This is a genomic window from Vreelandella sp. L-25, assembly GCF_056857535.1.
Window position 1 is genome coordinate 1 of record NZ_JBSXNH010000048.1, and the last position, 87,131, is coordinate 87,131.

Here is an 87,131-nt window from a genome sequence, read left to right on the forward strand (position 1 = left end):
CATAGCGGGAGCCGGAGCCCCCTTTCTCCCGTAGGACGTATGCGGTATTAGCCTGGGTTTCCCCAGGTTATCCCCCACTATCGGGCAGATTCCTATGCATTACTCACCCGTCCGCCGCTCGTCAGCATCCAGCAAGCTGGACCTGTTACCGCTCGACTTGCATGTGTTAGGCCTGCCGCCAGCGTTCAATCTGAGCCATGATCAAACTCTTCAGTTTAAGATCAATGCGATCCTTACTCGCTGCCCGAAGGCAACAAAAGCGGATCAAACTTGGCTCAAGATTCAAACGAATTTGAAAGATGTAAACATCTTTCTTGTGCGCTTGCCTTGATAATTGGTGATTTATCACCCTCATCGGCAAGCGCCCACATGAATTACCTGATCAAATTGTTAAAGAGCAACTTTCTTAAGCTCGCTGCGCTGGCTCGATGACCTGAACCGTGTCGCCTCAGCGAGGAAGGCGTATTCTACGCATTCCGTGGTGTTTGTCAAGGGCTGTTTTCAGCGAGTGAAGCGAGCGATCTAAACAACAACAAGACAACTCTAACTTCCTGACAAACCAGAGATTTTCAACCTCATTCACCGCTGGTAACGCTGGTCGTCCCCGGCAGCGGATGCGTACTTTACGGATTCGCGGCCGGGTTGGCAAGAGCTAATGTGAAAAAGTTTTCAGAAAGTTCACACCAGGGTCACGCGAGCGTAACGCTTCTTGCCCGCTTGAATCACATACACTTTACCAGTGGCGAGCATGGTGTCTTGAGCAACGACCTCACCATCCACTTTGACACTGCCATTTTTCAGCATGTCTTTGGCTTGTGCGCTGTTCTTGGTTAAGCCTGAGCGATTCAGAACAGTCGCAACCGGGGCCTGCTCGCTGCCTTCAAAGTCGACGTCTACTTCTGGCAGGTCTTCCGGCAACTCACCATCGGCCAACTGGTTACCCGCCGACTTGTGCGCATTCGCGGCGGCTTCATCACCGTGGTAGCGGGCGATGAGTTCGCGGGCAAGCTCCATTTTCACATCGCGAGGATTCGCACCCTGCTCGACACTCTGCTTCAACGCCTCAATCTCTTCGTTCGATTTCAGCGAGAGCAGTTCGAAGTAACGCCACATTAAGCTGTCGGGCATGGAGACCAGCTTATTGAACATGGAACCCGGTGCTTCATCCACGCCCACGTAGTTGCCAAGCGACTTGGACATTTTCTGCACGCCGTCCAAACCTTCTAGCAGGGGCATCGTGATGACCACCTGAGGCTCCTGGCCGAAGTGCTTTTGAATCTCGCGCCCCATGAGCAGGTTAAATTTCTGATCGGTGCCGCCCAGTTCGATATCAGCTTCTAGTGCGACGGAGTCATAGCCCTGCACTAGCGGGTAAAGAAACTCGTGAATCGCAATCGGCTGATTCGCTTTGTAGCGCTTCTCGAAGTCATCACGCTCCAGCATGCGAGCCACGGTGCTTTGTGCTGCCAGCTCAATCATTTTGGCAGCCGTTAACTCGCCAAACCATTCCGCGTTGAAGCGCACCTCGGTCTTTTCCGGATCGAGGATTTTGAACACCTGCTCTTTATAAGTTTCCGCATTCGCCTTGACGTCGGCTTCGGTCAGCGGCTTACGGGTGACGTTTTTACCGGTCGGGTCACCAATACGGCCGGTGAAGTCACCAATCAAAAAGATGACGGTATGACCGAGATCTTGGAACTGACGCATTTTGGTCAGCAGTACGCTGTGGCCCAGGTGCAAATCAGGTGCTGTAGGGTCGAACCCTGCTTTAATACGCAGCTTGCGACCAGACGCGAGCTTTTTACGCAGCTCGTCTTCTACCAGGATTTCATGCGTCCCCCGCGACAGCAGCGCTAACGCCTGATCCACCTCACTCATTGCCGATCTCCATGTACTATGTGCCGTTAAAGGCGTTTAAATAATCAATAGTGGGCGATGTTATCACGCTCCACCGCCTTGGTTGAGCCTTCACCCCGTTTTGGATGACCCGCATGATGAAAACCGCTTCCTCCACACCGACGGCCTACTACATCGGGCTCATGTCAGGCACCAGCTTGGACGGTATTGATGCCGCCCTGGTCTCTATCACTCCTGGCGCGCCGCCTAAGCTATTAGCCACGACTGCCGTTACCATGCCCGATACGCTGCATGCGCTGCTACTGCACCTTTGCCACGCGCCAGCAGCGCACTTTGCCGAGCTGGCCGCCGCCGAGGATGCCTTTTGCCGCCTCCAGGCCCAGGCCGTTACAGCACTATTAACGGAGCAAGGGCTCGCCCCGGCTCAGATTACAGCGATTGGCAGCCACGGCCAGACGATTGAGCACGCGCCGCAAGGTCACCAGGGTGGTCCGGCGTATACGCTACAGCTAGACAACCCGAGCCTGCTGGCAGAATTGACGGGGTGCACGGTGGTAGCCGACTTTCGCCGCCGGGACTTGGCCGCTGGCGGCCAAGCAGCGCCTCTAGCGCCCGCGTTCCACCAAGCGCTGTTTGGGCAGCGCCAAGGCGAACAGCTCGTGCTGAATCTGGGCGGCTTTGCCAATCTTACATGGCTTCCTCAAGAACAGGAGCGCGCCGTGGTGGGCTTCGATACCGGCCCGGCGAACGTGCTGCTTGATGCCTGGTTTGCCAAGCATCACACCGGGCGATTTGATGAGAGCGGCACTTGGGCGGCCAGCGGGCAAATCGACCAAGCGCTGCTCGCCCGCCTGCTGCAAGAACCCTTTTTTCATCAGCCGCCGCCGCGCAGCACCGGGCGCGAGCTGTTTCACTTAGCGTGGTTGAGCGACCACCTCACTGGCGACGAAGCCCCCCGGGATGTTCAGGCAACGCTGGCCGAACTGACGGCGGTGAGTGTCGCGCAAGGGGTGACCCAACTGCCACTAAGCCAGCCCAGCGCCACGCTACTGGTAGGCGGTGGCGGTGCTCACAATGCCTATTTGATGGAAAGGTTAGCCGCGCACCTTCCTAAGGTCACGCTACTCTCCCCCGCTACGCTGGGCTGGCCGGAAGATTGGATTGAAGCAGGAGCCTTTGCTTGGCTCGCCCATCAGCGCCTGCACGGGTTACCCGGCAACTTGTCTTCCGTGACCGGCGCCAGCGGCCCGCGGGTACTGGGCGGCATTTACGCCCCCTAGCGGCGACCGTCAATAATCGTCACCGTCGCGCAGAGCAAGATGAGACGGCACCTGCGCATCTAACGGCTTACCGCTGGCGACGGCGTCGCCCTGCTTGATCATCAGCCGCAGGTCGTTGGCGGAATCCGCATGGGCCAGCGCCACTTGCTGGCTGACTTGGCCCGCTTGATAAAGCGCATAAAGCGCCTGATCGAAGGTTTGCATCCCCGCGTCGCGGGAGCCTGCCATGGCCTGCTTTAGTTCATCAATACGCCCTTTTCGGATCAGATCCACCACCCGTGGCGACGAGAGCAAAATCTCGATCGCCGCGCAGCGGCCACCCTGCTGAGTAGGCAGCAATTGCTGCGCCACTACAGCACGCAAATTCAGCGACAGATCCATCAGCACCTGCTCGTGCCGCTCATGGGGAAAGAAGTGAAGGATGCGCTCCAACGCCTGGTTAGCGTTGTTGGCGTGCAGCGTCGCCAAACAGAGATGCCCGGTTTCCGCAAAAGTGAGGGCGTGCTCCATGGTCTCGCGGGTACGCACTTCGCCAATCAAGATCACATCCGGCGCTTGGCGTAGCGTATTTTTCAGCGCCACCTCGAAGGACTCCGTATCCACCCCCACCTCGCGCTGATTAACGATGCCCCGCTGGTGCGGATGCAAGTACTCGATAGGATCTTCAATGGTGATGATGTGCCCACCGACTGAGGCGTTACGCTCCTGAATCATCGCCGCCAGAGTGGTGGATTTCCCCGTTCCCGTGCCGCCCACCACCAGCACCAGCCCGCGTTTGGCATTGGCCAACGCTGCCAACTGGCTAGGCACGCCCAGCGCGCTGAGGGTCGGAATAGTCTGCGCAATGCGGCGCACCACCATGGCGGGCTCGTTACGCTGTTGAAAGGCGCTTACCCGAAACCGCCCCGCGTTCTCCAGGCTTAGGGCAAAATTCGCCTCGTGCTCCTCTTGAAATCGCTCCCGCTGCTTTTCGGGAACCGCATTCAGAACCAGGCTACGCACCTGGCTAGAGGAGAGCGGCTGACGCCCCAGCGGCATTAGCCCCTTGGGCGTTTTCAAACTGGGCGGTGCGCCCACCGAAATCAGCAGGTCTGATGCCTGCTGCTCGACCATAATACCCAGCAGTTGGTGCAGCCACTGGGTCACGGTCATACCGCTGGCTGGCTCACTCATCGCGTCTATTATCCTTGTGCCGCCTTACTCATCTTTTAACGTCAGCGTGCCTTTAGCCCTTGCTTGGGCTTCGTCCATACTCACCACGCCCTCTTTAACCAGCTTAGCGAGCGAGGCATTCAGGGTCTGCATTCCCAGTGCGCCGCCGGTCTGGATAGCGGAGTAGATCTGCGCCACTTTATCTTCGCGAATGAGGTTACGCACCGCAGACGTGGCAATCAGGATCTCGTGGGCCGCCACGCGCCCGCCACCCTGACGCTTCAACAGCGTTTGCGAGATGACCGCCTGGAGCGATTCAGACAGCATCGAGCGCACCATAGATTTCTCTTCGCCGGGGAATACATCAATAATCCGGTCGATGGTTTTCGCCGCCGAAGTCGTGTGCAGCGTACCAAATACTAGGTGCCCCGTTTCAGCAGCGGTGAGCGCTAAACGGATCGTTTCGAGATCCCGCAACTCACCGACCAAAATCACGTCCGGGTCTTCGCGCAGCGCGCTTCGCAGCGCCCCAGAGAAGCTATGGGTGTCGCGGTGAACCTCCCGCTGATTAATCAGGCAGCGCTTGCTGGTGTGCACAAACTCCACCGGATCTTCGATGGTTAGAATATGCTCGAAGCGCTGTTCGTTGATGTAGTCGATCATCGCCGCCAAGGTCGTGCTTTTCCCCGACCCCGTGGGCCCGGTCACCAGCACTAATCCTCTAGGTAGCATCGAGAGGCGCTGGAACACCTCGCCCATGCCCAAGGCGTCCATGGAAAGCACCTTGTTAGGAATGGTACGAAAGACGGCCCCTGCCCCGCGTGCCTGGTTGAAGGCATTAACCCTAAAGCGCGCCACGCCCGGCACTTCGAAGGAAAAGTCCGTTTCTAGGTGCTCTTCATAGTCGCGGCGCTGCCGATCATTCATGATGTCGTAGATCAGCCGCCGAACGTCGCTGTTCTCCATGGCGGGCACATTAAGCCGACGAATATCGCCATCAACACGTATCATGGGAGGCAGACCCGCCGAAAGGTGCAAGTCGGATGCATTCTGCTTTGCCGAGAATGCCAGCAGTTCGGTAATATCCATCTCTCTTTCCCAGCTGCGGTAAGGTGCTTGAGTATGACAGACAACGCGCTCCCCGAGTCACTTGCATCTGCGCGTGAACGCCTGCGCCGGGCGCTTGAGGATGCCGGACGCTCGCCCACCAGCGCCACCCTGCTGGCGGTGAGCAAAACCAAGCCCGCCGAGATGCTGCGCGAAGCGTGGCAGCACGGCCAGCGCGAGTTTGGTGAAAACTACCTGCAAGAGGCGCTGGATAAACAAGCGGCGCTTGAGGATCTTGACGGCATTGTGTGGCACTTCATTGGCCCACTGCAATCGAACAAGACCCGCGCTGTGGCCGAGCAGTTTGCCTGGGTACACAGCGTTGACCGGTTAAAGATCGCCAAACGCCTGAGCGAACAGCGCCCGGTAGCGTTACCGCCGCTAAACGTATGCCTGCAGGTCAATATTAGCCGCGAGGCCACGAAATCCGGCGTGCTGCCCGAGGGTACCTTGGCACTGGCCCAAGAGATTGCCGCCCTGCCAGGCCTCGCCCTGCGCGGGCTGATGGCGATTCCCGCCCCGGCGGAGACGCTAGAAGCACAGCGCCAGCCGCTGGCAGCGCTACGCCAGCTATTAGAAGAGCTCCAAGCGGCACTGCCTGAAGCACCGCTGGATACGCTCTCGATGGGTATGAGCGACGATTTAGAAGCGGCTGTCTTAGAAGGCGCCACGCTGGTACGTTTAGGCACCGCCATTTTTGGCGCTCGGGGCTAACTACGATTCACACAGCACGCGGCTCACACAACTCACGGTTTACTTTACACGCTGCAAGACGCAGCTATTTGCGAAAAAGGATACCCCCATGGCGAGCAAGATCACCTTCATTGGCGCAGGCAATATGGCCGGTGCCATTATCGGCGGCCTGATCGAAAGCGGTGTCTCACCTAGCGACATCACCGCCACGGCCCCCAACGAAAGCGAACTGGCTCCGCTGAAGGCGCGCCTGGGTATTCATACCCACACCGACAACAGTGCAGCGGTTAACGGTGCAGATGTGGTCGTGCTGGCGGTCAAACCACAGATCATGCGCGGCGTTTGTGAAGCCCTGCGTGAAAGCGTTCAGCAGCAGGCGCCGCTGGTAATTTCCATTGCTGCAGGCCTGGATGCCAACACCATCGACCAGTGGCTGGGCGGCGGCAACGCCCTGGTGCGTTGCATGCCCAACACCCCGTCACTGGTCGGCATCGGTGCCAGCGGCCTGTACGCCAACGCGGCGGTCAGCGATGCCCAGCGCACCCTCGCCACGCAGCTAATGGAAGCCGTGGGCATTGTCGAGTGGGTCGAGGAAGAGCGTTTACTAGATGCGGTGACCGCGGTTTCCGGCAGCGCCCCGGCTTACTTCTTCTTAATGTTTGAAGCCATGGAAGAGGCCGCCGTGAAGCTCGGCCTGCCTGCCGAAACCGCCCGCCGCTTGGCCATTCAAACCGCCTTGGGGGCCTCCACTATGGCCCAGCGCAGCGACAAAGACCCGGCCACCCTGAAGCAGAACGTGATGTCACCGGGCGGCACCACCGAGCGCGCTATTGCGCATATGGAAGATGCGCACCTGCGCACGATCATTGCCGACGCCATGCAGGCCTGCGCCGCGCGCGCCGATGCCATGTCCAAAGAGCTAAGCGGTAACGATTGAGTCTTACGTAGGCAACCGACCGTGAATCACGCCATAAGAACGAGATGAACTGCAGGCACGCCGCTCATCTCAAGAACGACATTTTTTAGGAGAAGCCGCAATGGGAAGTCAATTAGGCAGCGCCGGGTTAATGCTGGTGAACTCGCTGATCAATATTTATCTGTTTCTGTTAATGCTGCGCTTTTTGCTGCAGGCATCCCGGGCGGATTACTACAACCCGCTCAGCCAGTCGGTGGTGAAAATCACCCAGCCTGTTGTTGGTCTGTTTCAAGGCTTCCTCGGCCCCGTGGGTGGGCGCTTTGACCTCGCCACGCTGGCGGCCGGTTTCGTGCTGAAAGTCGTCAGTATGATTGCCATTTTCATGGTGATCGGCGTGGGTATGCCGCCCATTGCAGGGCTGCTGATTGCTGGGGTGGCCGCGCTAGCCAACGCCATCTTGAAGATCTACTTCTTTGCCATGATCGTGATGATCATTCTGAGCTGGGTCGCGCCGAATGCCAGCCACCCCGGCGCGCTGCTGGTGATGCAGTTGGTCGAGCCGATCATGGCTCCGGTGAGAAAGGTGATTCCGCCGCTAGGCATGATTGATCTTTCGCCGATCGTGGTCTTTATCGCCATTAACCTAGTAGACGGCTTAGTGGTTGGCTCGCTGATCCGCGCGGCGGGCATCTCGGGCGCACTCGTAGGCCTATAAAGGCCCTATCGACTCGACTATCGCCCCGAGCTTACTTTTCGCAGGACTTATTTTTGCAGGACTAGCGCTTTCGATGCCTGATTCAGACACTCTTGCTTATGACGACCGGCCGGCGGACTCCGTTGGCCTTGTGACCCCTCACGTGGTTAAGTTCGAGACGCCGCTGCCGCTTGCCTGTGGCAAAACGCTGCCGGAGTACGAACTGATCTATGAGACCTACGGCACGCTGAACGCCGAGCGCTCTAACGCGGTGCTGATTTGCCACGCACTGTCGGGGCATCATCACGCTGCGGGCTACCACACGGCCGAGGATCGCAAACCTGGCTGGTGGGATGCCCATATCGGCCCCGGCAAATCCATCGACACCAATCGCTTTTTCGTGGTGTCGCTGAACAACCTAGGCGGCTGCCACGGCAGTACTGGCCCGGCGAGCCATAACCCGGACACCGGCCGCCAGTGGGGTCCTGACTTCCCCGTGGTCACGGTGAGCGATTGGGTCACCAGCCAAGCGCGCCTCGCCGATCATCTGGGCATTGAGCGCTGGGCAGCGGCAGTGGGCGGCAGTTTGGGCGGCATGCAGGTGCTGCAGTGGACGATCACCTACCCCGAACGGGTCGCCAATGCCGTCGTCATTGCGGCCACGCCGCGCCTCTCGGCGCAGAACATCGCCTTCAACGAGGTCGCCCGCCAAGCCATCCGCTCAGACCCGGAGTTCTTCGACGGCTGGTACGCCGAGCACGACACCGCACCCAAACGGGGGCTGAAGCTGGCCCGCATGGTCGGGCATATCACCTACCTCTCCGAAGATGCCATGGGCAGCAAGTTTGGCCGCGACCTGCGCAGCGACGACTTGAGCTTTGGCTTCGACGTCGAGTTTCAGGTGGAGTCGTACCTGCGCTATCAGGGCGATACCTTCTCGACCGCCTTTGATGCCAATACCTACCTGCTAATGACCAAAGCGCTGGACTACTTCGACCCGGCGGCCAGCTGCGACGGCGATCTTGCCTGCGCCTTGGCACCAGCGCAGTGCCCCTTTTTGATCGTCAGCTTTACCACAGACTGGCGCTTCCCGCCGTCGCGCTCCCGGGAGTTGGTGGATGCACTAACGCGCGCGGGCAAATCGGTGAGCTATGCCAACATTGAATCGCCCCACGGGCACGATGCCTTCTTATTGCCAGAACCGCGTTACCAAGCGCTGTTCAGCGCCTTTATGGGCCGCGTCGCACGAGAGCAGCACATCGACGCCGCAGGCGCGGAGGAGACACGCTAATGCGCACGGATCTTGAACTGATTTACGACTGGGTTCCCCAAGGTGCACATATCCTTGACCTCGCCTGCGGCGACGGCGTTTTGCTGGAGCGGCTGGCCCAAGAGAAAGGCGTGACCGGCTACGGGTTGGAGATCGATCCAGACGGTATCACCCAGTGTGTGGCGCGCGGCGTCAACGTCATCGAGCACAACCTGGACGATGGCCTGAGTAGCTTCTGCGACAATAGCTATGACCAAGTCATCATGACCCAGGCACTGCAGGCGCTGCGCCGCCCGGATAAGATGCTTGATGAAATGCTTCGAGTAGCCGAGGAGGGCATCATCACCTTCCCTAACTTCGCCTACTGGCGTCACCGCATTCACCTGGGGCTGCGCGGCTACATGCCGGTATCGAAATCGCTGCCCCACGCGTGGTACGACACCCCCAATATCCACCTCTCGACGTTTAACGACTTCGAGCATCTATGCAAAGAGAAAGGCTTGGTGATTGTTGACCGTGCCGTAGGAGTGGGCGACCACAAGGGGCACTGGACCTCGAAGTGGTGGCCGAACCTGTTTGGTGAAATCGCCATTTTCCGAGTGCGCCGACGCGCCTAATACCGCACTTACCTCACCCATGAGAGGAGACACGCTATGGCTATCGCGACACTGCGACGCTTTTCACTGCTAACGCTGCTAATGGGGACGCTGCTCAGCGCCACCCAGGCAGCGGCCGAGCAGATGGTGCGAGTGGGCGAGTACGAAATCCACTACAACGCCATTGAAACGCGCTTTCTAACGTCAGAAGTGGCGCAGGCGAACAGTATCCAGCGCAGCATCGGGCACGGCTTAGTGAATGTCAGCGTGCGCGAGCGTCAGCCAGATGGCACCACGCGACCGGTCAACGCTAGCGTTGAAGGCTACGTTAGCGACCTCACCGACACCCGCGAACCGCTCAGCTTTCGCACCGTGCACGATGGCGATGCCACCTACCATCTGGCCACGTTCACGCTGCGCCAAGACGAGCCGATGCGCTTCAATCTCGACGTGCGCTACGACCGCAATGAAAACCCCGAGCCGGTGAGCTTTATTCAGCGTTTCTATATCGAACGCTAAATCGAGCGCTAAGCCCGTACCGGTAGCGCCCGCGCCAGGCGGGCCGCTACCGGTACACTCTGCTGCCACTCCACCATCACGCCATACGCCACTACTTCCACACCCGCGTTCACCGCATCACTCAGCGCCGCCGCATAGGTGGGGTCGATATGCGTCGCCGGTGCCACATCCGCAATCCCCTCATGGGCCACGCAAAACAGCAGCACCGCCCGCTTACCCTGCTCAGCCAGCGCAGCCAACGCGTGCAAATGCTTGGTGCCGCGCACGCTCACGGAGTCGGGAAAGTAGCCATGCCCGTCCGCCTCTTTCAAAGTGACCTGTTTGACCTCCACATAGGCAACCCCCTTCTCAGGGTCATCCAAGCGAAAATCGAGCCGCGCTTCGCCGACCTTTACCTCGCGCTTTAACGTTCGATAGCCCGACAGCGGCGGTATATCTCCGGCCTCAATGGCACTTTCGACCCATCGATTAGCACGGCCTGTGTGCACCGATGCCAGCGCCGTTCCACCATCTGGCTCGGGCAGCTCTATCCACTCCCAGGTCCATCCAAGCTTGCGTTTAGGGTTATTACTGGGCGAGAGCCATACACGGCAGCCGGGTACGTTCACCGCCTTCATCGAGCCAGTATTCGGACAGTGGGCCACCACTTCCTCACCGCTGTCCAGGCGGACATCGGCCAGAAAGCGCTTATAGCGGCGCAGCAGCATGCCGGGCACCAGCCCTGGATAGGTCATCATAAGCGGCTCACAAAACGCGCGATGCGCACCACCGCCTCCTGCAGCCGAGCCACGTCGTTGGTGAACGCGATGCGCACATGATGCTCGCCGCCCTGAACCGCAAAGTCGATGCCGGGGGTGATGGCGACGTTCTCCTCCACCAACAGGCGCTCGCAGAACGCTTGACTGTCGCGGCTGTAGCGGGAGATATCCAGCCAGAGATAGAACGCCCCCTGGGGGGGTAGATCAGGCGCAAGCCCTAGCTCGGCCAGGCCATCCAGCAGCACTTGGCGACGCTGTTTGAGGGTGGCGCGACGGGTTTCCAGAATATCCCGGCACTCCGGGGTAAACGCTGCCAGCGCCGCATGCTGGGAAGGCGTCGGAGCAGCCAGAAACACGTTTTGCGCCAGCCGGGTGAGCGGCTCGACAGCCTGTTCTGGCGCCACCAGCCAGCCCAAGCGCCAGCCGGTCATGCCGAAGTACTTGGAGAAGCTGTTCACCACAAAGGCATCCTCCGACAGCGAGGTGGCTGAGAGTGGTGCGTCGTCGTAATTCAGCCCCTGGTAAATCTCATCGACGATGACATCGCCGCCCTTGGCCGCCACCGTGTCGATCACCTTCGTGAGCGCCTCGGCATCCAGCGTATGCCCGGTGGGGTTGGAGGGGCTGGCCAACATCGCTAACCGCGTCTTGGCCTGCCAGTGCCGCTCAATCAGCGGCGCGGTAAGCTGCCAACCGCTGTCACGCCCAACGGGCACGGTATCAATTTCCGCGCCCGCCAGGGCCATAAAGTGGCGGTTACAGGGGTAATTAGGGTCGGCCATTAATACCCGGTCGCCGCATTCGACCAACAGTTGGCTAGCCAGCAACAGCGCGCCAGAAGCGCCGGGCGTGACCAGAATACGCGCAGGGTCCACCTTGGCATTAAAGTGTTCGGCATAGTGCCCAGCGATGGCTTCACGTAACGACGCCAAACCGGCAGCGGGGGTGTAGCGCGTTTTTCCCTCGGCAAGCGCCTGCTGACCCGCCGCCACAATGGGTGCGGGAGTGGCAAAATCGGGCTCTCCCACTTCCAGATGAATCACGTCATGCCCAGCCGCCTCACGTGCCTGAGCCATTTCTAGTAAGTGCATCACGCGAAAAGGCGCAACGTGATCAACACGCGAATTCCAGGCCATCATGGCTCCTTCAACTAATAAATAGTAGATTAATCATGACCCTGGCCGCACACGATGTGGGACCATGGTCCAAAATGCACTATTATGCTTGCATCACGTGCAATTTTCAGCTAAACAAGCATCCCTTTGGCGTGAGATCGTGACACACGCTCATGGTCGATCAGCAGTCACATACGTAAGGGGCACTCCCATGCCAGTAGCGGAAAAGAAACCGGAAGCGTCCAAGTCCTTCATCCCGTATGAGCCGGCACCGGGTGAAGAGTATATGAACGAGAAGCAGCTCGCGCACTTCCGCCAGCTGCTTCTGGACTGGAAACAGGATCTCATGGAAGAGGTGGATCGTACCGTACGCCACCTGCAGGAAGATGCTAACAACTACGCCGACCCCGCTGACCGCGCGACGCAAGAAGAGGGCTTTAGCCTTGAACTGCGCACCCGGGATCGCGAGCGTAAGTTGCTGAAGAAGATCAACGAAACCATCGAGAAGATCGACGAAGACGATTACGGCTTCTGCGAAGCCTGCGGCGTGGAAATTGGCATCCGCCGTTTGGAAGCACGCCCCACCGCCACGCTTTGCGTTGACTGCAAAACCCTGGCCGAGCTGAAAGAGAAGCAACTGGGCGGTTAAGTACCAAACGCCTCGTCATCCTAAGATGACAGCCAACGGGCACCCTTGAGGTGCCCGTTTTTGTTTGTCATCTTGTGCTCTTCTCATCGCTACGCAGTTTTCCAAACGACGGGTTGCCATGACCGCCACCGCTCACTATCGAGGGCGCTTTGCCCCCACCCCTTCCGGGCCGCTGCACCTTGGCTCGCTGGTTGCCGCTTTAGGCAGCTATTTGGATGCCCGCGCCGCTAGCGGCCAGTGGCTGGTACGCATCGAAGATATCGACCCGCCACGCTGCCCAGAAGGCGCGGACAGCACTATTTTGCGCCAGCTAGAGGCCTTTGGACTAACGTGGGATGGGGAAGTGATATGGCAAAGCCATCGTCATGATGCCTACCAGCACGCGCTGGATCAGCTCGTTGATCAAGGGCTGGCGTATCCATGCAGTTGCTCGCGTAAGCAGTGGCAGGCCTTTGACATCTACCCCGGCTGGTGCCGAAACGGCGTGTGCGATGCCACCAAGCCGGTCGCATGGCGGTTGCGCAGTGACCTCGCCAAACGCCCCGTAGGTTGGAATGATCGGCTGTTCGGCGAGCAGCACTTCGACCCCGCCGAACTGGGCGACGTCGTGTTAAAGCGCAAAGATCAATTATGGGCCTACCAGCTCGCGGTGGTGGTGGATGACGCCCACCAGGGCATTACCAATATCGTGCGCGGGTACGACCTGCTGGATAACACGCCTTGGCAGCAGCAGTTACAGGCAGCGCTAAGCCTACCAACACCTCGTTACCTGCACCTACCATTAGTGGTAACTACGGATGGCCAAAAGCTCTCCAAGCAGAACCTAGCACCCGCCCTAGCCGAAGAGAGCACCGGGATACGCCGCCAGCTCTTTCAGGCGCTGCAGCTACTCGACCAAGCGCCACCGCCAGCGCTTGTCGATGAATCGCCGGAAGCGCAGCTACGCTGGGCAATAGAGAACTGGTCGGTGTCACGCCTGGCACCGCTTGCCCATCGCCCCACTCCACCGGAGCAGTAAGATGTACATCTACCGCATCATGCTATTTCTTGTGTTTGGCGGCTACCTGCTATCACCGCTGTTTATGGATGGCTGGGGCGACCCGAGCGTGGCCTGGTACCGCCCTTTTGCGATTTGGGGCGTCCTGATTGCCCTGACGCTATGGCTTGAGCAGAAGAGGAAGTTAGATGAACGCTGAGCTGATAGGCGTTGTATTACTGGGGCTTAGCTACCTGGGGCTGCTGTTTGGCTGCGGCATGGCCGTCGAGCGGGGCTGGGTGCCAGTACGCATTACTCGCCACCCGATGGTGTATACCCTAGCGCTCGGCGTATACGCCAGCGCCTGGGCAATTTATGGCAGCATCGAATTAGCCGCGAATGCCGGGTTTGGCTACCTCGCTTACTACCTAGGGCCAGCGGGAGCTTTTTTACTCGCCCCTGTGCTGCTGGTACCGATTCAGCGCATTACCCGCACTTACCAGCTCTCTTCGTTGGCGGATCTGTTCGCCTTTCGCTACCGCTCCCGCTGGGCGGGAACGCTTGTCACGCTGCTTAGTCTGATTGCCGTACTACCGCTGCTGGGCATTCAAGTACACACCTTGAGCGACGCCGTGCAACTGCTAACCGGCAGCCGCTACAGCTCAGCGGTAGCGCTGCTGTTTTGCGCGGTCATTGCAGGCTGCGCCGTGCTGTTTGGCGCCCGCCACAGCCATCGGCACCGCCACGATACACTGCTGAGCGTCATCGCCTTCGAATCGGTGATCAAACTACTGGCCATGCTCGGGCTCGGTGCCATTGCCTTATGGTGGGTGTTTAACGGCCCTCAAGATTTACAGCGCTGGCTGGAAGGCCCGGGCGCGGCACTCCAGAGCGCCACCCCACAGCTAGAAGCCCCCCAGTGGCGCACGCTTCTGCTACTGTTTTTCGCGGCGGCCTTTATGATGCCGCACCTATTTCAGATCACCTTTGCCGAAAGCCTCTCTCGCCATACCTTGCTGCAGGCGAGCTGGACCTTGCCACTCTTTTTGCTACTGATGGCGCTACCGGTGCCGCTGATCTTATGGGCGGCGCAGTCGGCCAACGAGAGCGTGCCGCTCGCCGCTTACGCGGCGTATCTGATGACCGAGCACTGGTGGGTCGGCACGCTGGCGTTCATTGGCGGTTTGGCGGCCGCCAGCGGCACCATGATGATGATCGCGCTCGCACTCTCCGGCATGGTGTTGAACCACATCGTGCTGGTCGCCCGCCCGCCGGAGGCGCGTAGCGACCTCTACGGTTGGCTGCTGTGGCTGCGCCGTGCGCTGGTAGGGGCCGTAATCTTCGGCGGTTGGCTATTTGCTGAAAGCGTCGGGCGTTACCACTCTCTCACTAGCCTAGGGCTGGCTGCCTTTGTGGGCATGGCCCAGTGCCTGCCGGGGCTGCTGGCGCTACTTTACTGGCCCGGCGCGAACCGCAAAGGCATGATTGCCGGCCTTATCGGCGGCATTGGCGTCTGGCTATGGGGGCTGTGGCTACCGCTGCTGTTCGATATCACCATGCCCGCGCTCCCGTTCACTCTGCTGATGCCCACGGATGCGCCCGCGTGGTACAACGCCACGCTGATTTCGCTAGCGGTGAATATCGTCCTGCTGATTGTGGTGTCGCTGTTTACGCGCATCTCAGAGGGCGAACGTTCGGCGGCGGAAGCCTGCTCGGTGGATGCGGTCATCCGCTCGAAACGCCTACCGCTGGAAGCCGCCACAGCGGGGGATTTCCCCTCCCACTTGGCCCAGGCGCTGGGCGATGAAGCCGCCAGTCGCGAAGTGGACCGCGCCTTAAAAGCGCTCAACCTGACCCCGCAAGAGCGCCGTCCCTATGCGCTGCGCCGTTTACGCGACCGCATTCAAGCCAACTTATCAGGACTCATGGGGCCGTCGGTGGCGCGGGATATTGTGGATCGATACCTGCCCTATCGCCACGACGATACCCCCGCCACCGATGATATTCACTTTGTAGAGAGCCGCTTAGAAGCCTACCGCTCGCGCCTCACCGGGCTTGCCCGAGAACTCGACGGGCTGCGCCGCCACCACCGTCAAACCCTGGCCTATCTGCCGGTGGGGCTGTGCGTTTTGGGCGACGACGATGAGCTTCTGATGTGGAACCAAGCGCTCTCCCAGCTCTCCGGCATCAGCGGCGAAAGCGTGATCGGCTCCCGACGCGACAGCCTGCCGCCGCCCTGGCCCACGCTGCTGGGCAGCGTGCTGAATGCCAGCCAAACGCCGCTGTACAAACAAGCGGTCACACTGCACGGCAAAGACTACTTTTTGACGCTGCACAAAGCGGTGCTCAGCGGCCACGATAGTCGTGGCGGCAGCGTCATTCTGGTAGAGGATCACACCGAGATGAAATGGCTGGAAGAGGAGCTAGTGCACGCCGCGCGGCTCGCCTCCATTGGCCAGCTCGCCGCTGGTGTAGCCCACGAGATTGGCAACCCGATTACCGGTATCTCATCGCTGGCGCAAAACCTGCGCTACGACACCGAAAACCCGGCGTTGCTGGAAACCGCCGACCAAATTCAGCAGCTCACTCAGCGGGTGACTAAAATCGTCAACTCCCTGGTGGGGTTTGCCCATGGCGGACGGCCCGCACTACCGCTTCCCGCCGCGCCAGCATCGCTGAAAACGGTCAGCGAAGATGCGCTTCACTTGATCCATTTAGCCCGCTCAGGCGAGGATGTCACCTTTACCAACGCCTGCCCAAGTGACATTGTGGTGCGCGGTGATGCACAGCGCCTGACCCAAGTCATGGTAAATTTACTGAGCAACGCCAAGGACGCCTGCCAGCCACAGGGTACGGTACGTATTGAGGCAGGCACCCAGGCCAGCCACGCTTGGTGGCGCGTCGTCGATGACGGCCATGGGATTGATCCCAGCGTTAAACACCGGCTGTTCGAACCGTTCACCACCACCAAACCGGCGGGTGAAGGCACCGGACTTGGGTTATCGTTGGCGTATCAAATTATCAATGAGCACCAAGGCAAAATAGAGGTCGCTTCACCACCTCCCGGAAAGCCTCGCGGCACGGCCATTACGCTATGGCTACCGCTTTACCAACAGGATGATCACTTGCCCCATGCCCAGGATACTGATTGTTGAAGATGAAGCGATTATTCGCAGCGCGCTAAAGCGCTTACTGGAACGTCATCACTACAGCGTCAGCGAAGCGGCCAGCGCCGAAGAGGCCCGTACGCAGCCGCTCAGCGACTTTGACCTCATCATCAGCGACCTGCGCCTGCCGGGGGAGCCGGGCACGACGCTCATTGAGCTAGCGGCCCCCGCCCCGGTATTGATCATGACCAGCTACGCCAGCATGCGTTCGGCGGTGGATGCGCTCAAGCAGGGCGCCGTTGATTATGTTGCCAAGCCCTTCGACCACACCGAGCTATTGGAAACGGTTGAACGCATTCTGCATAAGCAGTCGATGCAGCAGGGCACGCCGCCTGATATCACCGACGGAGGCGGCGGCCGTCAAACCATGATTGGCGACTGCACCGCCATGCAGGAGGTTTACACGCGCATTCGCAAAACCGCGCCTGCCGATGTCACCGTGCTGATCCAGGGCGAGTCCGGCACCGGTAAGGAGCTGGTCGCCCGCGCCATTCATCAACAAAGCAAGCGCGCCAAAGCGCCGCTGATTTGCGTGAACTGCGCGGCGATCCCCGAAACGCTGATTGAATCCGAGCTGTTTGGTCACGAGAAAGGAGCGTTTACCGGTGCCAGCGCGGCGCGCACCGGCTTGGTCGAAGCCGCCGACGGCGGCACGCTTTTTCTCGATGAAATTGGCGAGCTGCCCCTGGACGCCCAGGCGCGATTGCTGCGGGTACTGCAAGAGGGCGAAATCCGCAAAATTGGCTCCGTGGAAACCCGCCATGTGGACGTTCGCTTGATTGCCGCCACTCACCGTGACCTGCGCGCGCTTTCCAAAAGCGGCGAGTTCCGGCTTGATTTGTACTACCGGCTGAACGTGATGCAGATTGCCCTGCCACCGCTACGCGAGCGCGAAGATGACGTACTTAAAATCGCCGACATCCTGCTGGAAAAGGCCTGCAAGCGCCACGAGCGCCCCGGGCTGCGGCTCTCTAGAGCGGCTCGTCAGGATCTACGCGACTACCCCTGGCCCGGTAACGTGCGCGAGCTTGAAAATGCTCTGGAGCGCGGAGTTATTCTCGCCGAAGGGCATTTGATTCACCCCGATGATTTGGGACTTGGCCCGGCGACTAACCGACCTCACCCACCTGCCGTTAGCCCTGGGGCTTCCACAAATGACGACGCCACGACGGCTGACGAAGACGACCTTTCCCTCGAAGATTACTTCCAGCATTTTGTGCTGGAACACCAGGACCAAATGAGCGAAACCGAGCTGGCCCAGAAACTAGGTATTAGCCGTAAAAACTTATGGGAACGTCGCCAGCGACTGGGCATTCCGCGGAAAAAAACTGCCCGCCGCCAGAATTAGCGTACCGATTGGCTGTTTTTGCAGGGGCTACCCCCTGATCATAAGACTAACGTCCAATAGATTGATTTTCATAAGAAATACTCAAAATATCGTTACCCAGACACTGTTACCTTCCCACACAACGAAGCGAAAAATAGGGTCAAAAACGGGTAACACTTTCCCTTCCAATTAGTTCCCCGGCCTACCAAAAAATCGCCAAACCATTGAAATACATAACGTATCAAATGAGTGGCACGGCGAGTGCAATATTACTGGGTAAGAAGAACAAACTGGGCAGCGCGGTTAGTCGCTAACAAAAACAACATGACACCGCCCCGACCTGAGCCAAAACAAAAACAACAAGGCCAGGTAGAGATAACGGCACGAACAAGAACAACAGGCTTGAGTCTCATGACTTGCACGCGCAGCACAGGGTTACCTAGCGGAGCCAAGCAAACGCGCAGCAAACAATAACAATACACAGCAAGTGCCCAAATAAGGACGCGACGTACACAAGGTCTGCACCCAAACAACAACAATAGCAGCATAGGTGTACACCCCCGGAGCCAATAACAACTCGCCGGGAGAGAAAAGTTCGCGGTTGGATTATTGTTTTGAATACGAGGCGGTCGGAATCAGAGTGATTCTTTACGCCTGCCGACTGCGGTGCGTATTCAGGGCGATGTGCCATCATGAATAAAAACAGCAGCATGGACGCTGATTGTCTGCTTTATAGGGGAGGCTCACGTAGCCTCCCCTTTCCGCGTTTACGGGTGGCATTGACGTCAGGTCCGACGGCTCATTGCAAACCGCTCTTTGCAAGCCCCAGGGGGTCGGATACACTCAACCCTTTACCGTCCTCCATACGGTCACGTTTTTCGAAACTGTTTTCGATACACTGCGAGTCGATATCGCCGCATGTTTAAAGGATTTACCCGTTTATTACATAGCCCGGGAGAGCACTTGAAATCCCTGCTCGATTCCCCTGAGAGCGCCTCTGATGCGCTCAGTCCTCGTATTATTCCGCGCTCCGAGCATCCCGTCTCTCGTCAGCAAATCAGTGAAGCCGCGCTCAAGGTGCTATACCGCCTCAATGGGGCTGGTTTCGATGCCTATCTTGTCGGTGGCTGCATTCGCGACGCGCTGCTGGGCAAAATGCCGAAAGATTTCGATGTTGCCACCAACGCAACGCCTGAGCAGGTGCGCGACCTGTTTCGCAACTCACGCCTGATTGGCCGCCGCTTTCGAATCGTGCATGTACGCTTTGGCCGCGAAGTCATCGAGGTAACGACGTTCCGCGGCAAACCCCAGGACGAGCACGGCGACCATATCGCTCACCAATCGGACGATGGCTTGCTGCTGCGGGACAACGTATGGGGCAATATCGAAGAGGACGCACTGCGCCGTGACTTTACCGTCAATGCGCTCTACTACAATATTGCTGACTTCACGATCCACGACTTTGCCAACGGCGTGCGGGATATTGAGTCGCGCACGCTGCGGCTGATCGGCGACCCCGCCACCCGCTACCGTGAAGACCCGGTACGGATGCTGCGCGCGGTTCGCTTTGCAGCCAAGCTCGACTTCACCATCGAGCCCGCCACCGAAGCGCCGATGTACGACTTGGCGCCGCTGCTGCTGCAAATTCCACCTGCGCGCCTGTTTGATGAAGTGCTCAAGCTGTTTATGGCGGGCCACGGATTAATCACTTTCCGCCTGCTCAGCCATTACAATCTGTTTGGCATGCTCTTCCCGGAATCAGAAGAAGCCATGGCCGATGCCGCTTGGGCAGAAGAGCTCATTGAGCAGGCACTCGCCAATACCGATAAGCGTATCGCCGAAGACCGGCCCGTCACGCCCGCGTTTTTGCTGGCAGCATTTCTGTGGGCGCCGGTCGTTCACCGCCAGGCCGAGCTCGAGCGCGAGGGCATGCCTGCCGTGCCCGCCCTGCAAACCGCAGCTCAGCAGGTCGTATCGCGCCAGCTTCAGCACACCTCCATTCCCAAGCGCTTTGGTATCCCCATGCGCGAAATCTGGGAGCTGCAAGCACGCTTGCCGATGCGCCGGGGCAAACGGGCTTTCCAAACCCGCGAGCATCCGCGCTTCCGTGCTGCTTATGACCTCCTGTTGCTACGTGAGCAGGCGGGTGAAATTCCCCGTGGGCTGGGCGACTGGTGGACGGCATTTCAGAAAGGCGATGAGCACGAACAGCTCCGCCTACTGCAAAAAGTCGGCAGCGATCCTGCCAGCCAAGGTGACCGCCGGCGCAAAAAACGCCGCAAGCCGCGGAAGGCGAACAGTGAATAACGCCATTCGCAGTTACATCGGCCTTGGTAGCAATTTGGAGAACCCCAAAGGTCAGGTGCAGCAGGCGCTTCAAGAGCTAGCTGCCCTGCCCTTGTCTCGGCTGGTGGCTAGCTCGTCACTCTACGCCACCCCCCCTGTAGGCCCTCAAGACCAGCCTGACTTTATCAACGCGGTCGCCTGCCTCGAGACGCATCTTTCGCCTTTGGCACTGTTGGATCAACTGCAGGCGCTGGAGCAGCGCCATCGCCGGCGGCGGCTGCGCCACTGGGGGCCGCGCACGCTGGATTTAGACCTGCTGCTCTACGGCGAACTCACGCTTCATCAGCCACGCTTGACCGTTCCCCATGGGCAGATGCACGCCCGCGCTTTCGTGTTAGTCCCACTGGTGGAAGTGGCCACAGCGCTTCAGCACCCCATCACCCTACATCAGCAGCCGCTTAATCACTGGCTAACAGCTGTAAATATGAGCGATATTCGGCACTTAAATGATACCGGCGTCACCGCGACTGCTACCATCTGACACAAATCTCGACACCACGCCCCCAATCAGGTAACAATTGCCGGTTACGCCACATCGCGCAGGCAGGGACGCTGCGATAATAATGGCCGAGCAAAGCAGGCGTGTCACACCCCCCTGCCGCATCGGCCCCATAAAGATTGAATGAGAGCACGCCATGAAAACCGTCACCCTGAGCACTCTGCAGGCGTATAAGCGCGCCGGTGAAACGTTCAGCTGCCTGACTGCTTACGATGCCTCCTTTGCCCATGCCGCTAGCGCGGCAGGTATTGATGTCCTACTGGTAGGCGACTCCCTGGGCATGGTTCTGCAAGGCCATAGCAGCACTCTCCCTGTGACCATCGACGACATCTGCTACCACACCCGCTGTGCAGCACGTGGCAAAGGCCACAGCCTGCTAATGGTCGACCTGCCGTTTATGAGCAACGCCACCACCGAACGCCTGCTGGAAGATGGCGCGGCACTCATGCGCGCAGGTGCGGAGCTGGTGAAGGTAGAGGGCGAGGCGTGGATGGCCGACGGCATACGCGAACTGACGCGCCGTGGCGTACCAGTGTGCGCCCACTTAGGCTTGACGCCGCAAACCGTTTACCAGTTGGGCGGTTATAAAGTGCAGGGCCGCGAGGCCGAGCAAGCAGAAAAAATCATTAATGATGCCAAAGTGCTGGCCGAGGCAGGAGCATCGGTCATTTTGCTGGAGTGCGTACCCGCCAGTTTGGGCAAAGCGGTGACCGAGGCGCTGGACGTCCCCGTCATCGGGATCGGCGCAGGCCCGGATACCGACGGCCAGATTCTGGTAATGCACGACGTGCTAGGCGTTACCCATGGCCGCACACCGCGTTTTGTGAAGAACTTTATGGCGGACGCACACTCTATTCAAGGTGCGTTTGAGCAGTACCATGAAGCGGTCAAAACCCGCACGTTTCCCGCTCTGGAACACTGTTTTTAAGTGAGTGACAGCGAATCCCCTATGCGCACTTTGCAAGATATTAACGAGCTACGCGCCACTCTGCGCAACTATCGCCTAAAGGGCCAGCGCATTGCGCTGGTGCCTACCATGGGCAACCTGCACGCTGGGCATTTGGCACTCATTGCGACCGCCCGCCAGCATGCAGATGTGGTCGTCTCCAGTCTGTTTGTTAACCCAATGCAGTTTGGCCCTGGCGAAGATTTAGACGCCTACCCGCGCACGTTTGAAGCTGACCAGCGCCAGCTCACCGAAGCAGGCTGTGACCTTCTGTTTGCCCCCTCAGTCAGCGCCCTCTACCCCAACGGGCTGGCAGCTCAAACCTGTGTTCACGTACCTGAGGTCGGCGAAGGGCTTTGCGGTGGCTCACGCCCTGGGCATTTTGACGGTGTCTCCACCGTAGTGAGCATGCTGTTTAACCTAGTGCAGCCAGACGTCGCCTGTTTTGGTGAAAAGGATTACCAGCAGCTCGCGGTGATCCGCAAGCTGGTGGCTGATCTGCACATGCCCATCGAGATTATTGGCGTGCCGATTGTGCGCGCCGACGATGGCTTGGCGCTCTCCTCACGTAATGGCTACCTCAGCGAGCAGGAGCGCGCCATAGCGCCCACGCTCTACCGTACGCTGTGCGAGCTACGTGATGCGCTGGCCCAAGGCGAATCCGCCGAACAGGTACTACAACGGGGTAAAACCGCGCTGTATGATGCCGGTTTTACGCCGGACTATCTTGAGCTGCGGGATGCCACCCTAAAACCTGTGGCGGTCTCCACGCGCCATGCCGTGCTCTTAGCCGCCGCCAAGCTCGGCCCAGCCCGGCTTATCGACAATCTCAGCGTGCAGCTTCCTAGCGCTGCCACTGACTAGCCCGTCAGGCTAGCTCTTTACCCAGGAGTTTCTATGCATACCATTATGCTCAAAGCCAAGCTGCACATGGCCCGCGTTACCCACGCCGTTCTCAATTACGAAGGCTCGTGCGCCATCGACGGCGAACTGCTGGATATGGCCGGTATCCGCGAAAATGAACAGATTCAGATTTATAACGTGGAGAACGGCGAGCGCTTCACCACTTATGCCATTCGTGGCGAAGAGGGGTCACGTTTGATCTCGATCAACGGCGCAGCGGCGCACCTAGCCTCGCCAGGGCACCGCATCATTATTTGCAGCTACGCCCACTACTCAGAAGCCGAACTTGAAAACCATCAGCCTGCGCTGGTGTATCTCCAAGAAGGCAACCACGTTAGCCATACCAGCAACGCCATTCCGGTCCAATTGGCATAAGCTAATCATCTGAGAATGCGTTGTTATTTAACGGGCCGTTGATCGGCCTGTTTTTATTTGCCAAAAAAGCGTATTGCCGCAATGCACAATCTTCCCCTATGCTGATAGCCAAGCCTGTCAATACACGCTAATAACGATGTTAATAACAACGGATAGGCAGCGACGTCTATCTGCCATAGGAACGATGCAACACTTACTCAAGGAGTCATCGTATGCAAGACGTGGTCATTGTGGCGGCACGCCGCACCGCCGTAGGTAGCTTTGGTGGATCACTCGCTGGTATTCCTGCCAGCGACCTGGGCGCACTAGTGATTAAAGATATTATGGCTTCCACTGGGGTGGCTCCTGCGCAAATCGATGAAGTGCTACTGGGCCAAGTGCTCACCGCAGGCGTTGGCCAAAACCCGGCGCGCCAAGCAGCCATCAAGGCAGGCCTGCCAGACACCGTACCGGCCATGACGATCAACAAAGTGTGTGGCTCTGGCCTCAAAGCGCTGCACCTGGCGACTCAAGCCATCCGCTGCGGCGATGCCGAGATCGTGCTGGCCGGTGGTCAGGAGAACATGTCCGCCTCTCCCCATATTCTGCCGAACTCGCGCAACGGCCAGCGCATGGGCGACTGGAAGGCTATCGACTCCATGGTGCACGATGGCTTGTGGGATGCGTTCAATAACTACCACATGGGCATCACGGCCGAGAACCTGGCAGAGAAGTACGGTATCACGCGAGAAGCCATGGACGAATTTGCCGCCGCTTCCCAGCAAAAAGCTGCTGCCGCCATCAAAGAGGGCAAATTCAAAAGCCAGATTGTCCCGGTCGAGGTGCCGCAGCGTAAAGGCGACCCGGTGGTCTTCGATACCGACGAAAACCCTCGTGAAGTCACGGCAGACAAGCTGGCCGGGATGCGTCCTGCGTTCAAGAAAGACGGCACCGTGACGGCGGGTAACGCCTCGTCGCTGAACGACGGCGCGGCCGTGGTTATGCTCTGCTCGGCGGAAAAAGCCAAAGAGCTTGGCCTGGAGCCCCTAGCCCGCATTGCCGCCTACTCCAACGCAGGCGTCGACCCGGCCATTATGGGTATTGGCCCAGCCCCGGCAACACGCCGCTGCTTGGAAAAAGCAGGCTGGAGCTTGGATGACCTGGACCTCGTTGAAGCCAACGAAGCCTTCGCTGCTCAAGCGCTGTCGGTCAATAAAGAGCTGGGCTGGGACACGTCGAAGGTGAACGTCAACGGCGGCGCCATCGCGCTAGGTCACCCTATTGGTGCGTCGGGCTGCCGCGTGCTGGTGACACTGCTCCACGAAATGATCGCCCGCGATGCCAAAAAAGGCTTGGCGACGCTATGTATTGGCGGTGGCCAAGGGGTTGCACTGGCGATTGAGCGTCCGTAACACCTCTTAAGCGGAACGTAGAGAGAGTGCCCCCGCCACGCGGGGGCATTTTTTTCACTGGTCTTGCCAAGCCATTAGCGACGCTTCTCCCCCACAATGCGCGAGGGTGTGCGCCATACCAATAGCATCCCCAACAGAAACAGCCCTGATGCCGCCCACATGGCCATGGGCAGGCTGGTGGTATCAACCACTTGGCCACCTACCATAGCTCCCAGGCCAATCGACATATTAAAGACAAATGCCATCAGCGCCGTGGCGGCTTCCGTGTTAGGCGCGGTGCGCAGTATCCAAGTTTGAATGCTCACCGACACACTGCCAAAGACTGCGCCCCACACCATCAGCAGCATAACGCCGCTAGTGGGCTGAACACCTAATAGTGGGAATAGCGCCACGACTACCAGCAGTAGGCTGGGAATCGCCAGCACCGCACGGTAGGGATGTCGCCCAGCAAAGACACCCGCCGCGATATTGCCCAAAATCCCCGCCGCCCCGTAGAGCAACAGCAAGCTTCCGACGTGACGCTGGGCAATACCGCTAATCTCCTGAAGGATCGGGCTGATAAAGGTATAAGCGGCAAAGTGGCCAACCACCACAAAGCCCGTGGTCAGCACCGCTACCCGCACGCCACGATTCTTTAGCTGTTGCGCAAGCATCCGTAACCTTACTGGCTCGCGGGGCGGCAGTGGCGGTAGCCAGCGCCAAAGCGCCAACGCCGTGAGCAAACTCAAGCCCCCCAAGGCACCAAAGGCCACGCGCCAGTTACTGATATCACCCAGCAGCGTGCCCAACGGTACGCCGAGCACCGAGGCCGCCGCCACGCCGCCAAAAATGATGGTCATGGCCCGCGACACCTGATCGCTAGGCACCAGACGTGGCGCAATACTGCCCGCAATGGCCCAAAAACCGCCGATACTGATCCCCACCAACACTCGCGCCGCCAACAGTAGGGCAAAGTTGCTGGCCATGGCGGAGAGCACGCTGCCCAGCACCATCACTGCCATCATCAGCGTCAGCATGATACGGCGATCGAGACGCCCTACCGCCACCGGTAGCAGCGGCGCTGAAAACGCCGCCACGACGCCGGGCACCGTCACCATCAACCCTGCCATACCTGGGGTCACGCCCATCGATTCTGCCACCTGAGAGAGCAAACCGATGGGTAGTTGCTCTGCGGTCACCAACAAAAAAATGCCGATCATCACGGCCACCACCGCCCACCAACGCGGCGATTCCTGCTGCTCCATGCTATGTCCTCACATTCCTGACCTATCAAAACGACACCGCCCCCACAGCCAAGGGCTGCGGGGGCGGTAAATCCTACGCTGAGCACTCGTTAGCTAGCGACGTCCGCCTCGGCAGCTTCAAACGCTGCTTTCTCTTCTTCGGTGATCTCTTTGATCGAGAGCTTCACGCGGTTGCGGTTGTCGATATCCAACACCTTCACGATGACATCGTCGCCTTCGTTCAGGAAGTCGCGCACGTTATTGACGCGCTCCTGGACGATTTGCGAGATGTGCACCAGGCCATCGGTTCCCGGCATGATGTTCACGAACGCACCAAAGTCGGCGATACGTACGACCTTGCCTTTGTACAGCTTGCCGATTTCCGCTTCGGCGGTGATCGCCAGTACGGTATCGATCGCTTTCTTGGCAGCGGCTTTGTCTTCGGCGTAGATGCGAACGGTGCCATCGTCATCAAGATCGATCGATGCGCCGGTGTCTTCGCAAATCTTACGAATGGTGGCGCCGCCCTTGCCGATGACGTCGCGAATCTTGTCCGGATCGATTTTGATCGTCGCCATGGAAGGGGCGTTTTCCGACACCTCGTTACGGCTCTGGCTGATCACGGCGTTCATCTGCGCCAGGATACCGATGCGCGCATCGTGGGCCTGTTGCAGCGCAGTCTCCATGATCTCTTCGTTGATGCCCTCGATCTTGATGTCCATCTGCAGGGCAGTGACGCCCTCTTCAGAACCGGCCACTTTGAAGTCCATGTCACCCAGGTGGTCTTCGTCACCCAGGATATCGGTCAGCACCGCGTAGCCGTCTTCGTCTTTGACGAGGCCCATGGCAATACCCGCCACCGGGGCTTTCAGCGGAACGCCCGCATCCATCAACGCCAGCGAGGAACCGCACACGGACGCCATGGAGCTAGAGCCATTGGATTCGGTGATTTCCGACACCACACGGATGGTGTAGGGGAACTCTTCTTCGGATGGCAGCATCGCTTGGACACCGCGACGCGCCAAACGGCCGTGGCCGATTTCACGGCGCTTTGGGCCACCCATGAAGCCCGCTTCACCCACCGAGTAGGGAGGGAAGTTGTAGTGCAGCATGAAGCGGTCTTTACGCTCGCCTTCCAGCGACTCGATGAGCTGCGAATCGCGCAGCGTGCCGAGTGTTGCGACCGCAATGGCCTGGGTCTCACCACGGGTGAAGATGGCTGAGCCGTGAGTTTTCGGCAGCACGCCGACTTCGATGTTCAGCGGACGCACGGTGACGTTGTCGCGGCCATCGATACGCGGCTCGCCCTTGACCACGCGGGAGCGCACCACACGCTTCTCAAGCGCTGCGAACGCGCCTTTCACGTCATCCTTGCTGAACTTGCCTTCCGCTTCCTCTTCGCCTTCGGCAGCCGCTAACTGTTCGACGGCCGCGTCTTTCAGCGCTGCGAGTGCATCTTGGCGCTGCATTTTATCGGTGATGCGGTACGCCTCACCCACTTTGGCTTCAAAAGCATCGGCCATGGCCGTTTTCAAGGCAACGTTTTCTGCCGGCGCCTGCCACTCCCAGCGCGGCTTACCAGCGTCGGCAGTCAATTCTTTAATGGCGTCGATCGCGACTTGCATCTCCTGGTGGCCAAACAGTACGGCACCCAGCATTTCGTCTTCGAGCAACTCTTGCGCTTCGGACTCCACCATCAGCACGGCGTTTTCGGTACCGGCCACCACCATGTCCAGCTCGGAGGTGGTCAGCTCTTCGACGGTGGGATTCAGGAAGTAGCCTTGCTCTTCGTTGAAACCAACGCGAGCAGCGCCAATCGGGCCGTTAAACGGTACGCCAGAAATGCTCAGCGCCGCCGAGGTGCCCAGCATGGCCGCGATGTCCGGATCGTGATTACGGTCGGTGGATAGAACGGTACAGATCACCTGCACTTCGTTCATGAAGCCTTTCGGAAACAGCGGGCGAATCGGGCGGTCGATCAAACGCGACGTGAGGGTCTCCTTCTCCGTCGGGCGACCTTCACGCTTAAAGAAGCCGCCGGGGATTTTACCCACGGCGTAGGTCTTCTCTTGGTAGTGTACCGAGAGCGGGAAAAAGGGCTGGCCTGGGTTCACATCTTTCTTCGCCACCACCGTACACAGCACGACGGTTTCGTCCATGGTGACCATCACGGCACCAGTGGCTTGGCGAGCGATACGCCCAGTTTCGAGGGTGACGGTGCTGCGACCGTATTGGAACGTTTTTTTGACCGGATTCACGGCTACTTCCTTTAACATTAATAGCTACTTGTCTTTTCGCTTGGGTCGTTTGACTCGCCACCATTCTAGGCGTTGACGCGCCGTACGGCTACCAGAAACAAAAAAACGGGCAGCCCACAAGGAGCTGCCCGTTTCGAATCATTGCCGTTAAGAACTTAGCGGCGCAGACCCAGACGCTGAATCAGAGACTGATAGCGTTCGAAATCTTTACGCTTCAGGTAGTCCAGCAGCTTACGACGCTGGTTTACCATGCGGATCAGACCACGACGGGAGTGGTGATCCTGCTTGTTGGTTTTGAAGTGGTCCTGCAGGCCGTTGATGTTGGCGCTCAGCAGTGCAACCTGAACTTCAGGGGAACCGGTATCGTTATCGCCGCGGCCGTATTCGTTGACGATCTCGGCCTTTTTCTCAGCGGTTAATGCCATCTGTCTCTCCAGTAAGCAATATGCCTAAAAATGAATGGGTGAGACCACGCATATTTGCAGTCTCAAGCGACTATTTTCGCGCAAATCGTTACATCCTTGCAACGTTTTACCGCGATATTACGAACGAGCGACCGTACTTAACAGCCGCTTGGGGGCCACTTCCTGCGGCCCTTTTACAACGCCAAGGCCGATAAACGTCTCGGCGTGATAAAGTCGTGCCAACGCATCGGGTGCCAATTCATCGACGGTGAGCTCGGCTGACTGTCCGTGGGCCAGTCGGCCAAACGAGGTGTCATCGACGCTAAGCGACGGCAGGTGATCGACCAGCACATCCACGGGCATCAGTTCCGCCTCGCGGTCGGCTTGGCTAGCCAGTGCTTCCAGTGCCTCGAGTGTCCACATCGCATCACCATCGAACGGCCCGGTTTTGAGCCGACGTAGCTGACTGATATGGGCACCACAGCCCAGCGCGTGGCCAATGTCTTCCGCCAACGTGCGGATGTACGTGCCTTTGCTGCAGCTGACTTCCAGCTCGAACGCCGTGCCCTCGAACGAAAGCAGGCGCGCATCATACACGCTTACCCGCCGCGCTGCACGTTCAACCTGTTTCCCCTCGCGGGCCAACTCGTAGAGCTTTTTACCCTGATGCTTGAGCGCCGAGTACATGGGCGGCACCTGATCGATCTCGCCGCGAAAACGCGTCAAGACAGATTCGATGTCCTCGACCGCAAGGTTTGGCACCTCGCGCCGCTCCAGCACAGTGCCTTCGGCATCGCCGGTATCGGTGATCACCCCCAGTTCGACCCGGGTGCGATACATCTTGTCGGCTTCCAGCAGATGCGCGGAAAACTTGGTGGCCTCCCCCAGGCAGATAGGCAGCAAGCCTGTCGCCATCGGGTCCAGCGTGCCGGTATGCCCGGCTTTTTGCGCCTCAAAGAGACGGCGCACACGCTGCAGCGCGTGATTGCTGGAGAGGCCTTTCGGCTTATCCAGCAGCACCACGCCATTGACCGGTAATCCGCGACGGCGACGGGGCATTAGCGCGCCTCCTCACCTTGCTCTTCACTGCCGCCCTCGTCTTCCGCTTGACGGGCACGGTCAGAAGAGACCGCTTCGTCGATCAGCGATGAGAGGTGCTGGCCGCGCACCACACTTTCATCGAAATGAAAGCGCAGTTCGGGTACGTGACGCAGCTTGATGCGCTGGGCGATTTGGCTTCTCAGAAACCCTGCTGCACGTTTCAGTACCTGCAGGTTCTCCTTGATACGCTCGGGATCCTGTTCACCCAGCAGGGTGACGTAGATATCGGCGTAGCCAAGGTCACGACTAACGGTGGCCCCGCTCACCGTGACCATGCCCAAGCGCGGATCTTTCACTTCGCGTTGGATCAGTACCGCCAGCTCCTTTTGGAGCTGGTCGGCTACTCGGTCGGTACGCTTAAATTCGCGCATGGTTGCTCCTCGCGCGGCCTTACAGGCTGCGCTCGACCTTCACTTGGTCAAAGACTTCGATCTTGTCGCCGACCTGGACATCGTTGTAGTTCTTCACGCCGATGCCACACTCCATGCCGTTACGCACTTCTTGTACGTCGTCTTTGAAGCGGCGCAGCGATTCGAGCTCACCTTCGTAGATGACCACGTTGTCACGCAGAACGCGGATACGCTTGCTGCGCGACACGGTGCCTTCGACGACCATACAGCCAGCCACCGCACCGATCTTCGGCGCGCGGAACACGTCGCGTACTTCGGCCACACCCACGATCTCTTCTTTCCACTCGGGGGCGAGCATACCGCTCATCGCCTGTTTGACTTCGTCGATCAGGTGGTAGATGACGCTGTAGTAGCGCAGATCCAGACCTTCACGCTCGATGATCTCACGAGCAGCGGCATCGGCACGGACGTTGAAGCCCACCACGATGGCTTCCGAGGCCAGCGCCAAGTTGGCGTCGGTACCGGTGATCCCCCCCACACCAGAGGAGACCACGGCCACCTGTACTTCTTCGGTGGAGAGCTCTTCCAAGGCGCCTTTGATCGCTTCCAGCGAGCCCTGTACGTCGGCTTTGAGGACGATGTTGACCTTGGCCACTTCGTCTTGGCCCATCTGGCTGAACATGTTCTCCAGCTTGGCCTTCTGCTGACGTGCCAGACGCACTTCGCGGTATTTACCCTGACGGAAGTTAGCCACTTCGCGGGCTTTCTTCTCGTCGGCGACTACCATGAAGTCATCACCGGCATCCGGCGTGCCGTCGAGACCCTGGATCTCTACTGGCATGGCGGGGCCAGCGGTATCGACCTGCTTGCCTAGCTCGTTGGTCAGCGCACGTACGCGACCGTAATGCAGGCCAGCCAGGACGATATCGCCCTTCTTCAGCGTACCGTTTTGTACCAGCACGGTCGCCACGGGACCGCGGCCTTTATCCAAACGTGACTCGACGACGACCCCTTTACCCGGTGCCGACGGAACGGCTTTGAGTTCGAGAACCTCGGACACGAGCTGAATCGCTTCCAGCAGGTCTTCGATGCCTTCACCGCTCTTCGCAGAGACGTGAACGAACTGCGTATCGCCGCCCCACTCTTCCGAGATGACGCCGTGCTGAGACAGCTCGTTCTTGACACGATCAGGATCGGCCTGGGGCTTATCGATCTTGTTCACGGCCACGACCATCGGTACACCAGCAGCTTTCGAGTGCTCGACGGCTTCGATGGTTTGCGGCATGACGCCGTCGTCGGCCGCCACCACCAGGATGACCACGTCGGTGGCTTTCGCACCGCGAGCACGCATGGCGGTAAACGCCGCGTGACCCGGGGTATCCAGGAAGGTCACGCCACCGTGGTCATCTTCCACATGGTAGGCACCGATGTGCTGGGTAATACCGCCCGCTTCGCCAGTGGCGACTTTCGCACGACGGATATAGTCCAGCAGCGAGGTCTTACCGTGGTCAACGTGACCCATGACGGTGACGACCGGTGAGCGGGTGATCTCTTCGCCTTCGTAGGAGATGCCTTCCAGCATTTCCGTTTCCAGCGCGTCATCTTTCACCAGTTTGACCTTGTGGCCCATCTCTTCCACCACAATCGCCGCTGTATCCTGGTCGATTGTTTGGTTGATGGTCACCGCAGCACCCATGGTGAACATGGCCTTGATGACTTCGTTAGCCTTGATCGACATCTTGTCGGCCAGCTCAGCAACGCTGATCGACTCAGGGATCGAGACTTCACGAACGATCGGCTGCGTCGGCTTCTGGAAGCCGTGCTTGCCATTACCACTTTGGCTAGCACCACCACGACGTCCGCCACGGCGCTCGGCACGCTTCACTTTCTTGCCGCCGCCGCGCTTACGCTCTTCGCGATCGCCACGATCATCGTCGTCGTCACGACCTTTCTTCTTCGCGGCTGCCTTTTTCGGCGGCGCAGTACGACGATCGGTACGGCCCTCTTTCGGCGGTGCCGGCGGCAGATCATCGGCTACCGGCGTGTCGTCGATTTCAAGCTCGGGCACTTCGATATCCGGCACTTCAGCGGCTTTGGCTTTGGCCTTCTCTTCCGCTTCTTTACGCGCGGCGTCTTCGGCAGCTTTGGCTTTCGCAGCGGCAGCTTTCTCTTCAGCGGCGCGGGCATCGCGTGCTTTACGCTCTGCTTCTGCTTCCGCCATATCGCCTACCAACTGACGCGGGCCAGAGTGCTTGGGCTCAGGCGCCTTCGGCTTCTCATCGTCTTCGCGCTTAACGTAGGTTTTCTTCTTACGAACCTGTACTTCGATCGTTTTACCGCGCTCGCCGGTCTTGATGCGGCTGCGAGTTTTACGGGTCAGCGTAATACGGTTTTTGCTCGGTTCGCTGTCGCCGCCGCCGTGGCTTTTCTTCAAAAAGCTTAGCAGTGTCTGCTTGTCATCTTCAGACACGGCGTCGCTTTCTGAAGCATGCTTCAAGCCAGCTTCTTTCATCTGTTCCAATAGGCGGGGCACATCGCGGCCCACCTTTACTGCAAAATCTTTAACTGTCATATCTGACATAGTGACCCTCCTCAGCCCGTGACCTGTTTACTGTGTGTTTGAATCCGATGTGTCATCGACTTCAAACCAGGGCGCACGGGCAGTCATGATCAGTGCCGCTGCGCGCGCTTCGTCCAACTCCTCGATATCGACCAGATCGTCGACAGACTGCTCGGCGAGATCTTCCATTGTGACGATACCGCGGCTGGCCAGAATGAAGGCCAGGTGGCGCTCCATACCGTCCATCTCCAGCAGGTCATCCGCTGGTTGGGCACCGTCCAGCGCTTCTTCCGAGGCAATCGCCATCGTCAGCAGCTCGTCTTTTGCGCGTGCACGCAGCTCTTCCACCAGCTCTTCGTCGAACTCTTCGATTTCGAGCATCTCTTCCAGCGGCACGTAGGCAACTTCTTCCAGGGTGGTAAACCCTTCCTCCACTAGCAGGCGAGCGACCTCATCATCGACCCCCAGATGATGAACAAAGGAATCCACCAGGCTGTCGATTTCCTGCTCGCGCTTGGACTCCGCTTCATCTTCGGTCATGACGTTGATCCGCCAGCCGGTCAATTCAGACGCCAAACGCACGTTCTGGCCGCTACGGCCAATGGCCTGTGCCAGGTTGTCCTGTGCCACGGCGACGTCCATAGCGTGCGCATCCTCGTCCACCAAGATCGAGGCCACGTCGGCCGGCGCCATGGCGTTGATCACCAGTTGAGCCGGGTTGTCGTCCCACAGAACGATATCTACACGCTCGTTTTTCAGCTCAGATGATACCGCCTGAACCCGTGAGCCACGCATACCGACGCAGGCACCGACCGGATCAATGCGGCGGTCGTTGGTTTTCACTGCGATCTTGGCACGTGAGCCGGGGTCGCGAGCAGCACCTTTGATTTCAATCAGCTGCTCGGCGATTTCCGGCACCTCAATTTTGAACAGCTCAATGATGAATTCAGGGCAGGTGCGTGAGAGTTGCAGCTGCGCACCGCGAGCGTCCGGGTCAACCTTGACCAGCAGCGCGCGAACACGCTCGTTCATCCGGTAGCGCTCGCCGGGGATCATCTCGTTACGCGGCAAAAACGCTTCGGCGTTTTCTCCCAGATCAATGATCAGGCCGTCACGGGTGGTCTTCTTAACGATACCCGCAACGAGTTCGCCTTCACGGTCAGCGTACTGACGCACGACTTCGGCACGCTCGGCTTCGCGCACTTTCTGCACGATGACCTGCTTGGCAGTTTGCGCGGCGATACGCCCGAACACAGCGTTTTCGATCTTTTGCTCGACCACATCGCCCAGCTTCAGCGGCGGGTCGCGCTGCTCGGCAATGCTCTGCTTGATTTCATAGTCTGGCGTTTCGAATTCGTCATCTTCGACCACGGTCCAGTAGCGGAACGTCTCGTAGTCACCGGTGCGGCGATCAATATGCACGCGCACATTGGCTTCTTCGTGCTCAAAACGCTTACGCGACGCGCTGGCCAGCGCGGCTTCTACCGCTTCGAAGATGACATCGCGGGGGACGCCTTTTTCATTAGAGATCGCGTCCACGACCATTAAAATTTCTTTACTCATGCGTTTGCCTCGCCAGAAAACCTGTCCTTTTGTGCATCATCCCGGCGCCTGCCGGAAGCCGCGACCCGTGTTATTCGTCGAACTGCGGGACAACGTGCGCAGAATCGATGCTTTCGATAGGAAAGCAGTACTCTTCGCCTTCCAGTTGCAGTAGCACTTCATCGCCCTCGACACCTGCGAGGAGCCCTTGGTATTTGCGTCGCCCATCGAACGCGACACGTAGCTTCAGAGCGACCTGGTGGCCCTGATAGCGGATAAAGTGATCCAGGGAGTAAAGGGGACGTGCCATGCCGGGCGACGAGACTTCCAAGCGGTATTCGCCGGGAATGGGGTCTTCCACATCCATCACGGCACTGACTTGGCGGCTAATATCAGCGCAGTCTTCCACGCTGACACCGCTCTCGCGCTCGATGTAAATCACCAGCCGCGAATGCTTGCCCTGGGAAATATGGTCGATACCCCATAGCTCGAAGCCCATGGCGGCAACGACAGGTTCGATCAGCGCGTGAAGCGCAGCGTGTTTTGTGGCCACAGACAAAGCTCCTATAGCCGTTGCATCAGGCACCTGGCCAGGAGTCGTAAGAAAAGCTAGGTGGCTGATTGGCATTACCTGGGAATGTGTCTCTGGCTACTCGAACAACATCCGCTCTTGAGACACGCTTGGCTCGCAAAAAGCTCTTCATAAAAGCTGTTTACAAAAAACCAGTTACAAAAAGCTACTAACAAAAAGCCCCTTCACAGGAAGGGGCTTTTCAAAAGAAACCTGTAGTACCATTTTAGCAACATGTCGCGAATTTTTCGCAGCTCAAAAGCACCTTAATACATGCCGTTGATCCTAAACCATGCTACTAGATAAATGGTAGCGGGGACCGGATTTGAACCGATGACCTTCGGGTTATGAGCCCGACGAGCTACCAGACTGCTCCACCCCGCATCAATCTAGGTCGACGATAATAGACACTTGAAAGGCTTACGTCAAGAACTCATTCCAAGAACTTGTTTCAAAAACTTTTTCAAATGCGTCTTTCGCCTCAGGTGCCAATCCTGACATTCTGGGAAGCTGGTAAACCAGCGAAACAGATGGTGCCGAAGGCGGGACTTGAACCCGCACGACCATACGGTCACTACCCCCTCAAGATAGCGTGTCTACCAATTCCACCACTTCGGCATCAGGGGAGGCTAAAGAAAGCGACATCAAGAAGTTACTCGCTGCTTTCCTCTAGCACTGGCGCGGTATTATCCATACTTGCAGGGGAGTCGTCAAGCATTGGAATGTTTTGCTGCTGTTCGATCAGCCGCGCATCAGGAATACCGGCTTCCGGCGCTTGGCCTGCCTGAGTGGCAAAGTATGCTAGAGCCATCGAGGTCACAAAAAAGCCAGCGGCTAAAATACCGGTGGTACGCGACAGGAAGTTACCACTGCCCCGCGAGCCGAAAACCGTTTGCGACGCACCACCACCAAAGGCTGCGCCTGCTTCGGCACCTTTTCCCTGCTGGAGCAGGATGAGTACAACCAAGGCGACCGCAATCACCACGTGAACCATAAGAATTGCAACTTGCATGGAGTTATCCTGCTGACTGACAAATGGCGTAGAAATCGTCGGTTTTAAGCGAGGCACCGCCCACTAAACCGCCGTCGATGTCCGGCTGGGCGAGCAGCTCAGCCGCGTTACTTGCGTTCATGCTACCGCCGTAAAGCAGTTTCAGCTGCTCGGCAAGCGACGCATCAAACCCTGCCTGATAGGCACGAATGCCTGCCATGACCTCTTGCGCCTGCTCTGGCGTGGCCGTACGGCCGGTACCTATCGCCCACACAGGCTCGTAGGCAATAACGATTTGCAGACGCTGCTCTGGTGCTAAGCGAGCCATGATATAGCCTACTTGGCGCAACACAACGTCCATCGTGCGGCCTGCATCGCGCTCTTCCAGCGTTTCACCCACGCATAGAATAGGCGTCAGCCCAGTATCAAGGGCTGCCAACAGACGGTCAAACACCTGCTCGTCGCTTTCGCGGTAAAGCTGGCGGCGCTCAGAATGCCCCACCAACACGTAGGCCACACCAAACTCTTTGAGCATGCTACCGCTCACTTCCCCGGTATGTGCCCCGGAGTGATGAGGATTAAGCGTTTGCGCCCCTAACTGCAGCGGCGTGTTGCTGAACGCATGGCGCGCAGCGTCTAGATAGGGAAACGGCGGAATGACCACCACGTCGATATTGGCGGGCAGCGCAGCAGAAGCAAACGTTTTGCCAAACGACTCAATCAACGCCGCAGAACCGTTCATTTTCCAGTTACCGGCGATTAATGGCGTACGCATGGATAATCCTCACTCAAGGTGGAGCAAAATGGTATAGGAGCCGCCTTGTCAAGACAACCGCTGTTGCAAGCCCAGTGACAAGCAGGACGCGCTCTGCCAAGCAAGGACGGCTATTCACGACCCAGCATGCTAGCCGAGTAGCGCCTGCACTTGACCTGCCAGCTTATTAGCTAAGCGATCCACATCCAAATGAGCGCGTCCTTCCACCATTACGCGGATTAATGGCTCGGTGCCGGATGGGCGCAGCAGTACCCGCCCTTGGTCCCCTAATTCAGCCTCTAATGCAGCCACAGCATCCAACAGCGGTTGGGCAGCCATAACCTCTTTGGCATTCAACCCTGCGGGCAAGCGCACATTAACCAGTGATTGCGGCACTTTTTCCAGCCCTTTCAGCAGCGATGGTAACGGTTTTTGCTCCCGCACCATTAACCCCAGCACCTGCAAGGCTGACACAATACCATCACCGGTCGTTTGTACGTGGCCACAGACAATGTGTCCCGACGCTTCGCCGCCCAGCTCCCAGCCGTTGGCTGCCATCATTTCCATCACGAAGCGGTCGCCTACTTTGGCACGCTGGAACGGGATACCGAGCCGGTCTAATGCCATCCCCAGGCCGAAGTTACTCATCAGCGTGCCGACCACTCCGCCTTCCAGAAGGCCGCGCTCAAAACGGTCACGGGCGATTAAGTACAAAATATCGTCGCCATCGACCTCACGACCATCCGCATCAACGAGCAGTACACGGTCGCCATCGCCATCGAAAGCAATGCCTAAATCCGCCCCTTGCTGAATTACCGCCGCCCGCAGCGCTGCTGGGTGTGTCGATCCCACATGGTGGTTGATATTTAATCCATCTGGCGCGGCGCCAATCACGCTCACTTCCGCCCCTAGCTCGCGAAAAACGCTGGGCGCGATATGGTAAGTGGCACCGTGGGCGCAATCCAATACCACTTTCAGTCCGTGCAGACTAAGTCGGTCCGGCAGGGTAGATTTACAGAACTCAATATAGCGGCCTGCGGCATCGTCAATGCGTGCCGCCTTACCTAGCTGCGCTGCATCGGCGGTGGTCAACGGGGCTTCCAGCATCGCTTCAATGCGGCCTTCCACGTCATCCGGCAGCTTTTTGCCTTCTGCGGAGAAAAACTTAATGCCGTTATCGTCAAACGGATTATGAGAAGCTGAAATCACAATGCCCGCATCCGCCCGGAAGGTACGTGTGAGATAAGCGATCCCAGGCGTGGGCATCGGCCCTAACAGGGAAACATCCACACCGGCGGCTGAAAGCCCCGCTTCCAGCGCCGACTCAAACATATAGCCAGAAATACGCGTGTCTTTACCAATTAATACCCGCGTGCGGCCCTTTTCACGGCGCAGCACCTGCCCAGCGGCCCACCCCAACTTGAGCATAAAATCAGCGGTAATCGGTGCTTGACCCACGGTACCGCGAATACCGTCAGTACCAAAATAGCGTCGTGTCATAACGAGAGTTCCTTATCAACGGGCGGCTCACAGCCCTCTTGTAGTACCGCCCAAGCCATATTCACAGCATCCACTGTAGGCCCAACATCATGCACTCGTAGAATGCTCGCCCCACGTTCAACCGCCATAGCCGACAAAGCCAAGCCGCCAGCTAACCGCTCTTCTACCGGACGACCCAGTACTTTGCCAATCATGCTTTTACGTGACATGCCTACCAATATCGGCAGATCAAGCGCGAGCAGCGACTCCATATACTTGAGCAAACGCAGGTTATGCTCGACGGTTTTGCCAAACCCAAAGCCAGGGTCGATCAAAAGACGATGACGGCGCAGCCCTGCCGCTTCACAAGCATCGATACGCTCGGATAAATACGCCGCGACCGCACGCTCTACGGGCTCGCTGTACTCAGGAGAGTGCTGCATGTTCTGCGGCTCACCCTGGCGGTGCATCAGACACACAGGCAAACCGCTGCTGGCGGCAGCTGCCAGTGCGCCCTCGCGCTCTAGCGCACGCACATCGTTAATCATCCCCGCCCCTAAGGCGCTGGCTTCACGAATTACCGTGGCGCTGCTGGTATCCACCGATACCAACGCATCTAGTTCGCGCACCAGCGCTTCCACTACGGGTGCAACACGGTCTAGCTCTTGCTGCTCAGAAACCGCCATAGCGCCTGGACGGGTCGATTCGCCGCCCACATCAATCAAGGCAGCGCCTTCGGCCAGCATGCGCTCGGCGTGGCGTAGCGCATCGTCTAAGGCAACATGCTGACCACCATCGGAGAACGAATCAGGCGTGACGTTCAAAATACCCATCACCCGTGGAAACGAAAGATCAAGCGTATGGCGCCCACAGCGCAGCTGCAAAGCACTCTCTGCTTGGCGCGAAGGCGATGAAGGGTCAACGTTCGGTGTCATGCTACCGCCTAAAAATAGAAAAGAAACGTAACTGCTATTGGCCCACAGCATAACAAAAAGGCGCCCCAATATGGGACGCCTTTGCTAACACCAGCAGTATGGCTTGATTAAGGACCTGCCGGACCACCTAGCGGGTCAGATGGGCGACGGCGAGGCTCATCGTCATCCTCTTCGCCTTCATCGCTTGACGCGTTAGGCGCTTGCTCATCCGCTTTCGCTTCTGGCTTATCGTCGCTGATGCGCATTCCACCACCGGAGGAGTCACCGTCGTTCCAGCCTTCCGGCGGACGCGGGTCACGTCCTTCCATGATGTCTTTAAGCTGGCTGGCGTCGATGGTTTCAAACTTCATCAGCGCTTCTGCCATGGCATCCAGCTTGTCGCGGTTGTCATGCAGAATCTGACGCGCCTGCTCGTAACACTCATCGATAATCTTGCGCACTTCTTTATCAAGACGCGCGGTGGTTTCTCCAGATTTCAGCTTACCACCGCCCTGACCAGGGCCACCGAGGAACTGGTGAGACTCGTCCTCATCGTACATGATCGGGCCCATCTCATCCGAGAGACCCCATTTGGCCACCATGTTGTGAGCCAGCTCAGTGGCACGCTTGATGTCGTTAGATGCACCAGTGGTCACACCGTTAGCACCCAGCGTCATCTCTTCGGCAATACGACCGCCAAACAGCGAGCAGATCTGGCTGATAATTTGCTGGCGCGACAGGCTGTAGCGATCCTCTTCCGGCAGGAACATCGTCACACCCAGCGCGCGGCCACGGGGAATAATCGTCACCTTGTAGACCGGATCGTGCTCAGGCATGACCAAGCCAATAATCGCGTGGCCTGCTTCGTGATAAGCGGTATTGAGCTTCTCTTTATCGGTCATGACCATGGATTTGCGCTCAGCGCCCATCATGATCTTGTCCTTGGCCAGCTCAAGCTCTTCCATGCCTACCAGGCGCTTGTTACGACGCGCCGCAAACAGGGCAGCCTCGTTCACCAGGTTGGCCAGGTCGGCACCGGAGAAGCCAGGCGTACCACGGGCAATCAGCTGCGGCTTCACGTCATCCGCCAGCGGCACCTTGCGCAGGTGAACGCCCAGAATATGCTCACGGCCACGGATATCCGGCAAGCCCACGGTTACCTGACGGTCGAAGCGGCCCGGGCGCAGCAGCGCGGGGTCAAGAACGTCCGGGCGGTTGGTGGCGGCGATGACAATAATGCCCTCGTTGGCTTCAAAGCCGTCCATTTCCACCAACAGCTGGTTCAGCGTCTGCTCACGCTCATCATTACCACCACCCATGCCGGTACCGCGCGAGCGGCCAACAGCATCGATTTCGTCGATAAAGATAATGCAGGGCGCCTGCTTCTTGGCCTGCTCGAACATGTCACGAACGCGGGATGCACCCACACCAACGAACATTTCAACGAAGTCAGAGCCTGAAATAGAGAAGAAAGGCACTTTGGCTTCGCCCGCAATGGACTTGGCCAGCAACGTTTTACCGGTACCAGGCGGGCCCACCATCAGTACGCCGCGGGGAATGGTACCACCCAGGCGTTGGAACTTGGTGGGATCGCGCAGGAAGTCGACCAGCTCTTCTACTTCCTCCTTCGCTTCGTCGCAGCCTGCGACATCGGCAAAGGTGGTTTTGATCTGATCCTGGGAGAGCAGCTTCGCCTTGGATTTGCCAAAGCTCATCGGGCCACCCTTACCACCACCGGCACCGCCTTGCATCTGGCGCATGAAGAACATGAAGATCGCCAGAATGAGCAGGATCGGGAAACTGGCAATCAGTAGCCGCGTCCAGATGCTTTGCTGCTCCGGCGCCTTGCCGACCACCGTGACATTGTTGCTCAGCAGGTCGTCGATCAGCTTGGGATCTTCTGCGGCAGGGCGGATGGTCTGGAACTGCGAACCATCGATCCGCTCACCGGTGATGGTATACCCATCGATGGTGACGCTGCGGATCTGCTGATTTTGCACCTGCTGCACAAACTGGGAGTAGTTAGTGGTTTGCGGTGCGCTTTCCGTACTGAAATTATTGAACACTGTCAGTAGAACGGCCGCGATGACCAACCACAGAATCAGGTTCTTCGCCATATCGTTCAAGGGGCTACCCTCATTACAAGAATCCGTCAGTTAACCGCTAATACTCTGACCTTACACTAGAGCTTAACGTTCAACCATTGCCAAAGCACATTTGGCTTTGGGCCATCTGTGTCACGTTCGTCCAATGTACATAATGTGACACACCTTACGCTTGCCTGTCTGGCAATCGTGGTGATAAATCTTTGCTATAGCACTTTGCCATAACACCAGGGCCTTGCCAGCACTGGTTTAACCGCGAAAACCCTCCGCCAAAAAATAGACTTCTCGGGAGCGCGCCCGGGAGGCATCCGGTTTGCGGGTAACCACGCGGTCAAAACTGCCGCGCAGCTCTTTTAGGTAGGCGTCAAAGCCTTCCCCCTGGAAGACCTTTACCAAAAACCGCCCTTTGGGCGAGAGCGTTTCACGGGCCAACTCCAACGCCAGCTCGACAAGATACATCGCTTGTGGCTGATCGATGGCTGCCATACCACTCATATTGGGGGCCATGTCCGACATAACAAGGTCTACCGGACGATTTCCCAGGCGCTCAAGAATCGCGTTAAGTACGCTCTCCTCGGTAAAATCGCCCTGAATAAAGTCCACCCCTGCCAGCGCATCCATCTCCAGAATATCAGAGGCGATAACCACGCCCTCTGGCCCGACTTTTTCGGCAGCGATTTGGCTCCATCCACCGGGGGCTGCCCCCAGATCAATGATCGTCATACCATTACGAAACAGTTTATCCTTCTCATCCAGCTCTAGCAGCTTATAGCTCGCCCGGGAGCGGTAGCCATCCTGCCAGCTCTGTTTCACGTACTGGTCGTCGAAATGTTCTTTCTTCCAGTTGTTGCTGGTTTTGCTCACTGAATGTTTACGGCTTGGAGGCTTTTGCTGCATGTGGGAATCTGACACTGGAATAAGAGATGGGCGCGTTCACGTGATTGCTTTCACTTAGCGGCATTTCACCGTAAGATGGAACGTTAAGCGCTAACCGGGATACCGCAAGATACCATGAGCTTGTCACAGGCACAAAAGAAAGCATTTCGTAGCATTGGCCACCATTTGAACCCAGTGGTCACCGTTTCTGAGAACGGCGTCTCCGAAAATTTGCTCGCAGAACTCAGCCGCGCGCTCAATGATCACGAGCTGATTAAAGTGAAACTCGCTCTGCCCGAACGGGATGACCGCGCTGCGATGATCAACGAGCTGCTGGCTGACAGCAACGCCGAGCTGGTGCAAACCATTGGCAAAATGGCGCTGCTTTATCGCCGCAACCCAAAGGCTAACCCCAAGCTCTCCAACGTTACCCGCTTCGAGAACCATCACGGGCGGCACTAACGCACACAGTACTATGCTGACACGGCGCCAAGCGCCGCTAAGTCAAAAGGCCCGAAGCAGCTACCTGCATCGGGCCTTTTTTATGGCGCTATCCGCACAACATTAGAGGTGTTCAACACTCTCAATTTCGTACTCAACGTCGCCGCCGGGCGTTTTCACCACCACCACATCGCCCTCTTCTTTACCAATCAGCGCGCGCGCAATGGGTGAAGTGACCGAAATACGCCCCGCTTTAATGTCGGCTTCATCTTCGCCAACAATGCGATAGGTAACGCTGGCATCACTATCCAGGTTCAAGAGCGACACAGTCACCCCAAAAATCACCTTGCCGGTTTTCGGCAGCTTGGTGACATCAATCACCTGGGCGCCAGAGAGCTTGCTCTCGATTTCCTGAATACGGCCTTCAATAAACCCCTGTTGTTCACGGGCGGCGTGGTACTCGGCGTTCTCCTTTAGGTCGCCGTGTTCACGCGCTTCAGCGATGGCCGCAATCACCTGAGGGCGAGCTTCGCCCTTCAAGTGGTTGAGCTCTTCGCGAAGGCTTTTTTCTCCCGCTACCGTCATCGGGACCTTGTTCATTGACTTGCTCCTGCATGCAGATCCTGAAGGCGCCGCACCGTAATCTCCCTACCGTACTCTAGCGCCATGCAAACAGCATTAGCGCCCGCCAAGGTGGTCGCATAGGGCACCTTGCGCGCGAGAGCAGTACGGCGAATGATCGAAGAGTCGTTGATTGCCTGACGACCTTCGGTGGTATTCACGATGTAGGCGATTTCGTCGTTCTTCAGCAGATCGACGATATGGGGACGGCCTTCGTAGACTTTATTGACGTGCTCCACGGGCAGCCCGGCGGCTTCGAGGGCCGCAGCGGTACCGCGTGTTGCACATAGCGTGAAGCCCAATGTTAGCAGAGAACGGGCCACTTCGATAATCCCCTGCTTATCAGGCTCACGCACCGACAGGAACGCTTTACGGTCGCCATCCAGCGCCGGGATCGCCTCGCCCGCGCCCAGCTGCGCCTTGAAAAAGGCTTCCGCGAAGGTATCGCCCGAGCCCATCACTTCACCGGTGGATTTCATTTCCGGCGAGAGAATTGGATCAACGCCCTGGAACTTGTTGAACGGGAAGACCGCTTCTTTGACGCTATAGAAGTGCGGCACGATCTCACGTTCGAAGCCCTGCTCGGCCAGCGTCTTACCAGCCATGCAGCGCGCGGCAATCTGGGCCAGCGAGGTGCCGATGCACTTGGAAACAAACGGCACGGTACGCGATGCACGGGGGTTGACCTCGATCACGTAGATCTCGCCATCCTGCCACGCGAGCTGCACGTTCATCAGACCTTTTACGCCCAGCTCCACGGCCATTTTCTTGACCTGCTCGCGCATCTCGTCCTGCACGTCGGCAGGCAGCGAGTAAGGCGGCAGCGCGCAGGCGGAGTCACCGGAGTGAACGCCCGCTTGCTCGACGTGCTGCATGATACCGCCAATCACGACCTGCTGGCCGTCAGAGACCGCATCGATATCCACTTCCACCGCCGCGCTCAGGAAGTGATCCAGCAGTACCGGAGAGTCGTTAGAGACCTTCACCGCGTTGGTCATGTAGTTTTCGAGCTCGGAGGCATCGTAGACGATCTCCATGGCACGGCCACCTAGTACGTAGCTGGGGCGCACGACCAGCGGGTAGCCGATCTTCTCGGCCTTGGTGAAGGCTTCTTCGAAGCTCCGGGCCGTGGCGTTGGGCGGCTGCTTCAGGCCGAGCTTGTCGATCATCACCTGGAAGCGCTCACGGTCTTCGGCGCGATCGATGGCGTCCGGCGTGGTACCGATGATCGGCACGCCTGCGGCTTCCAGCTCGCGAGCCAGCTTCAGCGGGGTTTGGCCACCGAACTGGACGATGACGCCCACCGGCTTCTCCTTGTCGGCGATTTCCAGCACGTCTTCCAGCGTCACCGGCTCGAAGTAGAGACGGTCGGAGGTGTCGTAGTCGGTGGAGACGGTTTCCGGGTTGCAGTTGACCATGATGGTTTCATAGCCGTCGTCGCGCATGGCGAAGGCGGCGTGCACACAGCAGTAGTCGAACTCGATACCCTGACCGATACGGTTCGGGCCACCGCCCAGCACCATGATCTTCTGGCGATCCGACACGTCCGCTTCGCACTCCTCTTCATAGGTGGAGTACATGTAGGCGGTATCGGAAGCAAACTCGGCGGCACAGGTGTCCACGCGCTTGTACACCGGGCGAATGCCTGCTGCCTGACGCGTCTTGCGGAACTCCTTCTCGGAGACGCCCAGCAGCTTCGCCAGCCGCGCATCGGAGAAGCCCTTGCGCTTGAGCTGGAACAGCTCACGCGCCGAGAACTCTGCCAGGGCGCGCTTGGACACGGCGGCTTCGGTGAGAATCAGGTCTTCCATTTGCACCAGGAACCAGCGGTCGATGTTGGTCAGCGCAAAGATCTCTTCCACGCTCATACCAGCGCGCATAGCATCAGCCACAAAGAAGATACGCTCGGCACCCGCGGCCTGCAGCTCGCCCTTAATCTGGGCCATCGTTTCATCGGTGAACTCGGTAATGATCGGGTCGAGGCCGTCGTTACCGGTTTCCATACCGCGCAGCGCTTTTTGCAGCGACTCTTGGAACGTGCGGCCAATCGCCATCACTTCACCCACCGACTTCATCTGGGTGGTCAGGCGGTCGTTCGCTTGGGGGAATTTCTCGAACGTAAAGCGCGGAATTTTGGTCACGACATAGTCGATGGACGGCTCAAACGACGCTGGTGTTTGACCGCCAGTAATATCGTTCTGCAGCTCGTCAAGGGTGTAACCCACCGCCAGCTTCGCGGCGATTTTAGCAATCGGGAAACCGGTGGCCTTCGATGCCAGCGCCGACGAGCGCGACACACGCGGGTTCATCTCGATCACGACCAGACGACCGGTTTTCGGGTCCATGCCAAACTGCACGTTGGAGCCGCCGGTTTCCACGCCGATTTCACGCAGTACCGCGAGGCTCGCGTCCCGCATGATCTGGTACTCTTTATCGGTCAGCGTTTGTGCCGGCGCGACAGTGATGGAGTCGCCGGTGTGGACGCCCATGGGGTCGAAGTTCTCGATGGCGCAAACGATAATGCAGTTATCGTTTTTGTCGCGCACCACTTCCATTTCGTACTCTTTCCAACCCAGCAGCGACTCATCAATCAGCAGCTCGTGGTTATTGGAAAGCTCGAAACCGCGGGTACAGATCTCTTCGAACTCTTCCTTGTTGTACGCCACACCGCCGCCAGAGCCACCCATGGTGTAGGAAGGACGAATAATTGTTGGGAAACCTAGCTCTGCCTGAATTTCCCACGCCTCGTCCATGGTGTGCGCCACTTTGGCTTTCGGGCACTCCAGGCCAATGCGCTTCATGGCTTGGTCGAACAGGTCGCGGTCTTCCGCCATGTTAATGGCGTCGGCGTTGGCGCCGATCATCTCAACACTGTACTTAGCAAGTACGCCATGTTTTTCAAGATCCAGCGCACAGTTCAGCGCGGTTTGGCCGCCCATGGTGGGGAGAATGGCGTCCGGGCGTTCGGCTTCGATAATTTTCTCAACCGCCTGCCAGGTAATCGGCTCGATGTAGGTGGCATCGGCCATGGCAGGGTCGGTCATGATGGTGGCCGGATTAGAGTTGACCAAAATAACCCGGTAACCCTCTTCGCGCAGCGCTTTACACGCCTGAGCGCCAGAGTAGTCGAATTCGCAGGCCTGGCCGATGACAATCGGACCAGCGCCAATGATAAGAATGCTATTGATATCGGTACGCTTAGGCATAACGGTTCCCGCAAAAAGTGGTGACGATGAGCATCAAAACGGCGTAACTAGGCAATGAGAGGCAGCGCGGCTAACTTAGCGGCGCGCCTGCATCATGGCGATAAAGCGATCAAATAGCGGCGCTACATCGCGCGGGCCAGGGCTGGCTTCCGGGTGGCCCTGAAAGCTAAACGCCGGGCGGTCGGTACGCTCAATGCCCTGCAGGGTGCCATCGAACAGCGAGCGGTGCGTGGCACGTACGTTGCTGGGCAGGGAGGCTTCATCGGCGGCAAAGCCATGGTTCTGGCTGGTGATCATCACCGTGCCGGTATCTAGGTCTTGTACCGGATGGTTAGCACCATGGTGGCCGTGGCCCATCTTGACGGTTTTGGCACCGGAGGCCAGCGCCAGCAGCTGGTGGCCCAAGCAAATGCCGAACACCGGCGTGTCGGTTTCCAACACTTCCTGGATCGCTTTGATGGCGTAGTCACAGGGCTCGGGGTCGCCGGGGCCGTTAGCCAGGAACACGCCATCCGGGTTCATCGCCAGCACCTCTGCCGCAGGGGTTTGCGCAGGCACCACGGTCAAGCGGCAGCCGCGCGCCGCCAGCATACGCAGGATATTGAATTTAACACCGTAATCAAACGCGACCACATGGTAAGGACGCTCGCCCTGGCTCGCATCCGCATAGCCTTCGCCCAAGGCCCACTCGCCTTCCGACCACTCGTAAGCCTCTTTGCAGGAGACTTCCTTGGCTAAATCCATGCCCTTCAGGCCTGGGAACGCCTTCGCCGCCGCCAGCGCCCGCTCGACGGCATCCTCACCTTCTGCATCGGCACCCGCCAGAATCGCACCGTTCTGGGCACCTTTATCGCGCAAAATACGCGTCAGGCGGCGGGTATCGATATCCGCAATACCCAGCACGTTGTGGCTTTTCAGGTAATCAGAGAGGGTTTGCTCAGAACGGAAGCTACTGGCCAGCAAAGGGAGGTCGCGAATTACCAAGCCAGCTGCCGCAATCGAGGCGGACTCTACATCTTCAGAGTTAATGCCAGTGTTGCCGATGTGCGGGTAAGTCAGGGTGACGATTTGGCGGGTGTAAGAGGGGTCGGTGAGGATTTCCTGGTAGCCGGTCATGGCTGTATTGAACACCACCTCACCGCTTGTGACTCCATCCGCGCCAATGGCAGTTCCATGAAACACACTGCCATCTTCCAGGGCCAATATCGCGGGTTTGCTCAATGCGGGGTTATTCAAGACAAGTTCTCCCATGCTGGTGGGAGCCTGTGGGCGCAGGCTCGGCGATCCGGTTGTCGGCGTTTGCGTGCAAACGTCGGGTCGTAAAAAAGCGGGACGAAGCCGATAATAAAAAATCGGTTTCATCCCGCTTGTTGTTCTCTTTCCTTGGCCTTCATAACGGTGTTAGCCATGGCGCAGCATTTAGCTGACTACTTTTCCCACTTAACGGCCAGTGCAACAAGCGCGGTGCTCTCTCTACAGCTCTTCACTGTAGATATTTTGCTGCTCTTTGCAGCCACTGGGCCAAAATTTTTGGAATGTTACAGCATTTAGCGCATCAGGGCCAGCGCTTTATGCCGACCTTGGTCTAACACAAGCCCACGGCTCAGCTCAGCGCCAGCACGTCCTGCATGTCATAACGGCCATGCGGCTGAGCGGCCACCCAGCGTGCCGCCCGCACGGCCCCTTTGGCGAAGGTCATACGGCTGGAAGCTTTATGAGTGATTTCGATGCGCTCGCCTTCGGTGGCGAACATCACCGTGTGCTCACCGACGATATCGCCCGCCCGCACGGTAGCGAAGCCGATCTCTTTATCGGTACGCGGGCCGCACTGCCCAACCCGCTCAAACACGCCGTGCTCTTTCAAGGTACGGCCCAAACTTTCGGCCACCACTTCACCCATTTTAATGGCCGTGCCGGAAGGCGCATCGACTTTATAGCGGTGGTGGGACTCAATCACCTCAATATCGTAGCCTTCATCACCCAGCGCCTTGGCCGCCGTTTCCAGTAGTTTGAGCGTCAGGTTCACGCCCACGCTCATGTTGGGAGCAAACACCATGGCCACCTTATCGCGGTAGCTATCTAGCTCGGCCAGCTCTTCATCGTTCATACCGGTGGTGCCGATCACGATGCACTTACCGTGCTCAGCGCAGAATGCCAGATTCGCCAAGGTGACTTGGGGCGCAGTGAAGTCGATCAGCACGTCGAAGTCATCCACAATGGCGTCGAGCGAATCCACGGCGGCCACACCACGCTTACCCACACCTGCCAGCTCGCCGATATCTACGCCCGCCAGGGAGCTGCCCGGCTCCACAATACCGCCTGCAAGCGAGGCATCAGCCTGTTGCTCAACAGCGTTAACTAACGTGCGGCCCATGCGGCCAGCTACGCCTACAATGGCAATTCGGGTCATGGAAACTCCTACGCGTGCGCTATTTGGCATTAACTAGAAACAAAAAAGGTGGCCGCAATTATAGCAGACCACCCTTAGCGATGCGGCGCTAACGGCAGCGCCCTTCATGCACTTTCAATTCTCCCAGACAATCTCCAGCGACTCGTCTTTCGCCATACGCATTAGATGGCTCTCGACTACGCCCTCTAGCTGGTCCAAGTGCTCTTCTTCCAGGGTTTCGATGGAGACCAGTAGCCGATCAGGTTCGGCGTGCATCAGGCAAGTACCGCTGGCAAACACGATCTTGGCGTCCTGCTCACTGTGCTCCACCTCAAGCTTATGCGCCCAATGTTTACACAGGCGGTTGATCAACCGCGCGCCGGATGGGGTGGCAATTTCTGCTCGGGATAAAGGCATAGAGATCTCTCCATATAGGTGGCGGGTGAGCACCCACTAGCCTAATCCCCACCGCGATAAGAACCAAGCGTTGCATGAGAATTCGTTGCAACGGTGCAGCCACCTAGCTACACGCAACAAAAAACCAGCACCCAATGGATGCTGGTTTTTAGCGTTGCTACACAAACTGTATGAAATAGATAAAGACCTTACGGCTTCATCTCTTCAAAGAACTTCTTCACGCTGTCGAAGAAGCCAGTCTTTTTCGGCGAGTGGCTATGACTATTGCTGTCATCAAAGCTCTTTTGCAGCTGGCGAAGCAGGTCTTTCTGCTCGTCGTTGAGGTTGACGGGCGTTTCCAACACTACTTTGCACAGCAGGTCGCCGGGGGCACCGCCGCGTACCGGCTTCACGCCTTTGCCGCGCAGGCGGAAGAGTTTGCCGGTTTGGGTTTCCGGCGGGATCTTCAGCTTCACGCGACCATCTAGCGTGGGCACTTCCAGCTCGCCACCTAACGCTGCATCAACAAAGTTGATCGGCACGTCGCACTGCAGGTGCTTACCGTCACGCTTGAAGATGTGGTGCGGCTTAATGGACACCTGAACGTACAGATCGCCCGCCGGGCCACCGTTCACGCCGCTCTCGCCTTCGCCGTTGAGACGAATACGGTCTCCCGTATCCACACCCGGCGGAATCTTCACCGAGAGGGTGCGGGTTTCGCGCACGCGCCCTTCGCCGTTACATTTGTGGCACGGCACTTTGATGTGCTGGCCACTGCCGTGACAGGTCGGGCAGGTTTGCTGAACCGCAAAGAAGCCCTGCTGCATGCGTACTTGGCCGTGACCATGACAGGTCGGGCAGGTCTCTTTGGTGGAGCCCGGCTCGGCGCCGCCACCGTCACAGCGGTCACACTCAATATGACGCGGGACGCGAATATCCACCGTGGTGCCCGCCACTGCGCTCTCTAGATCCAGCTCTAGGTTGTAGCGCAGGTCGGAACCCCGTGCAGGTGCGTTGGGCCCACGACGACGGCCACCGCCGCCACCGAAGATATCGCCAAACACATCGCCGAAGATATCGCTGAAATCGCCAGCGCCGCCGCCACCGAAGCCGCCGCCCTGGCCATCCACACCGGCATGGCCGAACTGGTCGTAGGCCGCGCGCTTCTCACCATCGCTCAGAACTTCGTAAGCTTCCGACACTTCGCGGAATTTTTCCGCTGCGGAGGTATCGTCCGGGTTTCGATCAGGGTGGAATTTTTGCGCCAGACGGCGATAGGCCTTTTTGATCTCTTTCTGATCGGCCCCTTTTTCGACACCCAGGACTTCGTAATAATCGCGTTTGGACATGGGTCCTACGCCTCCTGGTTAGCTACACACTATAGGCGTCTCGGCCGCGGAAACAGCAACGCGGGAGTTGCCTCCCGCGTCACCACTTTCCTTGGCAGAAAGAGGTGGGTTACTGCTTCTTCTTGTCGTCGTTGACTTCTTCGTACTCGGCGTCAACCACGTCATCGTCCTGCTTGGTGTTGGCTTCTTCAGCACCTTCACCACCCGCCTGGGCCGCTTCTGCCTGTTCGGCGTACATCTTTTGCGCCAGCTGGCCGGAGACTTCGGTCAGCGCATCCAGTTTCTTCTGGATGTCGTCCTGGTCATCGGTTTTCACCGCTTCTTCCAGTTCGGCGATGGCGTTTTCGATGGCCTGTTTCTCGTCATCGGTGGCCTTATCGCCCGCTTCTTGAACGGTCTTACGGGTGGCGTGAATCATGCCGTCCGCTTGGTTACGCAGCTGCACCAGCGCTTCAAACTTTTTGTCTTCGTCCGCGTGGGCTTCGGCATCACGTACCATTTGCTCGATCTCTTCATCGGAGAGGCCGCTAGACGCCTTGATGACGATGGACTGCTCTTTACCGGTCGCCTTGTCTTTGGCAGACACGTTCAGAATACCGTTGGCATCGAGGTCGAACGCCACTTCGATCTGCGGCACACCGCGCGGTGCCGGCGGAATGTCGGCGAGGTCGAAGCGACCCAGCGACTTGTTCTGCGACACTTGCTTACGCTCACCCTGAACGACGTGAATGGTCACGGCGGTCTGGTTGTCATCCGCGGTCGAGAAGGTTTGCGTCTTCTTGGTCGGGATGGTGGTGTTCTTGTCGATCAGCGGCGTCATCACGCCACCCAGGGTTTCGATACCCAGGGTCAGCGGGGTAACGTCAAGCAGCAGAACGTCTTTTACGTCGCCACCCAATACACCGCCCTGAATCGCAGCGCCCACGGCAACCGCTTCATCCGGGTTCACGTCTTTACGGGCTTCTTTACCGAAGAAGTCTGCCGCTTTCTTCTGAACCAACGGCATGCGGGTCTGACCGCCGACCAGGATCACTTCGTCGATTTCAGACGCGGACAGGCCTGCATCTTTCAGCGCCATCTTGCACGGCTCGAGCGAACGCTGAACCAGATCTTCGACCAGCGACTCCAGCTTGGCACGGGTCACCTTCACGTTGAGGTGTTTCGGGCCAGTGTTGTCGGCGGTGATGTACGGCAGGTTCACGTCGGTCTGCTGCGCGCTGGAAAGCTCGATTTTGGCTTTCTCGGCGGCTTCTTTCAGACGCTGCATAGCTAGGTTGTCGCCAGACAGATCGATACCGCTGTCCGACTTGAACTGATCGACCAGATAGTTGATCAACGCGAGGTCGAAATCTTCACCACCCAGGAAGGTGTCACCGTTGGTTGCCAATACTTCGAACTGCGTTTCGCCATCCACGTCGGCGACTTCGATGATGGAAATATCGAAGGTACCACCACCCAAGTCGTAGACTGCGATGGTTTTGTCGCCACGGGCTTTGTCCATGCCGTAGGCCAGAGCAGCTGCGGTCGGCTCGTTGATGATACGCTTGACGTCTAGACCGGCAATGCGGCCCGCATCTTTAGTAGCCTGACGCTGGCTGTCGTTGAAGTAGGCCGGTACGGTGATGACCGCTTCGGTGACCGCTTCGCCGAGATAGTCTTCGGCGGTCTTCTTCATTTTCTTCAGCACTTCCGCGCTCACCTGCGGCGGTGCCATTTTTTTGCCTTTTACTTCTACCCACGCATCACCGTTGTCGGCTTCGGCGATTTTGTAGGGCACCATCTTGATGTCTTTTTGAACGACGTCGTCTTTGAAGCGACGGCCGATCAGACGCTTGATGGCGTAAAGAGTGTTTTCCGGGTTAGTCACGGCCTGGCGCTTGGCGGCCTGGCCTACCAGGATTTCACCGTCGTCGGTGTAGGCAATGATAGAAGGCGTGGTACGACCGCCTTCGGCGTTTTCAATGACTTTAGCGCTATCACCATCGAGCACGGCCACACAAGAGTTAGTGGTGCCCAGGTCGATTCCAATAATGCGTCCCATAGCAAAAACCTCGAATTCAGTTGTTACAAAACTAAAAAATTTGTTCTTTAAACAAGTTGCGGGCTTATCCCGCGGGGTTGACCTTTATTTGGGGGCCGCTTGCCGCATTTCAAGGGCTTTTTTTGCGGCAATGCGTCAACGCGGCTTAATTCGCTTTTTGGCTGACCACGACCATGGCAGGACGCACGAGGCGGCCGTTCAACAGATAGCCTTTCTGCATCACCTCCATCACGGTGTTGGGGTCGAGCTCTGGGTTCGGCACCATCGCCATGGCTTCATGCACCTGTGGATCGAAGGGCTCGCCCTGAGGCTCGATGCTTTCGACGCCAAACTTACTCAGCACGTCGAGCTGCATCTTGAGGGTCATGGAGACACCTTCGCGATGCGCCTCGGACGCATCGTCCTGCATGCTTTCCAGCGCTTTCTCCAAGCTATCCACCACGGGCAGCAGCTCTTTGACAAACTTCTCTAGGGCAAACTTGCGCGCCTTTTCGGCTTCTTGCTCCGCCCGGCGGCGAACATTCTGAGCTTCGGCAGCAGCCCGCAGCGCTTGGTCTTTGGCTTCCGCCAGGCTCTGCTCGAGTTCTTCTACCTGAGCGGCCAGCACGTCGGCTTCGGGGCTACCAGCGCTATCTTTCAGCGGTGCATCGTCATCGATCAGCCCTTCCAGTTCGCCTTCCACCAACCGCTCTTCGGCAGACTGGTCGGTGACCTCTGCTTCCTGCTCTTGGCGTGCCAGCTCATCTTCCAACGGGGTTTGCGGTTCTTTTGCCATGCCTTGCTCCTGAAATAAGTAACGGTGCCGGTGGCGGCCACCTGAGGTAAGTAGCGGGTGTTAACCACGTATGCAGCCTATATGGGGGCCATCAAAGCCATCTCAAGAGGGGCATTGAAGTGAGTTATCGACTACTGTATAAAACAACAATTATTGGATAAGTATCCAGCTTCTGTGCCGCACCGCCTCAGGAGGCCTTATGCTTACGCAGCTAGCGATCCAAGACTATGCGATCGTTGATCGTCTCGAACTCGACCTCACCCGTGGCATGACCGCCATTACGGGGGAAACCGGGGCGGGTAAATCCATTCTGCTGGGTGCTCTGGGGCTCTGCCTGGGCGAGCGCGCCGATGCGGGTAGCGTGCGCCACGGCTGCGAGCGAACCGACCTCTCCGCCCGTTTCGATATCCAGCACCTGCCCGCCGCTACCGAATGGCTGGTGGCCCGCGAACTGCCCGCCGACGAGTGCCTGCTGCGCCGAGTGGTGACCGCCAACGGGCGCTCCAAAGCATGGATTAACGGCCATCCAGTGACTATCGCGGATTTAAAATCCCTGGGTGAGCAGCTGATTCAAATTCATGGCCAGCATGCCCACCAAGCCTTAATGCGCGAAGAAACGCATTTGGCGCTACTGGATGACTACGCCGGTTTACGCGAACGCAGCCACCAGCTTGCTGAAACATTCCGTGAGTGGCGCAACGTTCGCCGTCGGCTGAAAAAGCTCAGCGAAGAGGGCAGCGAAGTAGAAGCCAAACGCCAGCTGCTGCGCTATCAGGTTGAAGAACTCGATCAGCTAGGCTTGGCAGAAGGAGAGCTGCAAACCCTCGAAGAGGAGCAGCACACGCTGGCCCACGCCGAAGAAACACTGCGCGAAACCCAGTTTGCCGCCGACTGCTGTGAAAGCGATGAAGGCGGTGCGCTGTCGCTACTCAACCAGGCCTACTCCCACCTCAGCGCCCTACCCGGCAGCGATAAAGGCACGCTTGCCAATACGCTCACCATGCTCAGCGACGCCCGCATTCAGGTAGAAGAGGCCGCCAGCGAGCTGCACCGCTTAGCCAGCACCACTGAATTAGATCCTGAGCGCTTGGCATGGGTGGAAGAGCGCATGGGCGATGTACACCGCATTGCCCGCAAGCACCACGTCGCCCCAGAGGAGATTTGCGCGCTGCACGCCCAGCTCAAACAGGAAGTGGCACAGTTGGAAGCCAGCGACGATGATTTAGAAGCTCTCAGCAGTCAAGTGGCCGAGTACCGCGAGCGTTACCGCAGCGAAGCCAAACAGCTCACCGAAGCACGCCAAAAGGCTGCTGTTCGCTTGGGCAAAGAGGTGCAGCAGCAGTTGGCCTTCCTGGCCATGGGCAAAGCACGTTTCGACGTGGACGTCACCCCACGCGAAACGCCTTCCCCCGAGGGCTTGGACCATGTGCAATTCCTGATCAGCGCCAACCCGGGCCAACCCGCCCGGCCGCTCACCAAAGTCGCTTCCGGTGGCGAGCTGTCGCGCATTAGCTTGGCCATTCAAGTAGTGGCAGCTTCGCATTCGACGATTCCAAGCCTAGTGTTTGATGAGGTCGACGTGGGTATCTCAGGGGCAACGGCGGAAATCGTCGGCCAACTGCTACGTAAACTAGGCGAAAACGGCCAGGTAATGACCGTAACCCACCTGCCTCAAGTGGCTGCCCAGGCGCACCAGCATCTGCACATCGAAAAGCGCGCCAAGCGAGACACCACGCTCACCCACATGGCGCTGCTGGACGAACGCGGCCGGATTAGCGAGCTGGCGAGGATGCTGGGCGGCGTGACACTTTCCGACCAGACCCTGGCCCATGCACGTGAGATGCTTCACGCCAGCCAGCGCCCTCCTCACTAAGTTCAACCAAACTCAACCAAGCCCACGCCAAGCCTTTGCCCTTCGCCGGGCGAAGGCAGCGCTTCGGCCATCACGCGACCTACAAAAACGCCCCTGAGGCGCCAGATGAACTACTCTGGCACCCCAAGGGCGTTTTCATGTGGCAGCGGACTACTTGCGGTTCGTGGGGCCACTGTCCTGGCGCGTAACGTCCGACCCACGGGGGCGTACGTACAGCACCAGAGCATGGTCCACTAGCTCGTAGCCGTGCTCTTCGGCGATCTCTTGCTGGCGACGCTCGATGATGTCATCGACAAATTCGATGATCTCACCGCTTTCCAGACACACCATATGGTCGTGGTGGTCTTCTTGGGTCATCTCGAATACTGCATGGCCACCGTCAAAATTGTGACGAATCACAAGGCCCGCAGACTCGAATTGAGTCAATACGCGGTAGACGGTTGCCAAGCCAACATCCTCGCCCGCATCAATCAGTGTTTTATACACTTCTTCTGCGCTAAGGTGGTGTTGGCCCGAAGCATTTTCGAGAATCTGCAGGATCTTGACGCGCGGCAGGGTCACTTTCAGCCCGGCTTTGCGTAGTTCATGGTTCTGATCGGCCATGGTTGCTCTTCGCAGTAACAGGTTAGGTCGGGTATCATCGACCGAAACCACGATAGTGAAGAACAGGCTCAAATGCAAAAATTGACTCGTATCATTACCCTTTCCGTCGCCCTGACCGTTGTCAGTGGCTGTAGCTATGTCGGCGTTTATAAGCGTGACATCCCCCAGGGCAACCTGATCACCCAGGAGATGGTCAGCCAGCTCCAGCCGGGCATGACTCAAGAGCAGGTAGCCTACGTAATGGGCCGCCCACTGCTGGAAGCGCCCTTCGACGCCCGCGAATGGGACTACGTTTACCGCATCGATAAAGCCTATGAAGGTGTTGAGCAGCGCCGCGTCACGCTCACGTTTGATGATGCGAGCCGACTGGTCAACATTGAGCAGGAGGGAGACCTATCCCGCGACCTGCCGGTGAGCACAGACCGCGGTATGGGGCCAGCCGTTGAAGGTGCCGACCCGCTAGATGCACTGCCCAGCCAGCGAACGCCCACGCCGGAAACCACCCCCGAGCCGCAGCCGATCATCACTGGCGAGTAAGCGCTAGGCTACTGCTCTTTGGCCTGACGCTTGGCCCGCTCTAGGCGGGCCGCCTTCGGGTCGATCTGCAGCGGGCGATACACCTCCACACGATCGCCCTCGCGCAGCGGCTCCTTATCGGGGTGGCGCAACGCCTTGCCGAAGATGCCCAGCGGCGCCTGCTCGAAGGTCTTGGCGGGCAGCTCCTGAAACAGGCTGGGCAGGTCGGCCATGGCAACGGCTGCTCTGGCAGTGGTGCCGCGGGGTACCTTCAGCGCGACGATTCGCTGCTTGTGAGGCAGCGCGAAGGCCACCTCGACGGCAATGTCATCAACGGCCATACAGTTCGTTGGCGCGCTTGGTGAAGGCATCGACCAATTGCCCGGCAATCTGCTGGAACAGTTTGCCAAACGCCATGCTCAGCAACCGATTGGCGAATACGAACTCCATTTCCAGGCTGACCTTGCAAGCATCATCCCCCATGGGGATGAACAGCCAGCGGCCTTTGAGCTGCTTGAAGGGCCCTTTGACCAGCGAAAGCTCGATCCGCTCTGGTGCGTGCAGGTCGTTGCGCGTAGTGATGGTTTGCTCGACCCCCGCACGACCCAGAGTCATTTCTCCGACCAGGTGCTGGTCGTCCTTTTCCAGCAGACGCGCGCGGCGGCATCCCGGCAGGAACTCGGGGTAACGTTCGAAGTCATTGACCAAATCGAACATTTGTTGGGGGGTGTGCCGCACCAAGGCGGTACGATTAACGGTTGGCATTGACCTCTCCGCTGACTTCACAGTGCCCAAAGCGTATCATGGGAAACATTTTTTCAGACCTTGAATGGTATCACGCCTCCCCACATAACGAAGGGGGATGCTACTGACAGATCAACGATGAGGTTCCATGGCCACTAAGAAAGGTAACAGTAAGGGCCCCGGCAGCAGTGTCATTGCCCAGAACAAGAAGGCACGGTTTGAGTACCATATCGACGAAACCTTCGAAGCGGGTTTAGCGCTGGCTGGCTGGGAAGTGAAAAGCCTTCGTGCTGGTAAAGCGCAGCTCACCGACACCTACATTTTAATTCGCAACGGCGAAGCGTTCCTGCTGGGCAGCCATATTATGCCGCTGAACACGGCCAGCACCCATGAAATTGCTGACCCCACGCGAACTCGTAAGCTGCTGCTTCACCGTAAAGAGATCGCCAAAATCTTTTCGGTCACCCAGGACAAGGGCCACACTTGTGTACCGCTCAAGCTCTACTGGAAGCGCAACAAGGTGAAGTGCGAGCTGGCGCTGGTGACCGGTAAGAAAATCCATGATAAGCGGGCCACTGAGAAGGACCGCGACTGGAATCGCCAAAAAGGTCGAATTATGCGGGAACATAACAAGGCATAACTGGTCAATTAGCGATGAGCACGTTAGAATGCGGCTCTGACTAAGGGGGCGACATGGTTTCGACGCCGGTGACAAACCCTGCGGTGCATGCCGAGAGCGTGATGTATCTCGTAAATACCACATCACGAAAAATAGTCGCAAACGACGAAAACTACGCTCAAGGCGCGCTGGCAGCTTAAACCCTGCTAGCTTCTTGTCTGGCCCCAAGGTGATGTGCCTATTCATCACTGCGGGGATATGAGCTAAAGCTGATAGGACCGCGGTTGGCGGTGTCTTCTCGTCAACCGTTAAACTTTAGAAGGCTCGCGTGGCTGAATCCTGACCGTCGGAGTCAGTCGCGCTAAAGCAAATGACGGAATCTAAGCATGTAGAGCCAATGGGCGCGTGCTGGCGGACGCGGGTTCAATTCCCGCCGCCTCCACCACCCACCTAAATTCAGATGCTCCCATATAGGTCTGAATGACGCTGAAAAGCCCGCCCCGTGCGGGTTTTTTTGTGCCTGTATGCTTTCGCATCACTCTATACAGCATTGCGCACCGTGTATGCCTGTGTGCATGCCGCCCCCCCCTCCTGTGTGTTGATCCCCCCTACCGGCCTTCGTCTTGATTTCTCACGAGTGCTGAGACGGCTGGAAGTGGCTTTCATTGTGCCGATAAGCCGTGTCTAGCACATTGACTGGTAATGGTAGGGTTACTTATAGCCGACTATCGTCTAACTAATTCAGCCTAAATTCATTACATTATCTGGCGAAATTTACTATTAGCGAAACGGATAATTTCCAAAAAAAAGACGCAATAACTTATTTATCACAGGCTTTCATTCGGTTTTATTCCGTATTGCAGCGCAATATCGCTTGCTAAACTAGCGTCGCTTATTCCCCCTTCTTTTAACCATTATAAGGATAAACACACTATGATGACGTTACATCATGACCCAGGCCAGCTTCGAGTGACTCGTTGCTGGCCTTTTTTGTTAGCGGCCTTATTATTTTTTATTAGCCCAGCCGCTTTCGCGGTCACAGGTGAGATTGATTTAACCACCTCTGCGGTAGGGTTCTTCGCGGTGGCAATCTTTGTCCTGGCCTATTCCTTGGTCATGGCCGAAGAGAAAATCCACATGCGCAAATCCAAGCCTGTGTTGGTGGCCGCCGGTATTATTTGGGGACTCATTGGCTGGGTATATGTCCAGAACGGCATGTCGGATACGTCCGAGTACGCGTTTCGCGTGACGCTTCTGGAGTTTACCGAGCTAATGTTGTTCCTGCTGGTCGCCATGACGTATATCAACGCCATGGAGGAGCGCCGAGTATTTGATGCGCTGCGCTCTTGGATGCTGCGCAAAGGCTTTAACTATCGTACGCTTTTTTGGCTAACGGGCGGCCTTGCCTTTATTCTTTCTCCGATTGCCGACAACTTAACCACTGCGCTGCTAATGTGTGCCGTCATCACTAAAGTAGCCGAAGGCGACAAACGCTTTATTAACCTTGCTTGTATCAATATTGTGGTCGCAGCAAACGCAGGCGGTGCTTTTAGTCCGTTTGGCGATATTACAACGCTGATGGTATGGCAGGCCGGTCTGATTGAATTCCAGGAGTTCTTTATCCTGTTTATTCCGTCGCTGGTTAACTTTCTGATCCCAGCGATGGTAATGAGCCTGTTTATTAAAGATCAAAAGCCCAGCAGCGTATATGAGGATGTACAGCTCAAGCGCGGAGCGCGACGCATTATTGCGCTCTTCTTGCTGACCATTGGCACAGCGGTGCTGTGTCATACACTGCTTAACCTTCCGCCCGTGCTGGGCATGATGACCGGCCTAGGCTACTTACAGTTTTTTGGTTACTACCTACGCCAGAGCCTACCCCGTTCACTGGAACGCAAGCGGGAACGCTATAGCCGCCTGGGTGACAACAAAAAGCTGGAACAGCTAGGGGGCGTCGTGCCGTTTGATGTCTTCAACCGCGTTGCTCGGGCAGAGTGGGACACACTGCTGTTTTTCTACGGGGTAGTGATGTGCGTCGGTGGCCTTGGCTTTATGGGTTACCTGGGGCTGCTTTCAGAAGCACTCTACACCGGCTGGAACGCTACGTGGGCGAATATTGCGCTAGGGGTAGTGTCTGCAGTGGTTGATAACATCCCGGTCATGTTCGCCGTACTTACCATGGAACCTGAAATGTCTCATGGGCACTGGCTGCTAATCACGTTGACGGCGGGCGTAGGTGGTAGCCTGCTATCGATTGGCTCAGCCGCTGGCGTGGCCGTGATGGGTCAAGCGCGCGGTTCTTATACCTTTATGGGGCACTTGCGCTGGTCGCCCGTGATTTTGCTGGGGTATATCGCCAGTATCCTGGTTCATATGTGGCTCAATGCCGAAAGCTTCGCGCTGTTTGGCTAGCCTTAGTAGGTAAACACGCTAGCCCGCCCAGCGCTCGTGCACTGGGCGGGCTTTTTAATACGCTTCGAAAAGATATTCAATGGGCGTGGGTCGCCCAAATAGATAGCCCTGATAGCGGTAGCAACCGTGGCCTTTCAACCAGTCGAGCTGCGTTAATTGATAAACACTCACGTTCTATGCTGCTGTCGAAAGCGGGCAAAAAGATCCATGGGCGACCACTTTCCTTGTAACCACGGCGCTAGTAAACGTGTTGAAAGCGGGATAAACACAAACACCATAACGGGAGTCAGCATCATGGTACTCATCAGCACCCGCGGAATGAGCGGCCACTCGGCTAACACACTGCCAAACGCCCACTGAAACAGTAGTGAAATGGGAAAAAACGCCAGCCAGACGGCTACGGCTTGCTTCCAGCGCGGTGGGGTAGCTCCAGGGCTTACCTTAAACCACGCATCCAAGCCTGTTGCCCGGTGCTCATGGGGCGCATCGTAAAGGCCTTTACCCCGCTCAAGCCAAGCATGGCGAGAGGCCGAATGCTCCCAAGCAGAAAGGGTTTCCTGGCTGTCAAAGCGAAAAATGATCTGATACTCATCATCTTCTTTAGGGGGCGCCAATACACCGGACCCCAAGTAGCCAGGAAAGTCAGCAGCGAGTTCACGACCTTCATTTAGCCAACGGTTAAAGTCTTGGTAGCGACTATTCGCGACGCGACGAGCCACCATCAATGTGACAGGTGAGGCAGACATGGGTAATCTCCTAATGTGTAAGCAGCTGCTGCCGGGTAGGCGAGCTGCAAGCATTCAGGCGGGTAGTCCTGAAGCATGTGCCACATTATACAGGCAATATTAATGCCATGTATGTATCACCGGCGCGGGATTGGATGACGCTGCTCGCCACGCTGAAACGCTCGAACATGCTGATAAATATCAATGGCACTTTGAATGGCATCGGCCTCTAACGCATCTGGCTCAATCACCGGGCCATCCACACCGCCATTTTTTCGCATTATTTCATCAACATCGGCGCGATAGCGATCCAGCAAATGCTTAATATTCATGCGGATTCGGTGTAGCTCTAAATTAAATGCTTGGCGCTGTTCGGTGCGCTTAAAGACATCAAGAGGGTTTTCTGCAGACTCAATCAAGCTATCTAAGGTGTTGCACACTAAACGCTCGGCGGTGTTTAAATTAGGTATGACGGAGTAAACAAGCTCATTCAGCGTCATTTTTGCATTATATTGGGGCATAAGCAGGCTCAGCGGCGATTAAGTGGAACAATATCGTGAAAACGACCTTGCTCGGTAAACGTTAACCGAAAAACACCATGAACCCCCTCCTCCCCCACCACGCGTCTAAGCGCTTGAGCAGGGAAAACAACCCAGCGACCATCTACACTTCGTGTACGCACATTGTCGTACTGCCCTTCATAGTGGGCAAGGCATTCGTTGACACTTAGATGAATAATGACGTCTATTGAGAGCATAACGTTGCGCAATTCGGCTGGCTCGCAGATACTCCATACTAACTGAAATGGCCTAAACATCGGTAATCGCTTATGGATATTTCTGCTTTAAATGCGTTTTCCGGCTCCACTGCGACTTGGTCGGCTTCCAACCTGCCTACTCCGCGGGTAGAGCGGAACGAGACTGGCAGTCAACGCTCTAAGGCCGACGGCCCGCTTTCCAACGCTGAGCCAAGCAAAGAGACAGACGAGCGTACAGAGAGTAGCGAAAAGACGGCGGGCCCTACTCGCCCTGATGGCACTCCGTTAGCCCCGGAAGAGATTCAGCAACTTGAGCAGTTAAAGCAGACAGATCGAGAAGTGCGCCAGCATGAAATGGCTCATCAAACAGCAGGCGGGCCCTACACAGGCGGTGCCTCTTACGATTATGAGGTCGGCCCAGACGGCAAACGCTATGCAGTAGCCGGTGAGGTGCCGATTGATTACGGTCCGGTTCCTGGCGATCCACAAGCTACAGTCGAAAAGATGCAGACAGTGATTGCAGCCGCCATGGCACCAGCTGATCCATCGCCAAAGGATCTGCAAGTTGCCGCTCAAGCACGGCAGTACTTACTCGAAGCAAAGCTAGAGGCCGCACAAAAACAGAGCGAGATGAACCAAGCGCGTGGCGAGCATGATAGTGAGCCTGCCAATGACGAGCCGCCCGAGCAGGCGGCTTAAACGCTAAATCATTTGAGCAACTATAGCGTGGCTAACGCTCGCCACTCATGACGCTGGGTCCAATGTGTTAGCCACTCTGATACGGCTTCTGGTGGCATTGGCCGAGCAATACCATACCCTTGGGCTAACTCACATCCCAGCGCCATTAGCGCCTTGGCATGCTCAAGCGTCTCTACGCCTTCGGCCAGCATTGGGCGTTTAAATCGATTCGCCATATAAATAACGCTTTCGACAATGGCCATATCATCCTGGTCGCTCAGCATATCGCGCACAAAGCTTTGATCAATTTTAATTAGATTGACAGGCAGTTGGCGTAAATGAGTTAACGACGAAAACCCAGTACCAAAATCATCAATGGCAAAACTGACTCCTAGCGCTTGGCAACTAGCCATATTTTTTAGCGCAGCTTTCACATCATGCATTGCCGCACTTTCCAATACTTCCAGCTTTAACAGTGAAGGCGACACCGTGGGGTAGCGGGCAAGCAGCTCTGCTAAGCGTTGGCTAAAGTTGCTCGCCAAAAGGTGCGTAGGGCTGATATTGACGTTAATCGGCATTTCAATACCGTCATTTTGCCACTGAGTCAGCTGTTGTAGCGCATGCTCTAACACCCACTCGCCTAGATCCACTTCCAGCGGGGTGGCATCTATAGTTGACAAAAACTGCCCAGGAGATAACAGCCCACGTTCGGGATGTTGCCAGCGAATTAATGCCTCAACACCCACAACCTGGCCGCTGCGCATATCTACCTGCGGCTGATAGAAAAGTCGTAGTTCGCCATGCTTTAGTGCATCCATAAAGCGCTGACGCTGCTCATGGCGTACCTGAAGCAGAAGGTCATGGGTAGGATCAAAAAGGTGGTAGGTATCCCGGCCGCGCTGCTTGGCGCGATACATAGCTTGGTTGGCATGGCGCAAAAGCACATCGCCTTGAGCATGATCGCTTGGGTAAGAAGTAACGCCTAAACTGGCAGTCAGGTAAATTGCTTGGCCTTCAACGATTAGCGGTTGGCGAATGGAGGCCAACAGCTTTTCAAAAAACGAGTCCTCGACACCATGGTGAAGCAGCAGTACAAACTCATCACCGCCGATACGAGCAAGTACATCATCACCAAACAGTAGATGGCTGATGCGTTGTGCAAATGCCGATAACAAAGCATCACCTACCGGAGGGCCAAGACGGGCATTAATGGCGTGAAAGTGATCAATATCCAGAGAACAAATCGCCAGCGGCAGTTGTCGACTTTCTGCGTGCTGGATGGACTCTTGAATGAGCTGGGTCAGCAGCTGCAGGTTTGGCAGCCCTGTTAACGCATCAAAATAGACTTCACGGTTCAAGTGACGGGCGTGGGAAGGAATGGCAGAAAGATCTGCCAGCACAATCACATGATGATCAATTCGACCCTGCTCATCCCGTACCCGGTTAATTGACATCATACCGGGGTAAAACTGCCCGTCGTGGCTACGATAACTAATCTGACTTTTACTGCGGTCACGCAGTTGAAGCTCCTCGCGTAACAGACGCGTGGTGCGACTATCATCAAGTGGCAAAATGCTAAACGCTTCCGGCGACCGGCCTCGAACTTCACTTAGCGACAACCCCGTTAATTCGCAGAAGGCTGGATTAGCATCCACCACAAGATTATCAGCATCGGTAATGATGATGGCCTCATTAGCGTAACGAAATGCCGATTCAGCAGGCGCTAAAAGCGTACTAGAATCGGTCACTGACATTGTGGCGGCGCTAAACGGCCAAGATACTGCTTGGGCAGCGGGGTGAGGCAAAGACTGCTCCTTCGAGTCGTTCAAGGGCGGGCGCATACGTCTCTGCTCTCCTCGTATAAGCTGGTTAAATTTAATGACTTTCGGTTATATTAACACCGTCTTGCTACAGATGTTTTAGATTAAATAGCGTTAAATCAACGTGCTACTTTAGCCTCAGCAGACATAAGCCAACGCCCCTCTCTCTCACAAAAAGGGAACACCGGGTTCCCTTTTTCGCGTTTTACTTAGCGCCATTAACTGTAGGCAAGCTGCTGACTATGGCGTGGCGATATTTCTGCAACGCGGAAACGGCTAACCAGCGTGGTCATTTCTTCAGCCTGGTCATCTAGCGAGCGGCTTGCCGTGGCGACTTGCTCAACCAAAGAAGCATTCTGCTGGGTAACATCTTCAAGCTGTGCCATCGCATGGCTAATCTGCTCAACTCCCGCTGACTGTTCATGGCTAGCTGTCGCAATCTCATCTACCAGTGTCGCCACCTGCTGCACACGCGCAGCAATTTTTTCCAGTGTGTCACTTGTCGTGGCAACTAACGCTTCACCTTCGTTAATACGCGCTACGTTATTGTTGACCAAGTGGCGGATCTGGCTAGCCTCTTCGGCACTGCGGCTTGCCAACTTGCGTACCTCATCAGCGACTACTGCAAACCCTCGCCCATGCTCGCCCGCACGCGCCGCCTCTACCGATGCGTTCAGTGCCAATAGGTTAGTTTGAAAGGCAATATTATCGATGGCCGTTACGATGGTTGTCACTTGCTCATTCGCCTGATGAATGTGCTGCATTGCCTGCCGGGCCTGCATTGCCACCTCAGTAGCTTCTTGTGCCTGGTTAGCAACATCACCGGTCATGCGCTGCGCCTGATGCGCATTATCTGCATTCTGACGCACGGTGGCGGTCATCTGCTCCATACTGGAAGCTGTCTGCACGAGTGACGCTGACTGCTCCTCAGTGCGCTGAGCAAGATCTTGGTTACCCTGAGCAATTTCATTGCTGGCAAGCGCTACCGACTGTGCATTGCGCTTCATTTCAGCAATCAACTGTTCTGTTTGCGCTGACGCATCGTTTACCGCTTGATAAAGCCTAGAAAGCTCATCACTACCGGGCACCGGCAGGCGCTGCGTCAAGTCATCGCCGCGCTCGGCAATGCTTACCAACGCTCGCTGAAGCGGTCTCGTCATGGTGCGAACAATGAGTATTGCCATGCCAATGGCAATTACAGCAGCCACTACAGCAATCGCTAAGTACCACCATAGATCTCGCTGTGCTTGGCGCTTAAGCTCATCAGCGGTGCTCACGATAGATGCAGACACGCTATCTTCAAGCGCCTTTAAGCGGCCAATTTTTACTGTTTGCCAATCGAACCACTCTTCTGGGTTTACCCCGAAGCCTGCCGTTTGCTGAATCGCTAGTGCGCGCCGCTCCAGCACGCGCTCAACCTCCGGGCCACTCAAAGCTGTCTCCAGTGCCTCACGGTTAGCAGCACCAGATAAGACACGAAAAGTTTCTAGAAATGCACGTTCCTCACCTATTAATGACAAGAGACGCTGCAGGGTCGCTTCAGGCATCGCATCGGCAGCAAATACATTTGAAAGAAGCGCACGCTCAATACCTGCCAAATTTTTTGCCTCTAACAAATTATAATAGGCTGCCAGTTGACGGGTAATCGCGCCCTCTCCCGTTAGGTGGGCAAGCTCGCCAACGAGTACCATCAGCAAGCTATTAAGCCCTGTATAGTGGCCTAGCGCTTCCGGTGTTGCCACACTAAGCAGGTCTACCTGGTCACGCAGCGACTGGTTTTGCTGCCATTGTTGCTCAACCGCAGCCAACTGCGAGCTGATCGTGGAGGTCAGCAGCGTTGCATCAAGTTGATCACGCTGTTGGAAAAAAGCTTCCACCGCAGCATCCATGTTAGGACGCTGCTGGCTCAAACGATCACCAAATGCTTCCCCTTGGCTACCTAAAAACGTGTTGCTCTTATCATGGCCTAAGCGCCGTTGACCCGCTACTGCATCACTCGCCGTTAACGGCCTATCCACTCGATAAACGTGCTTTCGCCTAGTGCATGGCGCTCGTGGCGCAGGCGGCTCATCGCCGCATAGGGCAAATCCATCACTAAGCCATTGCTAAGCGGCTGCTCCAGCACTTGGCGCAGCAGCGCGTTGCATACGAACAAGTATGCATGCATCACCTAAGCGAGTTATGAAGTGTTAACGCCATAGTGATGTTTTGATATGACAGCGGCAGGACACTCTCGTGACGCCTTGATTACGGCTGCGTGACAACCTAGCGACAGCCACCTACACAGCAGCCGCGCCGCTCCACAAACAGGCTGTTACCCGCGGTTTTCTTGGCCTGGTGCTTGAGTTCCGAGAGCTGCGCGGCGATCTCCAGCGCCTTGCAAGGGGCGGGGTCGGTAATCGGTTTAACCGCAATGGAGACACTGACAAAGGGGAAGAACGTCACGCCTCCCTGACGGCTCTCTATCGAAATACCCCCTTGCTGGCGGTCTTTTTCTTCGTAAAATCCAGGCGCCATCACTTCAAAAGAGTGAAGGATTTGCTGGCAAACGTTTTTCCAATGGCCCAGCGGTAGCAGCATCATAAAGTCATCGCCGCCGATATGACCGATAAAGCCACCCGCACTCTCTACCTGGGCCTGTAGCAGCCTTGAGAGCGAAATAATCACGTGGTCGCCGCGGGCGTAGCCGTAGGCATCGTTAAACGCTTTGAAGTTATCTAAATCCACATAGCCAGCCGCAAATCCGCTGCCTTGGGCTAAATAGGAGGCTAGGGTTTCGTTAATCAGAATATTACCGGGCAGCCCAGTGAGCGGGTTCGCGTGGCGCGCTTGGCGCACTTGAATCGCGGTAATTTCCCGCAGCAGGTCGACGATATTGCCCATGCCGAGGTAATGACCGTCGCTATCGACGATCACGAAATCTTCCTGCTCGATATCGCGGCTGTCGGTGAGCTGCTGACTCAGCGCCTCCAGGGAGAGATCCGCATCCGCGACGATCATTTTAGGGTCAGCAATCTCCAGCACGCAGCGCTTGGCGTACAGCGCGTGACTGTACTGATTGGTGAACAGCGTGAGGAAGGCATTGCGGCGCACCACCGCCACGGGAACGCCCTCTTCGATCACCGCCACGCAGCGCAAGCGCGGGTCCCCGCGAAAGCGCTCGGCCAGTGCTGGCACCAAACAGCTCGCCGAGACGCTCTCAATGGGGCGTAAAATGGAGTGCGCGGTGCGACCCGCCGGACTTTTAAGCTGGGTCGTGGCAGGCAGGAGCGTATTGAGCTGCATGGGCGGCTGAAGGCTTGGCCGGGCAAAGTAAAACCCCTGCAGCAGTGCCAACCCGCGGTCTAGCTCCCATAGGCAGAGATGCTCGGCAGCCGTCTCGACCCCTTCCGCAATGAGCTGGCAATCCAGACTACGCGCCACATCCAAAATGGAGCGCAGAAACTCGCGCTTGGCAGGCTCTTGATCAATACCAGAGATAAAGTGGCGATCTAACTTGACGAAGTCGGGCCGCAGCTCTGACCAGTGGCGCAGGCTGGAGTGCCCGGCTCCTAAATCATCCAGCGCCACCTGAAAGCCCATATCGCGGTAGTGGTCCACCGCTTGACGCATCAGTTCGTAGTCGTGAATCGGCACGTGCTCGGTCAACTCAATGACCACGCGCTCAGGGGGCAGGCCGCTCTCTTGAATAAAGCTCAGCGTCAGCCCCTCGCGAAAGTCACGCTCCACGATGGTTAACGGCATCACGTTGAGAAACAACAACCCCGGCAGCTCAAGCTCGGCAAAGCGGCGAATGGCGAGCCGCCGACACAGCAAGTCCAGTTCAACCAGCAGGCCAGCCTGGGTCGCCACATCAAATAGCCGCAGAGGGGAGTGAAGCGGGGACGTTTTTGGCCCGCGGATCAGCGCTTCATAGCCATAAATGGCCTGCTGATTGGCGTCCACAATCGGTTGGAATAGCACGTGCAGCTCTTCTGCCGCAATAATTTGATTTAGCCACTGCGCTTCTTGTGCGGTCATATGCCTGCTGCCCTATCAAACGTAAACTATCCCTATGATTTGTAACGCTCCATGAGGAAGGTTCTAGGGCAGCAAGCGTGCGTCATTGTGATGACATTTGTATGACAGACAGCGGTTCTCTACGAGTCGACAGGCAGCTTAGGGGGCGGAAAGACCACGTCACCGCCGCTGGCATCGAGCTGGCGAATATCCGTCGGGTTGCCCTGCTCATCCAGGCTTACCAGCCCAATGCCGCTGGCGTTCCATAGCCGCTCTCCGGCGCTGGCTTGGTCTGGGTCCCGGGGGTAGATGCTAAGCTTGCGCCGCTTGGTGAACCAGTTCAGCGGCGATAACGGCGCGTAGAGCCAACGGTTCAAACGGTCGAAGGTATTCAGCAACTGCTTGGGAAAAGTATTTTTCACCCCACTCGAAGTGATTTGCCATAGCTTTGGAGCCCGCTTCTGGCGGCGTACGACGATATCGTAGGCAAAGGAGTAGTGAACATCACCCGAGAGGATCACGTAGTTACCGGGGGTTTTGGAGTGCCGCCAGATATGCAGCAGCACGTTGGCCGCACCGCGGTGCGCCATCCAGTTCTCGGCATCCACCACCAGCGGTTTGCCCGCCAGGGTGAAGAGTTTTTGGATACTTTCGATCAGCTTGACGCCAAACATGGGCGCAGGCGAGACGATCACCGCGCTTTTAGTGCCCAGCAGCGCCTGCTGCATCTCCATCAGCGCCTCCCAATCCATCAAGCCTGACGGGCGGTTGGGGCTGCGCTCGCTGCGCCAGCGGCGCGTACGGGTGTCCAGCACGATGAGTACGGGCGTGCCCGGCACCTGAAACTCCCAGCCCTGAAAGCGCAGCAGCCGCTCGATAAACGCGTCCTGGTGGTCAGGCTTCAGCGGGCCGACATCGTCGAACAGGGTGATCGCCTGGTGTAGCAACGGATTAAGTTTATCGGGCGCATTCCCCCACCCTTGGCAGAGCAGGTACGCCACCAGTGCGTTGCCGATAATACGCTTTGAGAACGGGTGGCCGTAGGCACAGCGCTCCCAGTCGGCAGTCAAGTTCCAGTCGTCGGTCACGTCGTGGTCATCAAAAATCATCAGGCTGGGCACGTGGGCCATCAGCCGCGCGCACTGAGGCAGACCCTCTACGAACGCTTCGATGATCGCCTGCTCTTCCCGGTAAGCCTCAGCCTCTTTTTCGCCTAACGCCGGGGCGTCATAGGCAATCACCTGCCACGGCGCGGGCGACCACACCAGGCAGTACATGGCGAGCATCTCGGCCAGCGTCATCAGGTGGTTCTGGGCGTTCGCCGAGGTGAATACCGGCTTTTTTACGCCACCAAAAAAGCGCTCACGCAGCGCCGCGTTGCTGGTGACATCCGGCAGCAGCGCTTCCCGGTGGTAGTAGCTTTCCGGGGCGTTATACAGCGCTTGGCTATCATCGACGGTAGCGCCCTCAAGCAGTTCATCCACTAGCCCCAGGCGGGCAATCAGCGCATGAACCGCCCGCAGCATGGGGCCTGCCACGTCATCCACGTACACTTGGTCGCCGGTCATCAGCAGCCACGCGGGCCACTCGGCGGGTGACTCTTGGCGCTCGGCTATCCAGTTATCGGCCCGCACTAAGCCATCGGCGCTATCGTGATGGGGTTTACGACAGGAGCCGTGCATCAGACGGTGGTGGCGAGAGGCCAACACAAACCCTGGGTAGTCATAGTCATCGTGGCATAGCCACGGCGCCCACTCCGGCAGGGGCTGCCACGCGCCGTCAGTGCTTTGTACCTGCAGGTCGTAGGCAATGCGGGTGTCGGTGGGCAGCGCGGTGGGTAGCGAAAGGTCGATACAGTGAATATAAGCATGCCGACCAATCGCCACGCACTGGTGGGCGTTATCTAACGCGTGGGTTTGCTGCTCCTCTTGCTCGGGGTTCAGCACGAGCTGCATGGTCAGCGGACGGGTCGCTACCAGCCATAAAATCAGCCGCGACGGCGAGAGGCGACGCAGCAAAGGTCCAACCAGTACGTCGGGTAACGTCGTGGCGATTTGTGTCATTTCACACCCTCTGTGCTGTGTGTTGCATCGCTCTTACGATCATTAAGTAGCGACCACAGGCAGTTCAATGACTACCTCTAAACCGCCAGACTCGGCGCGCTGTAGGCGCATCTGGCCATGATAAAGCGTGACAAGGTCCGTCACGATGGCTAATCCCAATCCGCTGCCTGAACGCTGCTCATCCAGCCGCTTGCCGCGCTGGACAGCGGCTTGACACTCTTGCGGCGTCATACCGGGGCCGTCGTCGCTGACAACCAGCAACAGCATCTCGCTTTGAGCCTGCAAGCGGATATGCACATCGCTTTTGCCCCAGCGCAGGGCGTTGTCCAGTAGATTACCCACCATCTCCTGCAGGTCCTGACCGTCCATATGCACCCGCACGCCGCTATCCACGGTTTGGCGCAGGGTAATATGGCGGCGCTGCGCTAGCCGGGCAAGCCCGGTGATGAGCGGGGCCAGTGTGCCTTGGAGGGCCACCGGAGCAAAGCGTACTCCCTCGCCCGCAGCGGAAGCCCGCGCCAGATGGTGGCGCACAGCGCTGTCGATACGCGATAGCTCGGCCTCCCAGGTATCGCGACTCTCGCCCGGTAGCTGTTTGGCCAACAGCCGCATCACACTAATCGGCGTTTTTAGGGCGTGAGCGAGGTTACCTGCCGTGTGGCGGCCCCGTTCGATGAGCCGCTGGTCACGGGCCAGCACGGCGTTCATGGATTTTGCCAATGTGGCCAACTCGTCGGGCAAACGAGTTTCTAACTGCTCTGCTCGCCCCTGCTCCACCTCGCGCAGGTTAGCATTCATACGCCGCAGCGGCGCTAACCCCCAGCGTACCTGAAGCGCCAGTACGCCCAGTAGCAGCGCCCCTAGGCCCAGCAGGCCCAACCACAGCATCTGCTGAAACTCCTGAATATCTTCGCGTAAATCATCGTCCCGCGCAGCCACGCTCACGTGCAGCGGTGTTTCTAAAGGCGCTAGATAAATATCGCGTTCAACGACACGTAACTGCTGTCCCCTTGGGCCTGGTAACGTGCGGGCGGTCACCCGCTCGCTCTCCAGCACCGGCAAGCGCTGATCCCATAACGAGCGCGACGTGACCGAGTGGTTCGCATCGTCGGTAATCTGCCAATACCAACCCGAATACACATGATCGAAACGGGGATCACCCAGCGCGCGCTCGTAGTTGAGCTGCCCGGCCAGCGGGTCGTAAGTGACCCCGGCAATCACTACGTTGAGGGTCGCTTCCAGCCGTTCATCAAACGCATTGACCGCAGCGGTGCGGTAATGGTGGGCCAATAGCCAACCAGCAACCGGCAGCGCCAGCAGCACCATGAGCAGCACCGCCAACAGCAGGCGTAGATTGATAGAGCGGCTAGCCCAGCGCTGACTCCAAGAGACCACATTAGCGTTCATGAATCGCTCGGTTCATCGGCTAACAGGCGATACCCCTGACCGCGCAGCGTGGCAATGCGCCACGCGCCTAGCTTGCGCCGCAACCGACTGACCTGAACATCAATGACGTTGGAGTCGGGCTCGTGGTCACGGTCGTAAACGTGCTCAGACAGCTCGCTACGGCTGACCACTCTGGGCGCAGCATGCATTAAGTAGCTTAATAGGCGGGTTTCCTGAGCAGTTAAGCTCACGGGACGCCCCACCAAAGTGACATGTTGGGTGTGAGTATCCAGGCTAAGCTCGCCCACTTTAAGCACCGGGTGCGCATGGCCATGGGTACGGCGCACCAATGCCTGCAGGCGAAACAGCACTTCGGCGGGTTCGAAGGGTTTGGTGACGTAGTCATCGGCACCCGCGGTAAAGCCAGCGGCTTTATCGGCCCAGCGTTCACGGGCCGTTAAGATCAGTACCGGCAGATCAATACCATCTTCCCGCCAAGAAGAGAGCCAGCGAGTGCCATCGCCATCGGGCAGGCCAATATCCAAAATGACCGTATCGTACGCCTCTGTGCGCACCAAAAAATCTGCTTCCTGGCCGTTTTCCGCCAGCTCAACGATCCAGTCACCATCTTGCAACGCTTGACTCAGCTCACGGGCAAGCGCCTGGTCATCCTCTACCAGTAAACACTTCATCAAAAACCCCTTATCAATAAACCCAATGGAGGCAGGAAGATGGGGGACCGCAGGCAAACGTCTTAACGCTGCATCTCGCGGATGCGCACGCCCTCTATTTGCATAAGCTGGCCACTGTGACCGTCGAACTCAAACTCCACCACCTGCCCTTGGGGGCCTAGCAGCTTGATTTCATACTCGACCAGCCCATCATCGCGCTCGATTTCAACCTCCAACACGTCGCCGATGTAGTGGGCGTCGAGCCAGTCGAGAATGGTATCAAGGGGAACCACGTCGCCTCGCCGCACTTCGCTGTGCAGGGCCTCCCAGTGCTGGTCACCGGTCGCACTACCCATCAATACGAGGACCAGCGCCAATACCAGCCCGCCCTTATAGGGGAGCCGTTGCCAGGAGCGCTGCTTAATAGAGAGAAGAGACGTCATTTTCATAACAGTAGGATGCCAAAGGCAACATGAACGCTAGATGAACGGCTTTGTCAGGTTAAGGAAAGAACCCCGGTGATATAAATACCCTGTCGCATTCGCTAACTGACCTTCGTTAGGCATCATCCGGCAATGCATTCACTAAGCAAAGAAGGAATTTGATATGAACGCTATGAAAAAAATGCTGCTGATCCCAACTTCTGCTCTTCTGCTTGCCGCTGCTGCAGGTAGCGCCCAAGCAGACACTCAGCCGATGGACCGGATCGATGACATTCTAACCTACGCCGCCGACTACGGGTTCAGCCACATCGAAGAGATCAATGTTGATGACCGTGGCCGTGTAGAATTAGAAGGCTGGTTAGACGATGAGTGGTACGCCGATGTGGACTTCTCCATGGATAACGGCGACACCCTGCAAGAAGAGCGTAAGCGCCTGATTACCGGAGCCTGGGGCATGAGCGAAGATGACGTGCGCCAAGCACTCAATGCTGCCAGCCAGGAAGGTATGACCGAATTTGAAAGCATCGATATCGATAAAAGCGGCATCATCGATGTTGAAGGCCGCGAGCAAAACGGCCGCGAGCTGGAACTGAGCCTGCGCCAGGGTTCTTTTGAAGTCACCCAGATGGATCGCGACTAATCACATTCGCGTCTCGTACATCTAGCCGTACATTCTGTTAGTACGCTCTGTTAAGACACTCTATTCATACACTCTCTGCGGCGGGCCTTCGGGCTCGCCGCTTTTTTGTACCTACGCATTCACTAGGATTTGATTGGCATCCCACATGAATGTCGTTAGCGTAGCCACAGGCGGTTAGCACAGCCGCCTCTCAAGCTAGCGAATAGGAGAGACTTTTTGACGACCTCCGCCGAAGGTGTCAGCGACGCGATACGCCATACAGTGCTGCGCGATCTCGCTTGGCTGTTAGCAACCCCCGATTTAGTCACCCTTGGCGCTTATCCTGGGAGGCCCACAGGCTTAACGCTGGGCCTTGCAGACAATCACCATGCATGGCTGACCGCTCTACTGCCCGGCGTTGAGGCGCTGAATGGCAAGCTAGCGACGCGCATGGGCCACTACCATGAGCGGCTGTGGCAGCTGTTACTGGATAACGCCCCTAATACCCGCCTGCTGGCCAATAATCTGCGTATTACTCAACGCCGCACAACGCTGGGCGAGCTGGATATGCTTTATCGCACGCGGACAAACCCAGCGCCGGTGCATTTGGAAGTAGCGATCAAGTTCTATCTTGGTCTTCCCGACGGGCCAGGCGAAGCCAACAGCCAAAGCCGCTGGATTGGCCCCGGTGGTTTGGACAGTTTGGCCTTGAAGTGCAGTCATCTGCTCCATCATCAGCTACCGCTCTCCCGTACTGCCACCGCGCAGGCGAATATTGCCCACTGGTTAACGCCCAGAGATACGGGCGAAGCGACCACGCTAAGCAACCTGCTGACCCAGCAGCTTGCCATGCCCGGCGTGCTGTTTTATCCATGGCAGGCCAACTTGCCACCACCTGTCGGGGCAACGGCCGAGCATCGGCGGGGGTGGTGGTGCCATCAACACGCTTGGCCCAGCGTGGCTGAATGCTACAGCACGGCGCTACAGGTCGCGTGGCTAGCAAAGCCCCACTGGTTAGCGCCGCCATTGCTCGACGCGTTTGGCAACGCCAATGAGCGGATGGAGGCCGTGATGGCACAGGTCAACCGCTACGGGCCGCAGCAAGTGATGCTGTACGACCCGAAGGGAGAAGAGAACTGCTGGGAAGAGAACTACTGGGAAAAGAGTTGCCAGGAGAGACCGCTAACGCGGCTGATGGTGGTACCCGACGACTGGCCGCGCCAGGTACCGCTACCGCCGAAGCGGCGTGGCTAACCCGCCGTTTAAACCACTACCAAGTTGTCGCGGTGGATCAGTTCGTGGGCTTCCACGTAACCAAGGATGGCTTCGATCTGGTGGCTTGGCTGGCCCGCTAGCTGGCGAGCTTCGTCGGCCCCGTAGTTGACCAAGCCCTTGGCCACGCGAGTGCCCTGCTCATCCACACACAGCACCATGTCGCCGCGCTTAAAACTGCCCTGCACGTCACGCACGCCAACGGCCAGCAGGCTAGAGCCTTTACCACGCAGCACGTTGACCGCGCCCGCATCCAGCACCAGCGTACCGCGCACCTGAAGCTGACCCGCTAGCCAGCGCTTGCGCGCTGCCATAGGGGCTTGATCCGGGCGCAGCAGCGTGCCGAGTGCTTCACCGTTCATTACCCGAGTAATTACCTCCGGCTGGCGACCACTGGCAATCACAGTTACCGCGCCGGAACGCGCCGCGAGCTGGGCAGCGCGCACTTTGGTGCTCATACCACCCCGGCCCAACGCCCCGCCGCTGCCTGCCACGGCGGCCAAGCGGGGGTCGTCAGCACGCCCCTCAGTAATCAGCGTGGCGTCAGGGTTGTGGCGGGGGTCGGCATCGAACAGACCTTCTTGGTCGGTGAGCAGCAGCAGCGCATCGGCTTCCAGCAGGTTGGCCACCAGCGCGCCGAGGGTGTCATTATCGCCAAAGCGGATCTCGTCGGTGACGACGGTATCGTTTTCGTTGATCACCGGTACCACGCGCATTTCGACCAGCGTGCGCAATGCCGAGAGCGCATTCAGGTAGCGCTTGCGGTTAGAGAGGTCGTCGTGGGTAAGCAGAATCTGCGCGTTGAGCATGCCGTGGCGCGCAAAGTGCTGCTCGTAGCACTGAGTCAGGCCATTTTGGCCCACGGCGGCGGCCGCCTGCAGCTCGTGCACGGCGCTGGGGCGTGCCTGCCAGCCCAGGCGCACCATGCCAGCTGCCACCGCACCGGAGGAGACCAGCACCACCTCTTTACCCTGCTGATGCAGGGCGGCAATTTGATCCACCCAGCCGCCAATGGCCGCTTCGTCCAGCCCACGACCATCATTAGTGAGCAGCGCGCTGCCAATTTTGACCACTACCCGGCGGGCGCTACTCAGCGCCTCACGGCCCGGCAACTGCTCGTTGCTTTCCACGTCACGACTCTCCCACGCCATTGCGCTCACGCGATTTATCGTTCCCAGAACGCCTTCTGCCTACGGGGCGTACTCCACTTCGACATCGTAATCATCGTCGTCGAAATCGTCATCGTCTTCTTCATCATCGCGCTTACGACGACGGCCAAGGCGGGCTTCGGTACGGGCCACCGACTCCTCCTCCATGCGACGGCGCATCTCCTGCTCGCGGGCATGGGCCTCTTCGTCTTCGTTTTCCAGACGCTGCTGCTCGGTGAGCCAGCGGTACGCCGCCTGCACCAGCTTGTCAGTGCCTTCGCTGCTGATCGCCGAAATACGGAACACTGGACCGTCCCAGTTCAGCGCCTCGATGATCGCCTGGGCCCGCGCTTCGCGCTCCTCTTCCGGCAGCAGGTCGAACTTATTCAGCACCAGCCAGCGGGGCCGCTCGGAGAGCGCCGGAGAGAACTGACCAAGCTCGTGAATAATCGCCTGCGCGGCTTCCACCGGGTCGGACTCATCAAACGGCGCCACATCAACCACGTGGAACAGCAGCCGCGTGCGGGTCAGGTGCTTCAAGAAGCGCAGCCCCAGGCCAGCACCGTCGGAGGCACCTTCAATCAGCCCCGGTACGTCGGCCATTACAAAGTGCTCATGCATCCCCAGCTTCACCACGCCCAGGTTTGGCACCAGCGTAGTGAACGGGTAGTTGGCCACTTTGGGCTTGGCCGCAGAGACCGAACGAATCAGCGTCGACTTACCGGCGTTGGGCATGCCTAGCAAGCCCACATCCGCCATCACTTTCATTTCCAGGCGCAGGTTACGACGGTCGCCTTCGGTGCCCGGCGTGGTGCGCCGCGGCGCACGGTTGGTAGAGGATTTGAAGTGAATATTCCCCAACCCACGGCGGCCGCCTTCTGCTACCAGCACGACCTGACCAATTTCGGTCACGTCGGCAATCACCTCAAGGGTGTCTTCATCAATCACCGTGGTGCCCACCGGCACTTTTACGTGCAGGTCTTCACCAGCTTTACCGCTCATCTGGCGGCCCATGCCGCCTTGCCCATTTTCAGCTTTGTAGAAACGCTGAAATTTGAAATCAATCAGGGTGTTGAGCGAATCATCACCAATCAGATAAACGCTGCCACCGTGGCCGCCATCACCACCATCGGGGCCACCCTTGGGCACATATTTCTCGCGGCGAAAGCTCAGACAGCCATTGCCGCCCTTACCTGCCTCAACAATAATCGAGGCTTCATCGACGAACTGCATTGGATTCTCCCGGCCGCTTCCGCCGCCCTCACTGCACTATCCCCACCCGTCTCATGCGGGCAAAAGGGATCGAAAAGACAAAAAAGCCCCGCCATGGCGGGGCTTTTCTTTCGTCATCTTCGCACTGCGTAAGTCATACCAACCAACTTACTCAAAGCAACCGAGGTTGCTTAGGCAGAAACGATGCTGACGAATTTACGGTTGTTCGGACCTTTGGTCTCGAACTTCACGAAGCCGTCGTTCAGAGCGAACAGCGTGTGATCACGACCCAGGCCAACGCCAGTGCCTGCGTGGAAACGAGTGCCACGCTGACGAACGATGATGTTACCTGCGGTTGCCGCTTGGCCACCGAAGAGTTTCACACCAAGGCGTTTGGATTCGGAATCGCGACCGTTACGCGTGGAGCCGGCTGCCTTTTTATGTGCCATTGCAAAATCCTCCTAAAGGGAATTGGCTGCTTACGCAGAAATTCCGGTAATTTTGACTTCAGTGAACCACTGACGGTGGCCCTGACGCTTCATGTGGTGCTTCCGGCGACGGAATTTGATGATCGTCACTTTATCGCCACGGCCGTGGGAAACGATTTCAGCGGAAACTTTGGCACCGCTAATGAAAGGTGCGCCAATGTTTACGTCATCGCCGTCTGCAACCAGCAGCACTTCATCAAACTCAATCGTTTCGCCGGTAGCGACTTCGATTTTCTCGAGCTTGAGGGTTTGACCTTCTTGAACGCGGTACTGTTTACCACCGCTTTTAATAACTGCGTACATGTCGCTCTCCGGACTTGTCGTTAATGCCGGTTACGCCCCGCGTAACCAACGCTCATCGCCTTCCGCTCTTATCGACCTGCTGCGAGTGGCGCCTCTTTTGGCAGCCATCTGACAGGGAGCATGATGAGTGGGTCGCGGATTATAACGACTATCGCTTCATACCACAAGGCCACCGGGGCTTGTCAATCTTCCAAACGCCGGCCTGGGCCTGCTTAGCGCGGCTATGCCTTGACGCCTTACAGGCAGCCCCATAGCATGAGCTCCACTCTTACCTGCCGCGATGAACGGAACCCATGACAGCCAACGTCTCCTCAATCCCGCCTGCCAGCCCTTCGCCTTCACCGCTGCACGCCGTGGTGGCCGACGATTTTGAGGCCGTCAACCGCACCATTGTGACGCAGTTGAATTCTCGCGTGCCGCTGGTGGAAACCATCGGCCAGTACATCATCGAAAGCGGCGGTAAACGCCTGCGCCCGCTACTGGTACTGTTGGCAGCGCGCTCGTTGGGCTACGAGGGCGACAAGCATATTACCCTCGCCACGCTGATCGAGTTTATGCATACCTCCACTCTGTTGCACGATGACGTGGTGGATGAGTCGCACATGCGCCGTGGCAAGAAAACCGCCAACGACGCCTGGGGCAATGCGCCTTCCGTGCTGGTGGGTGATTTCCTCTACTCCCGCTCGTTCCAGATGATGGTGGATGTAGGCTCCATGCGCATCATGGCGATCCTATCCGGAGCCACCTGCGTGATCGCAGAAGGTGAAGTGCTGCAGTTGACCAACATTGGCAACCCCAGTATTTCCGAGGCGGATTACTTCGAGACCATCCAGGGTAAAACCGCGATGCTGTTTGAAGCCGCCTCCCACAGCGGCGCGGTGCTCGCCGAAGCTACGCCGGAGCAGGAGCGCGCCCTGCAGCATTACGGCCGCTACCTGGGTCTCGCTTTCCAACTGATTGACGACTTGCTGGACTATCAAGGCGACGCCGAGGCGATGGGCAAAAACGTTGGCGACGACTTGGCCGAAGGCAAGCCCACGCTACCGCTCATTCACGCCATGGAGCGCGGCACCCCTGAGCAAGCCAAGCTGATTCGTCAGGTGATTCGCAAAGGCGGTCTTGAACAGCTAGACGACGTACTGGCGATTATTCACGACACCGGGGCGCTGGCGTACACCCGCGTACGGGCAGAAGAGATGGCGGATAAAGCGCTAGCCGAACTGGATGCCCTGCCCCCTAGCCCTTATCGCGATAGCATGGCTCAACTTGCCCGCTTAGCCGTAGATCGCCAAGCGTAACCGACAACGCTTTTCGCGTTGTACAAAGAAAGGGCGTGAAAAAAGAGGCTTGAAAAAAGCCCTTCGCCTGCGTATGATTCGTCCCGTTGTTGGGCACGCCTCAGCAACTTTCGGAATATAGCTCAGCTTGGTAGAGCGCTGCCTTCGGGAGGCAGAGGTCGTAGGTTCGAATCCTGCTATTCCGACCAAGAATTCAATGAAAACGGCCACTTAGCTTTTAGAGCAAGTGGCCGTTTTTGTTTGTGTGCAAGTTACCCCGGCGGGTGAATCAGCCCTACCACACTGACCACAATCAGCACTGCGCCCAATACGCGAAAAAACAGCCCCGTATCGGCATTAAGCAAGTAGCGGTGGGCTTTTTCACCAAGCAAGTGGCCGATAAAGGCACAGGGCAGCAGCCACAGTTGATGAATGAGCTGTAGGTCAACGCCCGCAATCACAAACGACACCATTTTGATCACGACCAAAATAAACCACAGCACAAACATGGTGTCGCGTAACTGCTCTTTCGCGACATGAGTGGCGAACACGGACACAATCAGCGGTGCGCCAATCAGCGACGTGCCGCTAACGTAGCCCCCCAGCCCCAGCAGTACATAATCCACGTACTTATTGTTACTTCTAAACGGCTTATTTAGCACATAGCCGATGGCGTAGATGATCACGATACCGAAGATAATACTGGTCATCACATTGGCGGGCAGGGTGAGCAACCCAACCACCCCCACCAGCTTGGGCACGATCATGATCTTGAGCGCTTTGCCTAAATAGCCCCAGTCGATGTTGCTCTGAACCGCAGCGCTGCTGCCCGCCTGCTGCAGCTGACGATGCCCATTCCAGGCAATCCAACTGGAAAAAATCAGCAGATGAATAGCAATAATCGGCAGGAACACCAATGGTTCGTTGACGACGAGCAGGAGAAACGGCAGCGCCAAGACCGCGCCACCAAAGCCAAGACTGGTGCGCACAAAACCGCTCCAGGCAAAGATAAGCCCAATCAGCACGTACTGATACCAAAGTAAATCTGCCATAGCGTTGATAGGTTTCCTTACAGTGATGGGATCAGACTAACTGCCACCAGCGCGGCAGCAGTGCGCGCACCTGGGCATGGGCAAAACGGTCATCCATTAATACCACAACCCCTTCATCGTCGGGGCTGCGGATCACTCGCCCAGCGGCCTGTATCACCTTGATCACCCCAGGAATACGGTAGGTATAGTCGCCTCCCCGGCCAAAGCGCGCCTGCAATCGGGCTTTCAGCGCTTCGTTAAAGTCGTTAAACGGCGGCAAGCCCAGTGTTGCCACAAAGGCACCGATCAATCGCTCACCGGGCAGGTCAATGCCCTCCGCGAAGGCACCACCCAACACGGCAAAACCGATGCCTTTACCGCCGGGGGCAAAGCGCGCCAAAAACGCCTCTCGCTCGGGCTCCTGCATGCTTCGCGTTTGCGCAAACACCGGAATCTCAGGATGCGCCTGCTCGAATGCATTCATCACCTGTTCGAGGTAAGCAAAGCTACTGAAAAACGCCAAGTAGTGCCCCGGCTTGTGCTGATAGTGCGCCGCCAGTGTCGCCACAATCGGGGGTACCGACGCCACGCGGTGATGGTAGCGGGTCGAGATATCGCTACGCACATGGACCTCTAGCTGCTGCGCCACGAAGGGAGATTCCACCTCGCGCCATACGCTGCGCTCCGGCAACCCCAGTAAGTCGCGGTAGTAGTAAAAAGGCGACAGCGTGGCGGAAAACAGCACCGTGCAGTGAGCGCGCTTAAAGCGCGGGGCGAGAAAGTCCGCCGGGACCACATTGCGTAGCCCAAGCACCGCACTTCCTTTGCCCTGACTTTCCAGATCACAGAGGGAGTGGTCGCCAAACGATTCCGCCAAGCGGCAGAACGCCAGCGCTTCAAACAGCAGCTCTTGAAGCGCCTGATTCGCCCCTTCGGGATGTTCCACGAGATAATCAGTCATCGCCCCAGCAAGGGTATGCAGTGCGCTCACCAGTTTGGTGGGCAGCGTTTCTAGCAAGTGGTAACGCCGCTCCGGCGCTTGGGCGGCCACCTCTTTATTAAGCGCCTGCCACTGCCTGCCCACGCGGGCCAGCGGCTTGGCTAAGGCGGGCGGGGAGTGACGGCGCAGGAAGCTCAAGCGCTGCTGGGAGAGCGCGGCGCTGTACATGCCGCGAGCACGGTCTACCAGGTTATGCGCCTCATCTACCAGCAGCCCCACTCGCCAGTCGTTGGCTTGAGCAAGCCCGTGCAGCAGCGCGTGGCTATCGAACCAGTGGTTCACATCCCCCACCGCCACATCAGCCCAGCGGGCCAGCTCCTGGCCTAAGTAGTAGGGGCAAACCTGATGCGCCAGCGCCACCTCCCGCAGCGCATCGCGCGCTAGCCAGCCTTTTTCCACCGCCGCTTGGCGGGCGGCAGGCAAGCGGTCGTAAAACCCTTTTGCTAAAGGGCAGGTATCGCCCTGGCAGGCGGTGCCGGGGTATTCACAGGCTTTATCGCGGGCGACGAGTTCCAGCACCCGCAGCGGCTGGGCAGGAGCCTCTAGGCTCACCAAGGCGTCGAGCGCGAGGCGGCGGCCAGGCGTTTTCATAGTGAGAAAAGCGATGCGGTCGAGCCGCTGACGGGGCATCGCAGAGAGCATGGGAAACAGCGTGCCCAGGGTTTTGCCAATGCCGGTGGGCGCTTGGGCCAGCAGGCAGCGTCCGGTGCTGGCGGCTTTAAACACATCTTCGGCCAACGCCCGCTGCCCTGGACGAAAGTCCACGTGGGGAAAGGTCAGCGTGGCGAGCCACGCATCGCGGCACTCGCGGTGGGCGGCCTCCTGCTCGGCCCAGGCTAAAAAGCGCTGGCACTGGTCGGCAAAAAACGCCGCTAGCTCCTCGGCACGGGCATCAAGCGTCAGCCGGGTTTCCTGGCCGCTGGCAATATCCAGGTACACCAGCGCCAGCGTGATGTATGAAAGCCCGCGCTCAGCGCAGAGCAGCGCGCCGTATACCTTCACCTGGGCCCAATGCAGTGCGCGCTGGTTATCCGCCATGCGCGCTAGGCTGCTGCGATGGGTTTTGATCTCTTCAACGCAATTTGCCGCCACATCAAAGCCATCAGCGCGGCCCACCACGCGTAGCCCCTGATATTCGCCGGAGAGCGGTAATTCGGCCAGGTAGCCCGCTATGTTTTCTCGCCGTTTGGCCACCAGCGCGTGGCCTTCAATGCCCTCTTGGGCGCTGGGCGCGGGGGTAAAACGGTGGTCGAGGTCGCCTTGGCGTGCGGTGAAATCGCACAGCGTACGCACCGCGACCCGATAGCGGCTCATGAAGTTGGCTGCCAGCGCACGTGGCACACCTCGACCGGCATGTCGTGGCGGCAGAAGAAATCAATCCAGCGGCGCTGGTTATCCTGCAGACGGTCACCGGGGCCTTTCACTTCGATCATACGGTAGCGAGGCTTCCCGGCGGGCGCATCGGGCATTAGCTGAATAAGATCCGGCAGGCCTGCCCGATTGTGCTTTAGGTCACTCAGCAAGCGGGTAAAGCAGGCGTGCAGATGCGCGGCGGGCAGGCAGCTAAGCGCGGCTGTTAACAGCGGTTCGCTCAAAACACCCCAGTGCACAAACGGCGAGGTAATGCCCTGCTTGGCGTGCCAAGTCGCGCGCATCGTCTCACGGTAGCGCCCGTCGTCTAGCTGTGCCAGGCAGGCGTCGATCTCGGCTTGGCGCTGGCGAACGAAGTCCTCGCGGTACAAATCCGCAGGCCCACTATGAAACGGATGAAAAAACGCCCCCGGCAGCGGTTTGAAAATCGCTGGCCAGAGCAGCAGACCAAAAAGCCCGGTGATTAGGCAGTTTTCCACATAGAACACCGGAGCACTGGCGGTGGATAAGTGTTCGGCAACGGCGCGCTCTACCGATTGAGGGCCAGGAAGCTCCAGTACGTAGGTCGGGGCCTCGGCTGCTTTCACGGCCTGGGGGGCGGGCTGGTTCAGCTTGCGCGCCAAGCGCGGCAATAAGCGCCCAAGCGCTTGGGTTTCGCTCTCTCTCGCCTGCCCCAGCGCGGCCTGGGCCAGCTCGTAACCTTCCTGGTAACGGCCTAACCGCTCTAACACCCGCAGCCTACGAATGCGCGCCTCGCTGTTAGTCGATTCGGCGTACAACAAAAGCGCTTGTTCTGCTTCACCGCTGCGTTCCGCCGTTTGCCCCAGGGTCAGCAGCAGCCGCGAGCGGCGTGCGTCTAGCCAACGGTTGTTGGAGGCCGCGGGCACTTCTGTGGCCAGCTGTTCAGGCAGCTCACCGTTTTCTAGGCGTTCGCGCAGGTGGTGTAGTGCTAGGTAGGTGTCCACCTCGTCTCGATGCTGAAACGCCCGTGATTCGGCGGTCAGCGGCACTTGTTCAAAACGCTGCAAGCCAAGCTCGGTGAGCACGAACTCGGCCCAATCTTGGCGCAGGTTGCCAAAAAACATCAGCCGCAGACGGTCGCACAGCGCCATGACGTTGAGCCGCACGATGTGCGTTGTTGCGGCAGGCCACCACTGGCGCAGCGGTATTGAATCGGTAAGCACCGGCATTAACGCGGCTTGGAGCGCCGTTTTGGTGGCATTAGACGGCAGCCCGGCGGTGCTGATAGGAGCTTGCAAGGCGTGGCGCAGCTCGCTCAAGCGCAGCAGCCGAAACAACTCCTCAATGGTTAACAGCGGCGCGTCATCCACCCAGCCAAGCGCCATCAGCGGTGCCAACGCCAGATGGGTATCGCCAATTTCGGGGTAGCTGAGCTTATCCACGCGAAACAGCTCGCCTTTACGCATCACCATCCGCACTAACAGCGCTTGAGAAGCGCGGGGCAGCTGCGACCACTGCTGGAGCGTGTGATGCTCATCGGCACTGAGTAAATCTCCGTGGCGCGCCTGCACCCACGCGACCAGGAAGCGAAAATTCACTAAGTAGTAGAAAGGATCATCAAGGGAGGCGGTCGCCGGAGCGGCAGAGGCACTGTTCATGCCTCCATTGTAACAGCGCGAACGTCCGTAGGTTAACCCACACGGTGTTGGTAAAGCACTTCCAAGGCATCGACAGCGGCTTGCTCGTCGGCTGTAGGCACTTCGGTAGATTGCTCCATCACACGCGGGGTGGGCTTCGCCTGGGCAACGGGCTGGCGTCCGCCTACCAGCACGTACCACTCTGCTTCGGTCAGATAGTGCTGGCACCAGCGGCTTAAACCACCCGCTACCGTTTCGCGGCTGCGCTCACCGCCGCGAAACGCGGTCGCAAGATGAAGTAAATCCTGGCGGGCAGTGCGAGCACGAGCGTTGCCCCCGTGCACTTTAGAGAGCGGGCAGCGTCGGTCGTAGGCCGCGTTGGTGAGGGCATTTAGCCAACGCTCCACTTCATGTGCCTGAATACCGCCGTAAACTGCCACGCGCCGCTCCCCACGTTGAACGATAAGGTGAAAAAGAGATAACCGCCTACAGGATAGGCCAAAAAGGCATAAGACTGCCCGAATTTCGTGCAACTGTCACCTTAATGCCTTATTTCACGCCCTGCGTGACCTCCTCAAACCCTTGTAAGACGTTCACCACGTTGACCCCGATATCCTCAACGGCGTAGCCCCCTTCCATTAAAAACACGCAGGGTAGCCCAGCGGCCGCGAGACGTTGCCCAAGGGCAATAAAGTCGACGTGCTGAAAGGTAAAGGCGCTGATCGGGTCACCTTCAAAAATATCCACACCCAGCGATACCACCAGCAATTCACACTCTGCTCTATGGATATGCGCCAGCGCCTCATCCAACGCGGCCATCCACGTCGCAACGGAGGTGCCCGGCGGCAGCGGGTAATTGATCGTGAAGCCTTCGCCTGCCCCTTCGCCGGTTTCGTCGGCGTAGCCTGAGAAGTAGGGGAAGGTGACATCAGGGTCGCCGTGGAGCGAGGCGAATAGCACGTCGTCACGGCGATAGAAGATCTGCTGGGTGCCGTTACCGTGATGAAAATCCACGTCGAGAATCGCGACACGGCGCTTGCCAGCGTCCAGCGCGCGCTGGGCAGCGATGGCGGCATTATTAAAAAAGCAGTAGCCGCCGAATTGATCCACCGCCGCGTGGTGGCCCGGCGGACGGCACAGGCCGAAGGTCGGCTCACCAGTAGCGAGGGTATGATCGGTTGCCGCCAGCGCGGTATCTTTACTTGCCATGGCAGCGGCAAAGGTGCCTTCCGTAATCGAAGTTTCAGCAGCAAGGGCGTAGTAGCCCAACTGGCCGCTCACCGACTGGGGAATACGGTCACCGCGCATCGTACGGGCTGGCCAGATATTGGGGATGGCCTCGCCCGCGTGGCCCGCCGCTTGCCATGCCTGCCAGCAGTTTTCCAAGAACGCGACGTAATCAGCATCGTGAACCGCCAGCACGGGCGCAAGGCCGTAGTCACTGGGCGAACGAACTTCAAACGCGGCTTTGCTCAAGGCAGCCAATACCAAATCCATCCGCTCGGGGCACTCAAAGGGGGTAACTAAAGCGCCATCGTGGAGTTCGCTACGGGCTTGGCGCTGGCGGCTACCTTCGGAAAAAAACGTTAGCATGCGGTTTCCTTCTTTATGCGTGATACGGCCAGTCAGCTGCCCAGCGACGCTTTTGGGCTGGGGTCTGCTGCTTTAACTGATACTCAGCACGGCTGGCAGCGGCACGGTCGGCAAAGGGTTGCGCGCCCAGTAACGCTAGTGGCGGGTTTGCCCGGGTATAGCGCGCGCCTTTACCCGTCGCGTGGGCTTGGTAGCGTTTGGCGAGGTTGTTAGTAATCCCTACATAGGTACCGCGCCTACACTCAAGCAGGTACAAATACCATGGAGAAGTGGCTGTGTTTTCCATAGCGGCTCGTTAGCTGTTCGTAGAGGTAGACACTTCCTGTTCGGCCATTAAACGCTCAAGCTCTGCCAGCGGCATGGGTTTCGCTAGCCCAAAACCTTGGAATAAATCACAGCGGTACGCCAACAGTCGCTGATGCTGCTCGTTGGTTTCCACGCCTTCAGCCACCACATTAAGGCCTAGGTGATGAGCCATGGAGATCACCCCCTGCACAATAGCTGAATCACCGTCGCTGTTGGTGATCTCACTGATAAAACTGCGATCAATTTTGATCGTGCTGATCGGCAAGTGCTTGAGATAGCTCAAACTTGAGTAGCCAGTACCAAAGTCATCAATCGACACACTGACCTGCATAGTGTGTAACTCATTAAGAATATTGATTGCTGCGTCGGTATTATCCATCAGGATGCCTTCGGTCAACTCTAGGGCCAACTGCTCTGCTGGCAATCCAGTATCCAATAACGTTTGACGCAGCGTGGCTAGAAAACTGTCACGGTGGAACTGCAAAGGCGAAAGATTCACCGCGACCCGCAGCTCCCCCAACCCGCTGCGCTGCAACTTGAGCATATCCTTACAGGCCCGCTGCAGCACCCATTCGCTAATCGGCATAATTTGCCCAGTAGCCTCCGCCAAGGGAATAAAGCGGGCAGGGGAAATATAACCTTTAATAGGGTGCGGCCAGCGCAGCAGTGCTTCCACGCTGTCGATTCGCCCATGCCGGTTAAACAGCGGCTGATAATGCAATTCAAAGCCTTGGTGGTCGATGGCTTCCTGCAGGTCGTTACGCAGGCTGACCCGCTCGTTGGCCACTTCGTTGATGTCGTGGCTGAACCACGCATAGGCGTTACGGCCTTGCTGCTTGGCTTTGTACATCGCCATATCCGCTTGCTGAATCAGGGTTTGTGGCTGGGGAGTATCGGGCTGGCTCATGGCAATACCCACGCTGGCGGTCAAATACAGCTCATGGCCATCGATGCAGTAAGGCTTAGCGAGCGCTGGCAATAAACGCTCCGCCACGTCAATCACTTGCCCTTTATCAACGATATTAGTAAGCAGTAGTACAAATTCATCGCCCCCTAGCCGGGCAACCGTATCCGCTTGCCGCAGGGCAGCATGCAGGCGCTTAGCGACCTCTATCAATACTTGGTCGCCCACTGCGTGCCCTAGCGTGTCATTGATTGGCTTGAAATCATCTAGATCTACAAACAACACGCTAATGCGCTCACCACTTTCTTGGGCATGGGCGAACCGTTGATGCAGCTTTTCTTCAAACTGCATACGGTTGGGTAAGCGAGTGAGGTCATCGTGGGTGGCATGATAAGCAAGGCGTGCCTCATAAGCTTTATGCTGTGAGATATCGTGCTGTACACCTACAAAGTGGGTGATATGCCCTTGGTCATCCCGCACTGGAGACACATATAAGTCGTTCCAGAACGGCGTGCCATCTTTGCGCTGACACTCCCCGCCCGCCGCGCTTCGCGCTTTGGGCGAGGGTTCTGAGATCACCCCCAGAACCTTCCTGCTTCCACACGCCTTCACTAGATAGCAGCTAGCAGTCTGTCGGGCTTGAGGTTAATGGATGAGCTGAGGCGTGGGTTCTTCACCCCCCCCTGTGTTGGTGTTGGTGTTGGTGTTGGTGCTGTTGTGTGGCTCTTAACCTGCCCCTCAGCTTCTGCAAGGCGGTTCTGACGCCTTGCCTGCTGGCCGGTTGGGCGCGGCGAGCCCTCAGCCCGCCGTCAACCGGT

General features: G+C 57.8%; 78 protein-coding genes, 3 tRNA genes, 1 rRNA gene, 1 other RNA gene and 1 pseudogene. 29 read left to right on the forward strand and 55 right to left on the reverse strand.

Annotated elements, in window-relative coordinates; all coding sequences use genetic code 11:
* A 16S ribosomal RNA gene (locus AC13CN_RS04885) occupies positions 1-217 on the reverse strand; the annotation flags it as partial.
* A gap of 461 nt (positions 218-678) precedes the next feature.
* A complete protein-coding gene (gene tyrS / locus AC13CN_RS04890; protein WP_044629499.1) occupies positions 679-1,878 on the reverse strand; it encodes a tyrosine--tRNA ligase in 1,200 nt (399 codons plus the stop codon).
* Between the two features lie 116 nt (positions 1,879-1,994).
* Here tyrS and AC13CN_RS04895 point away from each other — a divergent pair, with 116 nt between their 5' ends.
* Positions 1,995-3,137 (forward strand): anhydro-N-acetylmuramic acid kinase, encoded by a 1,143-nt coding sequence (locus tag AC13CN_RS04895; protein WP_058578307.1) that lies wholly within the window; start codon positions 1,995-1,997, stop codon positions 3,135-3,137.
* Between the two features lie 9 nt (positions 3,138-3,146).
* Here the strand turns inward: AC13CN_RS04895 and AC13CN_RS04900 are convergent, their stop codons facing one another.
* Positions 3,147-4,310, reverse strand: coding sequence for a PilT/PilU family type 4a pilus ATPase (locus AC13CN_RS04900; RefSeq protein ID WP_084812735.1), 1,164 nt, complete (start codon positions 4,308-4,310; stop codon positions 3,147-3,149).
* Between the two features lie 24 nt (positions 4,311-4,334).
* Positions 4,335-5,378 carry a type IV pilus twitching motility protein PilT gene (locus AC13CN_RS04905; RefSeq protein WP_058578305.1) on the reverse strand — a complete coding sequence of 348 codons (1,044 nt, stop codon included), beginning with the start codon at positions 5,376-5,378 and terminating at the stop codon, positions 4,335-4,337.
* Between the two features lie 33 nt (positions 5,379-5,411).
* Here AC13CN_RS04905 and AC13CN_RS04910 point away from each other — a divergent pair, with 33 nt between their 5' ends.
* The 6 genes from AC13CN_RS04910 (at position 5,412) to AC13CN_RS04935 (ending at position 10,084) form a co-directional block, all read left to right on the forward strand.
* Positions 5,412-6,110, forward strand: coding sequence for a YggS family pyridoxal phosphate-dependent enzyme (locus AC13CN_RS04910; RefSeq protein WP_062372865.1), 699 nt, complete (start codon positions 5,412-5,414; stop codon positions 6,108-6,110).
* An 88-nt stretch (positions 6,111-6,198) separates the two neighbouring features.
* Positions 6,199-7,026: a pyrroline-5-carboxylate reductase gene (gene proC, locus AC13CN_RS04915; RefSeq protein ID WP_044629496.1), complete on the forward strand. Its 828-nt coding sequence runs from the start codon at positions 6,199-6,201 to the stop codon at positions 7,024-7,026.
* A gap of 100 nt (positions 7,027-7,126) precedes the next feature.
* Complete coding sequence (locus AC13CN_RS04920) at positions 7,127-7,720, forward strand: YggT family protein (RefSeq protein ID WP_058578303.1); 594 nt, start codon at positions 7,127-7,129, stop codon at positions 7,718-7,720.
* 73 nt (positions 7,721-7,793) lie between these two features.
* Positions 7,794-8,990: a homoserine O-succinyltransferase MetX gene (metX, locus tag AC13CN_RS04925; RefSeq protein ID WP_074211082.1), complete on the forward strand. Its 1,197-nt coding sequence runs from the start codon at positions 7,794-7,796 to the stop codon at positions 8,988-8,990.
* Entirely contained in the window at positions 8,990-9,586 is a 597-nt protein-coding gene (gene metW, locus AC13CN_RS04930) for a methionine biosynthesis protein MetW (RefSeq protein WP_044629493.1), read from the forward strand. The genes metX and metW overlap by 1 nt, the downstream gene beginning before the upstream one ends.
* 36 nt (positions 9,587-9,622) lie before the next feature.
* The gene (locus AC13CN_RS04935; RefSeq protein WP_074211083.1) at positions 9,623-10,084 is read left to right on the forward strand and encodes a DUF4426 domain-containing protein; all 462 of its coding nucleotides are present in this window, start codon (positions 9,623-9,625) and stop codon (positions 10,082-10,084) included.
* Positions 10,085-10,092: 8 nt separating this feature from the next.
* Here the strand turns inward: AC13CN_RS04935 and sfsA are convergent, their stop codons facing one another.
* Both sfsA and AC13CN_RS04945 read right to left on the reverse strand, forming a co-directional pair.
* Positions 10,093-10,821: a DNA/RNA nuclease SfsA gene (gene sfsA, locus AC13CN_RS04940; protein ID WP_074211084.1), complete on the reverse strand. Its 729-nt coding sequence runs from the start codon at positions 10,819-10,821 to the stop codon at positions 10,093-10,095.
* The gene (locus AC13CN_RS04945; RefSeq protein ID WP_074211085.1) at positions 10,818-11,978 is read right to left on the reverse strand and encodes an aminotransferase class I/II-fold pyridoxal phosphate-dependent enzyme; all 1,161 of its coding nucleotides are present in this window, start codon (positions 11,976-11,978) and stop codon (positions 10,818-10,820) included. The genes sfsA and AC13CN_RS04945 overlap by 4 nt, the downstream gene beginning before the upstream one ends.
* 190 nt (positions 11,979-12,168) lie before the next feature.
* Here AC13CN_RS04945 and dksA point away from each other — a divergent pair, with 190 nt between their 5' ends.
* From dksA to AC13CN_RS05000, 11 genes are all read left to right on the forward strand, one after another.
* Complete coding sequence (gene dksA, locus AC13CN_RS04950; protein WP_044629489.1) at positions 12,169-12,606, forward strand: RNA polymerase-binding protein DksA; 438 nt, start codon at positions 12,169-12,171, stop codon at positions 12,604-12,606.
* A 118-nt stretch (positions 12,607-12,724) separates the two neighbouring features.
* On the forward strand, positions 12,725-13,624 hold the full coding sequence (gluQRS, locus tag AC13CN_RS04955; protein ID WP_074211086.1) for a tRNA glutamyl-Q(34) synthetase GluQRS: 900 nt from the start codon (positions 12,725-12,727) through the stop codon (positions 13,622-13,624).
* Between the two features lies 1 nt (position 13,625).
* A complete protein-coding gene (locus AC13CN_RS04960) occupies positions 13,626-13,802 on the forward strand; it encodes a hypothetical protein (RefSeq protein WP_044629487.1) in 177 nt (58 codons plus the stop codon).
* A complete protein-coding gene (locus AC13CN_RS04965; protein ID WP_074211087.1) occupies positions 13,792-16,737 on the forward strand; it encodes an ATP-binding protein in 2,946 nt (981 codons plus the stop codon). The genes AC13CN_RS04960 and AC13CN_RS04965 overlap by 11 nt, the downstream gene beginning before the upstream one ends.
* A complete protein-coding gene (locus AC13CN_RS04970) occupies positions 16,715-18,097 on the forward strand; it encodes a sigma-54-dependent transcriptional regulator (protein ID WP_058578297.1) in 1,383 nt (460 codons plus the stop codon). Before AC13CN_RS04965 ends, AC13CN_RS04970 begins: the two co-directional genes overlap by 23 nt.
* A gap of 897 nt (positions 18,098-18,994) precedes the next feature.
* Positions 18,995-20,383: a polynucleotide adenylyltransferase PcnB gene (gene pcnB, locus AC13CN_RS04975; protein ID WP_058578296.1), complete on the forward strand. Its 1,389-nt coding sequence runs from the start codon at positions 18,995-18,997 to the stop codon at positions 20,381-20,383.
* Positions 20,376-20,903: a 2-amino-4-hydroxy-6-hydroxymethyldihydropteridine diphosphokinase gene (gene folK / locus AC13CN_RS04980; RefSeq protein ID WP_062360566.1), complete on the forward strand. Its 528-nt coding sequence runs from the start codon at positions 20,376-20,378 to the stop codon at positions 20,901-20,903. The genes pcnB and folK overlap by 8 nt, the downstream gene beginning before the upstream one ends.
* 154 nt (positions 20,904-21,057) lie before the next feature.
* A complete protein-coding gene (panB, locus tag AC13CN_RS04985) occupies positions 21,058-21,849 on the forward strand; it encodes a 3-methyl-2-oxobutanoate hydroxymethyltransferase (protein ID WP_253556962.1) in 792 nt (263 codons plus the stop codon).
* Positions 21,850-21,870: 21 nt separating this feature from the next.
* On the forward strand, positions 21,871-22,731 hold the full coding sequence (gene panC / locus AC13CN_RS04990) for a pantoate--beta-alanine ligase (protein ID WP_230834821.1): 861 nt from the start codon (positions 21,871-21,873) through the stop codon (positions 22,729-22,731).
* Positions 22,732-22,764: 33 nt separating this feature from the next.
* Positions 22,765-23,145: an aspartate 1-decarboxylase gene (gene panD, locus AC13CN_RS04995; RefSeq protein WP_009723730.1), complete on the forward strand. Its 381-nt coding sequence runs from the start codon at positions 22,765-22,767 to the stop codon at positions 23,143-23,145.
* A gap of 212 nt (positions 23,146-23,357) precedes the next feature.
* Complete coding sequence (locus tag AC13CN_RS05000; protein ID WP_044629480.1) at positions 23,358-24,536, forward strand: acetyl-CoA C-acetyltransferase; 1,179 nt, start codon at positions 23,358-23,360, stop codon at positions 24,534-24,536.
* A 74-nt stretch (positions 24,537-24,610) separates the two neighbouring features.
* On the opposite strand, the gene AC13CN_RS05005 is transcribed toward AC13CN_RS05000, so the two are convergent.
* The 16 genes from AC13CN_RS05005 to rlmE form a co-directional block, all read right to left on the reverse strand.
* Complete coding sequence (locus AC13CN_RS05005; protein ID WP_137094226.1) at positions 24,611-25,780, reverse strand: MFS transporter; 1,170 nt, start codon at positions 25,778-25,780, stop codon at positions 24,611-24,613.
* Positions 25,781-25,869: 89 nt separating this feature from the next.
* A complete protein-coding gene (gene pnp, locus AC13CN_RS05010; protein WP_137094224.1) occupies positions 25,870-28,035 on the reverse strand; it encodes a polyribonucleotide nucleotidyltransferase in 2,166 nt (721 codons plus the stop codon).
* Between the two features lie 137 nt (positions 28,036-28,172).
* Complete coding sequence (gene rpsO, locus AC13CN_RS05015) at positions 28,173-28,442, reverse strand: 30S ribosomal protein S15 (RefSeq protein ID WP_009723734.1); 270 nt, start codon at positions 28,440-28,442, stop codon at positions 28,173-28,175.
* Positions 28,443-28,559: 117 nt separating this feature from the next.
* Positions 28,560-29,480 (reverse strand): tRNA pseudouridine(55) synthase TruB, encoded by a 921-nt coding sequence (gene truB / locus AC13CN_RS05020; RefSeq protein WP_062360559.1) that lies wholly within the window; start codon positions 29,478-29,480, stop codon positions 28,560-28,562.
* Positions 29,480-29,893, reverse strand: a complete 414-nt coding sequence (gene rbfA, locus AC13CN_RS05025; protein ID WP_044629476.1) for a 30S ribosome-binding factor RbfA — start codon at positions 29,891-29,893, stop codon at positions 29,480-29,482. The genes truB and rbfA overlap by 1 nt, the downstream gene beginning before the upstream one ends.
* Positions 29,894-29,912: 19 nt before the next feature.
* Complete coding sequence (gene infB / locus AC13CN_RS05030; RefSeq protein WP_253556961.1) at positions 29,913-32,453, reverse strand: translation initiation factor IF-2; 2,541 nt, start codon at positions 32,451-32,453, stop codon at positions 29,913-29,915.
* Positions 32,454-32,480: 27 nt separating this feature from the next.
* Positions 32,481-33,995: a transcription termination factor NusA gene (nusA, locus tag AC13CN_RS05035; RefSeq protein ID WP_253556960.1), complete on the reverse strand. Its 1,515-nt coding sequence runs from the start codon at positions 33,993-33,995 to the stop codon at positions 32,481-32,483.
* 70 nt (positions 33,996-34,065) lie between these two features.
* Positions 34,066-34,527 carry a ribosome maturation factor RimP gene (rimP, locus tag AC13CN_RS05040; RefSeq protein ID WP_044629473.1) on the reverse strand — a complete coding sequence of 154 codons (462 nt, stop codon included), beginning with the start codon at positions 34,525-34,527 and terminating at the stop codon, positions 34,066-34,068.
* A gap of 325 nt (positions 34,528-34,852) precedes the next feature.
* Positions 34,853-34,929, reverse strand: a tRNA-Met gene (locus AC13CN_RS05045).
* A gap of 147 nt (positions 34,930-35,076) precedes the next feature.
* Positions 35,077-35,163: transfer RNA gene (locus AC13CN_RS05050), tRNA-Leu, on the reverse strand.
* 34 nt (positions 35,164-35,197) lie between these two features.
* The gene (gene secG, locus AC13CN_RS05055; protein ID WP_044629472.1) at positions 35,198-35,557 is read right to left on the reverse strand and encodes a preprotein translocase subunit SecG; all 360 of its coding nucleotides are present in this window, start codon (positions 35,555-35,557) and stop codon (positions 35,198-35,200) included.
* A gap of 4 nt (positions 35,558-35,561) precedes the next feature.
* Entirely contained in the window at positions 35,562-36,311 is a 750-nt protein-coding gene (tpiA, locus tag AC13CN_RS05060) for a triose-phosphate isomerase (RefSeq protein ID WP_074211096.1), read from the reverse strand.
* Positions 36,312-36,440: 129 nt separating this feature from the next.
* A complete protein-coding gene (gene glmM / locus AC13CN_RS05065; protein ID WP_253556959.1) occupies positions 36,441-37,790 on the reverse strand; it encodes a phosphoglucosamine mutase in 1,350 nt (449 codons plus the stop codon).
* Complete coding sequence (gene folP, locus AC13CN_RS05070; RefSeq protein WP_253501985.1) at positions 37,787-38,704, reverse strand: dihydropteroate synthase; 918 nt, start codon at positions 38,702-38,704, stop codon at positions 37,787-37,789. The genes glmM and folP overlap by 4 nt, the downstream gene beginning before the upstream one ends.
* Before the next feature lie 107 nt (positions 38,705-38,811).
* Positions 38,812-40,809: an ATP-dependent zinc metalloprotease FtsH gene (gene ftsH, locus AC13CN_RS05075; RefSeq protein ID WP_253556958.1), complete on the reverse strand. Its 1,998-nt coding sequence runs from the start codon at positions 40,807-40,809 to the stop codon at positions 38,812-38,814.
* A 228-nt stretch (positions 40,810-41,037) separates the two neighbouring features.
* On the reverse strand, positions 41,038-41,685 hold the full coding sequence (gene rlmE, locus AC13CN_RS05080; protein WP_044629468.1) for a 23S rRNA (uridine(2552)-2'-O)-methyltransferase RlmE: 648 nt from the start codon (positions 41,683-41,685) through the stop codon (positions 41,038-41,040).
* A 114-nt stretch (positions 41,686-41,799) separates the two neighbouring features.
* Here rlmE and yhbY point away from each other — a divergent pair, with 114 nt between their 5' ends.
* Entirely contained in the window at positions 41,800-42,126 is a 327-nt protein-coding gene (gene yhbY / locus AC13CN_RS05085) for a ribosome assembly RNA-binding protein YhbY (RefSeq protein WP_062360548.1), read from the forward strand.
* Between the two features lie 102 nt (positions 42,127-42,228).
* Here the strand turns inward: yhbY and greA are convergent, their stop codons facing one another.
* The 8 genes from greA to grpE form a co-directional block, all read right to left on the reverse strand.
* Positions 42,229-42,705, reverse strand: coding sequence for a transcription elongation factor GreA (gene greA, locus AC13CN_RS05090; RefSeq protein ID WP_044629467.1), 477 nt, complete (start codon positions 42,703-42,705; stop codon positions 42,229-42,231).
* On the reverse strand, positions 42,702-45,932 hold the full coding sequence (gene carB, locus AC13CN_RS05095; RefSeq protein ID WP_253556957.1) for a carbamoyl-phosphate synthase large subunit: 3,231 nt from the start codon (positions 45,930-45,932) through the stop codon (positions 42,702-42,704). Before carB ends, greA begins: the two co-directional genes overlap by 4 nt.
* Before the next feature lie 75 nt (positions 45,933-46,007).
* Complete coding sequence (gene carA, locus AC13CN_RS05100; RefSeq protein WP_201786194.1) at positions 46,008-47,153, reverse strand: glutamine-hydrolyzing carbamoyl-phosphate synthase small subunit; 1,146 nt, start codon at positions 47,151-47,153, stop codon at positions 46,008-46,010.
* A 382-nt stretch (positions 47,154-47,535) separates the two neighbouring features.
* Positions 47,536-48,342, reverse strand: coding sequence for a 4-hydroxy-tetrahydrodipicolinate reductase (gene dapB, locus AC13CN_RS05105; RefSeq protein ID WP_044629465.1), 807 nt, complete (start codon positions 48,340-48,342; stop codon positions 47,536-47,538).
* A gap of 114 nt (positions 48,343-48,456) precedes the next feature.
* Entirely contained in the window at positions 48,457-48,738 is a 282-nt protein-coding gene (locus AC13CN_RS05110; RefSeq protein ID WP_044629464.1) for a DUF2218 domain-containing protein, read from the reverse strand.
* A 188-nt stretch (positions 48,739-48,926) separates the two neighbouring features.
* Entirely contained in the window at positions 48,927-50,066 is a 1,140-nt protein-coding gene (gene dnaJ, locus AC13CN_RS05115) for a molecular chaperone DnaJ (protein WP_044629463.1), read from the reverse strand.
* Between the two features lie 109 nt (positions 50,067-50,175).
* The gene (gene dnaK / locus AC13CN_RS05120; RefSeq protein ID WP_062360542.1) at positions 50,176-52,107 is read right to left on the reverse strand and encodes a molecular chaperone DnaK; all 1,932 of its coding nucleotides are present in this window, start codon (positions 52,105-52,107) and stop codon (positions 50,176-50,178) included.
* 145 nt (positions 52,108-52,252) lie between these two features.
* Positions 52,253-52,882 carry a nucleotide exchange factor GrpE gene (gene grpE / locus AC13CN_RS05125; RefSeq protein ID WP_062360540.1) on the reverse strand — a complete coding sequence of 210 codons (630 nt, stop codon included), beginning with the start codon at positions 52,880-52,882 and terminating at the stop codon, positions 52,253-52,255.
* A gap of 199 nt (positions 52,883-53,081) precedes the next feature.
* Between grpE and recN the strand changes: the two genes are divergently transcribed.
* A complete protein-coding gene (gene recN, locus AC13CN_RS05130; RefSeq protein WP_062360537.1) occupies positions 53,082-54,755 on the forward strand; it encodes a DNA repair protein RecN in 1,674 nt (557 codons plus the stop codon).
* Between the two features lie 150 nt (positions 54,756-54,905).
* Here recN and fur read toward each other — a convergent pair whose 3' ends face one another.
* Positions 54,906-55,358: a ferric iron uptake transcriptional regulator gene (gene fur, locus AC13CN_RS05135; protein ID WP_016915905.1), complete on the reverse strand. Its 453-nt coding sequence runs from the start codon at positions 55,356-55,358 to the stop codon at positions 54,906-54,908.
* Between the two features lie 72 nt (positions 55,359-55,430).
* Here fur and AC13CN_RS05140 point away from each other — a divergent pair, with 72 nt between their 5' ends.
* Complete coding sequence (locus AC13CN_RS05140; protein WP_062360534.1) at positions 55,431-55,895, forward strand: outer membrane protein assembly factor BamE; 465 nt, start codon at positions 55,431-55,433, stop codon at positions 55,893-55,895.
* A gap of 8 nt (positions 55,896-55,903) precedes the next feature.
* On the opposite strand, the gene AC13CN_RS05145 is transcribed toward AC13CN_RS05140, so the two are convergent.
* Together AC13CN_RS05145 and AC13CN_RS05150 are read right to left on the reverse strand one after the other, a co-directional pair.
* On the reverse strand, positions 55,904-56,215 hold the full coding sequence (locus AC13CN_RS05145) for an RnfH family protein (RefSeq protein ID WP_253556963.1): 312 nt from the start codon (positions 56,213-56,215) through the stop codon (positions 55,904-55,906).
* Complete coding sequence (locus AC13CN_RS05150; RefSeq protein ID WP_039181434.1) at positions 56,205-56,639, reverse strand: type II toxin-antitoxin system RatA family toxin; 435 nt, start codon at positions 56,637-56,639, stop codon at positions 56,205-56,207. Before AC13CN_RS05150 ends, AC13CN_RS05145 begins: the two co-directional genes overlap by 11 nt.
* A gap of 127 nt (positions 56,640-56,766) precedes the next feature.
* Between AC13CN_RS05150 and smpB the strand changes: the two genes are divergently transcribed.
* From smpB to nhaD, 3 genes are all read left to right on the forward strand, one after another.
* A complete protein-coding gene (gene smpB, locus AC13CN_RS05155; protein WP_062360527.1) occupies positions 56,767-57,258 on the forward strand; it encodes an SsrA-binding protein SmpB in 492 nt (163 codons plus the stop codon).
* 44 nt (positions 57,259-57,302) lie between these two features.
* Positions 57,303-57,682, forward strand: a transfer-messenger RNA (tmRNA) gene (ssrA, locus tag AC13CN_RS05160).
* 488 nt (positions 57,683-58,170) lie between these two features.
* The gene (gene nhaD / locus AC13CN_RS05165; protein WP_062360524.1) at positions 58,171-59,649 is read left to right on the forward strand and encodes a sodium:proton antiporter NhaD; all 1,479 of its coding nucleotides are present in this window, start codon (positions 58,171-58,173) and stop codon (positions 59,647-59,649) included.
* Between the two features lie 167 nt (positions 59,650-59,816).
* On the opposite strand, the gene AC13CN_RS05170 is transcribed toward nhaD, so the two are convergent.
* The 3 genes from AC13CN_RS05170 to AC13CN_RS05180 all read right to left on the reverse strand — a co-directional run bounded on the left by AC13CN_RS05170 (position 59,817) and on the right by AC13CN_RS05180 (position 61,191).
* Positions 59,817-60,395, reverse strand: coding sequence for an antibiotic biosynthesis monooxygenase (locus tag AC13CN_RS05170; RefSeq protein ID WP_062360521.1), 579 nt, complete (start codon positions 60,393-60,395; stop codon positions 59,817-59,819).
* Between the two features lie 116 nt (positions 60,396-60,511).
* A complete protein-coding gene (locus AC13CN_RS05175; RefSeq protein WP_044629454.1) occupies positions 60,512-60,895 on the reverse strand; it encodes a hypothetical protein in 384 nt (127 codons plus the stop codon).
* A gap of 8 nt (positions 60,896-60,903) precedes the next feature.
* A complete protein-coding gene (locus tag AC13CN_RS05180) occupies positions 60,904-61,191 on the reverse strand; it encodes a DUF2835 family protein (RefSeq protein ID WP_390623256.1) in 288 nt (95 codons plus the stop codon).
* 12 nt (positions 61,192-61,203) lie between these two features.
* On the opposite strand from AC13CN_RS05180, the gene AC13CN_RS05185 reads away from it, so the two are divergent.
* Positions 61,204-61,830 (forward strand): putative metalloprotease CJM1_0395 family protein, encoded by a 627-nt coding sequence (locus tag AC13CN_RS05185; protein ID WP_062360516.1) that lies wholly within the window; start codon positions 61,204-61,206, stop codon positions 61,828-61,830.
* Between the two features lie 20 nt (positions 61,831-61,850).
* Here AC13CN_RS05185 and AC13CN_RS05190 read toward each other — a convergent pair whose 3' ends face one another.
* The 8 genes and pseudogenes from AC13CN_RS05190 to AC13CN_RS05225 all read right to left on the reverse strand — a co-directional run bounded on the left by AC13CN_RS05190 (position 61,851) and on the right by AC13CN_RS05225 (position 72,197).
* Complete coding sequence (locus AC13CN_RS05190; RefSeq protein WP_244154906.1) at positions 61,851-63,563, reverse strand: putative bifunctional diguanylate cyclase/phosphodiesterase; 1,713 nt, start codon at positions 63,561-63,563, stop codon at positions 61,851-61,853.
* Between the two features lie 284 nt (positions 63,564-63,847).
* Positions 63,848-65,647, reverse strand: coding sequence for a methyl-accepting chemotaxis protein (locus tag AC13CN_RS05195; RefSeq protein ID WP_253556955.1), 1,800 nt, complete (start codon positions 65,645-65,647; stop codon positions 63,848-63,850).
* A pseudogene (locus AC13CN_RS05200) lies at positions 65,632-65,790 on the reverse strand (histidine phosphatase family protein); the annotation flags it as partial. The pseudogene AC13CN_RS05200 and the gene AC13CN_RS05195, both read right to left, overlap by 16 nt.
* Before the next feature lie 104 nt (positions 65,791-65,894).
* Positions 65,895-67,649 (reverse strand): bifunctional diguanylate cyclase/phosphodiesterase, encoded by a 1,755-nt coding sequence (locus tag AC13CN_RS05205; protein WP_253556954.1) that lies wholly within the window; start codon positions 67,647-67,649, stop codon positions 65,895-65,897.
* A 119-nt stretch (positions 67,650-67,768) separates the two neighbouring features.
* A complete protein-coding gene (locus AC13CN_RS05210) occupies positions 67,769-69,691 on the reverse strand; it encodes an alkaline phosphatase D family protein (RefSeq protein WP_253556953.1) in 1,923 nt (640 codons plus the stop codon).
* Between the two features lie 42 nt (positions 69,692-69,733).
* The gene (locus AC13CN_RS05215; protein WP_483053042.1) at positions 69,734-71,098 is read right to left on the reverse strand and encodes a sensor histidine kinase; all 1,365 of its coding nucleotides are present in this window, start codon (positions 71,096-71,098) and stop codon (positions 69,734-69,736) included.
* On the reverse strand, positions 71,095-71,769 hold the full coding sequence (locus tag AC13CN_RS05220; protein ID WP_062360506.1) for a winged helix-turn-helix domain-containing protein: 675 nt from the start codon (positions 71,767-71,769) through the stop codon (positions 71,095-71,097). Before AC13CN_RS05220 ends, AC13CN_RS05215 begins: the two co-directional genes overlap by 4 nt.
* 62 nt (positions 71,770-71,831) lie before the next feature.
* Positions 71,832-72,197, reverse strand: coding sequence for a PepSY domain-containing protein (locus AC13CN_RS05225; protein WP_044628766.1), 366 nt, complete (start codon positions 72,195-72,197; stop codon positions 71,832-71,834).
* A gap of 157 nt (positions 72,198-72,354) precedes the next feature.
* On the opposite strand from AC13CN_RS05225, the gene AC13CN_RS05230 reads away from it, so the two are divergent.
* Positions 72,355-72,831 carry a PepSY domain-containing protein gene (locus AC13CN_RS05230; protein WP_044628767.1) on the forward strand — a complete coding sequence of 159 codons (477 nt, stop codon included), beginning with the start codon at positions 72,355-72,357 and terminating at the stop codon, positions 72,829-72,831.
* Between the two features lie 216 nt (positions 72,832-73,047).
* Positions 73,048-74,064: a DUF1853 family protein gene (locus tag AC13CN_RS05235; RefSeq protein WP_289110888.1), complete on the forward strand. Its 1,017-nt coding sequence runs from the start codon at positions 73,048-73,050 to the stop codon at positions 74,062-74,064.
* A gap of 8 nt (positions 74,065-74,072) precedes the next feature.
* Here the strand turns inward: AC13CN_RS05235 and proB are convergent, their stop codons facing one another.
* The 4 genes from proB to rplU form a co-directional block, all read right to left on the reverse strand.
* Complete coding sequence (gene proB, locus AC13CN_RS05240; RefSeq protein ID WP_483053043.1) at positions 74,073-75,233, reverse strand: glutamate 5-kinase; 1,161 nt, start codon at positions 75,231-75,233, stop codon at positions 74,073-74,075.
* Between the two features lie 39 nt (positions 75,234-75,272).
* On the reverse strand, positions 75,273-76,463 hold the full coding sequence (gene cgtA / locus AC13CN_RS05245) for an Obg family GTPase CgtA (RefSeq protein WP_044628769.1): 1,191 nt from the start codon (positions 76,461-76,463) through the stop codon (positions 75,273-75,275).
* A 170-nt stretch (positions 76,464-76,633) separates the two neighbouring features.
* A complete protein-coding gene (gene rpmA, locus AC13CN_RS05250; RefSeq protein ID WP_030071394.1) occupies positions 76,634-76,891 on the reverse strand; it encodes a 50S ribosomal protein L27 in 258 nt (85 codons plus the stop codon).
* A gap of 30 nt (positions 76,892-76,921) precedes the next feature.
* Positions 76,922-77,233 (reverse strand): 50S ribosomal protein L21, encoded by a 312-nt coding sequence (gene rplU / locus AC13CN_RS05255; RefSeq protein ID WP_016915863.1) that lies wholly within the window; start codon positions 77,231-77,233, stop codon positions 76,922-76,924.
* Positions 77,234-77,526: 293 nt separating this feature from the next.
* Between rplU and ispB the strand changes: the two genes are divergently transcribed.
* Positions 77,527-78,531: an octaprenyl diphosphate synthase gene (ispB, locus tag AC13CN_RS05260; RefSeq protein ID WP_062360498.1), complete on the forward strand. Its 1,005-nt coding sequence runs from the start codon at positions 77,527-77,529 to the stop codon at positions 78,529-78,531.
* A gap of 111 nt (positions 78,532-78,642) precedes the next feature.
* Positions 78,643-78,719 (forward strand) — tRNA-Pro (locus AC13CN_RS05265).
* 63 nt (positions 78,720-78,782) lie between these two features.
* On the opposite strand, the gene AC13CN_RS05270 is transcribed toward AC13CN_RS05265, so the two are convergent.
* From AC13CN_RS05270 to AC13CN_RS05300, 7 genes are all read right to left on the reverse strand, one after another.
* Positions 78,783-79,562, reverse strand: a complete 780-nt coding sequence (locus AC13CN_RS05270) for a sulfite exporter TauE/SafE family protein (protein ID WP_044628782.1) — start codon at positions 79,560-79,562, stop codon at positions 78,783-78,785.
* A 31-nt stretch (positions 79,563-79,593) separates the two neighbouring features.
* A complete protein-coding gene (locus AC13CN_RS05275; RefSeq protein ID WP_062360496.1) occupies positions 79,594-81,855 on the reverse strand; it encodes an ATP-dependent DNA helicase in 2,262 nt (753 codons plus the stop codon).
* Positions 81,852-83,531 (reverse strand): VRR-NUC domain-containing protein, encoded by a 1,680-nt coding sequence (locus tag AC13CN_RS05280; RefSeq protein WP_062360494.1) that lies wholly within the window; start codon positions 83,529-83,531, stop codon positions 81,852-81,854. The genes AC13CN_RS05275 and AC13CN_RS05280 overlap by 4 nt, the downstream gene beginning before the upstream one ends.
* Before the next feature lie 32 nt (positions 83,532-83,563).
* Positions 83,564-83,950, reverse strand: coding sequence for a hypothetical protein (locus AC13CN_RS05285; protein ID WP_062360492.1), 387 nt, complete (start codon positions 83,948-83,950; stop codon positions 83,564-83,566).
* 109 nt (positions 83,951-84,059) lie between these two features.
* Positions 84,060-85,103: a histone deacetylase family protein gene (locus AC13CN_RS05290; protein ID WP_062360490.1), complete on the reverse strand. Its 1,044-nt coding sequence runs from the start codon at positions 85,101-85,103 to the stop codon at positions 84,060-84,062.
* 13 nt (positions 85,104-85,116) lie between these two features.
* Positions 85,117-85,389: a GIY-YIG nuclease family protein gene (locus tag AC13CN_RS05295; RefSeq protein ID WP_062360488.1), complete on the reverse strand. Its 273-nt coding sequence runs from the start codon at positions 85,387-85,389 to the stop codon at positions 85,117-85,119.
* 9 nt (positions 85,390-85,398) lie between these two features.
* A complete protein-coding gene (locus AC13CN_RS05300) occupies positions 85,399-86,892 on the reverse strand; it encodes a putative bifunctional diguanylate cyclase/phosphodiesterase (protein ID WP_287836689.1) in 1,494 nt (497 codons plus the stop codon).
* Positions 86,893-87,131 lie beyond the last annotated feature (239 nt).

Coding starts and splice junctions, on each gene's coding strand:
- tyrS (WP_044629499.1), bottom strand. CDS start 1,878: ATGAGTGAGGTGGATCAGGCGTTAGCGCTGCTGTCGCGGGGGACGCAT.
- AC13CN_RS04895 (WP_058578307.1), top strand. CDS start 1,995: ATGAAAACCGCTTCCTCCACACCGACGGCCTACTACATCGGGCTCATG.
- AC13CN_RS04900 (WP_084812735.1), bottom strand. CDS start 4,310: ATGAGTGAGCCAGCCAGCGGTATGACCGTGACCCAGTGGCTGCACCAA.
- AC13CN_RS04905 (WP_058578305.1), bottom strand. CDS start 5,378: ATGGATATTACCGAACTGCTGGCATTCTCGGCAAAGCAGAATGCATCC.
- AC13CN_RS04910 (WP_062372865.1), top strand. CDS start 5,412: ATGACAGACAACGCGCTCCCCGAGTCACTTGCATCTGCGCGTGAACGC.
- proC (WP_044629496.1), top strand. CDS start 6,199: ATGGCGAGCAAGATCACCTTCATTGGCGCAGGCAATATGGCCGGTGCC.
- AC13CN_RS04920 (WP_058578303.1), top strand. CDS start 7,127: ATGGGAAGTCAATTAGGCAGCGCCGGGTTAATGCTGGTGAACTCGCTG.
- metX (WP_074211082.1), top strand. CDS start 7,794: ATGCCTGATTCAGACACTCTTGCTTATGACGACCGGCCGGCGGACTCC.
- metW (WP_044629493.1), top strand. CDS start 8,990: ATGCGCACGGATCTTGAACTGATTTACGACTGGGTTCCCCAAGGTGCA.
- AC13CN_RS04935 (WP_074211083.1), top strand. CDS start 9,623: ATGGCTATCGCGACACTGCGACGCTTTTCACTGCTAACGCTGCTAATG.
- sfsA (WP_074211084.1), bottom strand. CDS start 10,821: ATGATGACCTATCCAGGGCTGGTGCCCGGCATGCTGCTGCGCCGCTAT.
- AC13CN_RS04945 (WP_074211085.1), bottom strand. CDS start 11,978: ATGGCCTGGAATTCGCGTGTTGATCACGTTGCGCCTTTTCGCGTGATG.
- dksA (WP_044629489.1), top strand. CDS start 12,169: ATGCCAGTAGCGGAAAAGAAACCGGAAGCGTCCAAGTCCTTCATCCCG.
- gluQRS (WP_074211086.1), top strand. CDS start 12,725: ATGACCGCCACCGCTCACTATCGAGGGCGCTTTGCCCCCACCCCTTCC.
- AC13CN_RS04960 (WP_044629487.1), top strand. CDS start 13,626: ATGTACATCTACCGCATCATGCTATTTCTTGTGTTTGGCGGCTACCTG.
- AC13CN_RS04965 (WP_074211087.1), top strand. CDS start 13,792: ATGAACGCTGAGCTGATAGGCGTTGTATTACTGGGGCTTAGCTACCTG.
- AC13CN_RS04970 (WP_058578297.1), top strand. CDS start 16,715: ATGCCCAGGATACTGATTGTTGAAGATGAAGCGATTATTCGCAGCGCG.
- pcnB (WP_058578296.1), top strand. CDS start 18,995: ATGTTTAAAGGATTTACCCGTTTATTACATAGCCCGGGAGAGCACTTG.
- panB (WP_253556962.1), top strand. CDS start 21,058: ATGAAAACCGTCACCCTGAGCACTCTGCAGGCGTATAAGCGCGCCGGT.
- panC (WP_230834821.1), top strand. CDS start 21,871: ATGCGCACTTTGCAAGATATTAACGAGCTACGCGCCACTCTGCGCAAC.
- panD (WP_009723730.1), top strand. CDS start 22,765: ATGCATACCATTATGCTCAAAGCCAAGCTGCACATGGCCCGCGTTACC.
- AC13CN_RS05000 (WP_044629480.1), top strand. CDS start 23,358: ATGCAAGACGTGGTCATTGTGGCGGCACGCCGCACCGCCGTAGGTAGC.
- AC13CN_RS05005 (WP_137094226.1), bottom strand. CDS start 25,780: ATGGAGCAGCAGGAATCGCCGCGTTGGTGGGCGGTGGTGGCCGTGATG.
- pnp (WP_137094224.1), bottom strand. CDS start 28,035: ATGTTAAAGGAAGTAGCCGTGAATCCGGTCAAAAAAACGTTCCAATAC.
- rpsO (WP_009723734.1), bottom strand. CDS start 28,442: ATGGCATTAACCGCTGAGAAAAAGGCCGAGATCGTCAACGAATACGGC.
- truB (WP_062360559.1), bottom strand. CDS start 29,480: ATGCCCCGTCGCCGTCGCGGATTACCGGTCAATGGCGTGGTGCTGCTG.
- rbfA (WP_044629476.1), bottom strand. CDS start 29,893: ATGCGCGAATTTAAGCGTACCGACCGAGTAGCCGACCAGCTCCAAAAG.
- infB (WP_253556961.1), bottom strand. CDS start 32,453: ATGTCAGATATGACAGTTAAAGATTTTGCAGTAAAGGTGGGCCGCGAT.
- nusA (WP_253556960.1), bottom strand. CDS start 33,995: ATGAGTAAAGAAATTTTAATGGTCGTGGACGCGATCTCTAATGAAAAA.
- secG (WP_044629472.1), bottom strand. CDS start 35,557: ATGCAAGTTGCAATTCTTATGGTTCACGTGGTGATTGCGGTCGCCTTG.
- tpiA (WP_074211096.1), bottom strand. CDS start 36,311: ATGCGTACGCCATTAATCGCCGGTAACTGGAAAATGAACGGTTCTGCG.
- glmM (WP_253556959.1), bottom strand. CDS start 37,790: ATGACACGACGCTATTTTGGTACTGACGGTATTCGCGGTACCGTGGGT.
- folP (WP_253501985.1), bottom strand. CDS start 38,704: ATGACACCGAACGTTGACCCTTCATCGCCTTCGCGCCAAGCAGAGAGT.
- rlmE (WP_044629468.1), bottom strand. CDS start 41,685: ATGCAGCAAAAGCCTCCAAGCCGTAAACATTCAGTGAGCAAAACCAGC.
- yhbY (WP_062360548.1), top strand. CDS start 41,800: ATGAGCTTGTCACAGGCACAAAAGAAAGCATTTCGTAGCATTGGCCAC.
- greA (WP_044629467.1), bottom strand. CDS start 42,705: ATGAACAAGGTCCCGATGACGGTAGCGGGAGAAAAAAGCCTTCGCGAA.
- carB (WP_253556957.1), bottom strand. CDS start 45,932: ATGCCTAAGCGTACCGATATCAATAGCATTCTTATCATTGGCGCTGGT.
- dapB (WP_044629465.1), bottom strand. CDS start 48,342: ATGACCCGAATTGCCATTGTAGGCGTAGCTGGCCGCATGGGCCGCACG.
- AC13CN_RS05110 (WP_044629464.1), bottom strand. CDS start 48,738: ATGCCTTTATCCCGAGCAGAAATTGCCACCCCATCCGGCGCGCGGTTG.
- dnaJ (WP_044629463.1), bottom strand. CDS start 50,066: ATGTCCAAACGCGATTATTACGAAGTCCTGGGTGTCGAAAAAGGGGCC.
- dnaK (WP_062360542.1), bottom strand. CDS start 52,107: ATGGGACGCATTATTGGAATCGACCTGGGCACCACTAACTCTTGTGTG.
- grpE (WP_062360540.1), bottom strand. CDS start 52,882: ATGGCAAAAGAACCGCAAACCCCGTTGGAAGATGAGCTGGCACGCCAA.
- recN (WP_062360537.1), top strand. CDS start 53,082: ATGCTTACGCAGCTAGCGATCCAAGACTATGCGATCGTTGATCGTCTC.
- fur (WP_016915905.1), bottom strand. CDS start 55,358: ATGGCCGATCAGAACCATGAACTACGCAAAGCCGGGCTGAAAGTGACC.
- AC13CN_RS05140 (WP_062360534.1), top strand. CDS start 55,431: ATGCAAAAATTGACTCGTATCATTACCCTTTCCGTCGCCCTGACCGTT.
- AC13CN_RS05145 (WP_253556963.1), bottom strand. CDS start 56,215: ATGGCCGTTGATGACATTGCCGTCGAGGTGGCCTTCGCGCTGCCTCAC.
- AC13CN_RS05150 (WP_039181434.1), bottom strand. CDS start 56,639: ATGCCAACCGTTAATCGTACCGCCTTGGTGCGGCACACCCCCCAACAA.
- smpB (WP_062360527.1), top strand. CDS start 56,767: ATGGCCACTAAGAAAGGTAACAGTAAGGGCCCCGGCAGCAGTGTCATT.
- nhaD (WP_062360524.1), top strand. CDS start 58,171: ATGATGACGTTACATCATGACCCAGGCCAGCTTCGAGTGACTCGTTGC.
- AC13CN_RS05170 (WP_062360521.1), bottom strand. CDS start 60,395: ATGTCTGCCTCACCTGTCACATTGATGGTGGCTCGTCGCGTCGCGAAT.
- AC13CN_RS05175 (WP_044629454.1), bottom strand. CDS start 60,895: ATGCCCCAATATAATGCAAAAATGACGCTGAATGAGCTTGTTTACTCC.
- AC13CN_RS05180 (WP_390623256.1), bottom strand. CDS start 61,191: ATGTTTAGGCCATTTCAGTTAGTATGGAGTATCTGCGAGCCAGCCGAA.
- AC13CN_RS05185 (WP_062360516.1), top strand. CDS start 61,204: ATGGATATTTCTGCTTTAAATGCGTTTTCCGGCTCCACTGCGACTTGG.
- AC13CN_RS05190 (WP_244154906.1), bottom strand. CDS start 63,563: ATGTCAGTGACCGATTCTAGTACGCTTTTAGCGCCTGCTGAATCGGCA.
- AC13CN_RS05205 (WP_253556954.1), bottom strand. CDS start 67,649: ATGACCGCACAAGAAGCGCAGTGGCTAAATCAAATTATTGCGGCAGAA.
- AC13CN_RS05210 (WP_253556953.1), bottom strand. CDS start 69,691: ATGACACAAATCGCCACGACGTTACCCGACGTACTGGTTGGACCTTTG.
- AC13CN_RS05215 (WP_483053042.1), bottom strand. CDS start 71,098: ATGAACGCTAATGTGGTCTCTTGGAGTCAGCGCTGGGCTAGCCGCTCT.
- AC13CN_RS05220 (WP_062360506.1), bottom strand. CDS start 71,769: ATGAAGTGTTTACTGGTAGAGGATGACCAGGCGCTTGCCCGTGAGCTG.
- AC13CN_RS05225 (WP_044628766.1), bottom strand. CDS start 72,197: ATGAAAATGACGTCTCTTCTCTCTATTAAGCAGCGCTCCTGGCAACGG.
- AC13CN_RS05230 (WP_044628767.1), top strand. CDS start 72,355: ATGAACGCTATGAAAAAAATGCTGCTGATCCCAACTTCTGCTCTTCTG.
- proB (WP_483053043.1), bottom strand. CDS start 75,233: ATGGCGTGGGAGAGTCGTGACGTGGAAAGCAACGAGCAGTTGCCGGGC.
- cgtA (WP_044628769.1), bottom strand. CDS start 76,463: ATGCAGTTCGTCGATGAAGCCTCGATTATTGTTGAGGCAGGTAAGGGC.
- rpmA (WP_030071394.1), bottom strand. CDS start 76,891: ATGGCACATAAAAAGGCAGCCGGCTCCACGCGTAACGGTCGCGATTCC.
- rplU (WP_016915863.1), bottom strand. CDS start 77,233: ATGTACGCAGTTATTAAAAGCGGTGGTAAACAGTACCGCGTTCAAGAA.
- ispB (WP_062360498.1), top strand. CDS start 77,527: ATGACAGCCAACGTCTCCTCAATCCCGCCTGCCAGCCCTTCGCCTTCA.
- AC13CN_RS05270 (WP_044628782.1), bottom strand. CDS start 79,562: ATGGCAGATTTACTTTGGTATCAGTACGTGCTGATTGGGCTTATCTTT.
- AC13CN_RS05275 (WP_062360496.1), bottom strand. CDS start 81,855: ATGAGCCGCTATCGGGTCGCGGTGCGTACGCTGTGCGATTTCACCGCA.
- AC13CN_RS05280 (WP_062360494.1), bottom strand. CDS start 83,531: ATGAACAGTGCCTCTGCCGCTCCGGCGACCGCCTCCCTTGATGATCCT.
- AC13CN_RS05290 (WP_062360490.1), bottom strand. CDS start 85,103: ATGCTAACGTTTTTTTCCGAAGGTAGCCGCCAGCGCCAAGCCCGTAGC.
- AC13CN_RS05295 (WP_062360488.1), bottom strand. CDS start 85,389: ATGGAAAACACAGCCACTTCTCCATGGTATTTGTACCTGCTTGAGTGT.